Raw genomic sequence first — 115,343 nt, 5'->3', positions numbered from 1 at the left:
GACAGTTCGGAGACCGTCAAGGCGCCGGATCGGCACAGGGCCAGATCAGCCTGGCCCAGAGCGGTGGCCATGTCTTCAATGAACTCGTGTATCTCGCCCTCGACGCCAAGGCGCTCATAGGCACTGCGGGTCTGTTCATACTGGCGTCCGGCCTGGTGCACTACGACAGGTCGGGCTGACGGTGGCATGTCGGCCAACGCTTCGGGCACCTGCTCGGAAAAGACCGCCGCACCCTGACTACCGCCCACCACGAGCAGTCGAAGCGGGCCGGTGCGGCCAGCCATACGCTCGGCCGGCGGGGCCATGGCGACGATATCTGCACGAACCGGGTTGCCGACATGCTCGCCGCCGCGCAGGGTATCGGGAAAGCCGGTCATTACACGCCGGGCCAGCGGACGCAGAAGGCGGTTGGTCAGTCCGGCGATGGCATTCTGCTCGTGGATGACCAGGGGGATACCCATCAGGCGCGCTGCCAGCGCGCCGGGACCGGCCACGTATCCGCCCATGCTCAGCACGCAGGCGGGGCGATGACGCCTGAGGATGGCACGGGCCTGCCATACCGCCCGCATCACGCGCCAGGGCGCCAGCAACCAGCCGGCCAGCCCGCGACCGCGCAATCCACCAATCGTAATACGTTCCAGGGCGATGCCACGTTCGGGCACCAGGCGGCTTTCCAGTCCGGCCGCGGTGCCCAGCCAGGTCACGGCCGCACCGCTGCCCTTGAGCTCTTCGGCCACGGCCAGCCCCGGGAAAATATGCCCGCCGGTGCCTCCAGCCATGATCATCACCATGGGGCTGCTCATACCTGCCACCCCCTGCGACGACGCGGTGTCTGGCGCTGCGCCACACTCAACTCCCAGTGCACCCGCAACACCAGCCCGATTCCGATCAGGGTCATGATCAGGCTGCTGCCGCCGGCCGAGATCAAGGGCAGGGTCAGCCCCTTGGTGGGCAGCATGCCCAGGTTGACGCCCATGGAAACCAGCGCCTGAAAACCGATCCACAAACCCACGCCCCAGACCAGGAAAGCCGCGAATGGCCGCTCCATCGCCCGGGCCTTCAGACCAATGGCGAAGATCCGGCCGATCAGCACCGCGAACAGGACCATGACCAGCACAATGCCGATCAGCCCGAATTCTTCGGCCAGCACCGCGAAGATGAAATCCGTGTGCGCCTCGGGCAGGTAATAGAGTTTCTGCACACTGGCACCCATCCCGACACCGGTAATCTGGCCTCGACCGACTGCAATCAGGGCCTGGGTGAGCTGGAATCCGCTGTTGAAAGGGTCGGCCCAGGGGTCGACGAAAGTCATGACCCGCTGAAAGCGGTAGGGCTCCAGGGCCGCGAAGGTCAACAGCGGCACGCTGCCCAGACCAAGCACGAACAGGTGCTTCCAGGCGGCCCCGGCCAGCCAGATCATGCCGCCGGTGATGGCCACCAGGATGACCGCCGAGCCCATGTCGGGCTGGCGAAGCAGAATGATCGACAGCAGGCCGACAACCAGCAGCGGCTTGATGATCTCCAGAAAGCGGCCGCGTCCCAGCTCGGGTCGACGGGCCAGATAGCCGGCCACGAACACGATCAGAATCAGCTTGACCGCCTCGACCACCTGAAAGCGCGTGAAACCCAAATCGATCCAGCGCAGCGAGCCATTGACCTCGTGGCCCAGACCCGGAATAAAAGGCAGCAGCAGCAGCACCACGGCCAGGGGAAAGCACAGCGGCGCGAGCGCTTGCAGATGACGTGTACCGACAAAGCGGAACAGCCCGGCCGCGGCAATGCCCAGTCCGATATAGATGATGTGGCGGGCGATGAAGTGCCAGCCGGAGACTGCATAGCTTTCGGCCACGGCCATCGAAGTCGACGCCACCATGACCACGCCGATACCCAGCAGCCCCACGGTGCTCAACACCAGGCCCGCATCCAGGTCGACACCGGCGGGGATCTCGCCCGAGCGTCGTGCCTGCCTGCGTGAGATCGCGCTGCTCATTGCCCTACCGCACCTTCATCGTTGCCAGGGCCGCGAGCACCAGCATCACGGCAATGATCCAGAAACGCACAATCACTTTCGGCTCGGGCCAGCCCTTGAGCTCGAAATGATGGTGAATCGGGGCCATACGGAAAATCCGCCGCCCGGTGAGCTTGAACGAGGCCACCTGGAGAATCACCGACAGCGTCTCGATCACGAAGATGCCGGCCATGACCACGAACACGATTTCCTGGCGCACGATGACGGCAATCAGCCCCAGGGCCGCGCCCACGGCCAGGGCACCGACATCGCCCATGAAGACCTGGGCCGGGTAGGTGTTGAACCAGAGAAAACCCAGGCCCGCCCCGGCCATCGCCGAGCAGAAGATGGCCAGTTCACCGGCTCCGGGGATAAAGGGCATGCCCAGATACTCGGCGAACACCGTGTTGCCGGTGGCATAAGCGAAGATCCCCAGCCCCACGGCCACGAACACAGCCGGCATGATGGCCAGCCCGTCCAGACCATCGGTCAGGTTGACCGCGTTGGACGTGCCGACGACCACGAAATAGGTCAGCACGATAAAGCCGGCAAAGCCCAGCGGAATGGCGATGTCTTTAAAGAACGGCACGAACAACTGGGTGTTGGCCGAGACATCGGAGGTGTAGTAGAGAAACAGGGCGACGCCAATGGCCGCCAGCGATTGTGCCAGGTACTTGGTTCGGGCCGACAGGCCCGCACTGTCGCGGTACTTGAGCTTGAGAAAGTCGTCGACAAAACCGATGGCCCCGAATGCAAGGGTGACAAACAGCACGGTCCACACGTAGCGATTGGCCAGATCGGCCCACAGCAGCGTGCTGATGACCAGCGCAATCAGGATCATGGTTCCGCCCATGGTCGGGGTGCCGGCCTTGGACAGGTGACTGTCGGGCCCCAGATCGCGAATCGGCTGGCCGATCTGGCGCTCGACCATGTGGCGGATGAAATACGGTCCGATCACCAGCGATACCGCCATGGCCGTCATCGCCGCCATGATGGTGCGGAAGGTAATGAACCCGAACAGCGCGACATCCCGCGCCAGCCATTCCTCGAAAAGCCACAGCAGCATCAGGCAGCCTCCCCGATCAGCGACCGGACAATGTGTTCCATTTCCATGGAGCGCGATCCCTTGACCAGGCAGTGCACGCCGGCATGCAGTTCAGCAGCCAGCGCCGAAGCCAGGGCTTCCCGATCCTCGAAATGCGTGGCGCCCTGACCAAAGGCGGCCACGCTGTGACGGGCCAGCTCACCTACGGCAAACAGCCGATCGACGCCCATATCGACCGCTTCGCGCCCGACATCGGCATGCATGCGGGCGGCATCGGATCCGAGTTCCGCCATGTCGCCCAGCACCAGCCAGCGTTCACCCGGCTGCTCGGCCAGCACCTGCAACCCGGCGCGCAGTGAGGCCGGGTTGGCGTTGTAGGAATCGTCAATCAGGGTCCAGCCAGCCGGGTGGTGATGAAGCTGCAGCCTGCCTGGCACACCGGCGAGCTCTCCCAGCGCCGAGGCGATATCCGGCAAGGGAATATCCAGCGTGACCGCCACCGCCGCGGCGGCGAGCGCATTCATCATGTTGTGATGCCCGGGCAGCCGCGGGCGATACTCGAACTGGCCGACCGGGGTCGTGACCTCGATTCTTTCTCCCCGCCGTCGGCCACAGACCAGGGCGTGACTCGCGGTACCGAACGTGATACTGCGGCAATGCGCGGCCATTTCCTGCCACTTTCCACAATAGGCATCGTCGGCATTGATCACCGCCAGGCCCGAGGGGGAGAGCGAACGGAACAGCTCGCCCTTGGTTTCGGCCACGCCGTCAAGACTGCCGAAACCTTCCAGGTGGGCGGATGCGGCATTGGTGAGCACACCGATTTCAGGCCGGGCCATCCTGCACAGGTAGGCAATATCACCAGGTCGGCTTGCTCCCATTTCGATGACCGCATAACGGTGCTCATCGGAAATGCTGGCCAGTGTCAGGGGAACGCCAATCTCGTTGTTATAGTTTCCGGCCGTTGCCAGTGTCGGGTCATGACGGCTCAGGATGGCGGCCAGCATTTCCTTGACCGTGGTCTTGCCATTCGACCCGGTCACCGCGATCACCGTAACCGGAAGCTGCTCGCGCCAGGCCGATGCAATGTGGCCCATGGCCTCGAGTACATCGTCGACCACCAGTTGCGGCAGGGCGATATCCAGTTCCCGCGTGACCAGCGCTGCCGCGGCCCCGGCATCGGCTGCCGTGGTCACGAAATCATGCCCGTCGACCCGTTGCCCCGGCAAAGCACAGAACAGATTGCCTGGCCGGACCCTCCGGGAATCATGCGTCATCCCGACAATCTCGGTGCCATTGCCGGTGGCATGCCCGCCGATCAGTCCTGCCAGGCGCTTGAGCGAGAACTTCAGCATGGCAAGGCCTCCAGGGCCTGCCTGGCACAGACTGCATCGTCAAATGGCAGGCGTTGATCGCCGATGACCTGCTCGGTCTCATGGCCCTTGCCGGCAATCAGCACTACATCATCGGCAGCGCAATCGCTCAATGCCTTGTGTATGGCGCGCGCCCGGTCGCGAATGACGATGCTGCGCTCAGGACGCTGCATGCCCGCCTGAATGTCGCGGATGATGGCCAGGCCATCTTCATGGCGCGGGTTGTCATCGGTCAGCACGACATGGTCGGCGCGGCCCTCGGCGATGCGCCCCATGCGGTCGCGTTTGGCCGAATCGCGGTTGCCGCCGCAGCCAAACACGCACCACAGTTCACCCCGGGTCAGCTCGCGCAGGCTGACCAGGGCATTGTCCAGCGCATCCGGGGTATGGGCATAATCGATGACGGCCAGGCGACCATCACCGTCTCGCACCGGCTGCATTCGTCCCGGCACTGGCATCAGCCTGGAAATTTGCTCGGCAATGTCAGGCAGTGAGCGCCCACGCTCGGCCAGCTCGGCCGCCACCACCATCAGATTCCAGAGGTTGACCTGCCCGATCAGGCAGCTACGCACTTCCAGGACCTGCTGGTCGAGCCACAATCGAGCACTGAGTCCTTCGCTGCTGGAGGTGAAGGCGTCAACCCGAACGCTGGCATCGGCCTGATCGGTCCGGCTGTAGCCAATGCAACCCGGTCCGGCCAGGCGACCGGCCAGCTCACGTCCAAACAAGTCATCGAGGTTGATCAACTGGCGCTGGCTGACAAAGTCGGTGAACAGCCGTGCCTTGGCCTCGGCGTAGGCGTTTCGGTCGGCATGGTAGTCCAGGTGATCATGACCCAGGGTGGTAAAGATGACACTGGTAAAACACAGACCGGCCAGTCGTCCCTGGTCCAGCGCGTGCGAAGAGGCTTCCAGCACCACCGTGCGCAGACCCGAATCCCGCAGTCGGGCCAGTTCGCGGTAGAGCGTAAACAGATCGGGCGTGGTCATGTCGGCCGGAAGGTGCTCACCGGGTCGACCAACACCCAGGGTGCCGATCATGGCACCGTCCAGTGCCTGGGCGAGCAGCCAGGCCACGGAGGACTTGCCGTTCGTACCGGTGACCGCGACCAGGTCAAGGTCACGACCCGGATCGCCCCACATGCGCCGCGCCAGAACATCCAGTTGCCGACCCAGCTGATGCACCTCGACCACCGGCACTTCGGGGCAATCCGGCGTTGATCCGCCACCATCGTGAAGGATCGCCGCGCAACCGGCCCGAAGCGCTGAGTCCACGTAATCCAGACCGTGACCGGCGGTTCCGCCGATGGCCACGAAGACATCACCGGCCCGAACCTTGCGCGAATCAAGCACCAGACCGGAAACCGGACAATCGGGCCCGGCGTAATCCGGCACCAGGCCTTCAAGAAGTGCACGGAGCGTCAGCTTGCCGGTCATGGCATGAACTCCACCTGGGTCACCAGGGTGCCTAGATCATCCGGGGGCACATTGAACAGCCGCAGACCCGCTTCCATGACACGACCAAACAGCGGTGCGGCCACCTGGCCGCCGTAATACTGGTCGCCGGCCGGATCGTTGATGACCACCACGGCCGCCAGCTTCGGACGCGAGGCCGGCGCGAAGCCGGCGAAGCTGGCAATGTAGCGATCGCTGTAACCGCCGGCATCGAGCTTGCGCGATGTACCCGTCTTGCCGGCCGTGCGATAGCCCTGTACCGCGGCTGCGGTGCCGGTACCACCCGGCGCCACGGTGCTTTCGAGCATGGCGCCGAGCTCCTCGGCCAGCTGCGGATCCAGCACGGAGTGGGGCGGATTGTCGGTGCCCGAGATCAGGGTGGGCTGACGCAGGCGACCGCCGTCGGCAATCGCGGCAACCGCTCGTGTCAGCTGCAGGGGCGTGACCGACATGCCGTAACCGTAGGCCAGGGTTGCCTGTTCAAGCTTGCGCCAGCGTTCATAGTCCCGCAGCACGCCGGCCGATTCGCCCGGAAACCCGGTTCCGGCCACCGAACCAAATCCAAAACGCGAATAAACCCCCCACAGATGCCGGGCATCCATCGACAGCACCAGTTGGACCACGCCCACGTTTGACGACTTGGCCAGCAGGCCTTCGACGCTCAACTCGCCGAAATCGCGCACGTCACGGATGGTGTGGCCCGACACTCGCATGGTTCCGGGGCTGGTATCGATCTGCATCTCGCGGTTGGCAATACCCGCTTCCATGGCCGCGGCCACGGCAAACGGTTTGATCAGGGAACCAGGCTCGAACACGTCGGTCAGCGCACGATTGCGAAGCCCTTCGGAACTGACGCGCCCGGAGGCATTGGGGTTGTATGAGGGATAATTGACCATGGCCAGCACTTCGCCGGTGGCCACATCCATCACTACGACACTGCCCGAACGTGCGCCGTGCTCGGCCACGGTGGACTTGAGTTCGCGGAAGGCCAGGTATTGCAGGCGCCGGTCCAGGGTCAGCCGGAGATCGCGCCCCGGACGGGCTTCTCGCACCAGCTCGATATCCTGAACCACGCGTCCAAGCCGATCCTTGATGACCCGCTTGGCGCCGGGTTCGCCCTGCAACCAGCTGTTGTAGGCCAGTTCCAGGCCCTCCTGGCCGACATCGTCGATATTGGTAAAACCCACCACCTGGGCACTGACCTCACCGGTGGGGTAGAAGCGCCGATACTCGCGCTGCAGGAAGACACCCGGCACCTGGAGGTCGCGGACCTGCTCGGCCAGATCGGGATTGACTCGCCGCCTGAGCCACACGAACTCGCGCCCGGCACGCTGGGTGAGACGGCGCTCAAGGTCCTCGGGGCTGGCACCGAGCAGATCGGCCAGTTCGGGAATGCGATCAGCGACCTGCAACAGCTCGCCCGGATGCGCCCAGACCGACTCGACCGGCGTCGACACGGCCAGCGGCTCGCCGTTGCGATCGACGATGTTGCCGCGCACCGTGGGAATGGAAACCTGGCGCAGATAACGTGCCTCGCCCTGGCTTTGCAGGAATTCGGCTTCCATGACCTGCAACTTGACCGCCCGCCCCAGCAGCAACACCGCGACCACGACCATCAGGCCGGCCAGCAGCCACAACCGCACGGTTCCCTGAACGGCATCGGAGGAGTACATCATCGACCCTCCACCAGCACGCCCACATGGTCAGGGCTCTGCATGTCCAGGCGCTCGCGCGCCGCGCGCTCGATGCGCCCGGACTCGGCCAGCCAGGCCTGTTCAAGTTGCAGGCGGCTCCATTCGACCTGCTGCTCGTCGCGCGCCGCCTCGGCCTGTTGCAAGGCAACAAACTGCTGACGCGCCTCGTGACGCATGGCCACCACGCCGACCGCGCTGGCCAGAAGCGCGGCCAGCAGGATCACGAATGCCAGCCAGCGGATCACGACGTCACCTCGGGCAATCGCTCGGCCACCCGCATGCGGGCGCTTCTGGCCCTGGGGTTGGTCTGTTCTTCGTCGTTATCGGGACGGATCAGCGAACCGATCAGCTTCAGACGCGGCGTGAAACTGGGTGCGACCGGAGCGCGGCGACTGGCCGCGGGAGGCCGGGCGGCCGCCCGGAAGGCCCGCTTGACCAGGCGATCCTCCAGGGAATGGAAACTGATCACCACGAAGCGCCCACCCGGCTCGAGGATATCGATACCGGATTCGAGGGCCTGCTCAAGCTGGCTGAGTTCGCCATTGATGTGAATACGAATGGCCTGGAAAGTGCGCGTCGCCGGATGGCGGTCAGCGGGAGTGGGTCCCGCTGCCCGGGCAACGATGGCAGCGAGTTCGGCGGTTCGCTCTATCGACTGCTCTGCTCTGGCCATCACGATGCTCCTGGCGATTCGCCGTGCAAATCGCTCTTCGCCGTATTCCTTAATTACCCGGGCGATCTCGTCCTCCGCGGCACGTGCCAGCCAGGCGGCGGCCGACTCGCCCGATTCCGGGTCCATCCGCATGTCCAGCGGGCCATCCTCGCGAAAGCTGAAACCTCTTTCGGCGTCGTCCAGTTGTGGCGACGACACCCCGACATCCAGCAACAGGCCGCTGACACGGCCGTGAATATCCAGGTCACGGGCGACTCGACCGATATCGGCGAAACTGGCCCGATGGACCGTGACCCGATCATCCCCGGTGAATCGCCGGGTGGCATCGGCCACCGCATCCGGATCGCGATCGATGGCCACGAGCCGACCATTCGCGCCCAGGCGCGCAAGAATCGCGCTGCTGTGCCCGCCCCTGCCGTAGGTGCCGTCGACATAAATGCCATCGGGTCGCACCTCCAATGCGTCGAGCGCCGGCTGCAAGAGCACCGGCACATGTCGGGTTCTCTCAGCCATCGGCCTAGAGAACCAGTTGCGCCATTTCGGAGGAAGCCTGTTCCTGGATCTCCTTTTCTTCCTCGATACGGCGCTGGTTCAGAACGTCCTCGTTCCAGATTTCGAAGCGCTGGCCCATGCCCATGAACACCACGCGCTTGTCCAGCCCGGCCACCTGTCTGAGCGTGACCGGCAGAAGCAGTCGGGAATTGCCGTCGGGCTCAAGCTGAGTCGCCGAACCCACCAGCCGCCGCTGCAGACTGCGGTGACTGGCATTGAAAGTAGACAGGGACATCACCTGCTCACGGACACGCTCCCACTCCGGCTCCGGGTACAGCCACAGACAACCGGCGTCGAAGGCGGAATAAGTGAGCACAAGGCGATTGCCGCAGGCCGCTTCGAGATCCTCGCGGTAACGCGTCGGAAGCGCCATGCGGCCCTTCGCGTCGAGGTTGATGGCGGTTTCACCAAAGAACACGGCCTGCTACTCTTCTCCACCTGAAAACCACAAATTCCCACAAATTCCCACTTAGCGCCACAATAGACCTGAATGTGACGGGTGTCAAGTGACGCGCGGCCTGGGGCGCGCTGGGGAGAGGGGAGAGGGGGAGGGGGAGAGGGGAGAGGGGGAGAGGGGAGAAGGGGAGAAGGGGAGAAGGGGAGAAGGGGAGAAGGGAGAAGGGGAGAAGGAGAGGGGAGGGAGAAGGGAGAGAAGGGGAGAGAAGGGAGAAGGGAGAAGGGGAGAAGGGGAGAAGGGGAAGGGGAGAAGGGAGAAGGGGAGAAGGGGAGAAGGGGAGAAGGAAAGGGGGAAGAGGGAAAAGGGATTCCGGGTGGGAGCAACATTATCGTTCTCCTCTCCTCCTCTCCTCCTCTCCTCCTCTCCTCCCTCCTCCTCCTCCTCCTCCTCTCCTCCTCCTCCTCCTCCTCCCTCCTCCTCCTCCTCCTCCTCCTCTCCTCTCTCCTCCTCCTCCCTCCTCTCCTCCTCTCCTCCTCTCCCCCTCTTACCCTCTCACCCCACAAGCCGATAACAAGGCTCGTACGGCTTGTCGCCGGGCAGCTTCATGCGATGCTGGGCGACGAAGCGGGTGAGCAGGCGGTCGAGCATGGACATGATTTCCGGCTCGCCCCTGAGTTCGAACGGGCCGTGTTCGCGGATGGCCTGGACGCCGGCGGGCTTGACGTTGCCGGAGACGATTCCGGAAAACACGCGCCGGAGGTTGGCGGCCAGCTCGTGGTTGGGCAGCTCACGGGTTATGGCCAGGTCGATCATGGCTTCATGGGTGGCGTCGAACGGCTGCTGGAATACCGGGTCGATACGCATCTGCCAGTTGTAGTAGAAGGCATCGTTGACCGAAACACGCCAGTCCCGCACCTGATTCATGCCATCGGCCATGTAACGAGCGACGGCAACCGGGTTGTCGATGATCACGTGATAGCGTTTCTGTGCCTCCTGGCCCAGCGTCAGGCCAATGAAGCGATCAATCTCCTCGAAGTAGTCCCGCGCCGACTCCGGCCCGGTAAAGATCAGCGGAAACGGCATGTCCGAGTTCTCCGGGTTGAGCAGCACACCGAGCAGGTAGAGGATTTCCTCGGCCGTACCCACGCCGCCGGGAAAGACGACGATGCCGTGCCCCAGGCGCACGAAGGCCTCGAGACGCTTTTCGATATCGGGCATGATCACCAGTTCGTTGACAATGGGATTGGGCGATTCGGCCGCAATGATGCCGGGTTCGGTGATTCCCACGTAGTGACCCGGCAGCGTGCGCTGCTTGGCATGTCCGATGGTCGCCCCCTTCATCGGCCCCTTCATCGCCCCCGGACCACAACCGGTGCAGATATCCAGCCCGCGCAGGCCCATCTGGTAGCCCACTTCCTTGGTGTAGTCATACTCTTCCGCGCTGATCGAATGACCGCCCCAGCAGACGACCAACCCCGGGTCGCGTTCGGCCTCCAGCAACCTGGCGTTGCGCAGAATCTCGAACACCGTATTGGTAATCCCTTCGGAGCGTTCAAGGTCGAAATACGGGTTGGGCTGGATTTCGGTATGGAAGTAGACGATATCGCGCACCACCGAGGAGAGCAGTTCGCGAATGCCGTAGATCATCCGGCCGTCGACAAAGGCACAGCCCGGGGCGTTGTCCAGGTCAATGCGCATGCCCCGGTTGACCTGGTGGATCTGCAGGCGAAAATCCCGGTAGGCATTGAGCATGCGCTCGGCATCGTCTCCCTGCTCTCCCGAGTTGAGCACGGCCAGCGCCACCTGGCGCAGCAACTCGCCGATCTCCTCGCTGGCATCGGACAGACGCGCAACCTCTTCGCGCGACAGCACCTTCAGACTGCCGGCCGGATAGATGCGTGTGGAGATCTTTTCATCCATGCAACCGCGAACCTTGTGCTGTGTGGCCTGCTGATTCATCTGACTGGTGACTTCTTGAAATGGGAAGACCCCTATTATCGCGGCATTCGCGGCGCCTGTCGGCCAAGATTCCTGCCGCGCATGCACCCCGCCGGGCTGGCACATTCCCGGCCCAACTGCTTGCCTGGCAATCGAGGATGGATTAGACTATCGGGCTTCGTCGGGGTGTAGCTCAGCCTGGTAGAGCACTGTCTTCGGGAGGCAGGGGCCGTGAGTTCGAATCTCGCCACCCCGACCACTACGAATCCCGCAAAAAAAGCCGGCCACTGGGCCGGCTTTTTTTGTTCCCGACCAGTGACTTGGACGCTTCAACCGGCACGACACGTCACACCTGTCGACCCTCAGAAATCGACAAGTACCGATTCGGCCAGCACGGAACGCCGCATCAGATGCCTGGAAAGGGCCGTTGGCAACTCGGCATGACTGGCTGCATCGGCCCATGTATCGGTAATGGTATCGATCATGTCACGGCAGATGGTCTCTGCCTGGAGCCGGTCAAGCCCGAAGCGCCCGCACTTGCTCAGGGCGTTGCTCAACGAGGAGCGTTTTCCCTCGCTGCCAACTTCCATGGCCTGGGTGGATTCGCCACCGACACGCGGCATGACACACAGATCGTAGGCAGGTGTGAGCCGAACCGTGTCACCGCCCCAGAACAAGGCGTGGTTGCGGGCATGATCGTCGGTGTTGCCGATGAGGATATTGAAGACCATGCGGCTGAACAACTCATGGCACTGTTCGACCGGACTGGCACCGAAGCGGCGCAGGTAATCGGCCAGGTCGACGTAGCTGGCATAGCGGGCTTCCATTTCATCCAGTTTCAGCGCGGTGAGTGCGCTGAAGAAGTGGTGACGGGTGTGATGTTCGCCGGTGGTATCGACATCGAAACGCTCGACCAGCAAGGCATCCCTGCCGGCGACATCGAGGCGCTCGTGCCCCGGCACTTCCAGTCCGCACCGCCGAGCCAGGTCCAGCGCCAGTGCTTCCAGGCGAACCATCGGATGCTGGTCCGTCGTCGAGGAGAACTTGGCGATGCAGGGCTTTGCATTGTGGCAGACCAGCACCTTGGGTCGTGCACCTCCGATACTGGTGCCATGCAACAGCGCGGCGGCCAGCTCCGGATCCAGGGGTGCTTGGGTTTCCACGGCTCGGGCTGCCCGGGCGAGAGTCTCGAGATCGGGTGTGTCCATCGGCTCATTGATCTCGAGCCGATCCACGCCGGGCTGGAAATGCAACGCACCGACGCGCTGGCGAGCGGCCTGCAAATAGTCGATCTCGGTCAGCTCCGAGTCTGCACGCGATTCACTCATTCTCAGTCGATACAGCAAAACCCGACGCCCCCAGGCATCGGGTGCGGCATCGCGCAGTACACCGTGAAGCCCACGCCGGGCAGCGTGAACGCCTCGTTCGAGAGGCAGGTCGTGCGGCAACAGGGGAATGGCGTCGGATCGAGCGAGATAACTCCGACCGTACACGTAATCAGAGGCTGCATTCGGTCCGAGCTGGCGCAGTGCGACGCGGCCGCAGACCACCGGTTCGGCCTGCCCGGGCAAGTGAATCCAGACTGCGGTTTCGCGCTGGCCCGGCCTAAAAATCATCATCGATCTCCCGGCGTGAGCGCACCCGGTGAATCATCTCGCCCCGAGCCAGGAGTTCTCCCCTGCGCTCGTCACTCAGGGCGTCGGGGTCGCTGGGCAGCCCCAGGATCCAGCATACGGTCATGACCGTGGCCCAGGCCACGGATCCCCTGCCGGATTCAAGCCGGTGAATGGTCGGCCGGGAACTCCCGGCCCGCTCGGCCAGCTCGGCCTGGGTCATGCCGCATTCCTCGCGAGCCGCCTGAATGAGTTGACCCAGAAGCTGCATCCGCTTGAGCACGGCAGCAGGTGGCACGAAAGCAATCATGATTCACTTCTGATTCACTATATCGTTAGTGAATCATACATGAAGCAGAACTTGACTGCCACTATCCGTGCAACCTCTCAGGGCCGGCTGTTCAGCCGGCCCTTTTTCACGCGCGCACGACTTTCCTCACCGGCCTGTTCTCCAGCCGATGCCGGCGAATACCGCGCGCCCCGGTATCGTGCCGAATCCGGTCTCGACCAGCTCTTCATCCAGCAGGTTCGTTCCCTCCAGCCAGATACCAAGACGCCCGAACTGGCGCGCCAGGCGCACGGATAGCAGGGTTCCCCGATTGTCGCTGCCGCGGTCGGTCCAGCGTAGCTGGAATGACAGGTCGAGATCGCTGCCGGGTTTGATCAGCCCGCCCAGCGACAGTGCATGTCGCGGGTGGTCGGCGGCGTACTTGATCTCGCGGCCAGCCTCATCGAGCCGGATATCGAGCACGGTCCAGGACAGATCAAGATGCCCGACCGACGCGATATCGGCGGGTTGCCAGCGCCACTCGAGCTCCGCGCCACGTCCGCGGTGTCCACCCAGGTTGTCCGCCTGCCAGGTCTGCTCGCCGGGCTGTCGGACCCAATCGATCAACGCATCGGTCTTGCGCTCGAACAGTGCGCCGGCCAGCCGGTGCTCACCGGCAAAATAGCGCAGTCCGGCTTCATAGAGGGTGGAACGCTCCGGTTGCAAGTCCGGTTCACCAACATTGGCGCCGGTGACCAGGAAACGCTCGGTCCAGGACGGCACACGCGCCGTTCTGGCCGCAGACAGGTGAGCATGCCAGTGCTCATTCAGGCGATACCCCAGCCCCAGCGACGGCAGCAGTTCGCTGCCGTAATCGCTGAAACGGATGGCGTTGAGCCCGGCCTCGACACTGCCCCTTGCGCCAACTTCCTGTCGATGCGCCAGCCAGGCCACGGCTTCCTCCCGACGATGATTGTCCAGCGCATTGGACTCGATGCGCTCGCCGGTCCAGCCACCGCCGGCGGCCAGTACACCCTGGCCGGTTTCACGCCGCAGGTCCAGGCGAACGCCCCGTACCGAGGTCTCGTGTTCGTTGATGAATGCAGTGTCGTTGACCAGGGTCCGGAACCAGTCATCGTGGCCGCGCCAGTAGAGCCGGGCATTGACATCCCAGTCGGCCGCGCGGGTGTGACCGGACAGCCAGGCCAGGCGCGAACCGGTTTCCTCGCGCTGATCCGGAAACTCGGCGCTGTAGAACTTCCAGGCGCCGAACTCCTTGTCCTCGGCTCCCAGGCCCCATTCGAGCGCGCCCCGCGCCAACTCGGCATAACCGCTGTAGAGCACACGCCGCAGATCGCTGTCGGCTCGGGACTCGGGCAGGTGACCGTCACTGCTGACCATCGATGCAGACAACATGTGCCCGCGCTGCTCATCACCGGTACCGGCCTGAAGCTGACCGCCCCGCGTGCCGAAACTGCCGGCCCGAAGCTCGACGCCGAACTCGCCCTGGGTCGGACGCCGGGTGATGATATTGATCATGCCACCGGTGGCATTGCCGCCCCAGGCAATGCCGCCGGGACCGCGCACGACCTCGATACGCTCGATATGCGACAGCGAAACCGGCAGGTTGAGATCGTGATGGCCGGTCTGCGGATCCTTCAGCGGAATACCGTTGATCAGCACCAGGGTCTGTTCGTATGCCGTGCCACGTATGCCGACATCGGCCTGAACTCCGCTGGCGCCGCGCCGCCGTATGTCGACGCCGGCCACCGCTGCCAGCAGGTCGGCCAGATTGTCGGCCGGATGGGCCTCGATCTGCGCCCGGTCAACAATACTGATGCTGCCCGGCGACTCGACCAGCAGTCCTCCGGTGGGGCGGGAGTGGACCACAATCCGGTCTGCCTCGGCATCATCGGCAGCCGCTGTTGCGGGTGCACCGGCCAGCATCAGCAGGCCGGTGATCATGATCGAACGTTCAAACATGCGGTTTCGCTCTCGGCTGGGAAAGCGGCACAGTCTACCTCATCTTCATGATCAGGGTTTACAGGCTGACTCCCGCCCTGCGACCCAAGGTGCGGATCAGGGTCAGGGAATGGGGAATGCGATCTACATACCTGCCGGGTTAATATGCCCATCTCTGAGCAACCCGAGACACCCCATGAGCTACCTGATCACCGGCCTGATCCTCTTTCTCGGCATCCACTCTCTGGCCATCATCAGCCCCACTGGTCGGCAGGTACTGAGACAGCGGCTCGGTCGTCTGCCCTATCAGGCCCTCTACAGCCTGATCGCTCTTGTCGGCCTGGTGCTTATCATCCATGGCTGGGGCCAGGCCCGGCTCGACCCCGTGGTGCTTTACCACCCGCCGGGCTGGCTGACTCATGTCAACAATCTCCTGATGCTGCTGGTCTTTCCGCTATTGCTGGCTGCCTACCTGCCCGGCCGCATCCAGCGCACCTTTCGTCACCCCATGCTGGTCGCGGTCAAGACCTGGGCGCTGGCACACCTGCTGGTCAATGGCGAGCTGGCCGCGCTGCTGCTGTTCGGCAGTTTCCTGGCCTGGGCAGTGGTCGATCGCATCTCGCTGAAGCGACGAACCCAATCCGACCTGATCCAGCTGCCGGCCTGGAAGTTCAATGACCTCATCGTGGTGATCGCCGGTCTCGGCCTGCACGTCATTTTCGTGTTCTGGCTGCATCCGCTATGGATTGGCGTGCCTGCCGTTCCGGGTTGAGGCAAGCGGAACCACTGATCCTGGCGCGCTTCGCTGACCGGTACAATGTGCATCCAACCCGCATTGACTGATCCGCCGTGAACCGAATCCGCATCCGCCGCCCCGATGACTGGCACCTGCACCTGCGCGACGGCGCCCTGCTGGAAGCCGTGGTGCCAGCCACCGCGCGCAGCTTCGGCCGCGCCATTGTCATGCCCAACCTCAAGCCACCGGTGCGCACCGTGGCCGAAGCCGGCGCTTACCGCGACCGCATCCTGGCCGCCCGCCCGGCCGGCAGCCGCTTCGAACCGCTGATGACGCTGTACCTGACCGAGACCACCTCGGTCGATGACATTCGCGAGGCCGCCGAAAGCGACTTCGTCCATGCCGTCAAGTACTATCCGGCCGGTGCGACCACCAATTCCGATTCAGGCGTGCGCGAGCTCGAACGCGCCTATCCGGCGATCGAGGCGATGGAAAAGCATGGTGTGCCGCTGCTCATGCACGGCGAAGTCACCGACGGCGACATCGACGTGTTCGACCGCGAAGCGGTGTTCATCGAACGTCACCTGGAAAAGCTGCGCTCGACGTTTCCTGCAATGAAAATGGTACTGGAACACGCCACCACCAGCGATGCCATCGACTATGTCAACTCGGCACCGGGGCCTACCGCGGCCACCATCACGGTGCATCACCTGATGTTCAACCGCAATGCGCTGTTCGAAGGTGGACTGCGCCCGCACCACTACTGCCTGCCGCTGATCAAGCGCGAACGTCATCGCCAGGCACTGCTTGCCGCCGCCACCAGCGGCAATGAACGATTTTTCCTCGGCACCGACAGCGCTCCGCATCCAAAGCATGCCAAGGAATCCGATTGCGGTTGTGCCGGTGTCTACTCGGCCCCGGCCGCCATGGAACTGTATGCAGAAGTGTTCGAGGCAGCCGGTGCGCTGGACAAGCTGGAAGCCTTTGCCAGCCTCAACGGGCCGGCCTTTTATGGCCTGCCCCCCAGCAACGAAACGATCGAGCTGCGAAAGCAGCCCTGGCAGATGGATCGTGAACTGACTGCCGGCCAGGAGACCATCGTACCGTTGCGCGCCGGTGACGAAATCGGCTGGCGCCAGGTTGGCTGAAGTGGCATGATCCGGCTCACTGCCAGCGACGAGGACCTGGCCCGTGCCGCCGAGCTGCTAGAGCACGGCGAACTGGTGGCCGTTCCAACCGAAACGGTCTACGGACTGGCAGCTGACGCATCCAACCCCGATGCCGTTCGCCGCATCTTCGCGGCCAAACGGCGCCCAGCCGACCACCCGCTGATCGTGCACCTGCCGGGCATGGAGTCCATGACCGACTGGGCCGAAGACATTCCCTACAGCGCCCGGCGCCTGGCCGCGGCTTTCTGGCCCGGGCCGCTCACTCTGATCCTCAAGAAGAAGGGCACGGTGGCCGATGTCGTCACCGGCGGCCAGGACACGGTGGGACTGCGCGTACCCGGCCATCCGGTGGCACTGAAGCTCCTTCAGCGTCTCGGACGCGGCATCGCCGCGCCTTCGGCCAATCGTTTTGGCCACATCAGCCCCACGACGGCCGACCATGTCGTCAGTGAGTTCGAAAACGACAATGCGGTGGCTGCCGTCATCGACGGCGGCCCCTGCCATGTCGGCGTCGAATCGACCATCGTCGACTGCACAGGGCCCGAGCCCCGCATTCTGCGCCCCGGCATGATCGGCACCGAGAGACTGGCCATGGTGCTTGGATCGAGACCGGAGATGGCCGGGGAAAAGGAAGGACCGCGCGCGTCCGGCCGACTGGCGTCGCACTATGCCCCGACCACCCGCCTGGAGCTGATCGAGTGCGACGCATTAAGCAGGCCGGATTCGCAAGCCGCCGTGCTGGCTCTGACTTCCACCCCGGACCCCGGCGGATTCAAGGTCTGGACCACGCTGCCCGCCGACCCGGTCGCCTACGCCCGCGGCCTGTATGCCGCCCTTCGCGAACTCGACCGATGTGGCGCCGAACGCATCCTGGTGCAACGCCCGCCGGCCACCGCCGCCTGGGCCGCGGTACGCGATCGACTTGAACGCGCCGCGGCCTGACGCCGGGGTCGGCCAGCCCGACAGATCAGCCGTTCTCGAACCGATCCTGGAACACTTGCTCGCCGAGACGCTCGAAGGCACCGACATCAAACGGCGTGCTCTCGCCCTCATCGCTGTTGGCCACGCCGCGATTGTGGCCATCCAGGTCGGTTTGCGGCGGGATCAGCGGATGGGGCGATCCGACCGGCAGCATTGCGCAGACATCGACCGCGGGGGATCCTGCCGAAAGTCGGTAGTTGCCGGCCTGCGGGTCAACCAGCAACGGATCCTGATCGAGCAGTTGTACAACCAGCGCGGTACTGGTGGCCAGCGCTTCCATCGAATCGGTCTCCGGGGCCACGATGCAGGCCGCGCGGTTGAGTTCGTTGACGCCATCACCGCGATCACGCACCACGGTCGTTCCGGGCTGATCGATAACCAGGCCTTCGAGACCCAGGCGCGCCTCGCGATCATCTCCGCTGAACATGTCGATCAAGGTGTCGTCGGACAAGCCGCCCTGGTGGTTGGCCAAGGTCGAAAAGCGGATCACAACTTCGGTAATGCCGGTATGCGGCGGCCCGCCGGAAATACGGATGACGTTGGTTGTCAAGTTTGAATCACCGGTCTCGTTGTCTGCGATCAGGGCATTCTCGATTAGCATGTTGGCACCATTCTGCGCCTGAATGATTCCTCCGTGCCCGGCAACCGAATTGCCGAGGATTTTAGTCTGGCGGATCTCGGTGCTTGAACCAAAACCACCGGTCACCACATATCCGCCCCTACCTTCATCCTCAGCCGCGTTGCCATGGATGATCGAACACGAACTCAAGTTGGATGCGCCCGGGTTCTGGCAAGACACATCCATATCGGGTTCCATGGTCAGTGATGACCGCAATCCCACATCAAAGGCAGCCGCCAGGGCTTCGGTAACGTTGTTTTCGATGACGGTGTTGATCAGGGCCGCTTCGGCACCGTCGGTCAGAGAAATACCACCCCCAAACAGATCGGCTCCATTGCCTCTTATGGTGACCGGCAGGCTCGGATCGGAACGATCCGAATCGCTGCCGTCGAGTACAAGCACGGCATCGTTGATGGCCCGAATACCGCCCCCACGTTCATCCGCCGTGTTGTTGCGCACGCCGAGGTTACCGGTGCCGCCAGAGTACAGCCGGACCTCGCAGTCATCGGCGTGGATGCCGCCTCCATACTCGGCACCGTTGTTGTAGATTGCCGTGCCGTGTTCGATGGTGACTTCAGATTCGAGACAGGCGATGCCGCCTCCATCTTCATCGGCGTTATTGAGCACGATTTCATTTTCACCCGTCAGTTCCAGGGTCGAGCCGGACCCGACCCGGATGGCACCGCCATTGGATTCACTGGAATTGAAAACAAATTGGGAATCACTCAGCACAACGGCATGATTGCTACCGATGGCAAGTCCCGCGCCGCTGGCCGAGGTCGAGCCCTGGGCAACGTCAATGCGGGCGATCTCGACATCGAGACTGGCGGAGGGATTGGGGTTGAAGACCTCCAATACGCGCTGGTTGAAGTTACCGCGAAGGTCGGAATTGCCGCCGATCGTGTCGCTTCCGCATTCATCGTAGCCGCCCAGCAGCCGGATTGAATTGCTGATGGTATAGGGCGCGTCGTTGTAGGTGCGATCGTTGAGAACGCGCACTTCATCGCCATTGCCGGCATCGGACAACGCCTGGGACAGCGAGTCGGTATCGCATCCCGAGCCACCTCCAACCCAGATGATGTGCTCTTCGGCCTGTGCCAATCCGGCACACATGACCAACACCAAAGCAAACGTTGTCAGCAAATTCACTCGGACTTCATGGATCTTCTTCTGCAGCATTGCTCAACCTATTCTCAGATTCGTGCATACCCCACACAACGGGAGAATCGTGCAGAAGGCGACAACTCGATGAGGACTGAGTGGGATTACGTCAGGCAGGGCCGCTCTCAATGTCAGGCCAATCCTGCGCATAGCCCGGCAAGCCCATGCGCAGGGCTTGCCATTGCTCGTCGTCCAGCACACCGGCGCAGACCAGGGCACGGGCCTGCACATATTGAGCGGCATGCCCGAGAATGTCGGCGCCACTGTCACGTCTCGGTGCCCCTTCCGACCAGGACTCCAGAGCGGATAAGGTGGGTTCCGGAAACTTCCAGCCACGGGCGACGACAACTGCGAAGCGCTTGGCCAGGCCATCCAGCGCGCCGATAAATTCCAGACCGGGCATGGGCTCTTCCAGGTGTCTGAGCCGCCTCAGCAACAGCATCAGACCGCTGCCGTGGCACAGCGCAGCGACGTACAGCTCGAAAGCGTGCTGCTGACCGGCCCGGATGGCAGCCTGTCGTGCGGCCATGGCCACTTCAAGTGTATGGGGCCAAAGTTGCTGCACTGCGGCTGCATCCAGCCGTGAATCACGTCGGAAGTCCGCGATGGGGCTGATGCAGGCTGCTGCGATCACGGCGCGCATGCCGGGAAACCCCATGACCACAATGGCCTGCTCGATGCTGTCCACTGCCTCCCGACGCAGACGCATGGAGGGGCTGTTGACGACTTTCAGCACCTTGGCGGAAAGTACTGGATCATCTTCGACCAGACGAGCCAGTGCCCGTGCACTGGTCTTATCCGGGTCACGCGTTGCGGCCAGCAGGCGGGGCATGGCCGACGGCAGGCGCGGCACCATCGCCGACAGCGAATCGCCCTCGCCCCTGAGCGCCCTGCGCTGTGCGCGCAACCAGGCCTGTTCTGCAGGCTTCAGGGATCGAGCATGCTCGTCGGGGGAAACAAACAGCGCCCTGAAATACTGCGTTGCGACCTCCGCGGCATCCGGCGCTGATTCAGAAACCGCGTTGACCACAACAGAGTCTGTCGCCCCCTTGCCGGCCAGCACCGACAAACCGGGATTCCCAGTTGCCGTTCCGGAGAGCCAGCGACGCAGGCACGATATCATTTCTTGCCCTCGAAACGGTGACAGTGGGATCGTTTCACTGATGCTCCCCCTCCGCCGGCGACCGGACGCTCCCGACGTCCCAATCAACCTGGCAAACTGGTGAATCGGTCACGAAATATACCACGACCTCAATAACAGACAGGTCATTCAGGCTGCCGTGCAAATCTCCAGGCTGGCGCCAGATCTACTGGCCGATGGCCACCACCAGGGCCGCCAGCCCGGCCAGGCCCAGAGCAGTCAGAATCAGCCAGCGCATCATGGTACGGCGGGCGGCATCAGCGCCCTCGTTCTCCAGGCGTTCGAACTCACGCTCATCAAGCGCCGTGTCGGCACGATGATCAGGATCTTCGAGCAATGCCAAGGCATCCTCGGCCTGTTCGGGCAACACCACCCACAGTGCTGCCCGAAACTGCCCCTGGTGAGCCAGATTCAGACGCATCGAGGTCAAGTCGGTCACGTGCGATGCAATGCCGCGGGAGCGCAGAAAAGCCGCGCGTTCGTCGGCTTGCGATCTCGATTCATATCTGGCAATCATTTGCATGCTGACAAGCTACCATGAGAAGAGACAAAAAGGATATCCGCATGAGCGAAGTGCCCGAAGAAAGCAACGCCCGCGACCGCTACCCGGACGCACTGCGCGCCGGCGCCCTGCTGGTGGTGGTATTCGGACACTGGATCGCTACCCTGCCACGGCTGGAAGAAGGCCGGGTCGTGGCCACCGATCACATGCTCGATATCTGGGGTCCGGCCGGTATGCTCACCTGGCTTGTCCAGGTCGTCCCGCTGTTCGTGTTCGTTTCCGCGGCCGTGAGCGCCGATGGTGTCGCCCGCCGGCTGCATCATGGCCACGACCAGATGCACTGGTGGGCCGGCCGTGCGCTGGGGCTGGCACGACCCACCGTTACCTATATGGCTGCGCTGGCAGTCTTTGCGCTGATCTCGCTGTATACCGGCGGCCGGCTGCTCGAACCGTTCAATCACTCACTCACCGTGCATCTGTGGTTTCTGATCATGCTGATCACGGTGCAGGCGCTCTTGCCGCTCAGCGTCGAAGCCGATCGGCGCTACGGACTCAAGGCGGTATTCGGACTGATCGCGCTCGCTGCGCTGGCAGACTTTCTACGCGCTGGCGTTCGATCACCCACCGACCTGCTGCAACTCGGCACGCTGGTGACTGAAGGTGGCGGAGGCATCGGCTGGATCAATGCATTGATCGTCTGGCTGATTCCTCAGCAACTGGGCATTGCCTGGAAACGCAAGCGCTTTGCCGGAACCAGGACCGGACTGGGACTGACATTTTTCGGTCTGGCCTGGCTGTCCGGCACCACCGCCAGTGGCTACCCCACGGCCATGGTGGGTACCGATCTTGAGGGCAAGTCCAATCTGCTGCCGCCAACCCTGGCCCTGATCGGGGTGATGTGGGTCCAGGTCGGCCTGGTGCTGTTGTGCGAGCGGCCCATGCGCTGGCTGCTGGATATGAGACATGCTGCCGCCACCGTCACCTTTCTGGGCGCGCTCGGCATGCCGCTTTACCTCTGGCACAAGCTGGCCGAGCTGCCTGCCGCCTGGATCGGCGAGCGCCTGGGTGCGCCCATGGATGCCGGCGAACCGGGCGATCCGGGTTTCTGGACCGGGCGACTTGTCTGGATCGCCTTGTGCATCGCCATGGTGGCGCCGGTGCTGGTGGCAGTCGTCAGTTTCGAATTGACTCGCAAGCGCGATGTGGCATCGGCCACATCAACCCCTGCCATCCTTGCCGGTGGTTTTGCATTGATGGCGGGGCTGGTGGTGGCCCTCACCACCGGCGCTCTGCCCGGTGCCTTGATCGGGCTGGTCGGAATCGCCGCGGCGTCCTGGTTGCTGCGGGCGCACCCGCAGCCGACCAAGTGATCCGACTTCGGCCAGGCGTCAAAGCCCGGGGAATCGGGCTCAGGCCTTGATTGCCTGGATGATCGAACGCTCAAGCTCGCCGGTAGAGCTGCACTCCGTCGTCCAGCGGCTTTTGTCCAGGTGACGCGACTCAGTGAAGTCGGCTTTCACCTCCACCCGGGTCGTGCCACCGGACTCGGAAACAAACACATTGAAGGCCACGTTGCGGCCACTCGAAGAGGCCAGTCCGCGCGACCCGCAATCGGCCAGGCTGTCTTCAAAACGGGCACGTTCGGCGAAAATCACGCCGCTGTCCCTGGCAATGCTCTTGATCCGGAAATCGGTACCGGACAGGTGAACGACCAGGCGCTCCCAGACCTCGTCATAGGACTGATCAACCGTACCCGACAAGTCTGCGGCATGGGTGGTCGGCTGGCTGGCGCAGGCCGCGAGCATCAGAAACAGAAGGGTGGAAAAAGTCAGCTTGTGCATCATGCGCGATTCCGGCTTGTTGTTGTTGAAACAGCAAAGACCCCTGTTCCATCGCAAAGTTCAGGATGCCGCCCTGACCTCGGGCAGTTGATCGATGACCCGCGGACAGACCAGCACATCGTCGACCATCTTGCGCAGGCTCTCTTCCAGCGCCGACTCGGAAGACAGCAAATGATTCACATCCGGGAAGGAGCGCTCACGCAGGTTGCGCAGACGCCCCACTTCGGACCGATCAAGCGTCATGTAGAAAGCATCGTACTTCAGACCGGCGCTGAGGCGCGAATGATTGGTGATGGGCATGGGGCCCATCGTCTCGTCGATGGCCAGCAGCGCCTGTTGCCAGTCTGGGGTGAACAATGCATTGAGCTGGTCGCTGTCCAATGCCTGACCATCATCCGTGCTGACGAGGAACCGATCATCAAAACCCTTGTTGCCGGTCGGCACGGCCCGCTTGCCGAAAGCCTTGGCGAACAGACCGAAGTTGGGCCGGATGTACAGACCGGGTTCGAAACTGGCCTGTGTCTGGATGCGCAACAGAAACCCCTTGAAGACCTTGCTGTCGTTGTTGTCGTTGCCTCCACTGCGCAGGTCGGCATGGACCATCTCGAATCGTCGTCCGCGATACTCGCCGTGCAGCAGGTGCTGGACCTCGCCCCGGGTCCACCGGCCCACCAGGCCCAATGTCGTGTAGGGCTTGACGAAATCCGTGCTGGCGTCGGCCCGGTATTCCATTTCGCCATCGAACTGTTCGCAGATCTCGGGCACCAGTGCTTCGGCGACCCTTGCCCGCCAACGCTTCTGGCGACCATCGGCGAATTTGAACATCACCAGGGCTCCGATCATGAGCGGAAACAAGCCAATCAATGCCCCGCTGGCCTCGGTGACCAGGGCAAGGGCGACTGCAGCAGCAATGACAGCCACCAGGGTCACGGCCCCGATGACTGCAAATAGTTTCAGAAGCGACTGCCGCGTCTCCTGACGTTCCTTTTCAAGTTCATCGAGTTTGGGTTGCAGCCGCTCGAGGAGTTGATCGGACTCGATTCGGTCTGGCGTCTTCCTGTCAGTCATACATCTCCTTGGATCCTTTGGGTGAAGTCGGGCCATTCAGTCCCAGGGTCTGAATACGTCGCCGTCGGCACGGCCGGTCTTGCGCTTGGCCTCTTCGGCTGTCTCCTTGCTCCGGTGTTCGCGTGCATGCGCGACCACATCAATGAAGATCTTGAGTCCGACCAGCAGCGCCAGAGCTATCGCGGGCTGGCCCAGTGCGCTGACCAGGAAACCACCGACAAGGATGGTCACATGAAGTATGACCACGCGCTTGTAAGGCGCCATCATGACCTCTTCGCCGTCCATGCCACGGTATTCCCGTTTGCCGATGAAGTTCATCACGTAGGACGCGCCGTGGCTGATCAAAAGCGCCAGGAACGGGATCCACAGGCTCATGCCGGTTCCACCGGAGACATGATCTTCCGGGCGGAACATGGAGATAACGAACACCAGATGAACCAACGTGAACATGCCAAAGTGAAAGCAGAAGAAAGGAATCAGCAGCAGGTTGCGCCTGTCGCCGTTTCGTCGGTAGAGCGTAACCATCCGGGCCATCGCATACATGCCAACCACCAGGTTCTCCGCCCAGAACAGCAGCACGATTTCATAGACCGACCAGCCGAAAAACAGGACGCCAGCCATTGGCAGCAGGTTGACGACAACCAGAAATGCACTGGTCAGAATCAGGCGATGGCTCATCAGGACTCCGTTTGATCATGAATGGGCTGCGACCGAACAGGGGCAGCGGCCGTCCACTCCAGTTTACGGATTCGGGATCATGTCTGTGCCACCAGCCGGCCGATGACATCGACCGGGTGCTGCTATCATCGGGAGTCGGATTCAACCGGGAAGCCTGACCATGTCGTCCATACCCCTCCAGATCTGCCGCGCGCTTGTGATCGGCGGCGCCCTCATGACCACCGCCCTGGGGCCGGCCAGCGCCCAGGACACCACCCGCCCCATACTGCATGGCAAGGAATGGGTGGCCGTGACCGGCAAACCCCTGGCCGCCACGGCCGGAGCAAAGATCTTCGAGCGCGGCGGCAACGCCGTGGACTCGGCCGCGGCCATGCTGGCCGCCACCGCCACCATGTGGGACGTGCTGGGCTGGGGCGGAGAAACCCAGGCCCTGATCTACAACCCCGAAACCGATGAAGTCATCGGCATCAATGCCCTGGGCGTGGCACCGACCGGCGCCACCCCGGAATTCTTTCGTGAACAGGGCATGGTGTATCCGCCCGAATTCGGACCGCTCGCGGCCACCACACCGGGCACGCCGGGCGGCCTGATGGTCATGGTGGCCGAGTTCGGCAACCTGAGCCTCGCCGAAGTACTGGCGCCGGCCATTGACATGGCCGATGGCTATCCCATCGAGGCCCAGACTGCCGACAACATCGAGAACCGGCGCGAAATTCTCGAACGGTGGCCATCGTCGACCCGGGTGTTCCTGCCCCACCTCGACCCGGACAACCCGGAAAAGCGTGCCGCGCCGAAGGCCGGCGAGATCTTCCGCCAACCCGATCTGGCCGCCACGCTGAGAAAGCTGGTCGAAGCCGAAAGCCAGGCACTGGAAGCCGGCAAGAGCCGCGAGGAGGCCATCATGGCCGCCTACGATCGCTTCTACCGCGGCGATATCGCCGAGGAGATCGTCACTGCCACCCGCGAGGCCGGCGGGCTGTTCACCCCGGAAGACCTGGCCAACTGGGAAGTCCGCCTGGAAGAACCGGTCAGCACCAATTACCGCGGCATCGACGTCTACAAACTCACGGCCTGGACCCAGGGCCCGGTCATGCTGCAGATCCTCAATATCCTCGAGGGTTTCGATCTGCAGGCCATGGGCTACAACTCCACGCGCTACATTCATACGCTCTACCAGGCCATGAACCTGGCCTTTGCCGACCGTGATTTCTATTACGGCGATGTCTACACCGAGCCGAAAGTGCCGATCGAAGGGCTGCTGTCGAAGGAATATGCTGCCGAGCGAAGAGCGCTGATTCCCGAAGACCACAACCTGATCGACTATCTGCCCGGCGACCCCTACCCGTTCCAGGGCGAGGAAAACCCGTTCGAGGAGCTCCGGCAGAACTGGCAGCTCAACCCGCCCGATGCCGAAGCCCTGGGCATTGAAGGCTTCCAGGAGGCCAGCCTGATGAGTCGCGAGGAAGCCTTCTATGCCGGCACGACCTCCATCCAGGCGGCCGATGCCGACGGCTGGGTCATTTCGGTCACCCCGTCCGGGGGCTGGATTCCGGCCTTTATCGCCGGCGAATCAGGCATTGGCCTGAGCCAGCGCATGCAGAGCTTCGTGCTCGACGAGGAGCTCAATCCCTACAACGTGGTCGAGCCGGGCAAACAACCGCGCGTCACCCTGACCCCCACCCTGGCGCTGGAAGACGGCCGGCCCCGCATGGCCTTTTCCGTGCAGGGCGGCGACTCGCAGGATCAGAACCTGCTGCAGTTCTTCCTGGCCATGGCCGAGTGGGGCATGAACGTGCAGCAGTCCGCCGACGGCCTGGGGCATATGCAGAGCCACCAGATGCAAAGTTCCTTTGGTGCTCACCAGGCCGAACCCGGCCGCCTGCAGGTCTCGCGTGAATTCACTACACCGTATACGCGCGAGCAACTAAGAAAAATGGGCTACGATCTGGAAACGGTCGACCGGGTTTACAACCCGACCACCGCCATCTGGTTCGACTTTGAAAATGACACCATGCAGGGTGCCGCCAGCGACTTTGCCGAGGATTACGGGATCGCCTGGTAACCCCGGCTCACCGGAGCTTAGGCGCGGCACCGCAACAGTGCCGCGCCCAATCCGTCGATCACGCTGAAGGTGACTGCCCCGACCTTGCCTTAGGCACTGCCCTCTCTCTCGACGACAAGAACCCTTGCCTCCCCCACGGGGTGGGCGACATGTTCTGTGCCCACCGAAGCGAAGAAGATGTCGCCTTCATCAAGCAGGACCGACGATTGCTCTCCGTCGGCTCGGTAGTGCATCTCGACTTGCCCATCAAGTACGACAAACACTTCCTCACCGTCGTTGATATGCCACTTGTAGGGCTTGTCGGTCCAGTGCAGGCGCGTGGTTATACCGTCCATGTTGGCGATCTCGCGGGCACCCCATGCGTGATCGGCCCTGAACTCCCTTCCTCTAATCACTTTCATGCAAAATTCCTATAGAGACAGGCATTGATCCAGAAATCAACCCGACCTTCAACGACCCCCACGGGTATCGGCGAGCTCATCGGCTGATAGCGCAGCAAACTTTGCCTTCTGGGCCGAACTAGCTTCGGCCTGGTGGCGTTCCTTCCAGTCGGGGTAGGGCATGCCGTAAACATACTCCCGGGCCTGATCGTAGTCGATGGCCACACCCCGGCGTTCCGCCTCGGCACGATACCACTTGGCCAGGCAATTGCGACAGAAACCGGCCAGGTTCATCAGGTCGATATTCTGCACATCCGTGCGCTTTTGCAGATGCGCGATCAGGTCACGAAAGGCCGCAGCCTCGACTTGTATGCGTGTTTGTTCATCCATGACTGTGATAAGACCTCTTTTGCGGATTGCCCGAAATATGCAGCCAACGGCAACACCCTTGGGGCCGAAAGCCACACGGCGGCTGAATGCGATCTACATACCTGCCGATTCAGTACGTGCAGCATTTTACAGACAGCCGCATTGAATCTGCACCGGGACGAGTCCAGAATGCACTCATGATTTTCGGCACAACAGGGGCATGGCCATGAATCAATCACCCATCGACTGTGCCCTGGTCTACGACTTCGACGGCACACTGGCGGCCGGCAACTGTGCTGAACACGGCCTGTTCCCGGCCCTGGGTATCGAGGATGCCGACGCATTCTGGAGCAATGTCACCGCGCAGGCAAAAGAGCGCGACGGCGAACAGATCCTGACCTACCTGGGGGAACTAGCCCTGGCGGCCAGAAATGCCGATCGGAAAGAGGAACTGCGCCCGGAGCGGCTGCGCATTCACGGCGCTGAAATCAAGCTGTTTCCCGGGGTTCGGGACTGGTTTCAGCGCATTGATGCCTTTGCCGCTAAACAAGGGCTGAACATTGCCCACTTCATCGTGTCCAGCGGACTGGAAGACATGATTCTGGGCACGCCCATCGCCCACCACTTTCGGCAGGTCTTCGCCTGCCGCTATCACTACGACCAGGACACCGGTCACGCCAAGTGGCCATCGGTCGCCATCAACTACACGACCAAGACGCAGTACCTGTTCCGGATCAACAAGGGCATCGCCAACCGCTGGGACGATGCCGCTGTCAACCAGTACATTGAAGCGGACCAGCGCCCCTTCCCCTTTCGGCGCATGATCTACTTCGGTGATGGCGATACCGATATCCCGTCGATGAAACTGGTCAAGCAGCAGGGTGGGTTCAGCCTGGCCGTGTTCGACGAGAATCACTGGCAGAAGAAAACCACCCGCGACAAGATCGGCAAGCTCATCGCCGAGGACCGGGTCAGTTATGTCGTACCCGGCAACTACACGCGCGGCAGCCAGCTTGATGTCACCGTCAAAGGACTATTGCAGCTTTTCCGCCGCAAGACGTAACCGACGGCAAATTCAGGACTTCAGGAAGCGGAAAATCCCCCAGGTCAGATCCCCCCTTCGGCCGCCATCCACCCAGTGTTGCAGGCCGACTTTCATGCGCTGTATGTAGTCATCACTCACGCCACGCTCTCGCAGCGATTCTTCATGCTTGACCAGCTCCTGGCGCACGCGGGCGTAGTGACGCGGAAGTTGCTCGCTGTGATCCTCGAAGCCTTGCTCGACCAACCCCAGGTCGCGGAAGGTTGCACGATAGAACTCTGGAGAGCCCAGCGAATCCAGATGCAACCGATCGTAAATGGGCTGGAGCTGACCCGCGGGTGCGTCATCGGCCTGCATCGGGTCGGTAAAGATCAAACGGCCGCCGTCGCGCAGCACGCGCGCGGCCTCGGCACACACACGGGCGCGGTCGCCGGAATGCAGGAAGGCATCCTGAGACCACACTATATCGAAGCAACCATCGTCGTAGTCCAGATTGGTAAAGTCGCCATCGACCACCTCGATGCGATTGGCCAGCCCCTGCTCACGATTCATGCGGCGATTGCGTTCATTCTCGACCTCGCTGAGATTGAGCGCAACGCAACGACAGCCCGCGTGTCGGGCCAGGTAGCGCATGGAGCCTCCATACCCGGCCCCGAGATCCAGCACCCGATGACGTTCATCCACAGGGCCAAGCAATTCGAGCATACGGCCAACAGTACGCTGGCTGGCTTCGGCGATGAGTTCATCATCGCGTTCATACAAGCCGATGTGGATATCCTCGCCGCCCCAGACATGAAAGTAGAAATTGTCGGCATCAGAGCTGTTGTAGTATTCGCGAGCGGTTTCCACGGCTGGCGAGTATCCGTCGCCATTGCTTTTCACGGGGTGCTCCGAATTGTTCATGCACGATACTCCTTACTCCGCTTTGGATCCTGTCGCATTGGTCTTCGTCGAGTCAGCGGTCGACTCACTGCATTCGTAGCGCTTTTCGGCAACGTGAATGAAAAAGTCGGGCTCACCGTCCACCCGGGCGGGGTCTTCCTCGAAGTCGGCGTAGGTGGAAATTTCCTGAAAGCCCACCTCTCGCATCAGTCGGCGAGCATAGTCGCGTCGTAGTGGAAACATGTTGAGGTGGAAGACCGAACCGTCGGGAAAGGTATAGCGAAATCGCGCCAGGCCGTCGTCTACATGCTCGGGCTCGGCGCTGACCTGGCGCCCGCAATAATAGTACTTGCGGTTGGAGGAATAGTCGCCGCCGATGAGAGCGTCGTAGTTGCGCTGATCGAGTATCAGGCAACCGTCGTGCTTGAGCACGGCGTAGAACTCGGCCAGTGCCTTGCGGCGATCTCGCTCACTGAACAGGTGGGTAAAGGAGTTGCCCAGGCAGATCACCGCATCATAGGTGGCATGCACATCACGATTGAGCCACCGCCAGTCGGCCTGGATCGTGCGCAGGATATGCCCGCGTCTTCTGCCGTTTTCGAATGCCTTGGCCAGCATCTCGGCCGAACCATCGACGCTGCATACTTCAAAACCGGCCTCGACCAGGCGCACGGAATGAAAACCGGTGCCGGTCGCCACATCCAGCACACGGCGGGCACCTCGCTCCATGAGCTGGCGGACAAAGAAATCGCCCTCGCTGCGATAACGGGCATCCCAATCGATGAGCTCGTCCCACTTGTCAACAAAGCGGTGCACATACTCCTTGCGATAGTGGTCGGTTTCACGAACTTTGACAGGATCAGAACCGAAATCCTGCCTGGCCTCCTGCTTCTGTAGTTGTGACATAGTGACTGCTCCCGACAGTACCGACCCCAAACCGGCGCTCTGGTGCCAAGAGACCGTTCCCGGACCGGTGCGTATCAAAGTGATTTCGTGCCGCATCGGCAAACCGGCGCGCATGCCAGCTTCTGTCGCTTCCCCGTCGGCCTGATTCGCCCCCGGAAAGGCATGCCGCTCTGCCTACCCTAACAAGCCTCGTGCGACATTGCAGGGAGGATCCTGATCATGGCCCGTTGCGGGCCGAAGGCCCCCAATGGCGATCCGTTCGCTTGCGAAGAAGTGTCAGACCGTCACCAATGGGAACCAGGGACAGATCCACGCCGGCGTGGTGGTGAACATGGTGATTGAATGCATAGGTGGCCTCGGAGTCCTCATCGGTCTTTTCCGGATCGATAACGCTGCCACCCCACAGGGTATTGTCGATCAGGATCAGTCCGCCGGGGGGAGGATCAACCTCAGCGAGCGCTCGAAGTACTGGCCCTGCTCCGGAGCAATCTGCGTGTTGCTCTGCGGCAAATCAGCGGTTGCCGCCCGCGGCTCGGCCAGCACGGGATCTTCACGCAAGGAAACATCCAGCAGATAGCGGTACAGGGGCAATGCCCGAAAGTAGCAGCGTCTGATCTGGCTCAGCCCTTCAGTTTCCCGGCCAGGATGTCGATGCCGCGCCGTACCTCGGATGGGTCGGCCGCGGTAAAGCAGGCACGGACGTGCGTCGGGTAGGGCCCGAAACTCGGGCCCGGCGCCACCAGCACGCCGGCTTCGGCCAGGTCGCCAAGAAACCCATCCAGTCCACGCTCATCAAGGCAGTGAGCGACATCGGGAAACAGAAAGGTGCTGCCCTTCGGGGCCGGCAGCCCCAAGACTTCGGCTGCCTCGCGACCCAACTCCGCATACTTCTCGCGCGCGCCGTCGACCCAGGGCTGGCCGGCCCCGTTGAGTGCATTGAGTGCGGCCAATTGCGAGGCCGAGCACGCCGAATAGTTGATGTTGGTGACGATGCGTTTGATCGCGCCGATGGCGTCTTCCGGCCCGGCCAGATAGCCGCATCGATTGCCGGCCATGCCGTAGGCCTTGGAGAAAGAGTGCACCGAGATGGTGTGATCGGGCGCCAGCGCACGGGTGTAGACGTGTTCTCCTTCGAACACGTAGTCCTCGTAAACATCGTCGGAGAAGATCCACAAATCGTGTTCGCGCGCCCAGTCGGTCAGTGCCTGCAGCCAGCCTTCCGGCAGCAGTCGGCCGGTGGGGTTGTGCGGGGTATTCCAGTACACCGCCACGGTCTTCTCGGTCCGGTATTGTTCGAAGCGCGCCACGGCCTCTTCGGCGGTCTCGACTTCGGTCATCAGCGGTACGTCAACCGGGTGGGCGCTGACTGCGCGAATGCTGCCGGCAATCAGCGGCCAGTAGGGTGCGGCCAGCAGGACCTCCTCGCCCGGCGCCACCAGCGCGGCGATCACGGCAGCCAGACCAGCCGTTGCCCCACCCGTAACGATGACCTGGTCACGCTCGGTGCTGACCCCGGTGCGTTCGCCGTGGACCTCGGCAATTCGGTCACGCAGCTGCGAATAACCCGGCACGGGCGAATAGCGATGCATGCCGGGGTAATCCGCCACCGTCAGATCCTGCATGCGGCACCCTTCGGCCGGCTCCATCCAGGTATCGCCCACATGCAGTGGCACCGGCGGGCGGCCGGATGCCGGCTTGCGGCTCATTCCGGAATAGACCGAGCCGCGCACACCTTGGGCGGCAGCATTGATGTCGGGATATCGGGGCATGAGTGCTCCTTGGCTGCAAAACGATTCAAAGTGTCCGGGCCATGATTCACACAACCCGGGTTCAAAGCAAGCCGTGTCGCCCCCCCATGCCCGGCCGGGCGGTGTGCAGAAGCGATTTGCACCTGGCATCTGCCCGTGTCAGTATGGAGCCGAAGACCAAGCGCACGTCAGCCTGCCTTGTCAGGGGGCAGGGAACTGTCTGCAATTTTCCAAACTCGCCGGCCAGGCGGCGCGCAAGATCGCGCGGGCAGACGGCGCCACCTTCGTGCTCCGTGATGGCGACTTGTGTCACTACGTGGAAGAGAACGCTGTCTCGCCGCTGTGGCGAGGCAAGCGGTTCCCCATAAGCCAGTGCGTCAGTGGCTGGGTCATGCTTAATCGGCAACCGGCGGTCATTGCCGACATCCACAAGGACGATCGGGTACCGACCGAAGCCTACAGTACAACCTTTGTTCGCAGCATGGCTATGGTGCCCATTCGCAGTCGAGACCCGATTGGCGCCATCGGCTTCTACTGGGCCGATCACCATGCAGCCAGCGAGCTGGAACTGAGGCTGTTCACGATTCTTGCCGATGCCGTATCACTGGCCCTGGAAAGGTTGCGTGTTCTGGAAGATCTGGCGCGAGTCGAATCGGAGCTCCAGCCCGAAACGACGCCCGAAAAGACCCTGGACAAGATGGTGCGCATGTGTTCGTGGACCGGACGCCTGGATATCGATGGTCAGTGGATCAGCATGGAAGACTTCCTGCAAAAGAACTTTGGCATTCGTGTCACCCATGCCATTTCCCCGGAAGGTGCCAGGCACCTGGGATGCCCGACTGACTCTTCGGTCGACAAGTCATCGTCCTGAGTCTAAGGTGACTGCATTGGCAGTTCCGCCGTTTCGTTCAGAATAGCGGCGGCACACGCACCCGGCCCTCCATCAGCACCCGGGCACTGCGGCTCATGCTGACTTTCTCGACAAACCACTCGCCATCCACCTGGCTGGCGCTGGCACCGACCCTGAGAGTGCCGGAGGGATGTCCGAATCGCACCACGTCGCGCTCGCCACCGCCGGCAGCAAGATTGACCAGCGTTCCGGGTATAGCCGCTGCTGTAGCGATGGCCACGGCGGCGGTGCCCATCATGGCGTGATGCAGCTTGCCCATGGACATGGCGCGTACGTTCAGATCGATGTCGGAAGCCGCCACCTCCCTGCCGCTGGAGGCAACGTAGTCACCCGGCGATGCCACCCAGGCGATCTTGGGTGTGTGCTGGCGTTGTTCAGCCTCCTCGACTCGATCGAACAACCCCATGGCCACGCCACCATGCGCGCGCAGGACTTCCAGACGCTGCAGCCATTCGACATGATCGTTGATGGCCGGCTGCAGTTCAGTACCTTCCAGACCGATATCGGCGGCGTTGACGAAGATGGTGGGGATGCCGGCACTGATGAAGCTGGCCTGCAGACGCCCGAATCCGGGCACCTCGAGCTCGTCAACTACGTTGCCGGTAGGCAGCACGGGGGCATCACCGGTCGGCGCGATGAAATCGATCTTCACTTCAGCGGCCGGAAACGTCACGCCGTCGAGCTCGAAGCCACCGATCTCCTGCACCTCGCCATCGGAAATGGGCACATGGGCAATGATGGTCTTTTCGATATTCGCCTGCCAGATACGCACCGTGCAGATGCCGTTGTCGGGAATGCGTTCTTTATCAACCAGACCGTTGCTGATGGCAAATGATCCGACCGCCGCGGTCAGGTTGCCGCAGTTGCCCGACCAGTCGACAAATGGCTTGTCGATGGCCACCTGGCCGAACAGGTAGTCGACATCGTGACCGGGCTTGTCGGACTTCGACAGGATGACGGTCTTGGAGGTGCTCGACGTGGCCCCGCCCATGCCATCGGTGTGTTTGCCGTAGGGGTCGGGCGAACCGATCACGCGAAGCAGCAGGGCATCGCGCGCCTCACCGGGCTGGCGTGCCGGCTCGGGCAGATCTTCGAGGCGAAAGAACACACCCTTGCTGGTGCCGCCCCGCATGTAGGTGGCGGGGATGCGAAGTTGTTGCGTGTCAACCATGACGATGATCAGTAAATTGGGGTAGGCTTCGGAAAATTTCCCGCCCGGCATGCCCGAATGCATGCCGGGACGACAACAAGCAGAGGATACCCGACATGCACGGCAACTGGAACCTGGCTTCACCCCGAATCAGACCGACTCAAGCCAGGACTGGCCGGAGCAACCGCATTGTGCATGCCGTGTTTGCCGCGATGTTACTTGCATTGAGCCATTCGGCATGGTCCGAGAGCGAGAGCTGGCAGTTGCCGGCAGATGCCTTAGTCTCAACACAAACCGTCCTTCAGTCCTGATGGCAGCCCCGGGAGAGACCCCGATTCTGCGCGAGCTGTTCCTGAACACCAGCTCACCCGATGCCAGCATCATGGGACTGACCTTTGATCAGCCCTACGAACGCTACAACCAGCATTTCATCCGCCTCTGGCCTTACGCGCCACGTCAGACCTTTACTTCCAACACTTTCATTGGCCTGACTCCGGGCAGCAATCCAGGCAGTGGCGACGGCCTCGGTGGCCGTGGCGTTGGCGTGTTCGACCGATTGCAGGCTGCCGACCGGGTTGTAGTTGTAGACGGTCTCCGCGCCCTCGCTGCAGGACTCGTTGGCGCAGGCGGTGACGGTGTGCTTGCGGTTGAGCGCATCGTAGCTGTAGCGCGTGCGCTGGTTGTCGGTGCGCACCTCAATGCGGTTGCCGGCCTCGTCCCAGGCGTACTCGATCCAGCGGTTGTCTGGATAGTCGATGCGGGTCAGCCGATCTCTCTCGTCGTAGTGGTGGCTGGTGATGCCCGGGTCCTTGCCGGCCTCGGCGCAAGCCGCCGGGGTGCAGGTCACTTCGATCTCCCAGACCTGGCCGCTGGGGGTGTAGCGGGTGTTTACCACCACATCGTTTGAATACTCGGTGCGGATCGGGCGGCTGAGTTCGTCGTAGAAAAACTCGACCGTCTGGCCCTTGAAGTCGGTATGAGCAGTGCGCTGACCGGCCAGGTCATACTGGAAAGTCTCGGTCTGGCCCTCGGGCAGGGTGCGCGTCAGGGTTCGGCCCAGCACGTCGAATGTCCAAGTAGTGCTGTGGCCGTTGGCATCGGTCTGGGCAATCCGGTTGCCCAGACCGTCGTAGGCGTACTCGGTGCGCTGGCCCAGGGCATCGATTACGGCGGTGAGGTTGCCGCGTTGGTCGTACTCGAATTGCGTGGTGCGGCCGGCCCGGTGGTTGTCAAGATAGAAGTCGCCTTTTCCATACTCATGCAGCCTGACTTTCCGGCTGCTTTTCCTTTTCCGGGTTCAACCACACGGCTCCTGCCGGAGACCAGTTGCGGGTATCCCCACTCCAGCGCTGTGGATGCTTGTCCCGCGCCGCTTGATAGACGGCATGGCGTTTGGCCAGGATCTCAATGTCCTGTCCAGTGTGGCGCTGGTGCGGGGTGACGTAGTTGATCCCGCGATGCTTGTGCTGATGGTTGTACCACTCGACAAAGCGCGCGACCCACTCGCGTGCCGCTTCCAGCGAGGCAAAGCCAGTCTTCGGGAAGTCCGGCACATACTTGCAGGTTCGGAACAACGATTCGACGAAGGCATTGTCATCACTGACCCGCGGTCGGCTGAACGAGGCCGTGATACCCAGCTTGCCGAGCATGACCTGGACGGTCTGACCTTTGATCGGGCTGCCGTTATCACCATGGAGGACCAGCGGTTGATCGACGCAGCCTTCCCGCCAGACCGTCTGCTGCACCAGCTCACTGGACAGCACGGCACTCTCGCTATCATGCACTTCCCAGCCTACGATCTTGCGGCTGAACAGATCCATGATCAGGTACAGGAAGAAGAAGCGCCCACGGATATCGGCCGGCAACCAGGTGATGTCCCAACACCAAACGGTGTTGGGCGCATCGGCACAGTGCGTCGCTGGCGGCCGGGCCGCTGCAGGCTTGCGGGCACGACCGCGATGGTGCTGCTGGTCCTCGTCATTCAGTACGCGGTAAAAGCTCGACTCAGAGGCCAGGTAGCGGCCCTCGTCGGCCAACTTCGGCACGATCTGGCCCGGCGGCATGGAAGCGTGCTCGGGCTCGTTGCAGACCGTTACAATCGCTTGCCGTTCTTCAGGCTTGAGCGCGTGAGAAGGCAACGGGCGCACTGCCTCAGGCCGTTTGTCGGCGCGCACGCCGCCATCAGCCGTCCAGCGCTGATAAGTGCGTGCCGTGATGCCCAGCACCTGGCAGGCGGGCCTGAGACGGGCGCCAGCGGTTCTGGCCTCGTCGATCAGCTCAACAGCTTTCTGGCGATCCGGGGTGCTGATCATTCGTCCTCTCCGTCCCCCAGATCGCCCGGGCTTTTTTTGACAAGGTAAGCAAGGCAGCCGTCTCCGCCAGGGCCTTTTCCTTGCGTGCCAGATCGCGCTCGAGTTCGCGCATCTTCCGGCGTTGTTCCCGGTCAGCCTTCACTTGGCTGGCGGTGCGTTCCTCGGCCCAGTCGTTGGCCTGCTCGCAGGCCCGACGCCAAGCAGCCAGCTGCTCAGGATACAGGCCGCGCTTGCGGCAGTATTCCGAGCGCTCAGACTCGTTCATCGAAGCCGTTTCAATCACGGCCGCGAACTTGTCCCGAGCACTCCAGCCCTGGGCGTCAGATCCGGCATCGGGGTACAGCTCTCCGCGCTCCCGAGCCTGCTTGCGCCACAAGTACACCGTCGGCTCAGAAATGCCTTCCTCAGCGGCGACTTCTCGGACCGTTCGATTATGTGGTGGGCACAATTTGGCCAGCACTGATTTTCTGCGTTCTTCTGAATACTTCACTGTCAGCTCCTGTCCGCCCCCTCTTGGAGACTATTTTAGAGGAGACGACAACTATCCTGACAGAGGGGGGGCCGGGTCGGTCTCGGCGATCTTCTGGCCCAGGGCGTCGTAGGTCACCGTGGTCTCGGTGCCGTTGGGCAGAAGGGTCCTGATCAGGCGACCGGCCTGGTCGTAGACGTACTCGGTTCGATGACCTCTTGCATCGGTCATGGCGGTGCGCTGGCCACGGCTGTCGTACTCGTAGGTGGTCTCGTTGCCGAGCGCGTCGATGACCCTGGTGTTGCGGCCGGCCGCGTCGTGCTCGTAGAAGGTGCTGTTGCCGCGCTCGTCGACTTCCTCGACCCGTCTTCCGGCCGCGTCATGGATGGAGTAGCGGCGCGGGTTGTCGCTGTCATCGTCCGGGGTGTCATCGGGCAGGATGGTCTCGATCAGGCGGCCGGCGGCGTCATAGACCATCTTCGTGGTGCGACCGGCGCGGTCGGTCTCGGCGATCAAATTGCCTTCGGGGTCGTACTCGCTGGTCTCGGTGCTGCCGTCGGGATGGCGGATCAGTACCTGGTTGCCGCGGCTGTCGTACTCGTACTCGGTGCGTCGGCCCAGCGGGTCGATCTCGGCGGTCATCTGGCCGGCCTCGTTCTGTCCAGGCAATCCGGCGACCTTGGCAGGAGAGTGTGGCGCTTTAGACTTGCCATACATGAACCGAGACACTGAGTTCGCTTGTTTCAGTATCGCCTACCAAGATGGTTGAGGCCAACGGCACATTCGTAAACCTGCCTCCACAGCTCAGGATCTGGCGCCCTCCAATGTGAACGAAATACAATCCGCTGAAGGCATCACCTAGATCCTTAAAAGTGCCAGCAACACTTAGATGGAAAGGCAACGCACCATCCATGTCACCAGAATACTCGAATTCGGAGGAATGACCCCCTTCATCCAGCTTAGAAAGGAATGAAGAAGAGCCAACTTCAATGGCGCTTCCATCTGTATCGAAACCGTCCGATACCGTTATCGCTACTTTAATCATTAGGGATCCCGTAAGCTGTCTCCCAGGTGTGGTCCAGCGGATTGGTGCGCATCAGCTCATTGCCGAATTCGTCATAGGTGCAGATGGTGGTGTCCGCCACGACCTCACCGTGCAGGCCGGGTCGCAGGGAATTACTTGACTCAGGGCGTACCCGATTAGTCATCACAAACTTCAGCCGTTTTTGTAACCCATGCTATGTCACCAAGCGCCTCATGCTATATAGACGTACGAACGTCCCGCAACGTCCATTCCAAATGGAAATTTAGGAAGCCAATTAGACTATCAAAGCGCATAACGTCTTCAAACAAATACAGACAAACTTCACCCGACTCAAGCCACAGCAGCAATTCACGTGCAATGACCGGGCGACTGATCAATATGGCACTTGAAATTTCTGAGGCACTCAAAAGGTTCTTCTCTTGGTCTATGTCGAGGTCCATAGGAGCATTGGCAGCAGCAATATCGAAATTCTCGCCACCAATCTCCCGGAACGCATCAATTTCCTTTATTGGGGAAATTTCAACCAAATCCTCTCCTATGAGAAGCGGCCAACCGTCAGTAACAGAGTAGAACGTTAGTAACTCCTCGGCCCCCTTTCTAGCAGCAGCACTTCTGGGTAGAGCGGGCTTGTCATGAACAGGAACAAAGAACTCGAACTCAGCTAGATCCGGCAGACCTAGCTGATCCCATATATCTCTGTGCCGAGTAAACTCTGTTCTGAGCTTGGCCTCCCACGATTCGAGAAAAATCCTCCATTCATTGGAATTCATACCTTAGCACTCCGCAATGAGATCTACCGGCGATTAACACCGCAAATGAAATGAGTAGTCGACTCGGTAGTCCCCATTACGTATGCACTTCTGAGGCCAGGTGTATTGGCCTCAATATTGCAGACTGAATGAAATTGTCCCACCATTTGGCCGACAGAACGATTTTGAGAGAGCGGCACTGCCTTGAGTGAAACCCTTCCAGCCAAGAAGTTTTCACGACCTCCTTGAAGATGTGTTGCCATCGGAAACTCATCACAATCCATACCCGTTCCTGCACCAGTAAGGCCAGGACCACAAACTCCACGCGCCAATCCGCCTCTTAGCCATCTCCGACTGTGCGGCGGCCTGATCAGATTGACGACCGGCTTGATCCCCCTTTCCAGATGGGCGCTTTGAATGTGATTTCTGACATCTGGATGATTACTACCAACCAGGAAGATAGGAGGAAATTTCGTGTCCTCTTCGAGTCTTCTTGATGTCATGAAGGTGGCAGTCCCCACTGCAGCAAAAGCTGATGCCAGCGCAGCTCGCCTTGTCAAGGCAAACGAAGGCAATGCCATAGTACGCAAGTTAGTCCTTACGGCAAATCCTGCACTTGCTTCTGCCAACGCCATCAAACCACTCGGATCAGTGTTGTTCACCGGATCCGCATGCACATACAGGTACTTGTGCAGGGTCTGGGGCTCGTGGATGCGGCCCTGGTAGGTGTCCATGGTGGGGAACCGCCCCGTTTCAGGGTTGTAGTAGCGGGCACGCAGGTAGTAGAAGCCCAGGTTGGGGTCGTATTGTTCGCCGGTGTAGCGGAAGGTGTTGGGGGTGGCACCTTCACGGTGCTCCAGCAGGCCGTAGGCCTCGTAAACGAACCGGTCGGTTTCCAGCCCGGTCTCGTCGGTCAGATGCCGGATGCTGCCCAATCCGTCGCCGTGGTAGTTGAATACTCCTTCTGCACGCTCCTGGCTGATGCGTTCGTGCCCGATCACGTACAGGGCGATTGGGTTACCCGCTCCGTCCAGCTCTTCCAGCACCTGGGCATGCTCGTGGGTCGGATCGACCAGGAAACGGCTGGTGATGCCATCTGCCGTCTGACGCTGGCGGCTGCCGTGGGCGTCGTAGGTGTAGGCAGTCTCGGTCGCGGTCGATTCCATAGCGCCGGTGGCCCGGGTCAGGCGATCATCGGCGTTGTAGTCGTAATCGACAATGCCGTCCGGTGAGGTTTTCCGGGTGGTGTTGCCGTTGGCGTCGTAGGTGTAGACGGTGTTACCGGTCGGGCCAGTTTCTTCCAGCAGACGGTCGTTGGCGTCGTAGACGTAGGTGGTCGTGCCCGCCTCGACTTCGCCGGTGCAGGCCGGATCGCATGAAACCACCCGACTCAAACGATTGCCGGTGGCATCGAAGCTGTAGCTGGTGGTGCGGTCGCCGTTGGGGTCGGTGACCTTCTCCTCTGTCAGCCTGTAGAGGGCGTCGTAGCTGTACTCCACCACCCGCTGGGGGATCTCGACCACCATCTCTCTATGTCCGGCCGCACCCAGGTGAAACTGCTGGCGCTGGATGAGTTGGCCGGTGGCATCCCAGGTTCTCAGCAGGGTCAGGCGGTTGAGTTCGTCGTACTGGTAGTCGGTGGCCGTGGCGTTGGCGTGTTCGACCGATTGCAGGCTGCCGACCGGGTTGTAGTTGTAGACGGTCTCCGCGCCCTCGCTGCAGGACTCGTTGGCGCAGGCCATGACCGTACTCATGCGGTTGAGCGCATCGAAAGTATAGCGGGTGCGCTCGTTCTGGGTGCGTACTTCGGTGCGATTGCCGGCCTCGTCCCAGGCGTACTCGATCCAGCGGCTGTCTGGATAGTCGATACGGGTCAGCCGATCTCTCTCGTCGAAGTGGTGGCTGGTGATGCCCGGGTCCTTGCCGGCCTCGGCGCAAGCCGCCGGGGTGCAGGTCACTTCGATCTCCCAGACCTGGCCGCTGGCGGTGTAGCGGGTCTCGACGACCACGTCAGCGGGATACTCGGTGGGGATCGGGCGGCTGAGTTCGTCGTAGAAAAACTCGACCGTCTGGCCCTTGAAGTCGGTATGAGCGGTGCGCTGACCGGCCAGGTCATACTGGAAAGTCTCGGTCTGGCCCTCGGGCAGGGTACGCGACAGGGTTCGACCGAGCACGTCGAATGTCCACATCGTGGTGTGGCCGTTGGCATCGGTCTGGGCAATCCGGTTGCCCTGGCCGTCGTAGGCATACTCGGTGCGCTGGCCCAGGGCGTCGATGACTGCCACGAGATGGCCGCGCTCGTCGTACTCGAACTGCGTGGTGCGGCCGGCCGGGTCGATCTCGGCGATCTTCTGGCCCAGGGCGTCGTAGGTCACCGTGGTCTCGGTGCCGTTGGGCAGAAGGGTCCTGATCAGGCGACCGGCCTGGTCGTAGACGTACTCGGTTCGATGACCTCTTGCATCGGTCATGGCTGTGCGCTGGCCACGGCTGTCGTACTCGTAGGTGGTCTCGTTGCCGAGCGCATCAATGACCTTGGTGTTGCGGCCAGCCGCGTCGTGCTCGTAGAAGGTGCTGTTGCCGCGCTCGTCGACTTCCTCGACCCGTCTTCCGGCCGCGTCATGGATGGAGTAGCGGCGCGGGTTGTCGCTGTCATCGTCCGGGGTGTCATCGGGCAGGATGGTCTCGATCAGGCGGCCGGCGGCGTCATAGACCATCTTCGTGGTGCGACCGGCGCGGTCGGTCTCGGCGATCAAATTGCCTTCGGGGTCGTACTCGCTGGTCTCGGTGCTGCCGTCGGGATGGCGGATCAGTACCTGGTTGCCGCGGCTGTCATACTCGTACTCGGTGCGTCGGCCCAGCGGGTCGATCTCGGCGGTCCTCTGGCCGGCCTCGTCGTACTCGAACTGGCTGACCGCGCCCAGTGCATCGGTGGTCTGGATGCGGTTGCCGGCGGCGTCGTAGACATGGCTGGTGGTCGCGCTGTGTTCGATGCCGTCGGCATCGGTCCAGCTCACCGTCTCGGTCAGGACCCGGCCCATGGTGTCGTGGGTGTAGGTGGTCTCGGTGCCGGCCGGGTCGATCTCGCCAACGAGGTTGCCCTGCCCGTCGTAGAAGTTGCGGGTCTCGTGGCCGGCGGCATCGATGGTGCGGGTGAGGTTGCCGCTGGCGTCATAGATAAACTCGGTCTGGTGACCCAGACCATCAGCGGTGACCGTCAGGTTGCCGGTATTGGGGTCGTACTGGTTGCTCATCACCACCGTGCCGTCGGGCGCGGTCTGGCTGGTGAGCAGGCCACGATCGTTGTAGGCCGACTCGGTGGTCTCGCCCAGCGGGTTGGTCTCTTCGGTCTGGTTGCCGCGCTCGTCGTAGGCCATTTCCCAGGTGTGCCCCAGCGGGTCGGTGCGGGTCAGCTCGTTGCCGAACTCATCATAGGTCCGGGTGGTAGTCTCGCCCAGGGCATTGGTCTCGCTCAAGACGTTGCCGCGCTCGTCATAGATGTAGACGGTGGCGTTGCCGTTGCGGTCGGTAAGGGTCTCGTCGGAGCCAATCAATAATCAGGATTACCGTGCCCCGAGAGCTCTTTCGTGCAGGAAAACCATTCGCCCAAAGAAATCACTCATCCAGTCATCAATTTGGTCATAAGTTGGATCCATTTTGCTGAATGCGAATTCCTGAAATCTTGTGTCCACGAAGGTCTTACTGAACGAACCGCAACTTATGTTAACAAACTGCAAAACTCCAAACCGGGATTGCGATATATGTAACTCATGCAACCCAAGAGGCCAACGAAACTTGCCAACCTGAATAAACCATTCACCATCTAGCCTGAAAAGAGCAATCAACCCACCAATCAGACACTTCTTATACTCACCATCACATTCATCCAACGCTAAATCCATGGGTTTTGGATCATCAAATTGCCCAGTGCGTAGATTCATCATTGCACCATAAGTTCGATCATCAGCACAAAGAAGTGTCAGTTCTTTAGACATCAGAAGACCGCGAACAAGTAATTCACGATCTGATTTGTTCTAAGCGCGCTTTCCTCAACGATCTGGCTCATAGATTTACCACTGGTAACCAGTTCCTCAGCCGTAGGTCCTAGTGAGTTTCCATACTTCCTCACATTCCTCCTTTCTGCCCACTCGACCAACCTCCTTCCAGTCCATCCTAGCTCACGAACAGTGTCTGAACGGGCTTCTAGCTTTACCGAGTTTCGCATAATCACCAATGTCCTTGCAATTTCCTCCGAAGACTTTCCAGCGATTGACATTGCGTTCTGCCTAGCTCGCATTTCCCCTACCAAGCGAACATAATTCATACGAATAGCTCTCGCTGGGACCCAAACGAGCTTGACTACTCCTCCGCCTAAAAGTGAAACGGTAACCTCTGCAGCACCTCGGGCATAGTTTCCTTGGTAGATTTGATAACCGCCATGCGCAACGCCCGAAATGGTTGCGAGCACTGTTATATGGCCAATTACCGCATTTGATGCAACCTCCCCACTCGGATCGATATTGTTCACCGGATCCGCATGTACATACAGGTATTTGTGCAGGGTCTGGGGCTCGTGAATTCGGCCCTGGTAGGTGTCCATGGTCGGGAACCTTCCCGTCGCCGGATTGTAGTAGCGGGCACGCAGGTAGTAGAAGCCCAGGTTGGGGTCGTATTGTTCGCCGGTGTAGCGGAAGGAGTTCGGAATGGTGCCTTCGCGATGTTCGAGCAGGCCGTAGGCCTCGTAAACGAACCGGTCGGTTTCCAGCCCGTTCTCGTCGGTCAATTGCCGGATGCTGCCGAGGCCGTCGCCGTGGTACGTGAAATACCCCTCTGCCCGCTCCTGGCTGATGCGCTCGTGCCCGATCACGTACAGGGCGGTTGGATTGCCCGCTCCGTCCAGCTCTTCCAGCACCTGGGCGTGCTCATGGGTGGGATCGACCAGGAACCGGCTCACGACGCCGTCGGCTACCTGACTCTGTCGGATCCCATGCGCATCGTAGGTATAGCTCGCCTCGGTGGCGGCTGACTCCAGATGACCCGTCGCCCGGGTCAGGCGGTCGTCGGTGTTGTAGTGGTAGTCGACGATGCCGTCAGGGGCGGTTTTTCTGGTCGTGTTGCCGTTTTCGTCGTAGCTGTAGTCGGTAGTGCCTTCCGGGCCAGACTCTTCCAACAGCCGATCATTGGCGTCATAGACGTACGTGGTGGTGCCGGCTTCGACTTCGCCCGTGCAGGCCGGATCGCAAGAAACCGCACGGCTCAGACGATTGCCGGTGGCATCGAAGGTATAGGTGGTGGTGCGGTCGCCGTTGGGATCGGTAACCTTTTCTTCCGTAAGCCTGTAGAGGGCATCGTAGGTGTACTCGACGACCCGTTCGGGGACTTCGACCACCATCTCGCGATGCCCGGCCGCACCCAGATGAAACTGCTGGCGCTGGATCAGGCTGCCCTGGGCATTCCATGTTCTGAGCAGGGTCAGGCGGTTGAGTTCGTCGTACTGATACTCGGTGGCCGTGCCGTTGGCATGCTCGACTCCGCTACGGCTGCCGACGGCGTTGTAGTGGTAGGTGGTGGTCTCACCCACACTGCAATCTTCGTTGCCGCAGGCCGTGACGGTGTGCATGCGGTTCAAGGCATCGTAGGTGTAGCGCGTGCGCTGATTCTGGGTGCGCACTTCGGTGCGGTTGCCGGCCTCGTCCCAGGCATACTCGATCCAGCGCCCGTCGGGGTAATCGATGTGGGTCAGGCGGTCGCGGACATCGTAGTGGTGGCGGGTGATGCCCGGATCCTTGCCGGCCTCGGCGCAAGCCGCCGGGGTGCAGGTCACTTCGATCTCCCAGACCTGGCCGCTGGGGGTGTAGCGGGTCTCGACCACCACCTCACCGGGATACTCGCTGCGGATCGGGCGGCTGAGTTGGTCGTAGAAAAACTCGACCGTCTGACCCTTGAAGCCCATCAAGGTGAGGCGGAGCGTCGTAGAGGCTTCAGGAATAGCTATTCCTTTCGCCATCCAGATTCGTAAATTTGGATGAGTTCTTCCACTTCTCTGATAACACGACCATACATCTCTCGCATAAACTCATCAAAACCAGAGAACAGATTCATGCTTGAGAACTGATAGAAACAAATGGCCCCATCAGGCAATAGAAGCAAAATTTCCCTTGCATCTACCGGCTCGCTAAACATAAGAGCACCTCTGAAATCACTCACGGACAACAACGTATCATTTGAGGAAACTATCCGCTGTTCAGCTGCATTCTCAACGGCAATTTCAAACGAGCCTGGCGATCTATGCTGGAAAAGGTCCAGCTTTGCAACCTGACATATGGAAACACAGTACTCACCGAGCCATAGCGGCCAGCCATTCGTCACTCTATAGAAACGCACAATCTCATTTTTGCTTGTCATGCTTCCTGAACCAATAATCTGATCAACACCGCCCAAATCTGGTTCCTGGACCTCCAAGGTCGAAATATCTGGTAGCCCCATATACTCCCATGCCTTCTGTTTACTCTTATACTGCGCATACAGGGAGCTCTGCCACTTCGCGAGAAATTCCTTCCAATCATCCAATTTCATACTTTAGTCACTCACCGTCCTGCAGCCCCACAGATCCAATGCGTTGCCGCGTCAGTTATCCCCATAACATATGCGCCATCAAGCCCAGGATCATCTGGAACAATTCCACACGTATCATGAAACGCTGGAATCATACCTCCAACTGATCTGTTCTGAGAAGCTGATACAGCCCGCACCGATACCGCCCCTCTCAAGAAATTTTTCTTACCTCCTTCTATGTGTGTTGCCATCGGAAACTCATCACAATCCTTACCTGTCCCCACGCCAGTTAAACCTTTACCGCATGTACCCGCCACGAGAGATGTGCGAAGCCAACCACGATCGTGCTCGTCCCCTTTTCTATGTACTACTGAAGAAATTCCTTTCTTTAGTAGCGCATCTTTGATATGCGCCCTAACTTCAGGATGATTGTTTCCAACAAGGAACATAGGTGGGTACTTTGGATCATCTTCCAATCGTCGGGAGCTTATAAAGGCGGCAGTTCCTACCATAGCAAAGGCTGACGCCACTGCAGCTCGCCTTATCAGGGGTCGAGCAGCCAACGAGAACAATCTCTGCAGCGCCAATGTAGTTCTACCCTGTTGCGCTACCATCAATCCTGTTGTATTCATAAAGAGGCCGGTGGGGTCAGTGCCATTCACCGGATCCGCATGCACATACAGGTACTTGTGCAGGGTCTGGGGCTCGTGGATACGGCCCTGGTAGGTGTCCATGGTGGGGAACCGGCCGGTGGCCGGGTTGTAGTAGCGGGCACGCAGGTAGTAGAAACCCAAATTCGGGTCGTACTGTTCGCCGGTGTAGCGGAAGTTGTTGGGGCTGGTGCCTTCTCGGTGCTCGAGCAGGCCGTAGGCTTCGTAGACGAAGCGGTCGGTTGCCAGACCATCTTCATTGGTCAGATGGCGGATGCTGCCGAGGCCATCGCCGTGGTAGGTGAACTGGCCTTCGGCGCGGGTCTGACTGATGCGCTCGTGACCAACGACATACAGGGCCACCGGGTTCCCGGCCCCATCCAGTTCCTCCAGCACCTGGGCATACTGGTGGGTCGGATCCACCAGGAATCTCCCCTCAACGCCATCAACCACCTGACCCTGTCGGATCCCATGCGCATCGTAGGTATAGCTCGCCTCAGTGGCGGCTGACTCCAGGTCACCCGTCGCCCGGGTCAGGCGGTCGTCGGTGTTGTAGTGGTAGTCGACGATGCCGTCAGGGGCGGTTTTTCTGGTCGTGTTGCCATTTTCGTCGTAAGTGTAGATGGTGGTGCCGTCCGGGCCAGACTCTTCCAGCAGCCGATCATTGGCGTCATAGACGTACGTGGTGGTGCCGGCTTCGACTTCACCCGTGCAGGCCGGATCGCAAGAAACCGCACGGCTCAGACGATTGCCGGTGGCATCGAAGGTATAGGTGGTGGTGCGGTCGCCATTGGGGTCGGTGACTTTTTCTTCGGTCAGGCGGTAGAGGGCATCGTAGGTGTACTCGACGACCCGTTCGGGGACCTCGACCACCATTTCCCGGTGCCCGGCAGCGCCCAGATGAAACTGCTGGCGCTGGATCAGGGTGCCCTGGGCATCCCAGGTTCTGAGCAGGGTCAGGCGGTTGAGTTCGTCGTACTGGTACTCGGTGGCCGTGGCGTTGGCGTGTTCGACCGATTGCAGGCTGCCGACCGGGTTGTAGTTGTAGACGGTCTCCGCGCCCTCGCTGCAGGACTCGTTGGCGCAGGCGATCACCGTGCTCATCCGGTTGAGCGCATCGAAGCTGTAGCGGGTGCGCTGGTTGTCGGTGCGCACCTCAGTACGGTTGCCGGCCTCGTCCCAGGTGTACTCGATCCAGCGGTCGCTCCTTCCTTGATCAGGATAGTCGGCACGGGCAAATCCATCACGACCATCGTGGCTCCTGACCCTGCATCGAAACTAATCTGCCGAAAGAGCTGGCTCCAGTTGGATCAAGCGTCATCATTCGATCGTTTCAGAACAGCAAGGCACGCTACACCAATGACTACTCCAATACCACAGTGAACATACAACAACCAATCCGATAACCGAAAATGAGCAATAGTCATGTACAGCACTATTCCCCAAATAGCCCCTACGACTCCAAACACAAAAAATGTAAAGCCCGACGTTATCCTAAGATACCTAAGCACAAGAAGCATACCAGGATATTGAAACCAAATAAGTATCGTTATCACTGATACAGAAACTGGAAACACATAAAGAACAACCAAGAAGTAATCAGAAGCAATTGCAAATATCAACGCATAAAGAACCGAAGCAAGGATCGCCACAAAAAAAAATGCCGAAAGGTTCCGCTCATGAACTTTCTTACAAGAATATAGCTTCAACTTCATTGTCCAACCCAAGCTGATATCTGGTGGGCGGAGTGTCTCCATATTTGCCTGCCGGAAATAATATTGGTTACCGCAAATCGACCCTCTCCCTCGCCTATAGTTCTTATTGAAACCCCTGATTCAGTCGATATCACTTTTCTCTTCACAGAACCCCGATGCAATATATGACCTTCCTCAGTTATATTCCAAACAGTGAGTCCACGGTCAATACGTCGATGTCTAACAGGCCACCTTCCAAAAAGAACGCTTCGATCTCGTCCCCTCTCAATTGGTTCAATACCATTACTGGACCGACCTGGCGCTGGGTAATATGTCAACCCAACCCATACCTGTTCCTTTGTGCACCCCGTAAACTGATCTGTTCTACAAACAGCATCTGTAAAGTCATAGTAATGCGGCCTTCTTAGTGCATAGTCGACACTACCAAAAGAAACTGGGAAAGCACCTAGGAGCGTCACTGTTCTCATAACCCCAATCAGGGTAACCTCGCCACTAGGATCAGTGTTGTTAACTGGATCTGCATTACCGTATATGTAACGATGCAAACTAAAGGGACTTTGAATATTACCTAGATAAGGATCTTGTGCAAAGAATCGCCCCGCGTTTTGATCATAGAATCTCGCCCTAAGATAATACAGATGCAAGTTATTGTCGTATTGCTCACCGGCGAACTGGAATATATTCGCTGTATCCCCAAGCGACCATTCTAGATTACCGAAGGCCTCGTAAACATATTGGTCCGTTATCTGACCAGACTCGTCGGCCAACATTCTGACGCTGCCCAGTCCGTCGGCCAGGTAGGTGTAGGTGCCTTGGGCGTTGGCCTGAGCTAACAGGTCGTCACCGTGGAGGTAGTGGGACTGGATTTGCCCTGTGCCGTCCAGTTCGGCGATGAGCTGGGCGTAATTGCGATTCGGATCGACCAGGAACCTCGTGGTCTCCCCGTCAACCGTCTGGCTTTGGCGAATGCCGTTGTGGTCGTAGGTGTAGGCCAAAGTGCTCTCAGGAGTCGTGGCAGACGTGAGACGATTCTCGGCATCGTAGGTAAGGACGGTGGTGCCGTCTGGACCGATTTTCTCGACCTGGTTCCCGTTGGCGTCGTAGCTGTATTGCGTCATGCCAGCCGGGCCAGACTCCTCCAGGAGACGGTCGTTGGCATCGTAAGTGTAGGTAGTGAGCCCCTCTCCGAGATCCTCGCCGGTGCACGGGGACGGATCGCACTCCACCAGGCGGCTTTGCCGGTTTCCGACAGCATCGTAAGTGTAGGTGGTGGTACGGTCGCCCAACAACGGGTCGGTCACGGTTTCTGTAACCAGACGATACAGTCCATCATAGGTGTAGTCGACCCGGCGACCACTGGACTCGATCAATTCATTACGGTGACCAGCCGGCCCAAGCGTGTACTGAAGACGCTGGATGAGTTGGTCTTCCACATCTCGGTGGCTTATTTCCGTCAAGCGATTAAGATCATCATAGGCATAAAAGCTGCTCAGGCCGTTGGCATGCTCCAGGCGGCTTCGGTTACCTACTTCGTCGTAGAAATGAGTGACGGTATTGCCATCCCTGGTGACCGTACTAAGGCGATTTAGCTCGTCGAACCCATAGGCCACGCTTCCCCCTTCCGTGATGATGGCAGTACGGTTTCCAGCATGGTCATACTCGTAGCCAATATTCTGGCCATCCGGGTACGTTACCTGGGTCAGCCGCCCCCTCGCATCGTAAGTGTAGGATGTCATTTCGTCACCGTCCATGACTGTCGCCAGTTGACCATCGTCCGTGTAGGTTCGGGTCAGCGCGGTGCCATCGGGACGGGTCATCGCAACCACTCTGCCCGCAGCATCATAGTCCCATTGGGTGGTTTCGCCATTAAAGTCGGTCTTCATAATGCGCTGCCCAGCCACATCATACCCAAACGTCTCGGTCTGACCCAGAGGCAAGGTGCGCGACAGGGTTCGACCGAGCACATCAAATGTCCACATCGTGGTGTGGTCGTTGGCATCGGTCTGGGCGATGCGGTTGCCCTGGCCGTCGTAGCTGTACTCGGTGCGCTGATCCAGGGCATCGATGACTGCGGTCAGGTTGCCGCGCTCGTCGTACTCGAACTGCGTGGTTCGGCCGGCTGGGTCGGTCTCGGCAATCTTCTGGCCCAGGGCGTCGTAGGCCACCGTGCTCTCAGTGTCGTTGGGGAAAATCGTTCTGACCAGCCTGCCGGCGGCATCGTACTGGTACTCAGTGCGGTGGCCGCGGGCGTCGATCATGGCCGTGCGCTGGCCTCGGGTGTCGTACTCGTAAGTCGTCTCGTTGCCCAGCGCATCGATGACCCGGGTGTTGCGCCCGGCCGCGTCGTGCTCGTAGAAGGTGCTGTTGCCGCGCTCGTCGACTTCCTCGACCAGTCTTCCGGCGGCATCGTAGATGGAATACCTGCGCGGGTTGTCGCTGTCATCGTCCGGGGTGTTATCCGGCAGGATGGTCTCGATCAGGCGCCCGGCGGCGTCATAGACCATCTTCGTGGTGCGACCGGCCCGGTCGGTCTCGGCGATCAAATTGCCTTCGGGGTCGTACTCGCTGGTCTCGGTGCTGCCATCGGGATGGCGGATCAGTACCTGGTTGCCGCGGCTGTCGTACTCGTACTCGGTGCGTCGGCCCAGTGGGTCGATCTCGGCGGTCTTCTGGCCGGCTTCGTCGTACTCGAATGCAGTGACCGCGCCGTGCGGGTCGATGGTCTCAATCCGGTTGCCGGCGGCATCATACACATGGCTGGTGGTATGGCTGTGCTCGATGCCGTCGTCATCGGTCCAGCTCACGGTCTCGGTCAGGACCCGGCCCATAGCATCGTGGGTGTAGCTTGTCTCGGTGCCGGCCGGGTCGATCTCGCCAATGAGGTTGCCCTGCCCGTCGTAGAAGTTGCGGGTCTCGTGGCCGGCGGCGTCGATGGTGTGGGTGAGGTTGCCGCTGGCGTCATAGATAAACTCGGTCTCGTGGCCCAGACCATCGGCGGTGACCGTCAGGTTGCCGGTGTTGGGGTCGTACTGGTTGCTCATCACCACCGTGCCGTCGGGCGCGGTCTGGCTGGTGAGCAGGCCACGGTCGTTGTAGGCCGACTCGGTGGTCTCGCCCAGCGGGTTGGTGTCTTCGGTCTGGTTGCCGCGATTGTCGTAGGCCATTTCCCAGGTGTGGCCCAGCGGGTCGGTGCGGGTCAGTTCATTGCCGAACTCGTCGTAGGTCCGCGTGGTGGTCTCACCCAGGGCGTTGGTCTCGCTTAAGACATTGCCGCGCTCGTCGTATATGTAGACGGTGGCGTTGCCGTTGCGGTCGGTAATGGTCTCGACCCGGCCTTCGATGTCGCGATCGAACTCCAGGCGGTTGCCATCGGCATCGATCTGGGCCACCAGACGGCCGTCTTCATCGTACTCGTTGCGAATGGCGCGCACGCCCCGCGGGTCGATGATGTCCTCCAGGTAGTGCTCGGCGCCTTCCAGATAAGTGAACTCGGTAACGTTCTCGAGCGGGTCGGCGAAGGCGCTCAGGTTGCCCTGGGCATCGTAGATATAGTCGAGCACCTCGCCATCGGGAAGCAGTACCTGGGTGATGCGATCAAAGCTGTCGCGAATGAACTCGATGCCGACACCACTGGAGTGGGTGATGCCATCGTCAGTGAAGCTGAGCGTGTTGTCATCGCCATCGCGAAGTTCGCTCAGACCAAAATTCTGATCGATGGTCAGTTGCGTGCCATCCTCCAGGGTCAGGCGGTAATTCTCCGGATCGATGGGGCTGTCGGGACTGTCGAGCTCGGCGATGTTGCCGTTGATCAGCCGCACCCAGCCGTGGTCGAGCTGTTCAAGCTCGGAGTGTGTGCCCGGCAGCGGCTCGAAAACGATCTGCACGTCGACAAACGGCACCAGTTGCTGGCACTCGGGATCGGCTTTGGCCTTGAAGCGGTGGACCTCGTCGTCGGGCAGGCGCACGGTGACAATGGGATCGCCATTGGGCTCCACGCAGAATGTGCTGAACATGCCGGAGGAGTACTCGTTCTGCGACCAGCCCAGACCCACGCGGCGCGACTCGTGCAGGCGCACATCCTGATAACCCACCGACCAGCCGAAGCCGAAGTCCAGATCCATGTGACGCTGGCGGCTGTCGTAGGTGCGGGTGAGGGTGATCGGGATACCCGACAGCGGTACCGTGGCGTCCTCGAAGGTGATGGCGAAATGCCCCAGCTTCATCGCGCCGGCGACCTGGATCTCGCGCGAATCGGAACTGCTCTGGCCCTGGTTGTCCCAGGCCTGCAACGCGATACGATACTGGCCGTTCATCAGCAGGGTTGGGTCGAACTTGGCGATCTCCGCCTCGCTGAGGGGGTCGGTACCTTCAGCCAATACGGTCCAGTTCTGCGTGCCCGCTTCGGCCCAGGCCAGGGTCCAGCCGGCCAGGTCGTCGTCCTGGACGGTACCGATAATCTGGGTGGGCGCTGTGACTTCCGCCCCCTGGTCCGGAGTCGCCAGGCTGACGACCGGACCCCCTTCCGCATCGGGATCGCGCACGAAGAAGCTGCCGGACGCATCGGCCTGTTCGAAGCCATCGTCGATGGCGGCGACCACCATGTGCTCGCCGGGCTCCGATGGTACAAAGCGAGCGACCAGGTCGGAATCGACCGTGACCGACTCCTCATCGACCATGACCTCGGCGATCACTTCGCCTGCGGCCGCTTCGGGGACCAGTCGGATTTCAACGGTCTGTCCGATGTCGGCCACCGAGGGGGTGATTTCCAGGCTCAGGTCGAGCGGCACCGAGCCGTCCAGGACTTCGACATGCCATTCCTGGGCTACCGTGAACTCCTCGTCGCTGACCTCGATGCGAACGAATTGCTCACCGGTCTCGTCCGGCTGCCACTCGAGCTCTCCGTTGGCGGGATCGAGCACCATTCCCGCCGGCCCTTCGGCCAGGTTGAAGGTCAGCTCATCGCCGTCCGGATCGCTGGCGTCAATGGCGTAGCGGTAGAGGTGACCGGTCTTGGCGGTCAGTGGCGGGGTCGAGTGGATAATCGGGGGACGGTTGGCGACCGGGGCCGGTTCAACCACGACCACGAACTGTTGCCAGGCGACTCCGCCGTTGCCATCGACAACATGAATCTCGAACTCGGCCTCGCCGACCTGGGATGCACCCGGAATCCAGGTCAGCAAGCTATCGGCAGGATCAAGCGAAGCCCCGGATGGCGCCTCGATCAGCTGGTATTCCAGGGTGTCACCATCGGGGTCGACTGCCTCGATCTGGTAGCTGTACAAACTGCCCTCGACCGCTTCAAGAGGCGGTGTGCTGAGAATCTCCGGTGGGTTGTTGGCCGCAGCGTCGTTGACGTGCACCTCGAAACTCTGACGAACCCAGCCGCCACGATCATCACGCACCTCGATCGTGAACTCACTGGCGCCGAGTTGTTCGGCATGCGGCGTCCATTGAACCAATCCAGTTTCGTCCATGACGGCACCATCCGGCGCCTGCAGCAGTAGAAACTCAAGAGGGTCGCCGTCGGGGTCGAAGGCTTCTACCTGGTAAATCCACGTATCACCCAGATCGACTGTAATCGGCGGCTGACTGGTGATTTCCGGTGGCTGATTCGCCTCCGCATGAACCGTGATGGTGAACGCCTGCTCCGCGGTTGCCCCGCGTTCGTCTTCAATCTGGAGAGTGACCGGAACCGGTTCGGGCTTCTCGGTTTGCGGGATCCAGGTGACCAGCCCGGTGCGGGGATGAATCGTCATGTCTTCGGGACCTTCAACAACCCGATAGGTCAACTCCAGTCCGTTCGGATCCTCGGCGATAACCTGATACTCATACGGGAATCCAAGTTGTGCCGCCGTGACCGGCTGGGAAAGAAAGACCGGTGGATCGTTGGGAAGCGGTGATTCGGAGACCTCCACATCGAAGGTCTGGATCCTGCTCCGGCCGGTCAGGTCACGTGCCCGGATTCTGAACCGGAACGATCCGGTCTGGCCCCAGGCAGGCGTCCACGTCAGTTCTCCCGTCACCGGGTGAAGCTGTGCATCCCGAGGGCCTTGTTCCAGTTGGTAGCGCACGACATCGCCCGTGTTTGGGTCTTCCGCATGGGCCTGATATACCAGTGGTTCGTTCTCGGTCGTGCTGGTGGGCGGCGTACTCGCGAAACTTGGCCTTATGCGACCCTCACTGACGCCGATCAACCATGTCTGGAGCGCTGCAAGCCCGCCCAGATCCTCGACCCGGAGATCAACACGAACCCCGGATGCGAGATTGTTCCCCAGCTCGCATTCCGCCGCGTCATCATTGTCCATATAAGCCAGGACAAAAACTTCATCGTCCAGGTCGTCCGCTGACAGGCCGGGCACCTGAATAGAAACCGATTCCCCGGGTTGCAGTGAAGCCTCGATAAGCCGGTGCGCGAGCAATTCCCCTCCCGCATCAGGAGCCCCGCGATAGAACTCGACATGAACCGGCCCGGAAGCAGGTGCCGTGCCGCGATTCCGGACCACCGTATCCAGCCGCTTGCCATCATCGCTCAACCGGGCACTGGGCGACTCAACATGCAGGTCAGGCAGGTAGTTGGTCGTGGGCTGGTCGGTAACCGGTTTCTGGACGATGCGAAGGCTGTCGTGCCGCTTCTGGCCTGCTGCGAACTCAATCTGAGTGAACTGCTTTAGCGGGGTGGGCCACTCGCCCCAAGCCGGTTGAAGCACAAGCAATCCCTGGCTTCCACCAGCCACGAGCCGCGGCCTCTCGAACGGTTCCGGCCAGACCAGGGCTGGAACCAGACCCCGACGGTCGGTGCGCTGCGAGGAGTGTATGGAATGGAGCGCAAAGCCATGCAGACCGGACAATACCTTGAGGCTGTTGGCCTCGTGCAGGAGAATTTCGAGCCAGCCATCACCATTCAGGTCGGTGGCGATGGCATTGCGGTACGCCCCAGGTGACACACCCGATTCCCGCTGCCAGAGCATTTCGCCATGACCGTCGAGCAGGATACTACCACCAGCGAGAAAGACCTCCTTACTCCCATCCCGGCTAAAATCGGCCACCAGCGGCACACTGATATCCCGCACTGCACTGGAATCGTTGCGCCAAAGCAGTTGGCCCTCATTTGAGACAGCGAGAAGAACACGATCAAACGACAGTCGGGCCGAAACCACCAGTTCAGGCTCACCATCACCGGTCAGATCGCCGATGCCGAAGTGCGCCCGACGCAAGGACTGATCGGAATCGAAAGGAAGTTTCCACAACAATCCGCCATCGGCGTCGCGGACCTCGTTGTGCATGACCATTTCCATACGACCGTCGCCGGACAGATCGGCCGCCATGGGACTGGCTCGAAGTGCGGTGGAGTGCCAGTCGCCATGGTCGGGGAATCTCCATAGCAGACTGCCATCGTGACGAAACACCGAGGGTCCAACCAGGATCTCCGGCCGACCGCTATTGTCAAGGTCGGCGATAACGATAGCCGCTTCGTTCATGCTGGCGCCCGGATTTGCAACGGGTTGATCGCTGATCCATTTGAGTTGACCGAAAGTGTCGATGGCCACCAGATGATGCTGGCTATCAACAAAAACGATAGTCGGCGTTCCGCTGTCATCGAGTTCGGCAGCGGCGGGCGAGACTCCCCAGTCGGGTGCATTGTCCGCATAGCTCCAGTAAAGTTCTCCGGTATCCAGGTCCAGGGCATGAATGGCGCGATCGCTGATGCCACCACCACTCCAAGTGATTCCAACAACAAGTTGAACGGCCTCCAGGTCCGGAGTGGATTGTGACGAATCCGAGAAGAGAGGCACGACGAGCGGCTGCGTAAACCGATTGACATCGGAAGTCCAGCTCCAAGCTTCGCGCATTTCCACGACTGCCGATTCAAACTCGCGGGTCAGGCAGAACGGATTAATATCCGAGGGTCCTGCCGGGGCGGTTGTGGAAACCGCGCTTCCCGGCCAACGCACCCGCCCCGAATCGGGGTCGACGGTCATCCCAGCGGGACCGTGCGCCAGATTCCATTGATGTTCATCAAAGTAGTTCGGGTCGTCAGTCCGGCTGTTGTAGCTGTATGAGCTTCCCTCGCGGGCATCGAGGCGCGGACTGGATGTGAAGTATGGCGCTTCGTTGGGAATATCGACCAACAGATCGAAGATAAGCAGATCGAAGTTTCCGAACTGATCGACCACGTGCAATGCAACGGGCACACGCTGGCCGGCCAGATGTGCTGCAACCTGCCACTGGGCCAGACCCGTCTCTGCATCGATCTCAAGCCCTGCCGGTGCCATCAGAACGTCATAGGTCAGATCCGCCATGGGGTCGGCCACGACTTCGGTTTGCAGCTCGAATGGTGTCTCGATGACAACACGCTGGTCCTCGATCAGATTGAAGCGCGGGAACTGGTAGTCCTCGGCGACTTCCAGCTCAAAGGCCTGTTCGGTGTAGGTCCCGGCCAGATCAGTAGCCCGGACCACTACGGCGTGAGTGCCGACATGGGCTGCGTTGGGCAGATAGGACAGGAGACCGCCAAAAGCGTCAATGGACATTCCCGGCGGACCCTCGATCAACTCATACCTCACGGCATCCCCGGCGTCCGGATCAACCGCTTCTGCCTGGTAGACATAGCGAGCCCCGACCGAAGCCGCCAAAACAGGTTCCGAGACAAACTCCGGCGGCGAGTTGTGCGGAAGAACCGAGATACTGAACGACTGACGATCGTACAATCCATTCTGATCGGTCGCCTGAACGGTGACCAGGGGCACGGCAAGCTGGTGATTGGAAGTGACACATTCTTCCTCGTCGGGGTCGCTCACCACGACCGCGCGGAGCTCCAGGCTTTCCGGCTCAGAAGGGACGAATGGTACGGCAATGATCGCCGTTTCACCCATGGCCAGTGGACTGACGATTTCATTGGCCACCAGCACCCCGTTGGCCAGGATTTGAACCTCCAGCGCTGCACTGGTATCAGCCTGTCCGCGGTTGCTGATCTCGGTCTCGACTTCTCCATCACGCCATTCCAGCCGATCTACGGACAGATCGGGCAAGGCTCGCGGAGGAAAATGCTCGACGATCTCCCGGACCTTGATATCGTTCAGGGCACGCGCAAATGAAAGGGCATCCGGCCCTCCCCCACGCAGGAAGAATAAATCCCAGGCGGCACCTTCGGTATCCAACGCCAGATCCACATAAGCTTCCAGCGTATTGATGGTATTGGTATGCCCCCAGGTAGCCTCCGGGCCGGAACAGGTCAGATAGCCGCCCTCACCATCGGGCAGGTAGCCGGTGCCATTGGCATCCATACCCATGGCTTCAACCCGCTCACCCTCCTCATCGGTGCATTCGAAACGGGCATTGACGACGGCGTTGAGAATGGCGTTGGCCTGCTGAAAATCATTCAGGATCGACTCATAGGTGATGTCCGGATCGGTGATATCACGACCTTCGTCCGTGATCAGGATGATGTTGGTTGAGACATCCGATCGCAACGGGTACTCGACGAGCCCGTGATGCATGGCCATCCAGCCATCCTCTCTACCACCAGAAGTTCTTAACAGATCCGCAGCTTCGAGGAGTTCATAGAGATCCCCCATTTCGTCGCCCCCGACCGGCAGGGGCCTGGGAACACGCTCATAGCCGATGAGGCCGTATTCATTAATGGTGCCGCCCGCGCCAACATCATGGGCCATGAGATAGGCTTCGAGACCGAACGCAAACTCGGAAATCCAGTCGTGCTCACCCCGCATGGAGCCGGATTCATCAATCACAAAAACCACATCGGCCGCCAGGGCTGTCTCGGCGTCCTGAGCTCCGGATACATAGCAATGGTCGTTGTGACCGCCAATATTGCCCGCATAGGAGGAGTCCGGCAGCCAGTCGATGAGCCCGCTATCGGGCCCTACGGTCATTGCCTCGGGAGATCTGTTCAGGCTGTAGGTCACCACATCGCCGGGGTCCGGATCGATCGCCTCGACATCATACTGATAGGGATGGCCTTGCAATGCTTCGGTGACCGGCTCGGAGACGATCTCCGGGGGGCGATTGGGCTGGATCACCTGAATGGTGATCGTGGCTGGGTCGGAGACATCCAGTCCGTCATCGACAAAAAAGTCGAACTGGTCGGTGCCCACAAACCCAGGATCGGGTTGGTAGACAAGGTCGGGGGCATCACCGCTCAGTGTTCCGTGTTCCGGCCAACTGACCAGTTCGAAGGCGAGTTCATCCCCGTCCGGATCCTCGCCAGTCAAGGTGATCGGGAGCACCTCGCCGGACTCCACTTCCAAAGACTGCGGATGCGCGACCGGGGGCTGATTGGTCTGGATAACTTCGATGGTGATGGTGGCCGGGGGTGACTCCAGGTAGGCATCCCGGGCTATGAAGTCGAAACTGTCGCTACCGGCAAAACCCGGATCCGGCTGGTACTCCAGGTTGGGTGGCTCGCCGCTCAGCGTTCCATGCTCCGGCTCGCTGACGAGTTCGAAGGTGAGTTCGTCACCCTCCGGGTCGTCGCCGGTTAGTTCGATGTCGAGTGGCACCTCCATTTCGGTTTCAAGCTGCTGGTCAAAGGCTTCCGGAGCCTGGTTGTAGCAATGCGTGAAACCGAGAAACTCGAAACTCAGCCAACCGTTTCCGGGCAGGCGGTAGTCCAGCAGGCGCACCCTGACAAAATCAGCAACCCGGTAATCGAGATTCCCTCCTTGACCGCGGGTTTCGGACCAGGCCGGGAGCACGATTTCAGTGTCCAGCAGTGCATCCAGGTTATCGCGCACCGCTTGGGAGTTCATGGCCCCGGGCGCGCCCTGCACCCAGTCACCGGGTTTCAATAGCCAGTCGGTATCGTCGTCCGGGTTGACGTACGTATGACTGTCGCCAGGAGGCAACAGACTGTTGGCCAGAGTAGGCGCGCTGGAACCGCCTGCCCAGGTCAGCCAGGAGTAATTTCCCGGCCCGGTACCGCGCGGCAGTTGCTGGAATTCAGTACCAGAACCGGTGGCATCGAGGTCTTCGAACGGAAGGGCAATCGGGTAGAGTGAGCAGGCATCACCACCTCCCACACCCTTGAACGGTCGGTGGTTGAGTTGCATGGGCCCGTCCCAGGAGCGCGCGATCATGGTGCCATCGATCACGCCCTGCGGCTGCTCGACATGCGCAAGCGGTGCCAAAACACTGCCTTCTATACCCATGCCCGACAGAGTCAGCAACTCGGCCTGGTGGAAGTTGAACAGCACCTGTTGGCGGTGGGGAATCAGACTGGCCAGGCTCATGTTGGTGAGGCCTGCATGGTTGCCGTCGATATTGAATATCACGGTCGCGCCAACGGGAATGCAACTGACCTCGAAGGTATGGGCCGACAACACCTGCTGGCCGTCCAGAGCGAACACCTGGGCTGGGCTTTCGCAGTCGCCTTCCAGATACAGCCCGCCCCACTGCCACTGCGCAGTGCCGTTGGCGGGCAAGCCGGCCAACGCCTGGCTGGTCTGTTCCAGGCGTTGAAACTCGGCCGAGAATTCGAACGGCAATTCGGAAAACTCGGTTACAGCTTGCTCCGCCCCCAACCCATGTCGGACCGAAGCCCCCAGACCAGCGGCACTGCCACCAACGACGATATCACCGTGATACACCCGCCCACTGGGAAAGTGCAGATCTCCGCCAACCAGCAAGGCAATCCCCGGCTCAACCGACTGCAGCTTCTCGGCGATGGAATAGTGATTGATGGACACGTTGCCACCAGCCGCCAAGCGCCCTTCCACGTCTGAAGACGGCGCCGAGAAGCCTTCCAGGAAAAAGCCGTTGTAGCGCCGCGCCGGACCCAAGTCCAGCATCAACGGTAACTGTCCTGAGGCGACCAGTCCGTCCATTTCGCCCTGTGGCGAACCAACCGGCTCCTGCCCGAAAGCCGGCGCAAGAACCAATGCCAACGCCGCCAACAACCCTGCCCACGCCAAGACTGCGCGCGAGCCAAACCATTCCCTCAGTCCAATCATGTCCCTGTCTCCAGCCAATCAGGCCGCGGCAGGATAAGGCGGGCGTTCTCCATGAACAATCAACCCCGACACCGCGGCAAACCCCTTCCCTCTTCCGCGCACACAAGCAGCGCGGCTAGAACGAACCATCATCAAGGAAGTCTGCGGCTTGCTATACAGGACTACGATCATCGTGCACCGCCCCCACATCCATGATCCACCGCAAGCTCCCCAGAGCACCTTATAGCCTGACGGACAAAAGATTTCAAATAACATTTGGATCTATGGCAGCACACGCAACTGATGCTCGTGACCAGGAACTGTAGCTTGCGTTATCCTTGCCCGCATACATCTACGCGGATCGTCTTTGCTTGTGCCCGGGCGACGGGCACAACGAGACGCAAGAACAAGTATGCAGTTGTACGGCAGCTTTACCTCTCCATATGTCAGGCATTGCCGGATTGCGCTGATTGAGGGCGGCATCGAGTTCGAGTTTGTCGAGACCGATTACGCGGCCAGTGCCCGGCTGACACCGACCCGGCGCGTTCCGTTTCTCAAGGACGGCAATCTTTTGCTGACCGATTCCGCCAGTATCCTTCGGCATATACGGGAGACTTCCAGACGACCTTTTCTGCAGACGGTCGAGCAGGCCGATCTGTTTGCCATGGTCAACACGGCCATGGACAGCACGGTCAATCTCTTTTTGCTGGAGCGAGACGGCATCACCCCTGCCCAGAGCCCCTACCTGCAGCGCCAGGCCGATCGAGTGCAAGATATCCTCAATGATCTCAACGAGCGCCTGCTGGCCATGAACGACCAACCCAGCCAGAACCGGCTGAACGACGCCCTGTTGCGGCTGGGCTGTTTTCTCGACTGGGCCCGTTTTCGACAGCGCATCGACCCGGCACGCTATTCGGCATTGCAGCGTTTCCTGGATCAACTGGCGCCCTGGCCGCCATTTGTCGCCACGCGGCCACGGCTTTAGACCCGCCGGGCCAATCACCCGGCGGATCGGAAGTCAGGCTGCTTCCGATTCTTCCAGGAAATCCTGCGCGAATCGCTGGAGAATGCCACCGGCCTGGTAGATGCTGACTTCCTCGGCGGTATCCAGGCGACAGGTGACCGGCACTTCCACGGTCTCGCCGTTTTGGCGATGGATCACCAGTGCCAGCGTGGTGCCGGGTTCGGGCTCGCCGGTCACGTCGAAGGTTTCACTGCCATCAATTAACAGCGTCTTGCGGGTGGTGCCGTGCTCGAACTGCAGCGGCATCACCCCCATCCCGATCAGGTTGGTACGGTGAATGCGCTCGAAACCTTCGGCCACAATCGCCTCGACGCCGGCCAGCCGGACGCCCTTGGCGGCCCAGTCGCGGGAGGACCCCTGGCCGTAGTCGGCGCCGGCAATCACGATCAGCGGCTGCTTGCGCTCCATATAGGCCTCGATGGCATCCCACATGCGCATGACCTTGCCCTCGGGTTCCAGGCGGGTCAGCGAACCCTGTTTCACCTCGCCGTCGACCACCGCCATTTCATTGATCAGTTTGGGGTTGGCGAAGGTGGCGCGCTGCGCGGTGAGGTGATCGCCGCGATGGGTGGCGTAGGAATTGAAGTCTTCTTCGGGCAGGCCCATTTTCGCCAGGTATTCGCCGGCCGCACTGTCGGCAAGAATGGCATTGGATGGCGACAGGTGATCGGTCGTGATGTTGTCGCCCAGCACGGCCAGCGGGCGCATGCCACTCAGCGTGGGCCGGGCGGCCAGGGCGCCTTCCCAGTAGGGCGGGCGGCGGATGTAAGTGCTCTCCGGGCGCCAGTCATACAGCGGGTCGACCTTCTTGATGCGCTTGTACTGCTGGCCGAACATCGGCTCGTAGACCTTGCGGAAATGCTCGGGCTTGACGCTCTTCGACACGATGGCATCGATTTCCTCGTCGCTGGGCCAGAGATCCTTGAGCGTGACCGGGTTGCCCTCGGCATCTTCCCCGAGCACATCCTTTTCAATATCGAAACGCACCGAACCGGCCAGGGCATAGGCCACCACCAATGCCGGCGAGGCCAGGAAGGACTGCTTGGCATAGGGATGAATGCGACCGTCGAAGTTGCGATTGCCCGACAGCACGGCCACCGAGTAAAGATCCCGGTCGATGATTTCCTGCTGGATCTTCGGGTCCAGCGCGCCACTCATGCCGTTGCAGGTGGTGCAGGCAAAGGCAACGATGCCGAAACCCAGGTCTTCCAGTTCCTCAAGCAGGCCGGCTTCTTCGAGATACAGGCGCACGGCCATGGAACCCGGCGCAAATGACGACTTGACCCAGGGCTTGCGAGTCAGGCCGAGTTCGTTGGCTTTCTTGGCCAAAAGCCCCGCAGCGATCACGTTGCGCGGATTGGACGTATTGGTGCAGGACGTGATGGCGGCGATGATCACCGCCCCGTCTGGCATGGAACCGTCCTCGGGCAACTGGCACTGGCCGGCAATGCCCTGTTCCGACAAGTCGGAGGTGGCCACGCGCCGGTGCGGGTTCGAAGGGCCTGCCATGTTGCGACCGACCGAAGACAGATCGAACTCGAGCACACGCTCGTACTCGGCCGTGGCGAGGTCGTCAGCCCACAGGCCGATATGCTTCGCGTAATCCTCGACCAGCTTCACGCGGGCATCGTCACGCCCGGTCAGTTTGAGATAGTCGATGGTCTGTTCATCGATGTGGAACATGGCTGCCGTGGCGCCGAATTCCGGGGTCATGTTGGAAATGGTGGCACGATCGCCCACCGTCAGCGTGCGGGCGCCATCGCCGAAAAACTCCAGCCAGGCGCCGACCACTTTTTCCTTGCGCAGGAACTCGGTGATCGCCAGCACGATGTCGGTCGCGGTGATGCCGGCCCGGGCCCGGCCGGTAAGTCGCACGCCGACAATGTCGGGCAGACGCAGATAGGACGCACGCCCGAGCATGACGTTCTCGGCCTCCAGGCCGCCGACGCCAATCGCGATCACGCCCAGGGCACAGACATGCGGGGTGTGTGAATCGGTGCCGACCAGGGTATCCGGGAAAACAACCCCGTCGCGCACCTCGGCCACCGTACACATCCGCTCCAGGTTGATCTGGTGCATGATGCCGTTGCCCGGCGGAATGACGTCGACGTTGTCGAAGGCTTCCTTCGTCCAGTTGATGAAATGGAAGCGATCGGCGTTGCGACGCTCCTCGATCTCGCGATTCTTTTCAAAGGCGTTCTTTTCAAAGCCGGCGTGCTCCACGGCCAGGGAGTGGTCGACGATGAGCTGCACCGGCACCACCGGGTTGACCTGGGCCGGGTCGCCGCCCTTCTCGGCGATGGCATCGCGCAGCCCGGCCAGGTCGACCAGCGCGGTCTGACCCAGAATGTCGTGGCAGACCACCCGCGCCGGAAACCAGGGGAAATCGCGCTCACGCTTGCGCTCGATGATCTGCCGCAGCGATTCATCCAGGTCGTCCGGCGGACAGCGTCGCACCAGGTTCTCGGCCAGCACGCGCGAGACATAGGGCAGCGTCGCCCAGGCACCCGGGTGGATGTCCTCGATAGCAGCCCGGGCATCGAAGTAATCCAACTCGGTGCCAGGCAGGCGTTTGCGGTAATCGGTGTTCATGGCGTCGACGCATTGGGTTGAGGCAACTGAATATGATAACGCGGGTTGGGGCGGGAGACGGGAGACGGGAGACGGGAGACGGGAGACGGGAGACGGGAGACGGGAGACGGGAGACGGGACGGAAGGTGAAAGGTGAAAGGTGGTCGTCCCGGTGCAGCGCCGTGCTCACTGATGCGTGCGAGGCCCCGGATCATCGCGACGCGATGTCCGGGGCGACGAGGGCTGGAAGAGACGAGACACTGAACCGCACTTGGTCGTCCCGGAATCGCCGCAGGCGATATCCGGGACCCCGCACGTAGAGAATCTGCACGGCTGAACGGCCGGTGCAGCGCCGTGCTCACTGATGGGTGCGAGGCCCCGGATCATCGCGACGCGATGTCCGGGGCGACGAGGGCTGGAAGAGACGAGACACTGAACCGCATTTGGTCGTCCCGGAATCGCCGCAGGCGATATCCGGGACCCCGCACGTAGAGAATCTGCACGGCTGAACGGCCGGTGCAGCGCCGTGCTCACTGATGGGTGCGAGGCCCCGGATCATCGCGACGCGATGTCCGGGGCGACGAGGGCTGGAAGAGACGAGACACTGAACCGCACTTGGTCGTCCCGGAATCGCCGCAGGCGATATCCGGGACCCCGCACGTAGAGAATCTGCACGGCTGAACGGCCGGTGCAGCGCCGTGCTCACTGATGGGTGCGAGGCCCCGGATCATCGCGACGCGATGTCCGGGGCGACGAGGGCTGGAAGAGACGAGACACTGAACCGCACTTGGTCGTCCCGGAATCGCCGCAGGCGATATCCGGGACCCCGCACGTAGAGAATCTGCACGGCTGAACGGCCGGTGCAGCGCCGTGCTCACTGATGGGTGCGAGGCCCCGGATCATCGCGACGCGATATGTCGGGGGCGACGGGGGTTGGGGGTAAGAAGATGACGCCGGGTTGGCATTGCCTTGGCGGTGGTGCAGCGTTAGCATTCCCGCTCCACCGCCCAGATGCCGCCCCCATGCTCGAGATTTTCATTCCGGCCTTCGTGATGCTGTTTGTCACGATTGATCCGGTCAGCATCATTCCGATTTTCGTTTCGCTGACCGCGGGGGCTACGCGTGGACAGAAGATCCGCATGGCGCTGATGGGCTGCCTGATCGCCGCAGTGCTGCTCGTGGTGTTCGGGATCATTGGCGAAAGGTTGCTCGACAACTTCGGCATCACTCTGCCGGCCTTCCGCATCGCAGGCGGCATCCTGCTGTTCCTGATTGCGCTGGAAATGCTGTTTTCCCGACGCAACGATCGCAAGTCGAAATCCGCCGAGGATATTCAGGATCATTACGAACCGGAAGATATTTCCGTGTTTCCGCTGGCCATTCCGCTGCTGTGCGGGCCCGGCGCCATCGCATCGATCATGCTGCTCACCTCAGGCCAGGCCGGCGACCTGGTCGGCCAGGCCGTGGTCATGGGTGCGGGTGTTGCGGTGATGGCCATTGGTGCGGTGCTGCTGGTCACTGCCGCACGCTTCGACCATTTCATTCCGGAGACCATCAGCAACATCATCACCCGTCTGTTGGGCATGCTGCTGGCCGCGCTGGCCATTCAGTTCATTCTCGACGGTCTGCTGGCGGCCCTGCCGCTGAGCTGACCCCCGCGCGAACTACGCTACTGGAACCGATCTGAAAAGATATCTCCGCTGGGCGTGGTATGGAATCGGCGGCTGACGCGCGTGATATTGCCCTGCTGGTCTGCCACCTCGACATGGACCCGGGCGTTGTAGAGACTGCCCGGCAATCCGTCGGGCAAGTCGATGAAGTAGCGTCCGTCACCGGCTGACTCGACCAGATCGGCAAGCTCCGTGCCGGCCCCGCGGCCGCGCACGGAGAAGCTGGCAGTGACCGAAAGGCTGTCGTGATCCAGGCCGCTGTTGGCATCGGCCATACCGAAGCGGATCGCGTCGACCGGCTGGGGGACCAGGTTGTGGCGCGGGCTGGAGATGGTCAAGGTCGGACGCTCGGCATCCATGAACCAACCCAGCTTCGGGTTCATGCCATGCTGGGCGGCCAGGTCGATGGGGGCTCCAAGGTCGACCCAGCGGGCGATGGTCATCTTCTGTTCCATGCTCAGCGGCGACACGCCACTGTCGGGCGGCGGCATGATGGTGCCGGTGAAATCGATATCGGCGTCATTCGGGCTGGCACCGGGCGGCAGGGTATCCGGATCGCCGGCGACCGACTCGGTGGGGTGATCGTCGTTACTCCAGCCATCCAGCCGTTCGCCGAAGACTTTCCAGACCAGCAGACTGCGACGGCTCTGGAACTTGCGGATGTAGCGGCTGGCATTGGTCTGACGCCAGGAACCGGTACTGATCACCGGCGGGTAACCGAAGTCGGCACACTCGTCGGCGGCCAGCCGGCGGTAATCCCCCGGCAACGACGGATCATTCCAGTTACAGCCGTCGATGATGTCGGTGTCGGCAAGGTCCAGATTTCCGGCCAGCTCATCGGCGTTGTGACATTGCACGCAGTGGTCCTGGAGTATCGGGCGGATGTCGCGGTAGAACTCCACATCGACCAGTTTTTCGATCACTTCCACCAGGTTCGGCTCACCCTGTTCGTTGCGGCTGACCAGCGTGGTGCCGGCCGTGAGGTCCGGCACCTCGTAGTCGGGCTGGCTGGCGGCCGTCCCCTCGAATTCCAGCGGCATCTGACTGTGAGCATGACAGCCACCGCAGTCGGCCCGCATCTCGCCGGGGCGCACCTGGTGCCAGGTCTGAGCCATGTTGAGCACCATGCCGTTACGGTCCAGTGTCTGGAAAGTAAACGGCGTGTCGGCCGGCAGCTTGGCCAGGAAGCTGGTATCCGGATTTCCCTCGGCATCGATAATCGGCTGGCCATCGGAATCGACGTTGCGGACCGGAATTTCTCCCAGGATACGCAGTCGTTCATTGGCGTGATTGTAAAAGCCATTGGTACGATGGGCATCGGGCCCGTAGCGCCGTTCGGGAATCCCCTCCATGGCCAGAACCCGGACGGCCCAGATATCCGAATCATCGTAGCGCCCGGCATCTGCACCCTGATACACCCAGTTACTCCAGCGCCTGTTGCGATGGTTGCGATTGCTTGAGGTATTGAAGGGATCGAGGCCATCAAAGGCATTTGATCCGGCTCCCGGAAAGGTCTCGCGCTTGTACATGCTCGATGTCCCAACCAGACCATGGGGCGTACCGGCGGGCAGTTCGGGATGCTCACTGCCATCATTGGGCAGCCAGTCCAGCTCTTCGGGTTCGTCCACGCCATGAATGGCGCTGTAGGGCACCACAGCGCGCGGCCAGGCAGCATTGAAGTTCTCGTCCTCGACCAGCGTCACCATGTCGTCTGGGTCCCAGACCGGCTCGCTGCCGGGGATCAGGTAGATGCCGCTGTCGTAGTACGGGTAGCGCGTGGGGCGATTGAGGTCGTTGGCCGGCCCCGGCGTCCACGCCACCAGCAGGTCGTTATTGGGTGCTGCAGAAGGATGAGTGAACTTGCCGACCCGTTCACCATCATCACCCTCGGGCGCGGCATTGTCGAAGTGATGGGTCATGGGCGTGACCGCGTAGTAACCGTTCGGCGTATAGGACATGCGGAAGGTGGTCGCCGACCCGCCCGGTGAAGTCACGTCAATTTCCGGGTTGGCTTCGGGATCCCAGCTATGGAAGGCCGGCTCGCCGGGGGGCGGCGAAGCCGGAAAGCCGTACAAGGCGCCAAAACCGTTGTTGTTCAGGTTGTAGTAGGCTTCGACGACGATATCGCCGTTGCTGATCTGGGTCATGAAGTGAAATGCATCCGGCGATGACATGGCACTGACCAGAGGCTCCCATTGTCGCCCGTCGGGCTTGATCGCCCACACGCCCCAGACGCGCCGATCGCGCAGGCCCTGTGATTCGTAACTGGAGAACATCAGGCGCCCATCCCTGAGAATGGTCGGGTGCAGCACACTGCCCAGGGTCATGGGAGCGATGGCCTCGACATTCTCGCCATCGATATCCATCACGAACATCTGCAGCGTGGGCGAACTGAACGGCCGGGTGGGAATGAAACCATTGCGACTGCTGGTAAACACCAACCGGCCGCCGGGAAGCGGCATCGGACCCAGGTTGAGAACACCGTATCCGAGTCGGTTGTATCCCGAGGGCGGATCGACCGGATTGTTCTCGTCCCACTGACCGGAACCGGTATTGGGCGTGAACTCACCGAAGGTCAACTGCTCGATCTCGCGCGTCTCCAGGTGGATCCGGAAGATATCGGCGCCCTGGTAGGACAGGTGGCGACGCTGGGTATTGAGTGCCTCGGGACTGACGTCGTGAAACAGGCTGTAGTAAACCCACTGGGCATCGAATGACACCATCGGGTCGGTGACGGCACAGACATCGCACTCCACCAGCACCTCCTCGCTGCCATCGGGCCTGCGCAGGATCAGGTCGGCACCTGGATCGATTCGGCCAGGTCGCCCGACCTCGGGCCAGACCGTGTTGATCTCATCACCGAAGCGCGCCTGACGCACATAGACGATGTCGTAATCGACTGCCGCGGACGCCAGTTCGCCAGCGACCAGAAAAACCAGTACCAACACCGGTACTAAACGCATGCAACAACACTCCCTCACTGACCCCTTGATAAAATCAGTCCATGGTCACTAGCCCCCAAGCCAGAATGAGATTTGCCAGGCCGATGCCACGCGCTTGCCAAATATCCCCAGCAATGCCGGGGGATATGCACTGCATCAAGGCTTGATGCGGTAGCCGGTGCGCAACATCCACCAGACCAGGCCGATGCACAGTGTACAGAAACCAAGCAAAACCGCCAGGCTGACCCAGGGCGCCACGTCGCCGCTGCCATGGAAACACCAACGGAAGCCGGAGATGACGTAGACCAGCGGATTGAACAGGCTGATCGTGCGCCAGGGCTCCGGCAGCATCTCGATGGAATAGAACACCCCGCCGAGGAAGGTCAGCGGTGTGACCACAAGCATGGGCAGCAGCTGCAGGTGTTCGAACCCTTCGGCCCAGATGCCGATGATGAACCCGGCCAGGCAGAAGGCAAAACACACCAGGAACAGGTACAGCAGCATCAATACCGGATAGGCCACTTCCAGGTCGATCAGTACGCTGGCCGTGGCCAGGATCAGCAGACCGAGCAGCAGAGACTTGGTGGCCGCAGCGCCGACATAGGCCAGCACCATCTCGATGGCAGAAATCGGGGCCGAGAGGATTTCATAGATGGTGCCCGAGAAGCGCGGCATGTAGATGCCGAACGCGGCGTTGCTCAGGCTCTGGGTGAAAACGGTAAGCAAAATCAGGCCCGGTACGATGAAAGCGCCGTAGCTGACGCCGTCGATCTCGCCAATGCGATTGCCGATGGCAGACCCGAACACCACGAAGTACAGCACTGTAGTAATAACCGGGGTGGCCATGCTTTGCCACAGGGTGCGCTTGAAGCGCCCCATTTCAAACAGGTAGAGCGCACGCACGCCGCGCAGATTGAAGCGCGGGAAGGTGGAAGCATTCATCGGTTTTCCTCGAGCAGGCGAATGAAGATCTCTTCCAGGGAGCTCTGTCGGGTATTGAGATCGGTAAATTCGACACCGGCCCGTGCCAGCTCACGGAGCAATTGCGGCACGCGGGCCTGCTCGTCGTTGGCATCGAAGTGGTATTCGATCACCTCACCCTGCTCCGCCAGATCCAGCCCCCAGTGTTCCAGCTCCGGCGGCAGTGCGGGCAGCGGACTGTCCAGGTGCAGGGTGAGCTGCTTGCGCCCGAGTTTCCGGATCAGGGCGGCCTTGTCGTCGACCAGGATCAAGCGCCCCTGGTGAATCACGCCGATCCGATCGGCCATTTCTTCGGCCTCCTCGATGTAGTGGGTGGTCAGCAGAATGCTGACCCCCCGCTCACGCAAGCGGTGGACCAGGGCCCACATGTCACGCCGCAACTCGACATCGACCCCGGCGGTCGGCTCGTCGAGAAACAGCAGCTCCGGCTCGTGCGACAGTGCCTTGGCAATCAGCACGCGGCGCTTCATGCCGCCGGACAGCGTCATGATGCGTTGATCGCGCTTTTCCCACAGGCTCAGATCCCGCAGCAGCTGCTCGAGAAAGCGATCGTCGGGCTCGCATCCGAACAGACCACGCGAAAAACGCACCGTGTCGATCACGGTTTCGAAGGTGTCGGTATGCAGCTCCTGCGGCACCAGGCCGACGCGTGAGCGAGTCTCGCGGTAGTCTGGCCCGATATCGAATCCGGCAACCTGCACCTGACCTTGACCCGGCTGGACAAGACCGCAGACGATGCTGATCAGCGTGGTCTTGCCGGCTCCGTTGGGCCCGAGCAGGGCGAAGATTTCACCGCGACACATCTCCAGGTCGACTTCATCGAGCGCGCGATGCCCTCCGGCATAGGTCTTGGAAAGCCCGCGCACCGACAACACCGGGCCAGCCGGAAAAGTGGCAGTGCCTTCATTCGAAAGGGTTCGAGTGCCCGGGGTTCCGGGCTGGTGCAGATCCATTCATCGGCTCCGTTGAGTCATTCCGCTCCGACACCGGCAGGTGCGGGCAACACACTTACCCCCATGAAATAGCATACCGCCGTGGTCAAGACACTGGCGGACCGGATCACCCCAGGCCGTTCCATGCCTCAATCGGGGCTCTGGCCATCATCCCGCGCTTGGCTGGACGGGTGGCTCATGGTAGATTCCCGTGCCTTGTACTCCGACCCAGCGGACAGGACAGGATTCGGCTCATGCGCATCGGTACCACGCTTACCAATTACATCATCCAGAACCAGCGCCACATCGAAGGCGCTACCGGTGAATTCACCGGCCTGCTCAACGACATTGCCGTGGCGTGCAAGAAAATTGCCGACCTGGTCAACAAGGGCGCACTGGTCAATGTCCTGGGGGCCACCGACAGCCGGAACGTGCAGGGTGAAACCCAGAAAAAGCTCGATGTGATCTCCAATGAGCTGATGATCGAGGCGCTGCGATACAACGGCCATATTGCGGCTCTGGCCTCGGAGGAAATGGACTCGGTCTACCACCTGCCGGCCAATGCCCCGCGTGGCAAGTACCTGCTGCTGTGCGATCCGCTCGACGGCTCGTCGAATATCGACGTCAATGTCTCGGTCGGTACGATATTTTCCATTCTCAAGGCACCCGACGGGGTGACCAACCCTTCCGAGAAGGACTTCCTGCGTCCTGGCACTGAGCAGGTCGCTGCCGGCTACTGTCTCTATGGCCCCTCGACCATGCTGGTACTGACCACCGGCCACGGTGTCAGCATGTTCACCCTGGATCGGGACTTCGGTGAATTCCTGCTGACCCGTGAACAAGTCGAGATTCCGGTCGACACCGGGGAATTCGCCATCAATATGTCCTACCAGCGCTTCTGGGACCAACCAATCACTCAGTACATCGAAGAATGCCTGCAGGGTGCCGACGGTCCTCGCCAGAAGAATTTCAACATGCGCTGGGTAGCTTCCATGGTGGCCGAGGTCCATCGCATTCTCACCCGTGGCGGGGTTTTCCTCTATCCCTGCCACAGCCAGCTCCGGGCCGCCGGCAAGGCCGGCAAGCTGCGCCTGCTGTATGAAGCCAACCCCATGGCCTATATCGTCGAGCAGGCCGGTGGCGCGGCCAGCACGGGGCTGGAACGCATTCTCGAAGTCAATCCGGAAGAGATCCATCAGCGTGTCCCGGTCATTCTCGGTGCCCGCAATGAAGTCCGGCGCGTGGATGAACTCCACCGCTCGGAAGCAGGCTAAGATGTTGCGGCACTCTCAAGCCCAGGCAACATCATGACAAGAATACCGCTTTTCCTGCTACTGGCCCTTGCACTCTGCCTGCCCCTTTGGGCCGATGACATCCAGCCCCTGGCGCCGGATGACTACTACGACTTCCAGTTCATCCAGGACCCGCAACTGGCCGGCGATGGCGGGCGCATCGCCTTCGTGCGCGCCCAAGTCAACGAGGAGCGACGCGGCCGCGACTCGGCCATCTGGACGGTGGCCGCTGACGGCTCGAGCCCGGCCGAGTCATTCACCAGTGGCGATTCTGACCGTCACCCGCGCTTCTCCCCGGGTGGCAGCGAACTGGCCTTTCTGCGCCCGATCGATGGCGATACCCAGATTCACCGCATGCCCATTGATGGCGGCGAGGCCCGGCCGGCCACCACCATTCGCCAGGGACGGATTGCCGGTTTCACCTGGCTGCCAGATGGACAACGGATGGTGCTGACGCTGTCCATCGACCCGGCCGTCGATGACCCGACCGAGGCCGAAGAGGACAACGACGAACCCAGTGCCGACGTGAAGATCTATTCGCGCCAGCTTTATCGTACCGAGGCCGCGGGCTGGCTGGACGAGCGCCGCAATACGCTGTGGCTGCTCGAACTCGAAAGCGGCGAACTGACCCGGCTGACCGCCGACAGCGAGTGGAATTACAACAACCCGGCCGTTTCGCCCGATGGGCGCCTGCTGGCATTTAACGCCGATCGCAGCGGAAGTGAGTACGACGGCGGTCACAACCAGGACATCTATCTGCTCGACCTGGACAGTGGCGAAGACCGCAAGCTGCCCACTCCAGACGGTCGTGCCACCTCGCCTGTCTTTTCGCCCGATGGCCAGCAGATCGCGTTCAGCTACCAGTCCGACCGCTATCGTCCGACCGAGCTGCACCTGATCAGCATCGACGGCGAGGCCCATGAAGTGCTGCACGACGGTCAGGACCTGTCCGTGGCCGAGGCCATGTGGCCGGAAGGATACGACCGGCCGCTCATTCGCGCCGACTATCGCGGCAGCCATCCGCTGATGCGACTGCACGACGATGGCAGCACGGAGATTCTGATCGGAGAGGGCGCCGTGCTCAATGGCTTGAGCTTCGCCGACGATGGCCGGACGCTGGCGTTCCTGATGGAAAGCGAGACCCGTCTGGCCGAAGTTCACCTGGCCGGTAACGACTCGTTCGAGCCGCGGCGGCTGACCGAATTCAACGACGAACTGCTGTCCTCGCGTCACCTTGGTGAACTGGACCGCTTCAGCTTCGAAGTCGAAGACAACAAGGTGGTCGACGGCTTTCTGCTGCGCCCGAAAGGCTTCGAGGCCGACCAGCCCTGGTCGCTGGTTCTCAATATCCGCGGCGGCCCGGCCGGCATGTGGGGACATCGCTGGTTCCATGAATTCCAGATGATGGCCGGAGCCGGCTACGCGGTGCTGTTCACCAACTACCGCGGCTCTACCGGCTACGGTTTCGACTTCCAGTCGGCCGTCTACCAGGACTACGGTGGCGTCGACTACCGCGACAACATCCAAGCCCTGGACGAGGCCCTGCAGCGCTTCGACTGGATCGACGTGGATCGTCTTTACCTGACCGGGGGAAGTCATGGCGGCTTTCTGACCAACTGGATCACCACGCAGACCGATCGCTTCCGCGCAGCCGTCACCCAGCGCAGCGTGTCGAACTGGGTGTCCGAGGCCGGCACCCAGGCCTACGTTCCGGCCATGATGAATGCCGAGTTCGGCGGCACGATCTGGGAAAACTACGACTACTACTGGGGACGTTCACCTCTGAAGTATGCCGACCAGGTACGCACCCCTACCCTGATCATCCACTCCACGGATGACCAGATCACGCCCATCGGCCAGGGGCAGGAGTGGTTCTACGCCTTGATCAACAACGATGTGGAAACCGAACTGGCCGTGTTCGAGGGCGAAGGCCACGGACTGTCACGCGCCGGCACACCGGTCAACCTGGTCAAGCGTCTGGAACTGATTCTGGACTGGTTCGAACGGCATCACCCGCGCGAATGATCCCATGAGGAATGTCCTGAACCACTCCACGCGTCCGCGTGGAGTGGTTCAGGGGATACTCAGGTGCCGGACTGCAACCGGGACCGAATTTCGGCGGCCAGTCGCTTGCCTTCTTCCACGCCCCACTGGTCGAAGGCATTGATGCCCCAGAGCACCGACAGAGCATAGACTGCATGCTCCAGGCTGGCCAGCAGCCAGCCAAGGTTGTCGCTATCGAGTTCGTCGACAATGAGCGTGGCAACGGGACGATTGCCAGGCATGTTCTGGTAGATTTCGCCGTCGGACCGACCGTTGGCAAAGGCCCTGGCCTGGGCCAGCAGATGGGCATACTGGGCCTGGTGCCACTCCGGATAGGCATGGCGGTCGCGCAGGCTGCCGACCAGCAGCAGGGGATGCGTATCACGCCCCTGGTGCAGGGCCTGGAAGATGGAATGCTGAAGATCGGTGCCACGGCCACCGTAGATCAGGGGGGCAGTCGGCACATCGAGGGGGCGGTCATCCAGGTCCACACCCTTGCCCAGGCTCTCCATGACCAGCTGCTGCAGATGACCGGCCAGCAGCGCCAGGCGCGGCTCATAACTGACAACACCCAGCGTGTTCAGATCCAGATCTCGCCGCAGATAGTGCATCAGCAGGGCCAGCACCACGGCCATGGACGGGTCCTGCTCTGACCGGGCAAACTCGCGGTCGGCCCGCTCGGCACCGGCAAGCAGGCGGCGAAAACGCTCCGGTCCAATGCGCGCCGCGGCGCTTACACCCACCGAGGACCACAGCGAGTAGCGGCCACCCACAAAGCTCGGAAACTCAAGCACGTGATCGGCCGGCACCCCGAACTCCTCAGCCCTCCCGGCATTGGCGGTGGCCGCCCATGCACGCTTTGCCCAGCCTTCGCCCAGCCACTGGCGCGCGGCCCTGGCCTGGGTCATGGTTTCTTCCGTGGAAAACGACTTCGAGGCCATCACCATGCCGGTGGTGGCCGGATCAAGCTCGCGGCACAAGCGTTCGAACCGCCGCCCATCCAGGGTTGACAGCCAGTGCACGCGCACGGCGCTGTCGTCGGCATTGAGGGCGTCGGCGACCAGCCGCGGACCCAGGTCGGAACCGCCGATGCCGATATGCAGCAGGTCGGTCAGGCCGCTGCTGCCATCATGCAGGCGCGCGGCAAGGTCCATAAAACGCTGTCGCTGGCGCAGCAGTGTGGCCATATCGGCGCCAGGACCAAAGCTGCTGCCTTCTTCGGCACGTAGCGCCATGTGCAAGGCGGGCTGGCGTTCGCTGGTATTGACCGACTCGCCCGCGAACAGGCGGGCGACGGCGGCGCCCAGTCCTGCCGATTCTGTCAGGGTATGGAGTGACGTCAGACCCGCCCGCTCAAGCGGAATTCGTGAATAGTCCAGTTCCCAGTCCGATTGCCTGAGACGAAAGTCTTGTTCTCGCCCGGGATCGCTTTCGAAGAGTTCGGCGATGCCGGGGGTGTCGTTTTTTTGCAACATCCAGTCAGGGTGCCTCAGGCCGCCTGGACAGGAATCCGGCCGGCGGTGCGTGCGATACGGTTCTCGGCATCCGGGTACACCAGCTTGGGCTCGTGACTGGCCGCTTCCGATTCGCTCATCCGCGAGTAGGCGGCAATGATGATGAGATCACCCTCGTTGGCCTTGTGCGCGGCCGCTCCGTTGACCGAAATCACACCGCTGTCGCGCTCGGCTCGAATGGCATAGGTCACGAACCGCTCGCCATTGGCGATATTGTAGATATGTATCTGTTCGTACTCGAGAATTCCAGAAGCTTCCAGCAGTGCCTCGTCGATCGCGCAGGAACCCTCGTAGTCGAGTTCGACCCGCGTCACGGTCGCGCGATGGATCTTGGCTTTGAGCATATTCAGTTGCATGGTCGGTTACCCTGCGATTTGACGATCATCTAAAAAAAACCCCTCCCCTTTGAGGGGGAGGGGCAATGGATGTCGGAGTGATGTACCTCGCTTCGCGCCCTGCGACCTTAGTTGTTCCGTTGCGGCTTTACCAAGGTTGGTTGCAAGTCTACCACAACTCTCGCCGGCTTGCCAAGCTTACTCGCCCTGAAGCGGTCTTTTGAAGCACATCCGTTTCGAACGGGGGCCAGACAAAAAGTTCCACCACCGCCCGCCGCTGCAGTACAGCACCTCGCTTTCGTTTAACCCCTGCCGAGTTATAGTGATGCCACTGTTCATTGTTGCTCGGAGGAACGGTTCATGACACAAAGCGCCCGGATCGCACGACTGACCGGCTGGATCGGACTGGCGCCCCTGGCGGGTCTGCCGATCATTGCCCTGATCCCCTCCCCGGACTGGCTTGTTGACCTGCTGGTGAGCTGGGCGGTGATCCTGCTTGCCTTCTGGGCCGGCCACTTGTGGATGCGTCATCTCGACGACGATCCGCCGCGCCCGTGGCTGCTGATTGCGGCGCTGGCCCTCGCGCTGGTGGCCTGGCCGGCCCTCGTCATGCCGTTGCACTGGGCCATGTTCTGGCTGGCCGCGCTGTATACCATCTACCTGTTCATCGACGAACCCTGGCGGGCACAGGGCCGCAGCGGCTGGCACCGGCGCATGCGACTGATGCTCACCCTGGCGGCCATCGCTGTTCTGCTTGCCAGCGGCCTACTGGGCAGTGCGGGTGTCAGCTGAGCCGGTATTGCGCCTGAGCGGGCTTTCGCGGCATTTCGTTTCCGGCGGTGAGACGATCCGTGTCCTGGACGGACTCGAACTGGAAGTGGCCGCCGGAGAGCGCGTGGCCGTCATGGGGGCTTCGGGGTCCGGCAAGTCCACCCTGCTGCACCTGGCCGCCGGCATGGATCGGCCCGACGAAGGGCACGTGCAGGTGGCGGGCATCGATCTCGCCGGTACCCCGGAGCCCAAGCGCACACGGCTGAGGGCCGCCACCATCGGCCTGGTATTCCAGGACTTCAACCTGATTGACAGCCTCAGCGTGGCGGAAAACATCGAACTGCCGATGTGGCTCAATGGCAAATCACTCGAGGACAGGACTTTTCGGGCACTGACCGGAGAACTCGGCCTCGAACGCTTGCTGGATCGCCTGCCCGGTGAACTATCGGGCGGAGAACAGCAAAGAGTGGCCATTGCCCGGGCCCTGATCCACGAACCCCGTCTGCTGCTGGCCGACGAGCCCACCGGTGCGCTCGACCAGGTCACCGCGGCCGGCGTGCTCGACCTGTTCGACCGGGTCACCGCGGGGCGCGACTGCGCGCTGGTGATGGTCACTCACAACCCGGACGCGGCACGCATCTGCAATCGCACGCTGTGGCTGAAGCAGGGCCGCCTCGAAGCCGAATGAGACTGCTGGTTCAGTCATCGCGGCGCTTCTTCTATCGACACCCGGGGCAGTTGCTGCTGGCCCTGGTCGGCATAGCCGCCGGCGTGGCCGTGGTGACCGGGGTGGCGTTGATGCGCGATGTGCTGATCAATGCACTGGACCTGGCCGGCGAAGAACTGGCCGGACGCGACAGTGTCCGGGTCCATCACCCGTCGGGCCGGATCGACGAGTCGCTGCTCGCCGACCTGGCCACCCGCCCCGGCGCACCGGAGCTGGTGCCGGCGATCGCCGCACGAGCACGCCACGACGGTCGCATCCTGGAGTTGCTGGCCACCGACCCGATTGCCGTGGGCGGCGAGACCGGCATGGGCCTGGACGGCAACCAGATCAATGCGCTGATGCGCAATCGAGCTGGGGTGGCCATGAACGAGGCCACGGCCAGACGACTGGCGAAGAGCGAAGGCGATCATATCGACCTGCGCATTGCCGGCGCCAACCATCAACTCGAACTGACCGCCATTCTGGCACGCGGACGGGCGCTGGACGACCGATTGCTGATGGATATCGGCTCGGCCCAGGAGGTGCTCGGGCGCCAGGGAGAACTGAGCTGGATCGAGGCACCGGCCGGCAGCCGCGCCTGGCTGGAAGCCGAGCTGCCCGAGGGAGTCCGCATCGAAAGCGCCGGCGAGCGCCGCGATGCCGCCGCCCGCCTGACCGAGGGCATGCGCGCCAACCTGACCGCGATGAGCCTGCTCAGCCTGGCCGTCGGCCTGTTCGTGATCTACAGCGTGCTGTCATTTCTGCTGGTGCAACGACGCCGCGCCGTCGGCATGCTACGCGCCGTCGGGGTTACGCGCGGGCAGATCACCGGTCTGCTGGCCACCGAGACATTCATCCTGGCCGGGCTCGGCGCCTTGATCGGCCTCGTCCTGGGTACGGTGCTGGCCGACCAGTTGCTGACCCTGGTGCGCCAGCCCATTGCCGAACTCTACCGGCTTGTGCCGGCGGCGCAGACCCGCCCGACCGTCACCCTTTACCTCGCAATCTGGGCTCTGGCGGTGGCACTGGCCCTGGGCAGCACCCTGGCCGTATGGCTGGAAGCCCGACGGATTCCGCCCGGGCAGCTGGTGCGCCAGGATCGTGACCCGACCGGCACACGGCCCGGACTATATGCGGCGGCAACCGGCCTGCTGATCACCGGCATGGCCGTCACCCTGCTGTCGGCGGGGCTGGCCGCGGCGCTGGGTGGCCTGTTCCTGGCCCTGATGGGCTGTGCCCTGCTCGCCCCCCGGGCCGGCATGCTGCTTCTGCGACTAATGCGCTGGCCGCTGAAGCACAAGCTAGCCGGACGCGCGCTGGGCATGCTGGCCACCTCGCGACGCCGCATTGCCCCGGCCCTGGCGGCACTGAGCATGGCACTGGCCCTGAGTGCCGGCATCGGCATGATGGTGCTGGGCTTTCGCGTCACCGTCGATGACTGGATCGAGCGGCTGCTGCGCGCCGAAGCCTATGTCACCGTCAGCCAGGGCGTCATCGATGCCGAACTGACCGAGCGCATCGGCGAGCTCGAGGGCATCGCCGCGGTGTCCAGTGCGCGCCAGCATCACCTGCCCGACGGCCGGGTGCTGATCGCCTACGACCTGCCGGCCGACGCCTGGGACGGTTTCGAGCTGGTCGCCGGCGACCCGGGCCCGGCACGCGAGGCGTTCATGGCCGGCGAAGCGGTACTGGTCACCGAACCCTTCGCCCGCCGCCAGGACAAGACCATCGGCGACGAGATTGTGATCGAATCGGGCGACCATCGCCACAGTCTGCCGATTGCCGCCGTTTACCGCGACTACGGCAGCGACCAGGGTGCGATCGCGGTGAATGCCGATGACTACCGCGACTGGTTCGATGACGAGGTCCGCGACAGCCTCGGGCTGTACTTTCACGAAACCGGCGATATCGAGCGCTGGCGTCAGCGCCTTGAGGCCATCGACGAGCGCATCGTGGTCACCACGCCAGAGCAGGTCCGCGCGCAGACCCTGGTGGTGTTCGACCGCACCTTCCGCATCTCCTGGGCACTGGCCGCACTGGTCGGCATCATCGCGCTGATCGCCCTGGTCAGCGCCCTGCTGGCGCTGGGGCTGGAGCGGCGGCGCGACCATGCAACCCTGCGCGCCCTGGGCCTGACTCGGCGCGGACTGACCGGCCTGGTGGTCAGCCAGACCACCGGGCTGGCTGCGGCCAGCGCCCTGGTCGCCGCGCCGCTGGCCATCGCCATCCACGCCGGACTCACACTGGTAGTGCAACCGCGCGCTTTCGGCTGGTCCCTGCCGCTGAGCCTGCCCTTGCCACCGCTGGGCGCCATGCTCATGCTGGCGCTGGCCGCCGGGCTGATCGCCGGCCTGTACCCGGCCTGGCAGATCGCCTCGCGCAATCCTTCGAGCGAATTGCGGAGCCGCGGATGAAACGCGATCTTGTCATCGTCTTGCTGATTGCGCTGGCGCTGGCTGCCTGGCTGGGCTGGCAGACGCGCGAAGCACAACCGCAGCCGGTAAGGCTGCAGGCCAGCGGCCTGCTGACCGCCGCACCCGACGAATTCCGGCGCGTGACCGGGCCCGTGCCGCTGGAATTCCCGGCCGATCATGCCCTGCATCCGGGCTATCGCAACGAATGGTGGTATTTCACCGGCAGCCTGGAGCGACCGGAGGGACCGGCCGGTTTCCAGTTCACCCTGTTCCGCTTCGCCCTGGATCCCGGGCCGACGCCGGACTCCGCCTGGGCCGCCGAAGCGATCTGGATGGCGCACCTGGCCGTCAGCGATGGTGCCGGGGAACGCTTCTACCAGGCCGAACGCTTTGCCCGCGATGCCATCGGCCTGGCCGGCGCCGAGACCGACCGCTGGTGGCTGCGCGACTGGCAGGTGCTGGCCACCGAGGATGGCTGGCGGCTCAAGGCCGATGCCGGAGACTTCGCCGTCGATCTGGACATGGCACAGCTAAAGCCCTTCGTCCTGCAGGGCGATGCCGGCTACAGCCAGAAAGGCCCGGAGCCGGGCAATGCCTCGCGCTACTACTCGGCCACCCGCCTGGCCACCGACGGTCGCATTCGCCTGGGTGATCGCTGGCATTTGGTGACCGGCAACGCCTGGCTGGACCGCGAGTGGGGATCGAGCCAGCTTTCAGACGACCTGGCCGGCTGGGACTGGTTTGCACTGCAGCTAGCCGACGGGCGCGACCTGATGGTCTACCGCCTGCGCGATCACGACGGCAACCCGTCGCCCTATTCCGCCGGCGTGGTCGTGGCCGAAGACGGCACGCCGACCCACCTTGGCCTTGAAGACTTCAGCACAACCGAAAAGCGCTGGTGGCGCGATCACGAGGGCCATCGCTGGCCCGTGGAATGGCAGGTCAGCGTACCGAAAGCCGACTTGGACCTGCGCGTCGAACCACTGTTCGACGAACAGCGCTGGGACCGCTCGGTGATTTACTGGGAGGGTGCGATGAAAGTCAGCGATACCGAAACAGGCGAGCCGCTGGGTCGCGGCTACCTGGAGATGAGTGGGTATGGGGATTGAGTTTGAAGTGTGAAGCTTGAAGTGTGAAGTGTGAAGGGCGGGCGTAACCGGGCGTCTTGGGGAGCACGAAGCGTCTTGCCTTCCGGGTCAGGTTGGGAGATGGGTGTTAGGTGTTAGGCAATGCCCATTGACGCACCCCCTTGCTTCTTAACACTTAACACTTAACACTTAACACTTAACACCTCCAACACTACCCATGCCACCGCAGCTTCCCCCTTCCGCACAGCCAACCGAAAGCCCCCTCACTTCACACCTTACTCAACTCACCGATAGGGGGGCGGGAGGGCAGAGCCTCCCCGACCCCTATCAGGTCAAAACCGCCCGGCCCTACCGCTCGACGAAAACCTCCCCATCCCGCATCACAAAGCGAACATCCATGAGCACTTCGACATCTTCGAGCGGGTCGCCTGTGACTGCGATCAGATCTGCGGCATAGCCTTCGCGCAGCTGGCCCAGGCGGTCGGACTGGCCCAGCAGTTCGGCGGCCTGGATGGTGGCCGCACGCAGGGCATCGGCCGGGCTCATGCCGGCTTCGACCATGAAACCGAATTCACGGGCGTTGTCGCCGTGTGGGCAGACGCCGCAGTCGGTGCCGAAGGCGATACGCACGCCGGCTTCATGGGCGCGGGCAAAGGTGTCCTGGATCAGCGGGCCGATCTCGGCGGCCTTTTCGGCCACCATGGGCGGAAAATAGCCTTCGACCTCGGCCTTGTCGGCAACGAACCGGCCGGCCGATATGGTCGGCACGTACCAGGTGCCGCGGTCAATCATCATCTGCATGATCTCGTCGTCCATGTAGGTGCCGTGCTCGATCGAATGCACGCCGGCCTGCACTGCGCGGCGCATGCCTTCGGCACCATGGGCATGGGCGGCCACATGCATGCCGTAATCAGCCGCCGTGGTGATGATTGCCTCGAGCTCGTCATCGAAGAACTGGGCATTTTCTCCGCTGCGAGCCACGCTGAGCACGCCGCCGGTGGCAGTGATCTTGATGACGTCAGCACCGTCCTTGTAGCGCTGCCGCACCGCCTTGCGGGCCTCGGCCACGCCGTTGATCACGCCCTCGCGCGGGCCGGGATCACCCATGATGTCCGATCGCCAGGCGTTGGTCGGGTCGGCATGACCGCCGGTGGTCGCCAGGGACTTGGCGGCGGTGAAGATGCGCGGCCCCGGAACCAGCCCGGCGCCGACCGCATCGCGCAGCGCGATGGTGGCATTGAACGAATCACCCAGGTCACGGACAGTGGTGAATCCGGCCTCAAGCGTAATGCGGGCGAAATTGGCGCCACGCAGTGCGATGTCGGCCTCGTTCATGGTGAATCGATGCACGTAGGCCTCGGGGCTGGATTCCGAGGACAGGTGGGTATGCATGTCCATCAGGCCCGGCAGGCAGGTGTATTCCCGCAGGTCGATCCGCTCGGCCCCGTCGGGCACTTCAGGATGTCCGGCAATGACCTCGGCCACCGACTCATTCTCAACAACCACGGTATGAGCATCCAGCGTACGGCCGTCGGCCACATCGACCAGCGAGCCGCACTGTACCCAGACGGCCCCGTGCACGGCGGGGGTCGCCAGGACAAACATCAGTCCACCGGCCAAAATCAGCATCGATTTCATCATTTTCACTTTAACTTTCTCCCGAAAACAGTTCATATCCACTAAACGATGATCCAAGGCCGCCTTGCCGCGAAGCGCCCCCCTCAGACCAGAAATCCGGCCAGCAGCATGACACTCATGACAGCCAGCCACAACACCAGAACTCGCCACATCATGCGATGCGCCACGCTCAGACCCTGATCGAAACCGTCTTCCGGTGCAAGGATCGCACCGGCCACTGCCGACAACGAGGCCGGCGTGGCCAGCCAGGCCGGGTGTTCTCCCCGCCATTCGCGCCACGCGCGCCACACCCGGTCGAAGTCTCCGCACAGACCCACCCCCAGCGTGAGCAGGATCAGTACGGGCCAGTCCAGCACGATTCTGAGGCGGGCCAGCCAGTCGATCTCGCCTGGCCCGAGGTCGGGTATCTGCAGCGCCTTGCGGGTGATCCGATATAACAGAGCTCCCGGAATACCGAGCACGACAAACCAGAAAAGAATACCGAACCAGCGTGAAAGCGCACCGTGAAGCACGGCTTCGGCAGCCTCCGGGCCACTGCCGTCGAGGTCAAGCTGCATCGCCTCGGCGGTTTCACGTACATGCGCCGGATCATCACTGGCAGCGCGGCCCAGCAAGGTGGCCACATCCTGATCGAGGTCTCGCGGCCCCAGCGTGTAGACAAACACGGCAAGCGCCAGCAACATCCAGCCGAATAACCCCATGAGTGCGGTGACCAGCCAGACAGCCAGCACCGGGGCTCCGATGCCGATAACCAGCACCAGCAACAGCGCCAGCCAGTCGTGATCAGGAAAACGTTTGCGCAGCGGGCCCAGCGGCCACAGCAACCAGTCGAAGTTGCGCCACCGGCCCACGGCCGTGGCCAGGTGGCTGATCAACAGGCCAGCCAGTACGATAAGCACGGTCATGGCAATGTCATACCACGAAAACCGCGCGGGATGCCAGCGTCAGGCCAGTCCGAAAGAGGATCCACAGCCACAGGTCGTGGCTGCATTGGGATTGCGAATCACGAAGCGGGCGCCCTGCAATGATTCGCTGTAATCGACTTCGGCGCCCTCGAGATACTGGAAACTCAGCGGGTCGATCACCAGCGTCACGTCTTCGCGGGTCACGGTCACGTCACCGTCATCGATTTTCTCGTCGAAGGTAAAACCGTACTGAAAACCGGAGCATCCGCCGCCGGTAATATATACGCGCAGCTTGAGCTCGGGATTGGCTTCCTCAAGAATCAGCTCGCGAACCTTGGCGGCAGCGGCCGGGGTAAAGATCATGGGTTCCGCTTCGGTCACTTGACTGGACTCCACTTCGGTTGCATCGCCGGTTTGGACAACGAAAAGATGGCGACTGCTCAAGGAGCTGTCAAGCCCGGCTGGCTCGGCGAATTCGTTCAGGATGCCCCGGGAGGCTCGCGAGACAGCGGGTTGCAGGCCCTTTGGACAGAGAAAAAGAAAGCGGCCATACGACCGCTTCAATGCAAAGTGCCCCAAACCGGACGGTTCTGCACTTGATTATTTGTCAACTCATGATGTTGTATTTTCATGAATTTTTTGTCATGTGCGCGTCGTTTATACCCTGCTGGCGGGGGCTGCGTCAAGTTGCGATTGGCGTTGAAGTCAATGACAATACGGCGCTGCCGCCCAAATGGACGATGCCATGCTCTGGCTGGAAGCGTTTCACATTATCTTCGTCGTGACCTGGTTTGCCGGAGTGTTCTACCTGCCACGGCTGTTCGTCTATGCTGCCGAAAACCCGGCCGGAGAACGCTACGAGTTGCTGCTGGTCATGCAACGTCGGCTCATGGGAATCACCCACATCGGCGGCGCACTCGCCGTGGCCTTCGGAACGGCACTGCTGATCGCCCAGCCCTGGCACCTGCAGTCGGGCTGGATGCACGTCAAGCTCGCCTTCGTCGTGGCGCTGATCGCCTACCACCTCTACTGCTGGAAACTCATCGGCGTGTTCGCCCGCGGCGAGAACCGTCGCAGTTCAAAATGGTATCGCTGGTTCAACGAGATCCCGGCGCTGATCCTGATCGTGGTGGTGGTGATGGTGGTAGTGAAGCCTTTTTGAGGCGGTGAAAGGTGAAAGGAGGGATGGCTGTTTGCCTTCTTTTCTAACCGGGTGGCCAACGGCGAGGTGCTGGCCATTGGCCAGCCAAAACAGCTAAAACCACTGCAAATCCCGCCATTTACCTTTTACCTTTCACCTTCTCTCTCGCCATATACAACGCCGCAATCGAGCGCCCCTCGGTGCAGTCGTCGCGTTCGATCAGGCTGACCAGGTCGGCCAGCGGCCACTTGATGACTTCCAGCTCTTCGGGTTCGTCGCCCGGCAGGCGGGAGGGATAGAGGTCGCGGGCGAGGATGACGTGGGTAGTGTGGGTCATGTAGCCGGGCGCCAGTGTCAGGTGGCCCAGTTCTTGGAGCTCGCGCGCGGCGTATCCGCATTCTTCCTGAAGCTCGCGGTTGGCACCTTCCAGCAGTGACTCGCCCGGCTCCAGCCGCCCCTTGGGCAGGCCGAGCTCGTAGCGATGCACGCCGCAGGCGTATTCGCGCACCAGCAGCACATGCTCGTCGTCTGGCATGGCTGCCACGATGACGGCCCCCAGCCCCCGGCTCAGCAATCGTTCGTAAACCCGGCGCTCCCCGTTGGAGAACTCCAGATCCAGCTGTTCGATCCGGAAGCGGTCGGCCGGACGTTTCTCGCGCCGACCGTGGATGATCGGCAGCGGCGGTGATTCATCCCGAAATGGCATGGCAGGAGGATAGCAGTTGCTGATGCAGTTCGGGTGAGGCCGCCAGCACCGACCGCGTGTCCAGTCCGGGCGGCCGGCCTTCCAGGTCGGTGAGAACGCCTCCGGCTTCACGCACGATGACGGCCAGCGCGGCAATGTCGAGAATATTGACGTCGCTTTCGATCACGGCATCCTGAGCGCCCTCGGCCAAACGATGATAGCCGTAGAAGTCGCCGTATCCACGACACCGCGCTGCTTCCGCGACGATCTGGCCGGCCCATGCCCAACGCGCGTCGCCGGCCAGGGAGCGCAGATTGCCGAAGCTGATATCGGCCCGGCTCAACTCGTTGACTGGCCGAACTCGCGCGCGACGATCGTTGATCCAGGCACCACCGCCGGACACCGCCCAGGCCGTTTCCGCGAATGCCGGCGCCGACGACACCCCCATGACCAGCTCGTCATCGACCATCAGAGCAATCTGCACCGACCAGAACGGCAGCCCGCGGATGAAGCTTCTGGTGCCGTCAATCGGATCGATCAACCAGAGACAGCGACTGCTGCCGGCACGACCGAACTCCTCCCCATCGATGGCATGATCGGGAAAATGCCTGCCGATGATGTCCCGAATGGCGCTCTCGGCTTCCCGGTCGGCAATGGTCACCGGGCTTTCGTCGGCCTTGGTCTCGACCTCAAGCCGGCCGCGAAAATAGTGCATGGCCACCCGGTCGGCGGCCCGGGCCGCGTCTCGGGCCACACTCAGCGCCTGTTGCAGATCAATATCGTTCATGTTGTCATCTCCTGCCCGCGAGCCTACCAACCCAGCCTGCCGCGGAGCTGGACCCGCACCTGTCCATCCGGCTGTTTTTCTCCAAGGCGGGCCAGTTGCGACACCAGGTCGGGACGGTCGACCGACGCCCGCAGCCAGATATCGACGTCGTAATGGCTGGCATCCAGGTCGATCCGGCCCTGCACATGCACACTGGCCGGACGCAGTGACTCGACCCGAATCTGCTGGCTTTCACCTTCGCGACGAAGCTGCAGCCCCACCTCGCCCAGATCTTCGTGGACGGCCCCTTCGAGCCGGGCTTCACGCCAGACCAACTCGCCGACGATCTCCGGCACCTGACCCGGTGCAAGGCTTAGGCGGTCCAGATCCACATCGATGTACCCGCCGGGGCGAACGTACATCAGCCAGTGGACCAGGTCGACCCGGTCCAGCCCCAGTTGCCCCGAGACTTCACTGAGCGACAGGCCATCGCCGCCCGGACGCCAGTAGCCCTGCAGGCGGGTCGCATCACCGGAGGCCTGCCAACCCCAGTGCCAACCCTTGTCCCAGCGCCATTGGACCCGCATCGGTGCATGACCCGGCTGGCGCCACTGCGCCTGTCCATTCCATACCGTGCCCCGGACCTGTTCGACGCCATCGGGCAGATCCACCCAGTGGGTCACCACCCGGGCCGGGAGCGTTGCCGCGATGATCAGGGGCAGTGCCAGCAGAACCAGCCAGACCAGTTTACGCATCGGCCACCAGCGTGACTCGCACGTTGACCTGACCGCGGGCCCGGGCACGATCGACCTGCAGCTGACTGACCCGAATCGGATAAGACCGCGACAATTGCTCCAGCCAGCCCATGGCGCTTACAAAATCGGCGCCATCAAGCCAGACCCGCACCTGGCGCTCGCCGGCTGGTTCGATACGACTCAGGGCACCGGCCAGCCCGGCCTCACGCGCGGTCTCATCGGCCAGGCCAAGCAGCGAGCGGCCTTCCAGCGAAGTCGCCCGCTCTCCGGTCTGACGCAACTGCTCGGTCATAGGGGCCACCGCGTCAAGCCAGTCCAGCAGTGCCTGCTGACCGGCTACACGTTCTCGTTCAACCGCGCGCGATTCGTGCAGCGGTTCCCAGACCCACACGTACAGCAGCAGTGCACCCAGTACGACCCCGGCCAGTCCCAGCACGCGCCGTTGACGCGGATTGAGTTGCTGCCAGTATTCGATCACCCGCCACCTCCACTGACCCTGATGCGCCCGCTGGCGCCGTCGTCATCCAGGCTGGCCGAGCGCACATCAGCGGCCAGGTCCAACGCTCGCAGGCGCTGCTCAAGCTGATCGAGTGCGGCCACGTCGGGAGCACGCAGGCTCAGTTCCAGCTCTCCGTCCCGGTAGTTGAGGCCATCGAGCACGATATCGTCGCGACTGTCGATCACCGGCGCGGTCCGGTTCATCAGATCCAGCAGTCCGGCGGCCTGACCGAAACGCAGGCGGGCCAGCTCCTGTTCAGCCTGCTCGCGCGGTCGCACCACGCGCCCCACATCGGGAAACATCTCGCTGAATCGTTGCTCGATGTCCGACTGCAGGCGCTCGGATTCGCGTTCGAGCTGACGGGTTTCAATCGCCGCGCTGACAACCACCAGCAGCAACAGACCGGCTGCCAGTCCGGCACTCCAGCGCCAGTAACCCCTGGCCGCCACCGCCGAACGCGGCGAGTAAGGACCGCTGAGCAGGTTGATGCCGGAAGCCCAGGCGCCCGCGGCCAACCAGTGGTCAAGGCTTTGCGAATCGGCCACCTTCGTAATGGCGCTGGCATCGAGCCAGCCCGGTTGCTCGCCGCCGTACCAGATGACTGCAACCTCACCGTCGATCAACCCTTCCAGCAGCTCTGCCGCCAGCTCGGCCTCGAAACTGGCGAAGTCCATGCGACCCCAGCGTGCCAGGATGCGACCCTTGCGCTCCGCCAGGGCCAGCTCCCCGGCCTGCCAAGGCAGGCACAGCGCGTCCGGGACCATGCGTTCGGCAGGCTGGTCGGAAAAAGCCTGGGCATACTCGTCCATGGCATCCTGCCCGATGACGACACAGGCCACCCGCCCCTGGTCATCACGCGAACCGGCAACAACATGCTCGTCCTCGGCACTGCCGGCCAGGTGCTCTTCCGCCGCCCAGCGCAACGCCTGCAGACGACGACTGGATGGCAGTTCGGGCAGCTCGACTTCCAGCCCCATGCAACGGCCGGCATCGACCAGAACGGTCTGCGATCGATCAGCCGGCCAGTCCGGAGCATCGGGTGGGCAACTGCCCGATTTCCGGGTTCTTCCCTGAGCATCGAGCAACGCCCAGGGGCACTCGGCACCGAGTGCGTGAATCAGGAGATTGTCCGATCCGGATCTGGCCATCGTGCTGTCGGGAACTCAGGGTACGCCCTGGCTGAGATAACGGAACTCATCATAACCCGGCCCCGCGGCCGTCAACAGACGGAAATAGTCACGCTCGATGCCGTCGAGCACGACGCGTGACTGCGCCAGAAACCAGAGGCTGCCGGTAGTCAGGTAACGCTCCATGCCCGGCTGGGCCAGGGGCTGAATCACTGGATGCTCAAGAAAGGCCGAACGGCTGGAAAACGGCCCATCGGCCATCACCCGCCGGGCCTGATCGTCATCGAGCTCCTCGAACAGGCTGGCGACCAGCTCGGCCGGTGCGGTATTAATGTTGATGATCATGTCCGGATTGGGCAGCGCGGTCACGACATCGGCCAGTTGCTGCCAGGCATCGGCATCGACGCTGCGCAGCCAGCGCAGCTCGCTGGGCGTGGCCATCGGACTGCCGGCCGTGCGGTAGGGAGGGTTCAGGCGCATGTACCAGTCATCGGCGGCACTGCCGGGCCGCGGCATGGTTGCACCTTCCAACCAGTCCAGCAGTTCCTCGGCAATCCCGGCTTCCAGACCGAGCCGGTCGAGCAGACGGGCAAAGGTGTCGCGAGCCCGCGCTGCATGGGCAGCATCCGGGTGAATCAGTGCATTGACGTTGAACCTGGCCTGCTGATCGATCAGACGACCCTGGACAAATCCACCGGGCACTTCGAACGGCTCGGTCCAGGTGCCATCCAGTACCGTGGGGTCGACTTCGCCGCCCTGTGCCCGCCGAATGGTCTCGGCGGCCAGCGATTCCATGCCCCGGGCATACTGCCAGGCCCGTTCGCTGATCAACAGGGCCTCGGTGCGTGCCATGCCTTGCTGACCCCGCTCGATCAGCGCCACCGCGATCACCGTGGCCAGGGCCACGGCCAGCAAGGCAATCAGCAGCGCACCACCCCGCTGACGGTCTGGCATGGGCAAGCTCACAGCAGCACCACCACGCGCCGCAGTCGCCCGAAACGTGCCGAGTCCACGGTGACCTCGATGGCGGTCGGCAAGCGGCGGAGTTCGTCTTCATCGGGTGGCCAGCGGTCCTGCCAGCGACCCTCGCGATCACGATAGCTGAACTCCAGGCGATTGACGCGGGGCAGAAGATCTTCGGCAAATGACGCGGTGGCCGGCACCCTGTCAGTCACCGGCCAGCTGGTTCGTTGCAAATCACTGCCCGCCTGTTGCCAGGCAAATCGCTGCAGGGTGGCACGGTCATGATTGGCGGGGTTGGCCCAGCCTGCACGTGTACCCTCCAGGTGACTGCGCTCACCCGCCAATGCCGGTTCGAGACGACCGTCCGGCCCGCGCACGCTGCGACTACTCAGCTGGCGCAGGTCACTGTCCAGCCGCGCCAGCGCCATCTGCAATTCGGCGAAATCCTCCGATCGCTCACGATGATCCAAGGCCGCACGACTCAGGCCATCGAGCGAGACATAAGCCGCGCCGGCAAGAAAGGCGAAGACTGTCACGGCCACGATCACCTCGATCAGCGTGTAGCCGCGACTGCCCGCCGGCCCGCAGCCATTGACAGGGCTCACCGGCTTCATGGCGCCAGAAACCCGGTGTGTGTGAGTATCGGGTCGCGCCGATCCGAATGCGTGTAGACGGCCACATCAGCCCGCAGCAACTGGCCTCCCGGGGCTTCCTGAACCAGCACATCCCAGTACCACTCGCGCTCGCCCATGTCGCTCACCCCCTGGCGACTGCCGGTCTCGACACGGGACTCCAGCCGCAGCTCCGCGAGCACATTGTCGGCCACCCACACCGCCATGGTGCGCTCCTCGAGGTGGAACTGGCTGTCGATGGCCTGGCTGCCGGCCCGTGCAAGAGCCGCAATAGCCACCGCCACCACCGCCAGGGCGACCAGTACCTCGAGCAGGGTAAAGGCCCGCGTCGACTTCATCGACCGGCCTCCACCCGCAGGCGTCCAGGCCGGTCTGCGCTCAGACTTGCCCGCAGGCCACCGCCTTCAAGTGTCAGCGTGAACAGGCTCAGTTCGCCCAGCGGGTCGCACCACAGTTGCGGCAACTCCGGCTCCTCGTCGAGGCGCGCACGGTAGCCGGTCACATCCAGGCTGGGTTCCAGGCCGCCCTGCCAATGGCGCGGGCGGTTGATGCCCTCACCACTCAAGACAACCCAGCCGTCGCTGGCCGACTGCCAGAAATCGTATCCTTCCTCGGTGATGCGAATGCCACGCGGGCGGGACTGAAACATGGCCTGGTCGCACTGCGCCTCGATCAGGGCCGCGAGGCGCTCAAGCTGACGATCGGGTGACATCTCGGTGCGCCAGTCGCCCATGCGCAGCACGACAACACCCACCATGATGGCTCCAATGGCCACCACGACCAGCACTTCGAGCAGGGTAAAGCCGCGCGCCGGCGCACCCGGCGCGTAACCGCTCGCCGGATATCTCACCGCTACCGGATCAAAGATTCCAGTTGCCGATCTCGGCATCCTTGCCCTCGCCACCCGGCATGCCGTTGGCCCCGTACGACCACACGTCGATCTCGCCATGCACGCCGGGCCGCAGATACTGGTATTCGCGTCCCCAGGGGTCTTCAGGCAGACGGTCCAGGTAGCCCCCGGGTCGCCAGTTGGGTGCCTCGGGCTGCCCCGAGGGTTGCCGCACCAAGGCTTCCAGCCCCTGCTCGGTCGACGGATAAGTGTGGTTGTCGAGCCGGTACATGTTCAACGCGGTTACCAGCGCCTGCACGTCCTGCTTGGCGCGTGTCACCATGGCCCGGTCCGGCTCGTCCATGACACGCGGTACAACCACGGCTGCGAGAATCCCGATGATGACCACCACCACGAGGATTTCGATCAGCGAGAAGCCGCGCGCGCGGCGGACGGGAAAACGTGTCATCGTCATCGACCTTTGACTACACTGGTTGCGGTAAACGTTCATCATACGCCGATCAATCATTTGCATGAATACCTGTTTGCAGACCGCGGCAACATGACTCGGCCCGTCCGAATCCACACAAGCCGACCGCTTGAGCTCGACCAGACGGTTGAGCTCGAGACCCGACCCGCGCGGCACCTGGTCAAGGTGCTCCGACGCCGCGCCGGCGACCCGGTCGTGCTGTTCAACGGCGACGGCCGGGAATACTCCGGCACCATTGCCGAGAGCCGACCACCGGGTCACTGCAGCGTGACCGTCACCCGGGCTGAATCGCCGGCCGTCGAATCGCCGCTGGCCATCACCCTGGTCCAGGCCATCGGTCGGGGCGAGCGCATGGACTGGACCATTCAGAAGGCCTGCGAGCTGGGCGTGGCTGCCATTATTCCGGTATTCACCGAGCGCACCGAGGTGAAACTCGATGCCCGGCGGGCCGAAAAACGCCTTGCCCACTGGCATGGCGTGGCGGTGGCAGCCTGCGAACAAAGCGGCCGGGTACACATACCGCATATTGGCACTCCGCTTCAATTGACCGCGTTGAAGCCGGAAGTATCCCCGCGCTTTTATCTTGATCCGACGGCCGATTGCACCATACCGGCCATGGCGGCGCCGACGGCGGGCCGGGCCATGCTGGCCATCGGTCCCGAGGGCGGCTTCGCCGATCACGAGATCGAGTGGCTGAAACGCCGGGACTTCGAGGGACTGCGCCTGGGCCCCAGGGTCCTGCGCACCGAGACGGCCGGGCCTGCCGCCATTGCCATCCTGCAGGCGCTGTTCGGGGATCTGCAATGAACTATGCCAGGCGAAGGCGACTGGCTCGCGCACGGCAGTGGCTGGTTGATCACGACAATCGCGCCACTTTTACCATTCTCTACATCACCCTGGCGCTGGTGCTGTCGATGGCCATCTCCATGTTCTGGCTGGCCGCGGTGGTCGCCGCCCACGGAATCATCGAATACTGGGCACTAGGCCGCAATGGCGTCGATGACCGGCGGCTTGGGCGCACGCTCTGGCACATCAAGCTCGATATTGCGCTGGTACTCGCCGCGCTGTGGCTGGGCCTCTACATCGACCTGCTGTTCGGCATCGCCGGCCTGAGTGCGGCCGCGCGCACCGGCGCACAGGCCACGGCCCGCTTCGTGGCCTGGCAACGCACCATCCGCGGTGTGCTGCTGGCCACCGACGAGGCGGCACTGGCGGCCAAGGCAGCACTGGGCAACAACGGCAAGGACTCGGTCCAGACGCCGCAGAAGCGGGACATACCCCCGCGGCCCTGGCGCCAGCGCTGGAGCATCGGCGACTGGCTGACCATGGGCTCGATCGCCATCTTGCTGGTCATGATCCTGGCCGCGCCGCTGATGACCGATCACAGCGTGGCCGAGGCCATCGCGATTCTGGCCGAGGATCTGCATCCCTGGCCTTACTGAGGTTTGAGGTTCGAGGTTCTAGGTTTCAGGTGTCGGGGGCGGTGGAGATGACCTGGCATGGCCGTTTCATTTAACATCGCTGCTGGTCCAATCATCAGGTATTCAGCCATGCGCAAGATCCTAACCGCTCTAACCACCCTGCTGCTCGCCCTGCCGCTGGTTGCGGTCGCCGAATTGCAACCCATCGAGTTCAACGCCGAGGCACTGGTCGAGCAGGCCGTGATCGGCGAGATCTCGCAGCCGGCCATGCGCGAGTCGATCTACCGGGTCAAGGCCGATGGCTCGGTTGCCATGGTCCCCGGCACCGGCTCGATCACCTACAACTACCGTACCGGCGACTCGGCGGTGGACATGGCCGGCAATCACGTCGAACCGGCCGTGAGCATCTACAACCTCGGTTCCGACCGTTCCCGCACCGGCAATGACAACCGTGCGCTGAACGCCCTGTCGATGATCGGCAACCAGGTGCGAATCGTCTCCGGCGAAGCGACCGGCGAGACCGGCTGGGTGATCGGCAAGCATGGCGGCGTGGAGCATGTCATGGTCGATTTCGCTCCGGAGGTCTATGACCATCTGGTCATTGGTGATCGCATGCAGGTGCGCACGGTCGGTGGCGGCATGCGCCTGACCAACGTCGAGGATGTGCGCGTATTCAATGCCAGCCCCGATCTCATCGAGGCCCTCAACGCCAACGGCGCCGGCGTCACCGCCGAAGGTCGTCTGCGAGTTCCGGTCACCCACGTCATTCCGGCCAAGATCATGGGCTCTGGCCTGGGTCGCGATCACGTCTACACCGGCGACTACGACATCCAGATGTTCGACGACGACGTCAACGAGCGCCATAACCTGAACAGCCTGCGCTTCGGCGATATCGTCGCCATCAGCGATGCCGACCACTCCCACGGCCGCACCTGGCTGGGCGGCGCGATTTCGGTGGGCGTGGTGGTTCACGGCAAGACCATGACCGCCGGCCACGGCCCCGGCGTGACCACGCTGTTCACCTCGCCGTCAGGCAACATCGAGCTGGTCGAGGACGCCGAGGCCAACCTCAAGTCACTGCTCGAGATTCCTTAGAAACCAGCCATGAATCAGGCCACCGACGATGGCTGGATCCAGCTCACCATCCGGGTCGCTGCCGGAATGGCCGAGGCCGCCGAGGAGGAACTGTTTGCCTCTGGGGCGGCCTCGGTCACCCTGCTCGATGCCGCCGACCACCCGGTCCACGAACCGGATCCCGGTGAGACGCCGCTGTGGCCACAGGTGCTGGTGCGTGGTCTGTTCTCGCACGATCTCGACCGGGCCGCTATCAGCGAACGGCTGCACGGGGCCGGCCTGGTGCAATCGGCCGACGCCGTGGCCTTCGATACACTGGCCGACCAGGACTGGGAGCGAGCCTGGATGGACCGATTCCAGCCCATGCGATTCGGTCGCGACCTGTGGATCTGCCCCTGGCATATCGAGCCCGAACCGGACTGGCCGGTGGTCATCCGCCTCGATCCCGGCCTGGCCTTTGGCAGCGGCACGCACCCGACCACCGCCCTGTGCCTGGAGTGGATCGACCAGCAGGACTTCGGCGGAAAACAGGTTATAGACTACGGCTGTGGCTCGGGCATCCTGGCCATTGCCTGCGCGCTCAAGGGCGCCGAACGCGTGGTGGCCATCGATCACGATCCGCAGGCCCTGACCGCCACACTAGACAATGCCCGGCGCAACGGGGTCGCCCCACGCATCGTCACCGCGCTGCCCAACACCCCGGAGGCGGAGCAGGCGCTGGCCGAACGGGCCGGAGTCGTTGTCGCCAATATCCTGGCCGGTCCGTTGATCGAACTGTCTGCACGGCTTTGCGATGCCGTCGCACCCGCTGGCCAAATAGCGCTGTCGGGCATACTCGAAGCTCAGGCTGCGGACGTGGAGGCTCGCTACCGCGAACACCTGAGGCCGCAGCGGAAAGACCATCGGGAAGACTGGGTACTGCTCAGCTATTGTCGAGCTGGAAACGGCGGCTCATCGCCAGACTGAGTACCTGACGATCAGCCGTGCGGCCGGATGGCGATGGCGTCGTGACCGACCCAGAAAGCGCACTCCTCCCACAGCACCGGGTCCGTGCCCAAGGCCAGGCGAATCTGCTCGGCCACGACGCTGGCGGTCGCCAGGCTGGTGCCGTACTGGTTGGCTTCCAGCGACGGCGATTCGCTGCTGGGCAGGAAACTGTATCCGGTCTCATCAAACTCAACACCGAGCTGGTTTCGCAGCACATCCTCGTTGTGCACCGTGAAGATCAGCACCCCGCCAGGCGCCACCGCCCCGGCCCAGGCCTTCAGCCAGCGCCCCCAGACCTCGATTGGCAGATGGGTCAACAGAGACAGAACGAAGACCACTTCGTAACGGCGCGGGAACTCGATTTCTTCCGGCTCGAACGAGGAATAGAAGGCCTCGACGCCAAACTGTTCACGGGCGAATTCCATGGCCCCCGGCATGACGTCGGAACAGGCAACCTTTCCCGGCAGCACCTTGACCAGGTGCCGAGTGAAACGACCGTAACCGCTGGCAAACTCCAGAAAACTGGATACCCGGGTTAATGGCCGATCGAGCTTGTCCATCACCACCATCAGCTCGCTCAGGGTACGCCAACCGTCGGCCAGGTAGTCACGAATCGGATTGTGACTGTAGGGCCCGGTGCCGATAAAACGGAAAATATCGTCCCTGGGGTCAATCATGCAGTTGATGCGCATCCAGGCGCTGTAGCGGCGCGGGTCGTGCAGGCGTTCCAGCGCGTTGCTGGCTTCGAGATTGCCCGGGTCTCGCTCCAGCACGCTCATGTAGAGGCGTCCGGCCTCATCCGGGTCGTTTGATTCGAGCTCGCGGGCGCGCTGAATCTCGGCGCTGAATGCAGGTGCTTCACTCATGAACTGGTCTTTCCTCACCACGGTCTGGCCGGCGACCCGGGCGGGTGCCGGCGGGGCCGGCAATGGTATCATCCCGCGCCTGTCATTACCGGATGCCCTGCCGCGTCGTGAATACGGAAATCCCTGCCGAGCTGGTCCGAGAAGCCCGCCGCCAGCTCCAACTCCCGCAACTGGCCGCAACCCTGCGTCACCACCTTGGCGAACTGCCGCGTTCGGTCAGTGTCGACGAGATTGACACCGACCTTCACCCGCGCTGCCAGATGCTCTCCCACTCGCTCAGGCACCTCGGCGATGCCGGGCTGTCGGTTAGCCAGTACTTCGCCATTGCCCTGCAACAATTTCATGCTGCCGAGCAGATCATCCGTCATCATCCGGTCGGCCGCGATCAATTGAAATTTCTCGACTTTGCGTGCGGCTACGGCCGTCTGCTCAACTTCCTGGTCCATGCCCTGCCGCACGACAACATCCAGGCCGCCGAGATCATGCCGGAAGCCGTCAGTCACGTGCAACACCGTTGCGGCATTCGGGCCTGGCAGTCGACCGAAGCCCCGGAAGACTTTCAGCCCGATCAGCGCTACGACATGATCTGGGTCGCCTCGCTGTTCTCTCACCTGCCCGAAGAGCTGTTCGTGCGCTGGCTGAACCGGTTGCACGCTCTGCTCAGCGACGACGGCATCCTGTGCTTCACCGTCCATGACGAAGCGCTGCTGCCCGAGGACATGGAGCTACCCGATTCCGGCCTGCTCTATATCGAAGGCAGCGAGAATGCCGACCTCAGCCCGACCATCTATGGCACCAGTTTCGTCAACGAATGCTTCGTGCGCCGGGCACTGGAACAGGCCACCGGCCACGACCGGGCCTACCGGCGCTTTCCACGCCTGATTGCCTACGAGCAGGATGTCTACATGATCGGCCGCGACGGACGCCGGGTGCCGGACTCGATGACTGAGCTTCGCCACGGGTTGCGCGGCTGGGTCGACGGCTGCCGCATCCAGGCCGACGGCAACTTGCACCTGCACGGCTGGGCTGCCTCCATGGACGGCGACGTCATCGAGGGTGTCGAAATCAGTCTTGGCGAACAGTCACGCTTCATCACGACCGGCGAAGCACGCCCGGAAGTGGCAAGCGTGCTGGGAAAGCCTGAGCTGGCCCACTGCGGCTGGTCATGCGCCATGCCGCTGCCGGCAGGGGGCACGGAGCCCTACCTCACCGTCAGCGCTCGCGGCAGGCTGGACCCGCCGGCGCTGTTGTATGCCGGCCCGCTCGGCACACCGGGCGGTACTCGGTGAAGCTGGATCAACCGTTGTTCTTGAAGGCCTCGATGGACTTGAGGATTTCCTCGCGCGCGGCATCGGGACCGTGCCAGCCCAGCACCTCGACCCATTTGCCGTATTCCAGATCCTTGTAGTGGGTAAAGAAGTGGCGGATCTGGCGGCGGCTGAAGCGGGCCAGATCGTCGACCGAGGTGATGTCTTCGTGCAGCGGACTGACCTGTTCGACCGGCAGTGCGGCGATCTTGACATCGCGACCGGCCTCGTCGCTCATTTCCAGGAAACCGATCGGCCGGCAGCGGATAACCGAACCGGGCAGCAGGGGCACCCGGATCAACACCATCACATCAAGCGGATCTCCATCCTCGGCCAGAGTATTGGGGACAAAACCGTAGTTGCACGGGTACCGCATGGAAGTGGCGAGCAGGCGATTGACGAGAATCGCGCCGGTGTCCTTGTCCACCTCGTACTTGACGGGCGTTCCATCCAGGGGGATTTCGATGATGGCGTTGAAATCATCCGGCGGATTGACGCCGGGGGCGATGTCGTTGACTTTCATGCGCTTGGGTTCCGTGCTCGCGGTAAAAGCGCAATTATAGCGGGTCCCGGGCAGCGAGCACGGCCGATATGCCTGCGACTTTGGTCGCCTTCAACCAATCTTCAGGTAAATCGCCGTCGACGACGCATCATGGAGCGTCGCCGGGGGTTCTTGCCGGAATCATCCGATCGCCCTGATTGACTGCGCGAGTCCGTATTGCCCTTTTCGTCGCCGGCTGAAGACGCCGGCTCGGACGTTTCGCCGCCCGGTCCATCCGTCTGTTCGGCATCCTCGTCAGAGGCATCGGCAACGGGCTCGGGCTCGGGCTCGGGCTCCGGTTCCGGTTCCGGTTCCGGTTCCGGTTCGGGAGCATGCAGCAAGGACTGGCCGTCGGAGTCGATATCGACCACACTGTCAACGCCGCGGATACGCTCGAGTGTTTCGATCAATCCGTTGACATCCCCCACTTCACCCTCGGCATTCAATTCCACCTGCAGTTCTTCCCCTGCATCGGAATCGACAAAACGATGGGTCTGGAACTCAAGCCCGTTTCGAGCCAGCGACGATACCGCGGCGGCCAGGATCCCGGACTTTCGCTTCAAGGACAGCGTGACAACGACATCCGCCATTCAAGTCTCCCTTCAATACTAGTGGCAGTCGGTGAAGGCTCCCCCGAACAGACACCGACAGCCTCGCCCATGTGTCCGGGCCGAGGCCCGCGTCAGTATAACAGGCTGAATTGAATCAGTCGCAGGACACGCCCCACCCCCTCTCGGACCCGGCATGAAGCGATACAATGGCGTCCATGAAACTGTTCAAAGTCTTCCAGATCGAGGCGGCGCATTTCCTGCCGAATGTTCCCGCGGACCACAAATGCCGGCGCATGCACGGACACTCCTTCCGAGTCGAAGTCCATGTCGAAGGGCCGATTGACCCGCACACGGGCTGGGTCATGGACTTCGCGGAGCTCAAGCGTGCCTTCCAGCCCGTCTACGACCAGCTCGACCACCACTGCCTGAACGACATCGAGGGCCTGGAAAACCCGACCAGCGAGAACCTCGCCCGCTGGATCTGGCAACGCCTGCACCCCGACCTGCCCGGGCTGAGCCAGATCGTCGTCCAGGAAACCTGCACTTCGGGCTGTGTGTATGCCGGTGAGGGGTGAGACGGGGAGTTCTACCGCAGCCTGACGCCTGACCTCGCCCGCCTCCCGCCTATCATTTTACGTCTCCCTGGCGAATCGCTACAATTACTCGATTTTTCGAATCTGTTAGTGTGCGACCAACCGCACTGCCGAGTCGGATTCTCGAACAGTAAGCAGCCAGAAAAACACTCATACATATAAAGTGGGAGACAACATGAATCAAATGATGATCCCCCCGATTCTCGGGGTTGTGGGCCTGATCGTGGCCTTCATCATCTTCCGCATCGTGATGCGGTATCCGGTGATGGAGGGCAAGCCCGCCCAGATTGCCAAGCTCATCCAGCAGGGCGCGATGGCCTTCATGAAGCGTGAACTGATCCTGATCGGCATTTCGGTGGCGGTCATTTTCGTCGCGCTTGCCGTGTCAGACCTGGGTATCGAGACCGCGGTCTCGTTCCTGGTCGGGGCCATCTGCTCGGCGGCCGCCGGTTTCTTCGGCATGATGGCCACCACCCGCGCCAACGTGCGGACCACCACCGCGGCACATGACTTCGGTCAGGACAAGGCGCTGACCGTCTCGTTCTTCGGCGGCTCGGTCATGGGCCTGGTGCTGGCCTCGCTGGGCCTGGTCGGGCTCGGTTCGCTCTACCTGGTCTTCGGCACCGATCCGCAGACCGCGCACAATATCCACGGCTTTGCCATGGGTGCCGGTGTAGTCGCACTGTTCTATCGTGTCGGCGGCGGCATCTTCACCAAGTCGGCCGACGTCGGCGCCGACCTGGTCGGCAAGGTCGAGGCCGGCATTCCCGAAGACGACCCGCGCAACCCCGGCGTGATTGCCGATAACGTCGGTGACAATGTCGGCGACGTGGCCGGCATGGGCTCGGACCTGTTCGAATCCTACTGTGGCGCGATGATCGCCACCGTGGCCCTGGCCACCGTGATGGTGCTGCAGGCCGGCGGCGACGGCGCCATGGTCAACCTGGCCGGCACCGAGATTCCCGGCGCCAGCCTGATGAGCCTGCCGCTGCTGCTGGCCGCACTGGGCCTGGTCTGCTCGATAGCCGCGATTGTTATCGTGCGTCTGGCCTCCGGCAAGTCGCCGCAGGTGGCACTGCGCATCGGCACCTTCGCCGCCTCCATCGGCTTCGTCATCCTGGCCTACTTCCTGATGCAGGCCATCGATGTCGGTGCCAATGTCTGGTTCGCCACCCTGGTCGGCTCGGTCGGCGGCGTGATCATTGGCCTGTCGACCGAGTACTACACCTCGGGCAAGCCGGTGCGCGACATCGCCCGCTCCGGTGAAACCGGCTCGGCCACGGTCATCATTTCCGGCCTGTCGGTGGGCATGCAGTCAGTGGTCATTCCGATCCTGACCATCTGCGCCATGATCTTCATCGCCAACAGCCAGGCCGAACTCTACGGCGTCGGCATCGCCGCCGTGTCCATGCTGGCCACCGTCGGCTTCACCATGGCCATCGACGCCTACGGTCCGGTCGCCGACAACGCCGGCGGCATCGCCGAGATGGCCGGCCTGGGCGAGGACACCCGCAAGATCACCGACGGCCTGGACGTGCTCGGCAACACCACCGCGGCCATCGGCAAGGGCTTTGCCATCGGCGCCGCCGCGCTGGCCGCGCTGACGCTGATTACCGCCTACATCGCCGAGGTCAGCCACCGCCTGCCGGACTTCCAGCTCAACATCTCCAACCCGGATGTCCTGATCGGCATGTTCATTGGCGGCATCTTCCCCTTCCTGGTCTCCTCGATCACCATGACCGCGGTCGGCAACGCCGCCTTCGAAATGATCCAGGAAATCCGTCGCCAGTTCCGCGAAATCCCCGGCCTGCTAGAGGGCAAGGCCGAGCCGGATGCCGCGCGCTGTGTCGACATCGCCACCACCTCGGCCATCAAGCGCATGCTTCTGCCCGCCGCCCTGGCCGTGCTCGGCCCGGTCGTGGTCGGCTTCGGCATGGGCCCGGAAGCGCTGGGCGGCATGCTCGGCGGTGGCCTGCTGGGCTGTGTGCTGCTGGCGCTGACCATGGCCAACGCCGGCGGTGCCTGGGACAACGCCAAGAAGCACGTCGAGGAAGGACACTTCGGCGGCAAGGGCTCGGAAGCCCACAAGGCGAATGTGGTCGGCGACACCGTGGGTGACCCGCTCAAGGACACCTCGGGCCCGTCGATGAACATCCTCATCAACGTGATGGCCATCGTCAGCCTCGTGATCGCCCCGCTGTTGGGGAATTGACGGGGCGGGTAGCCGAAAGGCCTGCGCCATGATCGAGCAACGCGGCCCACTGGGTCGCGTTGTTGTTAAGAGCCGGTGACAGGTGACTGGTAACAGGTAATAGGGCGGGATAGTTGTCCGGCCTCGATCTGGGTGAGTGGCCAATGGCAGGGCCATGCAATTGGCCAGCACCCGCACAACAACGGATCAGACCTTCCCCACCTGTCACCTGTCACCTGTCACCTGTCACCTGTCACCTTCCATCCATGCCCATCCCCCACCAGATCCGCACCCACCCCCGCGCCAAGCACGTCCGGCTGCGTGTCGACCCGCACCACGGCGTGATCGTGACGGTGCCGCCGGGGTTTGATCATGCTCGTGTTCCGGGGCTGTTGGCCGAGCGATCGGACTGGCTGGAGAAGGTGCAGCAGCGGCTTGAGTTGCAGCGTGCCGAACTGGATACGGCAGTGTGCGGCAAACGGCCGGAGCGGGTCGAGCTTTCGGCGTTCGGCGAGACATGGGCGGTGCACTATCGCAACACCGGCGGGTCACGAGCCCGGCTGATCCGCCACGACGGGCGGCTGGAGATTCTGTTGCCCGAAGTCCCGGATCACAATCTGCTTGATGCACTGGCCAGTGCCGCCCTGCGTCGCTGGCTGATGGCGCGGGCACGGGACCTGCTCGTACCCGAGACCCGCCGACTGGCAGAGCAGCATGGCTTCCGCATCGGTCGCATCACCATTCGCAACCAGCGCAGCCGCTGGGGCAGTTGCTCGGCCCAGGGCAATATTTCGCTCAACGCCAGGCTCCTGTTATGCTCTCCGCCGGCCTGCCGCTACGTCTTGCTGCACGAGCTGGCGCATACCGAGCACCTCGACCACTCGCCGGCCTTCTGGCAACGGGTTGCCGAACTGGTGCCGGATCACCGAGACTGTAGCGCTGAACTGCGCTCGGCCTGGCGACGGCTGCCAGCGTGGGTTCAGGCCACCGACAACAACCAGAACCACGGGTAGATTTCGATGAAACTGATTCTGAAATTGATTGCCGGCATCGTCCTCGGCATTCTTATCGGCCTGTTCGCCCCGGCCTGGATCACACAGACGCTGCTGACCTTCCGCGACCTGTTCGGTCAGTTGCTGTTTTTCACCATTCCGCTGCTGATCCTGTTTTTCATCACCAGCGGGATTGCGGGACTGCCCAGAGACTCGGGGGTCTTGCTCGGTCGAACGCTGGGCACGGCCTATCTGTCGACCATCCTGGCCGGTACGCTGGCCTTCCTGGTCGCCGCCGTGGTCGTGCCGATGCTGGCCTCCGGGGCGGGCGCCACGCCGCCACCGGAGGGCGAAGCGCTGGAAGCCTTCTTCGAGATCGAGATCCCGCCGCTGTTCGGCATCATGACCGCGCTGGCCACCGCCTTCATATTCGGCCTGGGCATCACGGCGACCGACTCGCATCAGCTCAAGACCCTGTTTGACCAGGGCCGCGATGTCATCTCCAAGCTGCTGGTCGCGGTGATCATTCCGCTGCTGCCCTTCTACATCGCCGGCGTGTTCGCCGAGCTGGCCGCGGCCGGCACGGTGTTCGAAACGCTGCAGACCTTCGGTGTCGTGCTGCTGCTGTCCATCGCCTTGCACTGGGCGTGGATCGTGACCCTGTTCGTCGTCGCCGGGCTGCAGGCCGGGCGCTCGCCCCTCAGCCTGATCCGCAACATGCTGCCGGCCTATTTCACCGCCCTGGGCACCATGTCCAGTGCCGCCACCATTCCGGTCACGCTGCAATCGACGCGCAACAACGGCGTCAAGCGCGAGGTCTCGAGCTTCACCGTGCCATTGTGTGCCACCACCCACCTGGCCGGCTCCACCATCACCATCGTCGCCTGCACGGTGGCCGTAATGGTGCTGCACGACGCCCTGGCCATGCCTACGCTGTGGGACATGATTCCCTTCATCCTGATGCTCGGCATCGTCATGCTGGCCGCACCGGGCGTGCCGGGTGGCGCGGTCATGTCGGCCATTGCCCTGCTGACCTCCATGCTGGGCTTCGGCGAGAGTGCGGTAGCCCTGATGATCGCCCTGTACATGGCCCAGGACAGCTTCGGTACCGCGGCCAACGTCACCGGCGACGGCGCGATCGCGGTGATGATCGACGAGGCTGCGGGGGATCAGACTCCAGGCCCGAAGTCGAGCTGACTCGGCGGCGCCCAATCCAATGGCTTCGCCGGAATCGAAGCCCGAAACGGAAAACGGGTGAACGGAAAAACGGGGCGGCAAGTCGGCTTTTTCATCGCAAGGTGGCCAAAGGCGGACATCCGGCCTTTGGCCACCCATTTCCCGGATGATGGCGCATCGTACTCACTCCTTTTACCTTTCACCCTTCACCTTTCACCTTTTACCTTTGACCTCGAAAGATGATCCAACTATCCAGCATCACCCTGCGCCATGGCCCCGAGCCGCTGCTCGAGGAGACCTCGGCCACCGTCTACCCGGGCCACAAGGTCGGGCTGATCGGCGCCAATGGCAGTGGCAAGACCAGTCTGTTCAACCTGCTGCTGGGGCGGCTGAGCGTGGATGCCGGCGAGGTCTCCATTCCGGAGGACTGGACGCTGGCGCACATGGCGCAGGAAATCACCGAGCTGGACCGGCCTGCCATCGAGTATGTCATCGATGGTGATGAGCGGCTGCGCTCGGTCGAGCGCGAGGCCGAGGCGGCCGAAACCCGTGGAGATGGTGAAGCAATCGGGATGGCCCACACCCGCCTGAGCGATGTCGGCGGCTACACGGCCCGAGCGCGTGCCGGCAGCCTGCTGTCCGGGCTGGGCTTTGCCGCGGATTCTCACGAGAACCCGGTCGGCAGCTTCTCCGGCGGATGGCGCATCCGCCTGAGCCTGGCGCGTGCCCTGATGAGCCCGTCAGACCTGCTGCTGCTCGACGAACCCACCAACCACCTCGACATGGAGACCGTGGTCTGGCTGGAAGACTGGCTCAAGCGCTACAACGGCACCCTGGTGCTGATCTCGCATGACCGCGATTTCATCGATGCGGTCGTCGAATCGGTGATTCATATCGAGAACCGCAAGCTCAACAGCTACACCGGCGGCTACAGCGATTTCGAACGCCAGCGCGCCGAGCGCCTGGCCAACCAGCAGGCCACGTTCGAGAAACAGCAGCGCCAGATCGCCCACATGCAGAAGTTCATCGACCGCTTCCGCGCCAAGGCAACCAAGGCCAAGGCGGCCCAGAGCCGCATCAAGGCGATCGAGCGCATGGAACAGGTCGCCCCGGCCCATGCCGACTCACCCTTCGACTTCGCTTTTCCCGAGCCGCCGCGAGCGGCCAACCCGCTGATCAACCTGCGCGAGGTCCGACTGGGTTACGGGCCGACCGTCGTGCTCGACCGCGTATCGATCAGCCTCGCGCCCGGCGACCGGATCGGCCTGCTGGGTCTCAACGGTGCAGGCAAGTCCACCCTGGTCCGCGCCCTGGCCGGCGACCTCGAACCGCTAGCCGGCAGCATGACCACGGCTCGCGGCCTGAAGACCGGCTACTTTGCCCAGCACCAGATCGAACAACTCGATGCCGAAGCCGGCCCGCTGCTGCACCTGCAGCGCCTGGCGCCGGAAGCGCCGGAGCAGAAGCTGCGCGACTTTCTTGGTGGCTTCGACTTTCGCGGCGACATGGCCACCGATCCGGTCGGCCACTTCTCCGGCGGCGAGAAGGCCCGGCTTGTACTGGCCATGCTGGTCTGGCAGGGGCCCAACCTGCTGCTGCTTGACGAGCCCACCAACCACCTGGACCTGGAAATGCGCCATGCCCTGACCCTGGCGCTGCAGGGCTTTGAAGGTGCCGTCATCACCGTCTCCCATGATCGTCATCTGCTCAGAAACACGGTCGAGGATTTCTGGCTGATCGCCCACGGCTCGGTCACGCCGTTCAAGGGCGACCTGGACGACTACCGCCGCTGGCTGGCTGAACAGCAGCGTGGCCAATCCGCCACAGCCACCTCATCCGACAGCGCAGGCCAGCACAGCAAGGCGGCGCGCAAGGATCGTAAGCGCGAACAGGCCGAGCATCGCGCGCGCATCAAGCCCCTCAGGAACAAAGTCGACAAACTCAGTGCATTGATGGAGCGCACCAGTGACGAATTGAACGACATTGAGCAGCAGCTTGCCGACCCCGCCCTGTACGAATCCGGTGGCCAGGAAGCATTTCAGGAGCTGCTGGCGCGGCAGGCCGCTTTGCGCAGTGAGCTCGAGCGCCTGGAATCGGAATGGCTGGAAGTTGCCGAGGCACTCGAGTCGGCCGAGAATCCAGACTGAATGTGGCTTGTTCATGCATCGCCGATCCAGTATGTTGATCGCCGAACCCCGAATGTCCTGAACGCATGACCACCCTGCTTGCCATTGGTGACCTGCACCTCGGCCGCCCGCCCGCGGCACTCCCCGAAGAACTGACCGGTCGTTGTAGTCAGCTCGGGCCGGAGGCGGCCTGGCAGGCAGCGATCAGGGAAGCAGTCGAGCGCGAGGTCGACGGTGTCCTGCTGGCCGGAGATGTTGTCGACCGCAGTCGCGACTTTCTGGTCGCTTACGGTCATCTCAAGACGGGCATTGAACAGCTGGCCGACGCCGGGATTCCCATAGTGGCTGTTGCCGGCAACCATGACACCCATGTACTGCCCCGGCTGGCCGGCGAGATCGAGGAGCTGCACCTGCTCGGTCAGGGTGGACAGTGGGAAACAACCCGGGTCGGCAGCCTGAGCATACTGGGCTGGTCATTCCCGCAACCACGCTTTCGCAAAAGTCCGCTGGAGTCACTGGACAAAGCCGATCGCGAAGTCACCACGATCGGCCTGCTGCATTGCGACCGCGATGCCACCGACAGCCACCATGCCCCGGTGTCATCTGCAGCGCTGCAGGATGCACCGGTCGATGCCTGGATGCTGGGCCACATCCATCGTCCCGATGCGCTGGACGGGAACCGGCCCATCGGCTACCTGGGATCCGTTACTGCCCTGCGCGCATCGGAGATCGGCCCAAGAGGGCCGTGGCTGGTCGAGACGACCTCCTCCGGCCTCAGTGCCCGCCACCTGCCACTGGCGCCCCTGCGCTACGAAACACTGGAAATTGACTGCACCGAACTGAAACAGGCTGAACACCTGGGTGAAAGGGTTTTGGCGGAATGCCGCACCCTGGTGGCCAGACTCTGCGAGCAGCCGTTTCAGCCGCAGGCACTGGGCCTGCGGCTGCGCCTGACCGGCCGCAGCGAATGGACATCCGCACTGCAGGAAATCGCCCGCGAGCTGGAGTCCGATGGGCGTGCCTGGGAAGAATCGGGCATTGCCTGCTTTGTCCATCGCATTGAGGTCGCTACCACCCCCGCGGTCAATCTTGCCAGGCTGGCCCGCCAGTCGGACCCCTGCGGACTGCTGGCACGCCGCCTGATCGCGCTGGAAGACCCCGACAGCGAGGAGTACCGGCGTCTGATCGCGATGGGTCGCGATTCGCTCGACGCCCTGGCGGGTGCGCGCGAGTTTCGCCAACTGGAACGCAAGCTCGACGACGCAGCGGTGGCGCGCTGGTTGCTGAATGCCGGCCGGATTGCACTGGACCGGCTGCTTGAACAGCGCGGTGACCGGCCATGAAGCTGGAGCAACTCGAGATCATTCATCTGCCGGGGCTGGAGGAAGGATTCACGATCGACTTCGGCCCCGACGCGGTGAACTTCATCACCGGCCCCAATGCTTCCGGAAAATCCAGCCTGATTCGGGCCGTGCGTGCCTTGCTCTACCCGGACCAGTACCCGGAGTTCTGCCATCTTCGCGGCCGCTGGAAGACTACCGACAGAACGCTGGAATGCGAACGACATGGCAGCGCCGTGACCTGGCTGGAGAATCATGAACCGGCGCCACCCCCGCGCCTGCCGGGCATCGAGAGTCTTGGCGCCTACCTGGTCAGTTCCGAAAGCCTGGTCGACTTGGGCACCACCGATGCCCATATCGCCGCCCAGGTTCGCACCATGCTTGCCGGTGGCTACGATCTAGACGCCCTGCTGGCAACCCCACCGCTGGAGACCCCGGCCCGGCCGCAGAAAAAGGCACGCGAGTATTCGGATCTGCAACAGCAGATTCGATCCAAGGAAGATGAGTACGCGTCCCTGCGCGAAGAGCTCGACACCCTCGGCCAGCTTCAGCAGGACCTTGCACAAACTGCCGACGCCGCCCATCGCCTGCGCGCCTGCGAAGAGGCCATCGCCCTGGCCGAAGCGATTGCCCGGCGAACCGCGCTGGAACACACCCTGATTGAGGAGTATCCGGGGGGTATGGACCGACTGCGTGGCGATGAGCTGACTCGACTGGACCAGGTCGAAACCCAGCTTGAAGAGAGACGCAAGGAACGCGATCTTGCCCACCGCAGCCTGCAAACCGCAGAGGCGAAACTCAGCGAAAGCGGCACCACCGATCCGCACGAGCTCGAGGCCCTGCAATCCGACCTGGCCGCGCAACGTGACCGACTGGCCCGCCTCGAGAGCCGTATCGACGAGCAGCGCGCGGCCATGGAACAGGCCCGGCGCGACCAGGCCATGGCCGCGCGTCGTCTGGGCGAAACACCGGCCGATGATGCGCCGGTGCCGGATGCCGATAGCCTCGAGCGTTTCGAGCGGCTGGTCGATCGCCAGCTAAACCTGCGCGAAAAGGTCCGCGCACTGTCCGGCGAGCTGGCCAGACACCATGTTCCTGCAACCGCCAAGGGCCATTCCGACGAGCGCCTCCGCCGTGGTCGGCAGGCACTGATCCAATGGCTGGAGTTCTGCCGCCTGTCGCCGCTGGAAGGCTGGCTTTGGGGAGGGCTGGGAGCGGCCGGCCTGATGGCAACCTGGCGCGTGCTTGGCCCGCGAGAACTCGAAGCCGCACCCGAACTCATCCTGCTGATTCTGCTGGCCGTGGGCGTACCAGCCGGCCTGTTGTGGCGTTTCATCGAACGCTATCGAAGGCTTGGCCGATCAAGGACCGACTTCGAAGCCACCGACCTGGAAGCTCCGCTGGGCTGGACAGAGAGCGAGGTCGAGTCGCGACTGGAGCGGCTTGAACAGGAGCTGCAGTCGGCCAGCCTGGTCAACGCCCGACAGGAGCGGGCCACCGAGGTTCGCGAGCAGCTCAACCAGGAACGGGACAACCTGGAAAAGGCGCGCGAGCAACTGACAGAGGAAGCCGGGAAGCTGGGACTGAGCCCCGAGAATCGCATGGAAACCGGATTTCTACTGTGGTGCCGGTACCTGCACGACTGGCAGCAGGCCGGTCGCGGTCTGGACCAGGCCCGGCGCGCACTGGAGCAGGCACTGGAGCAACACCGCAATGAAGCGGCCGCGGCCCGGGAGCTGATTGAGCAGCATGGATTGAAACCGGAAGGCACGGACACCAGTCGTGAATTATCGGGATTACTGCACCGACTGACACCGCGCATGCGCGCCCAGTCCGAACTGATCAATGAGCAGCGCCAGCAACAGCGACGCATCGAGGAGCTGGACGCCGACATTGAGCGACTGACCCGGCAGCACCGGGCCATCTACGAACAGGCCGGACTGGAACACGATGCACGCGACACGCTGCTCCACCGCATTGAACACTTCGAGAAATGGCGCAGCCTGGAGCAGCAGCGCAGCGACAGTTCCCTTGAAGTCAGGCGGCTGGAGAAGCGCCTGCAGGCAGAACCGGATCTGCTCGAACTGGCCCGCGACCAGGAGCGCGATCAACTGGAACAGCAACGCGCCGAACTGGCCGAGCAGGCCACCCGCCGCGACGAACTCAATCAGCGCATTGCCGCGATCAAGACCCGCCACGAGGAGACACTCAAGCGCCGTGACCTGGAGCAAATGACCGGTCAACTGGAACGTCAGCGCGAAGACCTGGAATCGGAACTTGATGGCCAGCTCCTGGCCCGCGCCGGGCAGCTCCTGGTGGCCGATGTACGCGCTACTCACCAGGCCGATAACGAACCGGCCACCCTGGCACGTGCCGGACGCTGGTTCGGACAGTTCACCCGTCATCGCTACCAGCTGCACTTCAATGGCCAACGCTTCGAGGCCTACGACACCCGAGCCGATCGCCAGCGCACCATACCGCAGCTATCGACCGCGACCCGCATGCAACTGCTGCTTGCCCTGCGGCTGGCCTGGATCGAACAGGCCGAGCTCGACAGCGAACCACTGCCGGTATTCATGGACGAAGTGCTGACGACTTCCGACCCCGATCGCTACCAGCTCGTGGTCGAAGCCGTTCAGGACATCGCCAGGGACGGCCGGCAGATGTTCTACCTGACGGCCCAAAGCGACGAAGCCACTGCCTGGGCGGCCTGGGCCGGCGAAGGCCCATCCCCCCTGGTGATCGATCTTGCCGAGGTCCGGCGCAACCAGGTGCCGGCGTTGCAGACCAGGATGCCGAAAAGCGAGACCCGCCGTCGCTCGATTCCCGACCCTGGCGACACCCCCCCGGAACAATGGGCCCGGGAATGCGGTGTGGGGGCCATCAACCCATGGGCCGGCAGCGGTCAGCTCCACCTGTTCCACCTGCTGCGCGACCGCCTGGAGCTGGCCACGCGCCTGATGCGGGGCGAACTTGAACGCGTCGGCGAGCTGGGTGCCTACCTGGATGCCGACGTGAACGACCAACTGCTCGATCCGACCGAGCGTCGCCTTCTGGAACTGCGCTGCCGCGGCGCCGCACTGGTGATCGAGGACTGGCAATCGCGACACGCCCGACCGGTTGACGGTGCCGCACTCCAGGCTTGCGGCTTGATCAGCGAGACCTTCCTGCCGCGGGTGGTAGAACTGGCCGAAAAACTCGGCGGGCACCCGGGACACCTTGTTGACGCCCTGAAAGACGGACAGATCAGCCGTTTCCGATCAGATGTCACCGAACAGCTCGAGCAGTGGCTGGCCGACTGTGGTTACCTGCCCGACAGCAGACAGGCAACACCCATCACCGCCGCGGAACTGGCCAGCCGCACCGGCATGGACGTCGAAGAAGCCGCCACCCTGCGCGACTGGATCATCAGCGCCATCAACGACCCGTTGGCCGCACGTCCGACCGAGGAGACGGCGGAGGACTGAGGGGCGCTTGTGCGGTTTCCGGTTCCCGGAAACTCCTTTCACCTTACATATTCCGCCCATAAAACAACTCCTGCATCTCCTTGCGCAGACGCTTTTCGATGCGTGCCCGCTCGCGTCGGTCGATCTCCTCGGCATTGATGCCGAACAGGTAGTTGTCGAGGTCGAAATCCTTCAGGCGCATCTTGGTGTGGAACAGGTTTTCCTGATACACATTCACGTCGATCATCTCGTAGGCCTTCTTGGTATCGCGGCTGAAGTAGTCCTGAATCGAGGTGATCTTGTGGTCGATGAAGTGCTTCTTGCCGCGCACGTCCCGGGTGAACCCGCGCACCCGGTAATCCACAGTCACGATATCGGACTCGAAGCTGTGAATGAGGTAGTTGAGTGCCTTGAGCGGTGAAATCACACCGCAGGTGGCCACATCGATATCCGCCCGGAACGTGCAGATGCCGTCATGCGGATGGCTTTCCGGATAGGTATGCACGGTAATATGGCTTTTGTCGAGATGCCCGACCACGCTTTCGGGCAACGGACCCGGGGCAGCCGTGCCAATCTCCTCGTCACCCTCGACCGGCTCCTCGGCAATCAGAATGGTGACACTGGCGCCCTGGGGCTCGTAGTCCTGGCGCGCAACGTTGAGGATATTGGCACCGATGATGGTCGAGACATCGGTCAGGATCTGGGTCAGGCGCTCGGCGTTGTAGGCCTCGTCGATATAAGCAATGTACTCCCGGCGCTGACTTTCCGAAGTGGCATAGCACAGGTCGTAGATATTGAAGCTGAGAGCCTTGGTCAGATTATTGAAACCGTGAAGCTTGATTCGCCGTGAAGCCATGATTGAGGGGACCGGATTGTTGAGATGGAAATTCAGGTGGCGAATTATCAACCATCGAGCCCCCTCGTTTCCACCCGTGTACCGGCACGGTCACAATCCAGGCCGGCGGGCAATCTCCGGCTGAAACCGTGATCGGCAGAGCCCCGAGGGCTGCGATGTTTGACGAAACCTGCCCCAGGCGGCAGAATTGAGTGGCTCGTCACGCTTGCACCCGGCGTATGCGAGCCAGAATCATTCCAACAACCAACCAGTCAGAGTCGGAACAGCATGCGCGACTTTCAGTTCTATCCCATCGACCGTGAAGCGATGGATCGCTTTCTGAGCATCTGCCAGCGGCAGCATTTTCCAGCCAAGTCCACCATCATGCGACCCGGTGACTCGGGCGAAACCCTTCTTTACCTCGTCGAGGGATCAGTCTCGGTATCAACGGAAGGTGAAGACGGCCGGGAGCTCATCCTGAGCTATCTCAACCCCGGGGACTTCATTGGCGAGATGGGCCTGTTCATGAAGCCCAATCAACGCGAATCGCTGGTTCGCACCCGCACGCGCTGCGAAGTGGCCGAGGTGTCATACATACGGCTGCGCGAGGCCCTGGACAACGAATTGCGTGAGTACGCGGTCGATATCCTCACCGCCATCGGCTCAAAACTGGCCCAGCGCCTGCTGCACACACGCCGCAAGGTCTATCACCTCGCGTTCCTCGACACTCAGGGTCGTATTGCCAAGACACTGATCGACCTGTGCTCCGAGCCCGATGCCATTTCGCATCCGGAAGGCACCCAGATCAAGATCACCCGCCAGGAACTCAGTCGCATTGTCGGCTGTTCCCGTGAAATGGCCGGGCGCGTCATGAAAAACCTCGAAGACGAAGGCATGATTCGCGCTTCGGGCAAGACGGTCGTCGTTCTGGGCACGTTCAAGGGCCCGCCGGCCTGAACCGGGGGCCAAAAGGGGCTTCAGAGCAGCAGAAAGACTACAGCCAGTCCGATGATCGCGGCCGCTGCGACCGCGAGTGGCCACCAACTCTTGAAGTTCCGCTGACCACCGCTGCCAATTCGGTGGTCAGCATCGTGAAACACGAACTCCGCCCGACCAAAGCGGACATGATCACCATCCTTGATGGCGGCATTGGAAATCTTGCGATCGTTGACGAACGTCCCGTTTGTCGACAGCAGGTTCACCACCCGCCAGCCATCGTCATCACGCACCAGACGGGCGTGTTCGGACGACACACTGGCCTCCTCGATACGAATTCCGCAATCCGGTGAACGCCCGACCACCATCGTATTGCCGGCCAGTGCATAGGACTGCCCATGAACCGACTCGCTGACCCCGCGCAACTCAGCGCCATCGGCCTGATCCGTATCGGATACCGCCTCGTCCAGCAGCTTGCCGACTTCCTCGCGGCTGAACACCTGGGTCCCTTGCGGCCCCGCGTCACGCTGGTGTCGCGGCCTGCGTTTCGACTCCTGTTCCTTGCTGCTCATATTCTTCACCTCATTAGTGGCTCGGCATCCCGAACCGATCCGCCGTACTTGCACTGTGCGCAGTTCGACCGGACAGGAAGACCTGCACGGGAGTTCGGGACCCACAGGATGATTCTATACACCGACACCCCCTGAGCACCAGAGCACGGCGCCAATTCGTTTCAGTTTCCCTCGCCGCGACGAAACGGCCATAACCAGCGCCCCTTGCGACCGCCGGAAACTTTCGGAGGACCCACCAGCACCAGCGAGACATTGTCATGCGCACCAGCTGCCAGGGCTCGATCCAGCAGGCTGCCGGCTATATCCTTCAGCCCGACGCCATCTTTCAGCACCTGGCAGATTTCCTCATCGCTCAGCTCACCACTCAGGCCATCAGAACACAGAATCAGCAACTCTTCGGACTGCCAGCTTCTAACCAACTGCCCCAGGCGAGGCTCCTCGTCACCGGCCAGACCAAGGCAGTCGGTCAGCACGTGGCGCTGAGGGTGACAGGCGGCTTCGGCGGGGCTCAGGGCGCCCGAGGCGACCAGCATGCCGGCGACGTTGTGATCGGCCGTGAGCATGTCGAGCCGATGCTCGGTCCGCGAGTAGCTGTAGGCGCGGCTGTCGCCCACCCAGCAGATCTCGCAATCGCGCCCTTCGAGTTCCCTCGCGGCAACTATGGTCGTCCCCATGTCGCCCACATCGGGCTGATCGCGCTGCTCGGCACGCACTGCATAATGCGCAGCCATCACGGCATCATCCAGCCCGGCGCCGGACTGCACCTGCTGCCGGATCGTGTCACGAGCGATGGTACTGGCGCGGGCTCCACCAGCGTGCCCTCCCATGCCGTCGGCCACGAGCCATAATCCCAACTCGTCATCGGCCAGGATGGCATCCTGATTTTCTCCCCTGACACGGCCGATATCCGTCAATCCAACCGAGCGCGTGCCTTCAGGTGCTGGCGATACAGTGCTCATCTTATCTATATAGCGTAAAATTGCCGCCTTTCGTGTCACTCAAAGGTCATAATTCAGACCCGATTGATGACATTCAACCAATCAATACCGAGTGGGCAACCCTCATTCCTTCACGATGACTTCCATCCAACCCGGCACATCCGACGCATTTCTGATCTGCAAGTTCGGCGGCAGTTCCGTCGCCAACCCGGACAACTGGTCACGCATTGCCGACCATGTCAGCGACCGTATGGCCAGTGGCCAACGCGTCGTGATCATTGTTTCTGCGCTCAAGGGTATTACCGACCTGCTTGAAGCGCAAACGCGAGTCGAGACCCGCCAGCCAGCAGATGCCGTCTGCAATGAGGTGCGGCAGCGCCACCATGCTCTGCTGGAAAAGCTCGGCCTGGCAACCGATCTGCTCGACAGTGAGCTCGCCAGGCTGGGTGAGCTGCTCGACCAGGACGCCGACCCGGATGATCCCGCCTGGCAGGCCCGAATCGTGGGCATGGGCGAGCTACTGTCAAGCCAACTGGCAACAGCCTGCCTTCAGGCCCGTGGCATTGCGGCCGAACGGCTCGACAGTCGCGATATCCTCACAAGCCAGGCCAACCCCCGGCGCAGCCGTCGGGCCGAGTATCTTTCGGCCGAATGCCGCACCACGCCCGACCCGCAAGTGCAACGGCGACTGTCCGACTTGCAGCCGGTGGTCGTCATGCCCGGCTTCGTCGCCGCCAATGCCGCCGGCGAAACCGTGCTGCTCGGCCGCGGCGGATCGGACACCTCGGCTACCCTGATCGCCGCGCTGCTGGGTGCCGAACAGGTGCATATCTTTTCCGACGTGCCGGGGCTGTTTACCGCCGACCCTCGCCATATTCCAGCCGCGCGCCTGCTCAAGCTGGTCAGCTACCGCGAAGCACAGGAACTGGCCGCCATGGGTGCGCGCGCGCTGCATCCGCGTGCGCTGATTCCCGCGGCCGACAACGGCATCGAACTGCATCTCAAGCAGACCTCCCGTCCGGATATCGAAGGCACGCGCATCACCCCGGATGCGCGTGAGCATGGTGCCCAAGTCAAGGCCATCGTGCAGCGCAAGGGCATCACCCTGGTCTCGCTCGAAGACATCGGCATGTGGCAGCAGGTCGGTTTCCTGGCCGACGCGTTCGCCGTGTTTCGCGATATGGGTCTGTCGGTCGACCAGGTCTCGACTTCCGAATCCAACGTCACGCTGACGCTGGACCCCGGCGCCAATGTCACCGATGCAAGAACACTCGATGAGCTCGAACGTCGTCTCTCAAGGCTGTGCCGGGTCGAGATCCTGCCCGATTGCGCCACCGTCAGCCTGGTCGGGCTGGGCATCCGCACCATCCTGCACCGGCTCGGGCCCGCGCTGGAAGTGTTCGAGCAGCGCCGCATCTACCAGGTCAGCCAGGCAGCCAACGACCTCAACCTGACCTTCGTGGTGGAGTCGCGCCATGCAGACCGCCTGGTCCAGCAACTGCACCAGCAGGTGATTCCTGGTGGCGTGGGCGGCGACTCGATCTTCGGACCGACCTGGGAACAGCTCTTCCGCCGCGATGCCGAGGTCAAGCCGGCCCGCCCGTGGTGGAGCGAGCAGCGCGAAGAACTGCTCGAACGCCTGTCGGGTCACGACAGCGCCTACGTGTATTCGCTCGCTTGCGTCCGCGCCGCCTGCACGCGACTGAAGTCCATGCAGTCGGTCGACCGCGTGCTCTACTCGATGAAGGCCAACTCCCATCCCGACATCCTGCGTACCGTTGTCGCCAGCGGTCTGGGCATCGAATGCGTGTCCACGGCCGAAGCCGAGCATGCCCTGAACAGCGTCGACGGACTCGACCCCTCGGCCATGCTGCTCACGCCCAATTTCATTCCGCGCAGCGAATACCGCAAGGCGCTGGAGCTGGGCATGCGCCTGACCATCGACAACCTGCATATCCTCGAACAATGGGGTAGCGACTTTGCCGGCCGCGAACTATTCCTGCGCCTGGACCCCGGCTCCGGCCTGGGGCATCACAAGCTGGTGCGAACCGCCGGTTCGCATTCCAAGTTCGGCATCCCCTTGTCGGAACTCGATCGCGTCCAGCGCCTGGCCGATGCCCACGACATCCGCATCGTCGGCCTGCACGCGCATACCGGCTCGGGCATCCTGCATGCCGACAACTGGCACCGCAGCCTGGAAACACTGGGCGAGGCCGCGCGCCAGCTCGGCGAAGTCGAGGTCATTAATCTCGGCGGCGGCCTGGGCGTACCCGACCGCTCCGACGGCCAGCCGCTGGACATCACCGCGCTGGACGGCGGCCTGGCCAGGCTCAGGCAACAGCTTTCCCAGCCCGTCGAAATCTGGATCGAACCGGGTCGCTACGTGGTCTCCGAGGCCGGCGTGCTGCTGGCCCGCGTCACCCAGACCAAGGGCAAGGGCGATGTGCGCTACATCGGTGTCGCCACCGGCATGAACTCGCTGATCCGCCCGGCGCTCTATGGCGCCTGGCACGAAATCGTCAACCTCACCCGGCTCGATGAAGCCGGCGACCATGTCTACAACGTCGTCGGCCCGATCTGCGAGACCGGCGACATCCTGGGCCTGGACCGCCTGCTGCCCGAAAGCCGCGAAGGCGATGTCATGCTGATAGCCAACACCGGCGCCTACGGCGCGGCCATGGCCTCGCGCTACAACCTGCGCGATCCGGCCAGGGAACTGGTCATCAGCTGACTCGTGCAGCTCCTGCAGATTCGTTAAACTCAGGTAATGGAGAAAGAACACACTCAATCTCGACCAGAATCTTCTCATGACGCTTCGATGATCCGCTGGTTTGCCAGCCTCTCGGCCGACCAGCGGCTGGCCGAGCTGGACTCCAGGGTTGCCTTTCTCCATGCCTTGAGGTCCGAACATGACTCCGAGCTTCCGAGAGATTCTGGAAACGCTCAACCAGCACGAGGTTGAATACATCGTTGTTGGTG

The 115,343-nt window shown here is 62.3% G+C and carries 93 protein-coding genes, 1 tRNA gene and 2 pseudogenes (2 of these 96 running past the window's edge); 33 read left to right on the top strand and 63 right to left on the bottom strand.

Annotated features, from left to right (window positions below; all coding sequences use genetic code 11):
• The 9 genes in view from murG to mraZ are tightly spaced (at most 4 nt apart) and all read right to left on the bottom strand, a layout consistent with a single transcriptional unit that may run on beyond the window.
• Positions 1–803 carry the 5' portion of an undecaprenyldiphospho-muramoylpentapeptide beta-N-acetylglucosaminyltransferase gene (gene murG, locus IC757_RS03325; protein ID WP_223846235.1) on the bottom strand. The gene continues 259 nt to the left of window position 1, outside the view, so 803 of the gene's 1,062 nt are visible here — the first part of the coding sequence; it begins with the start codon at positions 801–803; its stop codon lies off the left edge, out of view.
• On the bottom strand, positions 800–1,990 hold the full coding sequence (gene ftsW / locus IC757_RS03320) for a putative lipid II flippase FtsW (RefSeq protein ID WP_190975976.1): 1,191 nt from the start codon (positions 1,988–1,990) through the stop codon (positions 800–802). The genes murG and ftsW overlap by 4 nt, the downstream gene beginning before the upstream one ends.
• 4 nt (positions 1,991–1,994) lie before the next feature.
• A complete protein-coding gene (mraY, locus tag IC757_RS03315) occupies positions 1,995–3,074 on the bottom strand; it encodes a phospho-N-acetylmuramoyl-pentapeptide-transferase (protein WP_190975975.1) in 1,080 nt (359 codons plus the stop codon).
• Positions 3,074–4,408 (bottom strand): UDP-N-acetylmuramoyl-tripeptide--D-alanyl-D-alanine ligase, encoded by a 1,335-nt coding sequence (locus tag IC757_RS03310; RefSeq protein WP_190975974.1) that lies wholly within the window; start codon positions 4,406–4,408, stop codon positions 3,074–3,076. Before IC757_RS03310 ends, mraY begins: the two co-directional genes overlap by 1 nt.
• A complete protein-coding gene (locus IC757_RS03305; RefSeq protein WP_190975973.1) occupies positions 4,402–5,862 on the bottom strand; it encodes a UDP-N-acetylmuramoyl-L-alanyl-D-glutamate--2,6-diaminopimelate ligase in 1,461 nt (486 codons plus the stop codon). The genes IC757_RS03310 and IC757_RS03305 overlap by 7 nt, the downstream gene beginning before the upstream one ends.
• Positions 5,859–7,556, bottom strand: coding sequence for a peptidoglycan D,D-transpeptidase FtsI family protein (locus tag IC757_RS03300; RefSeq protein WP_223846234.1), 1,698 nt, complete (start codon positions 7,554–7,556; stop codon positions 5,859–5,861). Before IC757_RS03300 ends, IC757_RS03305 begins: the two co-directional genes overlap by 4 nt.
• A complete protein-coding gene (ftsL, locus tag IC757_RS03295) occupies positions 7,553–7,819 on the bottom strand; it encodes a cell division protein FtsL (protein ID WP_223846233.1) in 267 nt (88 codons plus the stop codon). Before ftsL ends, IC757_RS03300 begins: the two co-directional genes overlap by 4 nt.
• Complete coding sequence (rsmH, locus tag IC757_RS03290; protein ID WP_190975972.1) at positions 7,816–8,760, bottom strand: 16S rRNA (cytosine(1402)-N(4))-methyltransferase RsmH; 945 nt, start codon at positions 8,758–8,760, stop codon at positions 7,816–7,818. Before rsmH ends, ftsL begins: the two co-directional genes overlap by 4 nt.
• Positions 8,761–8,764: 4 nt before the next feature.
• Entirely contained in the window at positions 8,765–9,217 is a 453-nt protein-coding gene (gene mraZ, locus IC757_RS03285) for a division/cell wall cluster transcriptional repressor MraZ (RefSeq protein ID WP_190975971.1), read from the bottom strand.
• A gap of 88 nt (positions 9,218–9,305) precedes the next feature.
• Between mraZ and IC757_RS03280 the strand changes: the two genes are divergently transcribed.
• The gene (locus tag IC757_RS03280; protein WP_190975970.1) at positions 9,306–9,767 is read left to right on the top strand and encodes a hypothetical protein; all 462 of its coding nucleotides are present in this window, start codon (positions 9,306–9,308) and stop codon (positions 9,765–9,767) included.
• Here the strand turns inward: IC757_RS03280 and ppnN are convergent.
• The gene (gene ppnN, locus IC757_RS03275) at positions 9,749–11,155 is read right to left on the bottom strand and encodes a nucleotide 5'-monophosphate nucleosidase PpnN (RefSeq protein WP_317976888.1); all 1,407 of its coding nucleotides are present in this window, start codon (positions 11,153–11,155) and stop codon (positions 9,749–9,751) included. The genes IC757_RS03280 and ppnN overlap by 19 nt on opposite strands.
• Before the next feature lie 161 nt (positions 11,156–11,316).
• On the opposite strand from ppnN, the gene IC757_RS03270 reads away from it, so the two are divergent.
• A tRNA-Pro gene (locus tag IC757_RS03270) sits at positions 11,317–11,393 on the top strand.
• Positions 11,394–11,496: 103 nt separating this feature from the next.
• Here IC757_RS03270 and IC757_RS03265 read toward each other — a convergent pair.
• From IC757_RS03265 to IC757_RS03255, 3 genes are all read right to left on the bottom strand, one after another.
• On the bottom strand, positions 11,497–12,753 hold the full coding sequence (locus IC757_RS03265; protein WP_190975969.1) for a type II toxin-antitoxin system HipA family toxin: 1,257 nt from the start codon (positions 12,751–12,753) through the stop codon (positions 11,497–11,499).
• The gene (locus tag IC757_RS03260) at positions 12,740–13,057 is read right to left on the bottom strand and encodes a helix-turn-helix transcriptional regulator (RefSeq protein ID WP_190975968.1); all 318 of its coding nucleotides are present in this window, start codon (positions 13,055–13,057) and stop codon (positions 12,740–12,742) included. Before IC757_RS03260 ends, IC757_RS03265 begins: the two co-directional genes overlap by 14 nt.
• Positions 13,058–13,183: 126 nt before the next feature.
• Positions 13,184–14,998, bottom strand: a complete 1,815-nt coding sequence (locus IC757_RS03255) for a TonB-dependent receptor plug domain-containing protein (protein WP_190975967.1) — start codon at positions 14,996–14,998, stop codon at positions 13,184–13,186.
• Positions 14,999–15,173: 175 nt separating this feature from the next.
• On the opposite strand from IC757_RS03255, the gene IC757_RS03250 reads away from it, so the two are divergent.
• The 3 genes from IC757_RS03250 (at position 15,174) to IC757_RS03240 (ending at position 17,824) form a co-directional block, all read left to right on the top strand.
• A complete protein-coding gene (locus IC757_RS03250; protein WP_190975966.1) occupies positions 15,174–15,749 on the top strand; it encodes an NnrU family protein in 576 nt (191 codons plus the stop codon).
• Between the two features lie 77 nt (positions 15,750–15,826).
• Positions 15,827–16,861 carry a dihydroorotase gene (gene pyrC / locus IC757_RS03245; RefSeq protein WP_190975965.1) on the top strand — a complete coding sequence of 345 codons (1,035 nt, stop codon included), beginning with the start codon at positions 15,827–15,829 and terminating at the stop codon, positions 16,859–16,861.
• A 6-nt stretch (positions 16,862–16,867) separates the two neighbouring features.
• The gene (locus tag IC757_RS03240) at positions 16,868–17,824 is read left to right on the top strand and encodes an L-threonylcarbamoyladenylate synthase (RefSeq protein WP_190975964.1); all 957 of its coding nucleotides are present in this window, start codon (positions 16,868–16,870) and stop codon (positions 17,822–17,824) included.
• Between the two features lie 25 nt (positions 17,825–17,849).
• Here IC757_RS03240 and IC757_RS03235 read toward each other — a convergent pair whose 3' ends face one another.
• The 3 genes from IC757_RS03235 to IC757_RS03225 form a co-directional block, all read right to left on the bottom strand.
• On the bottom strand, positions 17,850–19,661 hold the full coding sequence (locus IC757_RS03235) for a hypothetical protein (protein ID WP_190975963.1): 1,812 nt from the start codon (positions 19,659–19,661) through the stop codon (positions 17,850–17,852).
• A 91-nt stretch (positions 19,662–19,752) separates the two neighbouring features.
• A complete protein-coding gene (locus IC757_RS03230; protein ID WP_223846331.1) occupies positions 19,753–20,706 on the bottom strand; it encodes an HDOD domain-containing protein in 954 nt (317 codons plus the stop codon).
• Between the two features lie 244 nt (positions 20,707–20,950).
• Complete coding sequence (locus IC757_RS03225; RefSeq protein WP_190975961.1) at positions 20,951–21,301, bottom strand: hypothetical protein; 351 nt, start codon at positions 21,299–21,301, stop codon at positions 20,951–20,953.
• Between the two features lie 20 nt (positions 21,302–21,321).
• Here IC757_RS03225 and IC757_RS03220 point away from each other — a divergent pair, with 20 nt between their 5' ends.
• Positions 21,322–22,656 carry an acyltransferase family protein gene (locus tag IC757_RS03220; protein ID WP_190975960.1) on the top strand — a complete coding sequence of 445 codons (1,335 nt, stop codon included), beginning with the start codon at positions 21,322–21,324 and terminating at the stop codon, positions 22,654–22,656.
• 39 nt (positions 22,657–22,695) lie between these two features.
• Here the strand turns inward: IC757_RS03220 and IC757_RS03215 are convergent, their stop codons facing one another.
• From IC757_RS03215 to IC757_RS03205, 3 genes are read right to left on the bottom strand one after another with little or no spacing between them, the layout of a single operon-like run.
• Positions 22,696–23,130 (bottom strand): hypothetical protein, encoded by a 435-nt coding sequence (locus tag IC757_RS03215; RefSeq protein WP_190975959.1) that lies wholly within the window; start codon positions 23,128–23,130, stop codon positions 22,696–22,698.
• Positions 23,131–23,187: 57 nt separating this feature from the next.
• Positions 23,188–24,195, bottom strand: a complete 1,008-nt coding sequence (locus IC757_RS03210; protein WP_190975958.1) for a DUF3137 domain-containing protein — start codon at positions 24,193–24,195, stop codon at positions 23,188–23,190.
• 36 nt (positions 24,196–24,231) lie between these two features.
• Entirely contained in the window at positions 24,232–24,873 is a 642-nt protein-coding gene (locus IC757_RS03205) for a DUF6498-containing protein (protein WP_190975957.1), read from the bottom strand.
• A gap of 160 nt (positions 24,874–25,033) precedes the next feature.
• On the opposite strand from IC757_RS03205, the gene IC757_RS03200 reads away from it, so the two are divergent.
• Positions 25,034–26,935 carry a gamma-glutamyltransferase family protein gene (locus tag IC757_RS03200; RefSeq protein ID WP_190975956.1) on the top strand — a complete coding sequence of 634 codons (1,902 nt, stop codon included), beginning with the start codon at positions 25,034–25,036 and terminating at the stop codon, positions 26,933–26,935.
• Between the two features lie 89 nt (positions 26,936–27,024).
• On the opposite strand, the gene IC757_RS03195 is transcribed toward IC757_RS03200, so the two are convergent.
• Positions 27,025–27,336 (bottom strand): cupin domain-containing protein, encoded by a 312-nt coding sequence (locus IC757_RS03195; protein WP_190975955.1) that lies wholly within the window; start codon positions 27,334–27,336, stop codon positions 27,025–27,027.
• 48 nt (positions 27,337–27,384) lie between these two features.
• Complete coding sequence (locus IC757_RS03190; RefSeq protein WP_190975954.1) at positions 27,385–27,705, bottom strand: DUF1244 domain-containing protein; 321 nt, start codon at positions 27,703–27,705, stop codon at positions 27,385–27,387.
• A gap of 205 nt (positions 27,706–27,910) precedes the next feature.
• Between IC757_RS03190 and IC757_RS03185 the strand changes: the two genes are divergently transcribed.
• On the top strand, positions 27,911–28,747 hold the full coding sequence (locus IC757_RS03185; RefSeq protein WP_223846232.1) for a haloacid dehalogenase-like hydrolase: 837 nt from the start codon (positions 27,911–27,913) through the stop codon (positions 28,745–28,747).
• 12 nt (positions 28,748–28,759) lie between these two features.
• Here IC757_RS03185 and IC757_RS03180 read toward each other — a convergent pair whose 3' ends face one another.
• The 4 genes and pseudogenes from IC757_RS03180 to IC757_RS03165 all read right to left on the bottom strand — a co-directional run bounded on the left by IC757_RS03180 (position 28,760) and on the right by IC757_RS03165 (position 32,283).
• Positions 28,760–29,629: a methyltransferase domain-containing protein gene (locus tag IC757_RS03180; protein ID WP_190975953.1), complete on the bottom strand. Its 870-nt coding sequence runs from the start codon at positions 29,627–29,629 to the stop codon at positions 28,760–28,762.
• A 12-nt stretch (positions 29,630–29,641) separates the two neighbouring features.
• On the bottom strand, positions 29,642–30,514 hold the full coding sequence (locus IC757_RS03175) for a class I SAM-dependent methyltransferase (RefSeq protein ID WP_190975952.1): 873 nt from the start codon (positions 30,512–30,514) through the stop codon (positions 29,642–29,644).
• Positions 30,515–30,731: 217 nt separating this feature from the next.
• A pseudogene (locus tag IC757_RS03170) lies at positions 30,732–31,129 on the bottom strand (O-methyltransferase).
• Between the two features lie 5 nt (positions 31,130–31,134).
• Positions 31,135–32,283, bottom strand: a complete 1,149-nt coding sequence (locus tag IC757_RS03165) for a pyridoxal phosphate-dependent aminotransferase (RefSeq protein ID WP_190975951.1) — start codon at positions 32,281–32,283, stop codon at positions 31,135–31,137.
• A gap of 73 nt (positions 32,284–32,356) precedes the next feature.
• Between IC757_RS03165 and IC757_RS03160 the strand changes: the two genes are divergently transcribed.
• Entirely contained in the window at positions 32,357–33,133 is a 777-nt protein-coding gene (locus IC757_RS03160; RefSeq protein ID WP_190975950.1) for a GAF domain-containing protein, read from the top strand.
• A gap of 37 nt (positions 33,134–33,170) precedes the next feature.
• Here the strand turns inward: IC757_RS03160 and prpF are convergent, their stop codons facing one another.
• The 13 genes and pseudogenes from prpF to IC757_RS03095 all read right to left on the bottom strand — a co-directional run bounded on the left by prpF (position 33,171) and on the right by IC757_RS03095 (position 59,780).
• The gene (gene prpF, locus IC757_RS03155) at positions 33,171–34,343 is read right to left on the bottom strand and encodes a 2-methylaconitate cis-trans isomerase PrpF (protein ID WP_190976916.1); all 1,173 of its coding nucleotides are present in this window, start codon (positions 34,341–34,343) and stop codon (positions 33,171–33,173) included.
• A gap of 343 nt (positions 34,344–34,686) precedes the next feature.
• Positions 34,687–35,385, bottom strand: a complete 699-nt coding sequence (locus tag IC757_RS03150; RefSeq protein ID WP_190975949.1) for an RHS repeat domain-containing protein — start codon at positions 35,383–35,385, stop codon at positions 34,687–34,689.
• 193 nt (positions 35,386–35,578) lie between these two features.
• Positions 35,579–37,130, bottom strand: a pseudogene (locus IC757_RS03145) (IS3 family transposase).
• Between the two features lie 45 nt (positions 37,131–37,175).
• Complete coding sequence (locus IC757_RS03140; protein WP_190975948.1) at positions 37,176–37,745, bottom strand: RHS repeat domain-containing protein; 570 nt, start codon at positions 37,743–37,745, stop codon at positions 37,176–37,178.
• Positions 37,746–37,803: 58 nt separating this feature from the next.
• Positions 37,804–38,148, bottom strand: coding sequence for a hypothetical protein (locus IC757_RS03135; protein WP_190975947.1), 345 nt, complete (start codon positions 38,146–38,148; stop codon positions 37,804–37,806).
• Complete coding sequence (locus IC757_RS03130; RefSeq protein ID WP_190975946.1) at positions 38,141–38,311, bottom strand: hypothetical protein; 171 nt, start codon at positions 38,309–38,311, stop codon at positions 38,141–38,143. Before IC757_RS03130 ends, IC757_RS03135 begins: the two co-directional genes overlap by 8 nt.
• A gap of 52 nt (positions 38,312–38,363) precedes the next feature.
• Positions 38,364–38,918: a hypothetical protein gene (locus tag IC757_RS03125; RefSeq protein WP_190975945.1), complete on the bottom strand. Its 555-nt coding sequence runs from the start codon at positions 38,916–38,918 to the stop codon at positions 38,364–38,366.
• 23 nt (positions 38,919–38,941) lie between these two features.
• The gene (locus IC757_RS03120; protein ID WP_190975944.1) at positions 38,942–42,448 is read right to left on the bottom strand and encodes an RHS repeat-associated core domain-containing protein; all 3,507 of its coding nucleotides are present in this window, start codon (positions 42,446–42,448) and stop codon (positions 38,942–38,944) included.
• Positions 42,449–42,457: 9 nt separating this feature from the next.
• Positions 42,458–42,889: a hypothetical protein gene (locus tag IC757_RS03115; RefSeq protein ID WP_190975943.1), complete on the bottom strand. Its 432-nt coding sequence runs from the start codon at positions 42,887–42,889 to the stop codon at positions 42,458–42,460.
• Positions 42,889–44,901 (bottom strand): RHS repeat domain-containing protein, encoded by a 2,013-nt coding sequence (locus tag IC757_RS03110; RefSeq protein WP_190975942.1) that lies wholly within the window; start codon positions 44,899–44,901, stop codon positions 42,889–42,891. The genes IC757_RS03115 and IC757_RS03110 overlap by 1 nt, the downstream gene beginning before the upstream one ends.
• Positions 44,886–45,470 carry a hypothetical protein gene (locus IC757_RS03105; RefSeq protein ID WP_190975941.1) on the bottom strand — a complete coding sequence of 195 codons (585 nt, stop codon included), beginning with the start codon at positions 45,468–45,470 and terminating at the stop codon, positions 44,886–44,888. Before IC757_RS03105 ends, IC757_RS03110 begins: the two co-directional genes overlap by 16 nt.
• Positions 45,471–45,481: 11 nt before the next feature.
• A complete protein-coding gene (locus tag IC757_RS03100) occupies positions 45,482–47,254 on the bottom strand; it encodes an RHS repeat-associated core domain-containing protein (protein WP_190975940.1) in 1,773 nt (590 codons plus the stop codon).
• A 556-nt stretch (positions 47,255–47,810) separates the two neighbouring features.
• Positions 47,811–59,780, bottom strand: coding sequence for a choice-of-anchor A family protein (locus tag IC757_RS03095; RefSeq protein WP_190975939.1), 11,970 nt, complete (start codon positions 59,778–59,780; stop codon positions 47,811–47,813).
• A gap of 391 nt (positions 59,781–60,171) precedes the next feature.
• On the opposite strand from IC757_RS03095, the gene IC757_RS03090 reads away from it, so the two are divergent.
• Positions 60,172–60,744, top strand: coding sequence for a glutathione S-transferase family protein (locus tag IC757_RS03090; protein ID WP_190975938.1), 573 nt, complete (start codon positions 60,172–60,174; stop codon positions 60,742–60,744).
• A gap of 33 nt (positions 60,745–60,777) precedes the next feature.
• Here IC757_RS03090 and acnD read toward each other — a convergent pair whose 3' ends face one another.
• On the bottom strand, positions 60,778–63,375 hold the full coding sequence (gene acnD / locus IC757_RS03085; RefSeq protein ID WP_190975937.1) for a Fe/S-dependent 2-methylisocitrate dehydratase AcnD: 2,598 nt from the start codon (positions 63,373–63,375) through the stop codon (positions 60,778–60,780).
• Positions 63,376–64,376: 1,001 nt separating this feature from the next.
• On the opposite strand from acnD, the gene IC757_RS03080 reads away from it, so the two are divergent.
• The gene (locus IC757_RS03080; protein ID WP_190975936.1) at positions 64,377–65,006 is read left to right on the top strand and encodes a MarC family protein; all 630 of its coding nucleotides are present in this window, start codon (positions 64,377–64,379) and stop codon (positions 65,004–65,006) included.
• A 17-nt stretch (positions 65,007–65,023) separates the two neighbouring features.
• On the opposite strand, the gene IC757_RS03075 is transcribed toward IC757_RS03080, so the two are convergent.
• From IC757_RS03075 to IC757_RS03065, 3 genes are all read right to left on the bottom strand, one after another.
• A complete protein-coding gene (locus tag IC757_RS03075) occupies positions 65,024–67,987 on the bottom strand; it encodes a hypothetical protein (RefSeq protein WP_190975935.1) in 2,964 nt (987 codons plus the stop codon).
• 135 nt (positions 67,988–68,122) lie between these two features.
• A complete protein-coding gene (locus tag IC757_RS03070; protein ID WP_190975934.1) occupies positions 68,123–68,908 on the bottom strand; it encodes an ABC transporter permease in 786 nt (261 codons plus the stop codon).
• The gene (locus tag IC757_RS03065; RefSeq protein ID WP_190975933.1) at positions 68,905–69,900 is read right to left on the bottom strand and encodes an ABC transporter ATP-binding protein; all 996 of its coding nucleotides are present in this window, start codon (positions 69,898–69,900) and stop codon (positions 68,905–68,907) included. The genes IC757_RS03070 and IC757_RS03065 overlap by 4 nt, the downstream gene beginning before the upstream one ends.
• A gap of 233 nt (positions 69,901–70,133) precedes the next feature.
• On the opposite strand from IC757_RS03065, the gene IC757_RS03060 reads away from it, so the two are divergent.
• A complete protein-coding gene (locus IC757_RS03060) occupies positions 70,134–71,153 on the top strand; it encodes a class 1 fructose-bisphosphatase (RefSeq protein WP_190975932.1) in 1,020 nt (339 codons plus the stop codon).
• 33 nt (positions 71,154–71,186) lie between these two features.
• A complete protein-coding gene (locus tag IC757_RS03055; RefSeq protein ID WP_190975931.1) occupies positions 71,187–73,196 on the top strand; it encodes a S9 family peptidase in 2,010 nt (669 codons plus the stop codon).
• 59 nt (positions 73,197–73,255) lie between these two features.
• Here the strand turns inward: IC757_RS03055 and IC757_RS03050 are convergent, their stop codons facing one another.
• Entirely contained in the window at positions 73,256–74,689 is a 1,434-nt protein-coding gene (locus IC757_RS03050) for a glucose-6-phosphate isomerase (RefSeq protein ID WP_190975930.1), read from the bottom strand.
• A 14-nt stretch (positions 74,690–74,703) separates the two neighbouring features.
• Positions 74,704–75,084: an aspartate 1-decarboxylase gene (panD, locus tag IC757_RS03045; RefSeq protein WP_190975929.1), complete on the bottom strand. Its 381-nt coding sequence runs from the start codon at positions 75,082–75,084 to the stop codon at positions 74,704–74,706.
• A 339-nt stretch (positions 75,085–75,423) separates the two neighbouring features.
• Here panD and IC757_RS03040 point away from each other — a divergent pair, with 339 nt between their 5' ends.
• From IC757_RS03040 to IC757_RS03025, 4 genes are read left to right on the top strand one after another with little or no spacing between them, the layout of a single operon-like run.
• Positions 75,424–75,855 (top strand): DUF3429 family protein, encoded by a 432-nt coding sequence (locus IC757_RS03040; RefSeq protein ID WP_190975928.1) that lies wholly within the window; start codon positions 75,424–75,426, stop codon positions 75,853–75,855.
• Positions 75,845–76,522 (top strand): ABC transporter ATP-binding protein, encoded by a 678-nt coding sequence (locus IC757_RS03035; RefSeq protein WP_190975927.1) that lies wholly within the window; start codon positions 75,845–75,847, stop codon positions 76,520–76,522. The genes IC757_RS03040 and IC757_RS03035 overlap by 11 nt, the downstream gene beginning before the upstream one ends.
• Positions 76,519–78,954, top strand: a complete 2,436-nt coding sequence (locus tag IC757_RS03030) for an FtsX-like permease family protein (RefSeq protein ID WP_190975926.1) — start codon at positions 76,519–76,521, stop codon at positions 78,952–78,954. Before IC757_RS03035 ends, IC757_RS03030 begins: the two co-directional genes overlap by 4 nt.
• Complete coding sequence (locus IC757_RS03025; RefSeq protein WP_190975925.1) at positions 78,951–80,063, top strand: lipocalin-like domain-containing protein; 1,113 nt, start codon at positions 78,951–78,953, stop codon at positions 80,061–80,063. Before IC757_RS03030 ends, IC757_RS03025 begins: the two co-directional genes overlap by 4 nt.
• 327 nt (positions 80,064–80,390) lie before the next feature.
• On the opposite strand, the gene IC757_RS03020 is transcribed toward IC757_RS03025, so the two are convergent.
• From IC757_RS03020 to erpA, 3 genes are all read right to left on the bottom strand, one after another.
• The gene (locus IC757_RS03020; protein ID WP_190975924.1) at positions 80,391–81,671 is read right to left on the bottom strand and encodes a metal-dependent hydrolase family protein; all 1,281 of its coding nucleotides are present in this window, start codon (positions 81,669–81,671) and stop codon (positions 80,391–80,393) included.
• A 92-nt stretch (positions 81,672–81,763) separates the two neighbouring features.
• Positions 81,764–82,585 (bottom strand): hypothetical protein, encoded by an 822-nt coding sequence (locus tag IC757_RS03015; RefSeq protein ID WP_190975923.1) that lies wholly within the window; start codon positions 82,583–82,585, stop codon positions 81,764–81,766.
• Between the two features lie 39 nt (positions 82,586–82,624).
• Complete coding sequence (erpA, locus tag IC757_RS03010) at positions 82,625–82,966, bottom strand: iron-sulfur cluster insertion protein ErpA (protein WP_263405580.1); 342 nt, start codon at positions 82,964–82,966, stop codon at positions 82,625–82,627.
• 352 nt (positions 82,967–83,318) lie between these two features.
• Between erpA and IC757_RS03005 the strand changes: the two genes are divergently transcribed.
• A complete protein-coding gene (locus IC757_RS03005) occupies positions 83,319–83,747 on the top strand; it encodes a CopD family protein (protein WP_223846231.1) in 429 nt (142 codons plus the stop codon).
• Positions 83,748–83,865: 118 nt separating this feature from the next.
• Here IC757_RS03005 and nudE read toward each other — a convergent pair whose 3' ends face one another.
• From nudE to gspG, 10 genes are read right to left on the bottom strand one after another with little or no spacing between them, the layout of a single operon-like run.
• The gene (gene nudE / locus IC757_RS03000) at positions 83,866–84,432 is read right to left on the bottom strand and encodes an ADP compounds hydrolase NudE (RefSeq protein WP_190975922.1); all 567 of its coding nucleotides are present in this window, start codon (positions 84,430–84,432) and stop codon (positions 83,866–83,868) included.
• Positions 84,416–85,183 (bottom strand): inositol monophosphatase family protein, encoded by a 768-nt coding sequence (locus IC757_RS02995; protein WP_411913476.1) that lies wholly within the window; start codon positions 85,181–85,183, stop codon positions 84,416–84,418. Before IC757_RS02995 ends, nudE begins: the two co-directional genes overlap by 17 nt.
• Before the next feature lie 38 nt (positions 85,184–85,221).
• Positions 85,222–85,932: a type II secretion system protein N gene (gene gspN / locus IC757_RS02990; RefSeq protein ID WP_190975920.1), complete on the bottom strand. Its 711-nt coding sequence runs from the start codon at positions 85,930–85,932 to the stop codon at positions 85,222–85,224.
• Entirely contained in the window at positions 85,925–86,410 is a 486-nt protein-coding gene (gspM, locus tag IC757_RS02985; protein ID WP_190975919.1) for a type II secretion system protein GspM, read from the bottom strand. The genes gspN and gspM overlap by 8 nt, the downstream gene beginning before the upstream one ends.
• The gene (gspL, locus tag IC757_RS02980; RefSeq protein ID WP_190975918.1) at positions 86,407–87,579 is read right to left on the bottom strand and encodes a type II secretion system protein GspL; all 1,173 of its coding nucleotides are present in this window, start codon (positions 87,577–87,579) and stop codon (positions 86,407–86,409) included. The genes gspM and gspL overlap by 4 nt, the downstream gene beginning before the upstream one ends.
• 15 nt (positions 87,580–87,594) lie before the next feature.
• Positions 87,595–88,512, bottom strand: coding sequence for a type II secretion system minor pseudopilin GspK (gene gspK, locus IC757_RS02975; protein WP_190975917.1), 918 nt, complete (start codon positions 88,510–88,512; stop codon positions 87,595–87,597).
• Positions 88,513–88,520: 8 nt separating this feature from the next.
• Positions 88,521–89,135, bottom strand: a complete 615-nt coding sequence (gene gspJ / locus IC757_RS02970; protein ID WP_190975916.1) for a type II secretion system minor pseudopilin GspJ — start codon at positions 89,133–89,135, stop codon at positions 88,521–88,523.
• On the bottom strand, positions 89,132–89,491 hold the full coding sequence (gspI, locus tag IC757_RS02965; RefSeq protein ID WP_190975915.1) for a type II secretion system minor pseudopilin GspI: 360 nt from the start codon (positions 89,489–89,491) through the stop codon (positions 89,132–89,134). The genes gspJ and gspI overlap by 4 nt, the downstream gene beginning before the upstream one ends.
• A complete protein-coding gene (locus IC757_RS02960; protein ID WP_190975914.1) occupies positions 89,488–90,003 on the bottom strand; it encodes a prepilin-type N-terminal cleavage/methylation domain-containing protein in 516 nt (171 codons plus the stop codon). The genes gspI and IC757_RS02960 overlap by 4 nt, the downstream gene beginning before the upstream one ends.
• A gap of 10 nt (positions 90,004–90,013) precedes the next feature.
• The gene (gene gspG / locus IC757_RS02955; protein WP_317976858.1) at positions 90,014–90,451 is read right to left on the bottom strand and encodes a type II secretion system major pseudopilin GspG; all 438 of its coding nucleotides are present in this window, start codon (positions 90,449–90,451) and stop codon (positions 90,014–90,016) included.
• A 93-nt stretch (positions 90,452–90,544) separates the two neighbouring features.
• Between gspG and IC757_RS02950 the strand changes: the two genes are divergently transcribed.
• From IC757_RS02950 to prmA, 4 genes are all read left to right on the top strand, one after another.
• Entirely contained in the window at positions 90,545–91,279 is a 735-nt protein-coding gene (locus IC757_RS02950) for a 16S rRNA (uracil(1498)-N(3))-methyltransferase (protein ID WP_190975912.1), read from the top strand.
• Complete coding sequence (locus IC757_RS02945; RefSeq protein WP_190975911.1) at positions 91,276–91,914, top strand: hypothetical protein; 639 nt, start codon at positions 91,276–91,278, stop codon at positions 91,912–91,914. Before IC757_RS02950 ends, IC757_RS02945 begins: the two co-directional genes overlap by 4 nt.
• 108 nt (positions 91,915–92,022) lie before the next feature.
• Positions 92,023–92,988: a DUF4438 domain-containing protein gene (locus tag IC757_RS02940; protein ID WP_190975910.1), complete on the top strand. Its 966-nt coding sequence runs from the start codon at positions 92,023–92,025 to the stop codon at positions 92,986–92,988.
• 9 nt (positions 92,989–92,997) lie between these two features.
• A complete protein-coding gene (gene prmA, locus IC757_RS02935; RefSeq protein ID WP_190975909.1) occupies positions 92,998–93,933 on the top strand; it encodes a 50S ribosomal protein L11 methyltransferase in 936 nt (311 codons plus the stop codon).
• A gap of 11 nt (positions 93,934–93,944) precedes the next feature.
• Here prmA and IC757_RS02930 read toward each other — a convergent pair whose 3' ends face one another.
• Positions 93,945–94,820: a class I SAM-dependent methyltransferase gene (locus IC757_RS02930; RefSeq protein WP_190975908.1), complete on the bottom strand. Its 876-nt coding sequence runs from the start codon at positions 94,818–94,820 to the stop codon at positions 93,945–93,947.
• A gap of 107 nt (positions 94,821–94,927) precedes the next feature.
• On the opposite strand from IC757_RS02930, the gene IC757_RS02925 reads away from it, so the two are divergent.
• Positions 94,928–96,109 (top strand): class I SAM-dependent methyltransferase, encoded by a 1,182-nt coding sequence (locus IC757_RS02925; RefSeq protein ID WP_190975907.1) that lies wholly within the window; start codon positions 94,928–94,930, stop codon positions 96,107–96,109.
• Between the two features lie 7 nt (positions 96,110–96,116).
• Here IC757_RS02925 and ppa read toward each other — a convergent pair whose 3' ends face one another.
• Both ppa and IC757_RS02915 read right to left on the bottom strand, forming a co-directional pair.
• A complete protein-coding gene (ppa, locus tag IC757_RS02920; RefSeq protein WP_190975906.1) occupies positions 96,117–96,650 on the bottom strand; it encodes an inorganic diphosphatase in 534 nt (177 codons plus the stop codon).
• A 101-nt stretch (positions 96,651–96,751) separates the two neighbouring features.
• Entirely contained in the window at positions 96,752–97,258 is a 507-nt protein-coding gene (locus IC757_RS02915) for a hypothetical protein (RefSeq protein ID WP_190975905.1), read from the bottom strand.
• Between the two features lie 167 nt (positions 97,259–97,425).
• Here IC757_RS02915 and queD point away from each other — a divergent pair, with 167 nt between their 5' ends.
• The 7 genes from queD to IC757_RS02880 all read left to right on the top strand — a co-directional run bounded on the left by queD (position 97,426) and on the right by IC757_RS02880 (position 109,104).
• Entirely contained in the window at positions 97,426–97,794 is a 369-nt protein-coding gene (gene queD / locus IC757_RS02910; protein ID WP_223846230.1) for a 6-carboxytetrahydropterin synthase QueD, read from the top strand.
• 193 nt (positions 97,795–97,987) lie between these two features.
• Entirely contained in the window at positions 97,988–100,024 is a 2,037-nt protein-coding gene (locus IC757_RS02905) for a sodium-translocating pyrophosphatase (RefSeq protein ID WP_190975903.1), read from the top strand.
• A gap of 245 nt (positions 100,025–100,269) precedes the next feature.
• On the top strand, positions 100,270–101,016 hold the full coding sequence (locus tag IC757_RS02900) for a M48 family metallopeptidase (protein WP_190975902.1): 747 nt from the start codon (positions 100,270–100,272) through the stop codon (positions 101,014–101,016).
• A gap of 6 nt (positions 101,017–101,022) precedes the next feature.
• On the top strand, positions 101,023–102,192 hold the full coding sequence (locus tag IC757_RS02895; RefSeq protein ID WP_190975901.1) for a dicarboxylate/amino acid:cation symporter: 1,170 nt from the start codon (positions 101,023–101,025) through the stop codon (positions 102,190–102,192).
• Between the two features lie 218 nt (positions 102,193–102,410).
• Positions 102,411–104,318: an ATP-binding cassette domain-containing protein gene (locus IC757_RS02890; protein WP_190975900.1), complete on the top strand. Its 1,908-nt coding sequence runs from the start codon at positions 102,411–102,413 to the stop codon at positions 104,316–104,318.
• 65 nt (positions 104,319–104,383) lie between these two features.
• Entirely contained in the window at positions 104,384–105,640 is a 1,257-nt protein-coding gene (locus IC757_RS02885; protein ID WP_190975899.1) for an exonuclease SbcCD subunit D, read from the top strand.
• Positions 105,637–109,104, top strand: coding sequence for an AAA family ATPase (locus IC757_RS02880; protein WP_190975898.1), 3,468 nt, complete (start codon positions 105,637–105,639; stop codon positions 109,102–109,104). Before IC757_RS02885 ends, IC757_RS02880 begins: the two co-directional genes overlap by 4 nt.
• Positions 109,105–109,147: 43 nt before the next feature.
• On the opposite strand, the gene speD is transcribed toward IC757_RS02880, so the two are convergent.
• Complete coding sequence (gene speD / locus IC757_RS02875) at positions 109,148–109,939, bottom strand: adenosylmethionine decarboxylase (protein ID WP_190975897.1); 792 nt, start codon at positions 109,937–109,939, stop codon at positions 109,148–109,150.
• A gap of 267 nt (positions 109,940–110,206) precedes the next feature.
• On the opposite strand from speD, the gene crp reads away from it, so the two are divergent.
• Positions 110,207–110,875, top strand: coding sequence for a cAMP-activated global transcriptional regulator CRP (crp, locus tag IC757_RS02870; RefSeq protein ID WP_223846229.1), 669 nt, complete (start codon positions 110,207–110,209; stop codon positions 110,873–110,875).
• A gap of 20 nt (positions 110,876–110,895) precedes the next feature.
• Here crp and IC757_RS02865 read toward each other — a convergent pair whose 3' ends face one another.
• Entirely contained in the window at positions 110,896–111,426 is a 531-nt protein-coding gene (locus tag IC757_RS02865; protein ID WP_190975896.1) for an FHA domain-containing protein, read from the bottom strand.
• Positions 111,427–111,587: 161 nt separating this feature from the next.
• Positions 111,588–112,385: a PP2C family protein-serine/threonine phosphatase gene (locus tag IC757_RS02860; RefSeq protein ID WP_190975895.1), complete on the bottom strand. Its 798-nt coding sequence runs from the start codon at positions 112,383–112,385 to the stop codon at positions 111,588–111,590.
• 115 nt (positions 112,386–112,500) lie between these two features.
• Here IC757_RS02860 and IC757_RS02855 point away from each other — a divergent pair, with 115 nt between their 5' ends.
• Positions 112,501–115,095, top strand: a complete 2,595-nt coding sequence (locus IC757_RS02855) for a bifunctional aspartate kinase/diaminopimelate decarboxylase (RefSeq protein ID WP_190975894.1) — start codon at positions 112,501–112,503, stop codon at positions 115,093–115,095.
• 178 nt (positions 115,096–115,273) lie between these two features.
• Positions 115,274–115,343: the start of a hypothetical protein gene (locus tag IC757_RS02850; protein ID WP_190975893.1), read on the top strand. 413 nt of this gene lie beyond the right edge of the window; 70 of the gene's 483 nt are visible here — the first part of the coding sequence; it begins with the start codon at positions 115,274–115,276; its stop codon lies beyond the right edge, outside the window.

The organism is Wenzhouxiangella sp. AB-CW3, assembly GCF_014725735.1.
Lineage (GTDB): Bacteria > Pseudomonadota > Gammaproteobacteria > Xanthomonadales > Wenzhouxiangellaceae > Wenzhouxiangella.
The sequence above is the reverse complement of the archived record's forward strand: the minus strand, read 5'-3'. Positions and strand labels throughout refer to the sequence as shown.

Coding starts and splice junctions, on each gene's coding strand:
- ftsW (WP_190975976.1), bottom strand. CDS start 1,990: ATGAGCAGCGCGATCTCACGCAGGCAGGCACGACGCTCGGGCGAGATC.
- mraY (WP_190975975.1), bottom strand. CDS start 3,074: ATGCTGCTGTGGCTTTTCGAGGAATGGCTGGCGCGGGATGTCGCGCTG.
- IC757_RS03310 (WP_190975974.1), bottom strand. CDS start 4,408: ATGCTGAAGTTCTCGCTCAAGCGCCTGGCAGGACTGATCGGCGGGCAT.
- IC757_RS03305 (WP_190975973.1), bottom strand. CDS start 5,862: ATGACCGGCAAGCTGACGCTCCGTGCACTTCTTGAAGGCCTGGTGCCG.
- IC757_RS03300 (WP_223846234.1), bottom strand. CDS start 7,556: ATGATGTACTCCTCCGATGCCGTTCAGGGAACCGTGCGGTTGTGGCTG.
- rsmH (WP_190975972.1), bottom strand. CDS start 8,760: ATGGCTGAGAGAACCCGACATGTGCCGGTGCTCTTGCAGCCGGCGCTC.
- ppnN (WP_317976888.1), bottom strand. CDS start 11,155: ATGAATCAGCAGGCCACACAGCACAAGGTTCGCGGTTGCATGGATGAA.
- IC757_RS03265 (WP_190975969.1), bottom strand. CDS start 12,753: ATGATGATTTTTAGGCCGGGCCAGCGCGAAACCGCAGTCTGGATTCAC.
- IC757_RS03260 (WP_190975968.1), bottom strand. CDS start 13,057: ATGATTGCTTTCGTGCCACCTGCTGCCGTGCTCAAGCGGATGCAGCTT.
- IC757_RS03255 (WP_190975967.1), bottom strand. CDS start 14,998: ATGTTTGAACGTTCGATCATGATCACCGGCCTGCTGATGCTGGCCGGT.
- IC757_RS03250 (WP_190975966.1), top strand. CDS start 15,174: ATGAGCTACCTGATCACCGGCCTGATCCTCTTTCTCGGCATCCACTCT.
- IC757_RS03240 (WP_190975964.1), top strand. CDS start 16,868: ATGATCCGGCTCACTGCCAGCGACGAGGACCTGGCCCGTGCCGCCGAG.
- IC757_RS03235 (WP_190975963.1), bottom strand. CDS start 19,661: ATGCTGCAGAAGAAGATCCATGAAGTCCGAGTGAATTTGCTGACAACG.
- IC757_RS03225 (WP_190975961.1), bottom strand. CDS start 21,301: ATGATTGCCAGATATGAATCGAGATCGCAAGCCGACGAACGCGCGGCT.
- IC757_RS03220 (WP_190975960.1), top strand. CDS start 21,322: ATGAGAAGAGACAAAAAGGATATCCGCATGAGCGAAGTGCCCGAAGAA.
- IC757_RS03215 (WP_190975959.1), bottom strand. CDS start 23,130: ATGATGCACAAGCTGACTTTTTCCACCCTTCTGTTTCTGATGCTCGCG.
- IC757_RS03210 (WP_190975958.1), bottom strand. CDS start 24,195: ATGACTGACAGGAAGACGCCAGACCGAATCGAGTCCGATCAACTCCTC.
- IC757_RS03205 (WP_190975957.1), bottom strand. CDS start 24,873: ATGAGCCATCGCCTGATTCTGACCAGTGCATTTCTGGTTGTCGTCAAC.
- IC757_RS03200 (WP_190975956.1), top strand. CDS start 25,034: ATGTCGTCCATACCCCTCCAGATCTGCCGCGCGCTTGTGATCGGCGGC.
- IC757_RS03195 (WP_190975955.1), bottom strand. CDS start 27,336: ATGAAAGTGATTAGAGGAAGGGAGTTCAGGGCCGATCACGCATGGGGT.
- IC757_RS03190 (WP_190975954.1), bottom strand. CDS start 27,705: ATGGATGAACAAACACGCATACAAGTCGAGGCTGCGGCCTTTCGTGAC.
- IC757_RS03185 (WP_223846232.1), top strand. CDS start 27,911: ATGAATCAATCACCCATCGACTGTGCCCTGGTCTACGACTTCGACGGC.
- IC757_RS03180 (WP_190975953.1), bottom strand. CDS start 29,629: ATGAACAATTCGGAGCACCCCGTGAAAAGCAATGGCGACGGATACTCG.
- IC757_RS03175 (WP_190975952.1), bottom strand. CDS start 30,514: ATGTCACAACTACAGAAGCAGGAGGCCAGGCAGGATTTCGGTTCTGAT.
- IC757_RS03165 (WP_190975951.1), bottom strand. CDS start 32,283: ATGCCCCGATATCCCGACATCAATGCTGCCGCCCAAGGTGTGCGCGGC.
- prpF (WP_190976916.1), bottom strand. CDS start 34,343: ATGGTTGACACGCAACAACTTCGCATCCCCGCCACCTACATGCGGGGC.
- IC757_RS03140 (WP_190975948.1), bottom strand. CDS start 37,745: ATGACCGCCGAGATCGACCCGCTGGGCCGACGCACCGAGTACGAGTAC.
- IC757_RS03135 (WP_190975947.1), bottom strand. CDS start 38,148: ATGATTAAAGTAGCGATAACGGTATCGGACGGTTTCGATACAGATGGA.
- IC757_RS03130 (WP_190975946.1), bottom strand. CDS start 38,311: ATGACTAATCGGGTACGCCCTGAGTCAAGTAATTCCCTGCGACCCGGC.
- IC757_RS03125 (WP_190975945.1), bottom strand. CDS start 38,918: ATGAATTCCAATGAATGGAGGATTTTTCTCGAATCGTGGGAGGCCAAG.
- IC757_RS03115 (WP_190975943.1), bottom strand. CDS start 42,889: ATGTCTAAAGAACTGACACTTCTTTGTGCTGATGATCGAACTTATGGT.
- IC757_RS03110 (WP_190975942.1), bottom strand. CDS start 44,901: ATGGCGAAAGGAATAGCTATTCCTGAAGCCTCTACGACGCTCCGCCTC.
- IC757_RS03105 (WP_190975941.1), bottom strand. CDS start 45,470: ATGAAATTGGATGATTGGAAGGAATTTCTCGCGAAGTGGCAGAGCTCC.
- IC757_RS03095 (WP_190975939.1), bottom strand. CDS start 59,780: ATGATTGGACTGAGGGAATGGTTTGGCTCGCGCGCAGTCTTGGCGTGG.
- IC757_RS03090 (WP_190975938.1), top strand. CDS start 60,172: ATGCAGTTGTACGGCAGCTTTACCTCTCCATATGTCAGGCATTGCCGG.
- acnD (WP_190975937.1), bottom strand. CDS start 63,375: ATGAACACCGATTACCGCAAACGCCTGCCTGGCACCGAGTTGGATTAC.
- IC757_RS03080 (WP_190975936.1), top strand. CDS start 64,377: ATGCTCGAGATTTTCATTCCGGCCTTCGTGATGCTGTTTGTCACGATT.
- IC757_RS03075 (WP_190975935.1), bottom strand. CDS start 67,987: ATGCGTTTAGTACCGGTGTTGGTACTGGTTTTTCTGGTCGCTGGCGAA.
- IC757_RS03070 (WP_190975934.1), bottom strand. CDS start 68,908: ATGAATGCTTCCACCTTCCCGCGCTTCAATCTGCGCGGCGTGCGTGCG.
- IC757_RS03065 (WP_190975933.1), bottom strand. CDS start 69,900: ATGGATCTGCACCAGCCCGGAACCCCGGGCACTCGAACCCTTTCGAAT.
- IC757_RS03060 (WP_190975932.1), top strand. CDS start 70,134: ATGCGCATCGGTACCACGCTTACCAATTACATCATCCAGAACCAGCGC.
- IC757_RS03055 (WP_190975931.1), top strand. CDS start 71,187: ATGACAAGAATACCGCTTTTCCTGCTACTGGCCCTTGCACTCTGCCTG.
- IC757_RS03050 (WP_190975930.1), bottom strand. CDS start 74,689: ATGTTGCAAAAAAACGACACCCCCGGCATCGCCGAACTCTTCGAAAGC.
- panD (WP_190975929.1), bottom strand. CDS start 75,084: ATGCAACTGAATATGCTCAAAGCCAAGATCCATCGCGCGACCGTGACG.
- IC757_RS03040 (WP_190975928.1), top strand. CDS start 75,424: ATGACACAAAGCGCCCGGATCGCACGACTGACCGGCTGGATCGGACTG.
- IC757_RS03030 (WP_190975926.1), top strand. CDS start 76,519: ATGAGACTGCTGGTTCAGTCATCGCGGCGCTTCTTCTATCGACACCCG.
- IC757_RS03025 (WP_190975925.1), top strand. CDS start 78,951: ATGAAACGCGATCTTGTCATCGTCTTGCTGATTGCGCTGGCGCTGGCT.
- IC757_RS03020 (WP_190975924.1), bottom strand. CDS start 81,671: ATGCTGATTTTGGCCGGTGGACTGATGTTTGTCCTGGCGACCCCCGCC.
- IC757_RS03015 (WP_190975923.1), bottom strand. CDS start 82,585: ATGACCGTGCTTATCGTACTGGCTGGCCTGTTGATCAGCCACCTGGCC.
- IC757_RS03005 (WP_223846231.1), top strand. CDS start 83,319: ATGGACGATGCCATGCTCTGGCTGGAAGCGTTTCACATTATCTTCGTC.
- nudE (WP_190975922.1), bottom strand. CDS start 84,432: ATGCCATTTCGGGATGAATCACCGCCGCTGCCGATCATCCACGGTCGG.
- gspN (WP_190975920.1), bottom strand. CDS start 85,932: ATGCGTAAACTGGTCTGGCTGGTTCTGCTGGCACTGCCCCTGATCATC.
- gspL (WP_190975918.1), bottom strand. CDS start 87,579: ATGGCCAGATCCGGATCGGACAATCTCCTGATTCACGCACTCGGTGCC.
- gspK (WP_190975917.1), bottom strand. CDS start 88,512: ATGCCAGACCGTCAGCGGGGTGGTGCGCTGCTGATTGCCTTGCTGGCC.
- gspJ (WP_190975916.1), bottom strand. CDS start 89,135: ATGAAGCCGGTGAGCCCTGTCAATGGCTGCGGGCCGGCGGGCAGTCGC.
- gspI (WP_190975915.1), bottom strand. CDS start 89,491: ATGAAGTCGACGCGGGCCTTTACCCTGCTCGAGGTACTGGTCGCCCTG.
- gspG (WP_317976858.1), bottom strand. CDS start 90,451: ATGACACGTTTTCCCGTCCGCCGCGCGCGCGGCTTCTCGCTGATCGAA.
- IC757_RS02950 (WP_190975912.1), top strand. CDS start 90,545: ATGACTCGGCCCGTCCGAATCCACACAAGCCGACCGCTTGAGCTCGAC.
- IC757_RS02945 (WP_190975911.1), top strand. CDS start 91,276: ATGAACTATGCCAGGCGAAGGCGACTGGCTCGCGCACGGCAGTGGCTG.
- IC757_RS02940 (WP_190975910.1), top strand. CDS start 92,023: ATGCGCAAGATCCTAACCGCTCTAACCACCCTGCTGCTCGCCCTGCCG.
- prmA (WP_190975909.1), top strand. CDS start 92,998: ATGAATCAGGCCACCGACGATGGCTGGATCCAGCTCACCATCCGGGTC.
- IC757_RS02930 (WP_190975908.1), bottom strand. CDS start 94,820: ATGAGTGAAGCACCTGCATTCAGCGCCGAGATTCAGCGCGCCCGCGAG.
- ppa (WP_190975906.1), bottom strand. CDS start 96,650: ATGAAAGTCAACGACATCGCCCCCGGCGTCAATCCGCCGGATGATTTC.
- IC757_RS02915 (WP_190975905.1), bottom strand. CDS start 97,258: ATGGCGGATGTCGTTGTCACGCTGTCCTTGAAGCGAAAGTCCGGGATC.
- queD (WP_223846230.1), top strand. CDS start 97,426: ATGGCGTCCATGAAACTGTTCAAAGTCTTCCAGATCGAGGCGGCGCAT.
- IC757_RS02905 (WP_190975903.1), top strand. CDS start 97,988: ATGAATCAAATGATGATCCCCCCGATTCTCGGGGTTGTGGGCCTGATC.
- IC757_RS02900 (WP_190975902.1), top strand. CDS start 100,270: ATGCCCATCCCCCACCAGATCCGCACCCACCCCCGCGCCAAGCACGTC.
- IC757_RS02895 (WP_190975901.1), top strand. CDS start 101,023: ATGAAACTGATTCTGAAATTGATTGCCGGCATCGTCCTCGGCATTCTT.
- IC757_RS02890 (WP_190975900.1), top strand. CDS start 102,411: ATGATCCAACTATCCAGCATCACCCTGCGCCATGGCCCCGAGCCGCTG.
- IC757_RS02885 (WP_190975899.1), top strand. CDS start 104,384: ATGACCACCCTGCTTGCCATTGGTGACCTGCACCTCGGCCGCCCGCCC.
- IC757_RS02880 (WP_190975898.1), top strand. CDS start 105,637: ATGAAGCTGGAGCAACTCGAGATCATTCATCTGCCGGGGCTGGAGGAA.
- speD (WP_190975897.1), bottom strand. CDS start 109,939: ATGGCTTCACGGCGAATCAAGCTTCACGGTTTCAATAATCTGACCAAG.
- crp (WP_223846229.1), top strand. CDS start 110,207: ATGCGCGACTTTCAGTTCTATCCCATCGACCGTGAAGCGATGGATCGC.
- IC757_RS02865 (WP_190975896.1), bottom strand. CDS start 111,426: ATGAGCAGCAAGGAACAGGAGTCGAAACGCAGGCCGCGACACCAGCGT.
- IC757_RS02860 (WP_190975895.1), bottom strand. CDS start 112,385: ATGAGCACTGTATCGCCAGCACCTGAAGGCACGCGCTCGGTTGGATTG.
- IC757_RS02855 (WP_190975894.1), top strand. CDS start 112,501: ATGACTTCCATCCAACCCGGCACATCCGACGCATTTCTGATCTGCAAG.